This is a genomic window from Mycobacterium sp. PSTR-4-N (genome assembly GCF_022348085.1).
In the GTDB taxonomy this organism is placed as follows: domain Bacteria; phylum Actinomycetota; class Actinomycetes; order Mycobacteriales; family Mycobacteriaceae; genus Mycobacterium.
Window position 1 is genome coordinate 115,344 of record NZ_JAKRFN010000007.1, and the last position, 114,937, is coordinate 230,280.

General features: G+C 65.1%; 108 protein-coding genes and 2 pseudogenes (2 of these 110 only partly in view). 51 read left to right on the forward strand and 59 right to left on the reverse strand.

The window, feature by feature from the left end; translation table 11 throughout:
• From MHN84_RS12515 to MHN84_RS12525, 3 genes are all read right to left on the reverse strand, one after another.
• A protein-coding gene (locus MHN84_RS12515) for an isoprenylcysteine carboxylmethyltransferase family protein (RefSeq protein ID WP_137149494.1) crosses the window boundary here: on the reverse strand, positions 1–225 show its start. 537 nt of this gene lie to the left of the window's left edge; 225 of the gene's 762 nt are visible here — the first part of the coding sequence; the start codon lies at positions 223–225; its stop codon lies beyond the left edge, outside the window.
• A gap of 36 nt (positions 226–261) precedes the next feature.
• Entirely contained in the window at positions 262–489 is a 228-nt protein-coding gene (locus MHN84_RS12520) for a DUF2933 domain-containing protein (RefSeq protein WP_011780846.1), read from the reverse strand.
• A 533-nt stretch (positions 490–1,022) separates the two neighbouring features.
• On the reverse strand, positions 1,023–1,997 hold the full coding sequence (locus tag MHN84_RS12525; RefSeq protein WP_172506265.1) for a L,D-transpeptidase family protein: 975 nt from the start codon (positions 1,995–1,997) through the stop codon (positions 1,023–1,025).
• Positions 1,998–2,401: 404 nt separating this feature from the next.
• Between MHN84_RS12525 and MHN84_RS12530 the strand changes: the two genes are divergently transcribed.
• The gene (locus MHN84_RS12530) at positions 2,402–2,917 is read left to right on the forward strand and encodes a hypothetical protein (RefSeq protein ID WP_241204940.1); all 516 of its coding nucleotides are present in this window, start codon (positions 2,402–2,404) and stop codon (positions 2,915–2,917) included.
• 1,361 nt (positions 2,918–4,278) lie between these two features.
• Here the strand turns inward: MHN84_RS12530 and MHN84_RS12535 are convergent.
• From MHN84_RS12535 to MHN84_RS12575, 9 genes are all read right to left on the reverse strand, one after another.
• Positions 4,279–5,619 carry a rhodanese-like domain-containing protein gene (locus MHN84_RS12535; RefSeq protein ID WP_241204941.1) on the reverse strand — a complete coding sequence of 447 codons (1,341 nt, stop codon included), beginning with the start codon at positions 5,617–5,619 and terminating at the stop codon, positions 4,279–4,281.
• Positions 5,620–5,651: 32 nt separating this feature from the next.
• Positions 5,652–6,425, reverse strand: a complete 774-nt coding sequence (locus tag MHN84_RS12540; RefSeq protein WP_043415990.1) for a sulfite exporter TauE/SafE family protein — start codon at positions 6,423–6,425, stop codon at positions 5,652–5,654.
• Between the two features lie 2 nt (positions 6,426–6,427).
• The gene (locus MHN84_RS12545) at positions 6,428–6,826 is read right to left on the reverse strand and encodes a DUF302 domain-containing protein (RefSeq protein WP_043415991.1); all 399 of its coding nucleotides are present in this window, start codon (positions 6,824–6,826) and stop codon (positions 6,428–6,430) included.
• A 14-nt stretch (positions 6,827–6,840) separates the two neighbouring features.
• Positions 6,841–7,110 carry a metal-sensitive transcriptional regulator gene (locus MHN84_RS12550; protein WP_043415993.1) on the reverse strand — a complete coding sequence of 90 codons (270 nt, stop codon included), beginning with the start codon at positions 7,108–7,110 and terminating at the stop codon, positions 6,841–6,843.
• A gap of 300 nt (positions 7,111–7,410) precedes the next feature.
• Complete coding sequence (locus MHN84_RS12555) at positions 7,411–8,007, reverse strand: TlpA disulfide reductase family protein (RefSeq protein ID WP_241204942.1); 597 nt, start codon at positions 8,005–8,007, stop codon at positions 7,411–7,413.
• A gap of 67 nt (positions 8,008–8,074) precedes the next feature.
• On the reverse strand, positions 8,075–8,680 hold the full coding sequence (locus tag MHN84_RS12560) for a cadmium resistance transporter (protein ID WP_046365715.1): 606 nt from the start codon (positions 8,678–8,680) through the stop codon (positions 8,075–8,077).
• Positions 8,677–9,183: a signal peptidase II gene (lspA, locus tag MHN84_RS12565; protein ID WP_046365714.1), complete on the reverse strand. Its 507-nt coding sequence runs from the start codon at positions 9,181–9,183 to the stop codon at positions 8,677–8,679. Before lspA ends, MHN84_RS12560 begins: the two co-directional genes overlap by 4 nt.
• Positions 9,180–11,147: a cation-translocating P-type ATPase gene (locus tag MHN84_RS12570; RefSeq protein WP_241204943.1), complete on the reverse strand. Its 1,968-nt coding sequence runs from the start codon at positions 11,145–11,147 to the stop codon at positions 9,180–9,182. The genes lspA and MHN84_RS12570 overlap by 4 nt, the downstream gene beginning before the upstream one ends.
• Positions 11,144–11,542, reverse strand: coding sequence for a metalloregulator ArsR/SmtB family transcription factor (locus MHN84_RS12575; protein WP_172835527.1), 399 nt, complete (start codon positions 11,540–11,542; stop codon positions 11,144–11,146). Before MHN84_RS12575 ends, MHN84_RS12570 begins: the two co-directional genes overlap by 4 nt.
• A 385-nt stretch (positions 11,543–11,927) precedes the next feature.
• Between MHN84_RS12575 and MHN84_RS12580 the strand changes: the two genes are divergently transcribed.
• The 4 genes from MHN84_RS12580 (at position 11,928) to MHN84_RS12595 (ending at position 15,931) form a co-directional block, all read left to right on the forward strand.
• A complete protein-coding gene (locus MHN84_RS12580) occupies positions 11,928–12,569 on the forward strand; it encodes a TlpA disulfide reductase family protein (RefSeq protein ID WP_011893744.1) in 642 nt (213 codons plus the stop codon).
• 65 nt (positions 12,570–12,634) lie between these two features.
• Positions 12,635–14,353: an apolipoprotein N-acyltransferase gene (gene lnt / locus MHN84_RS12585; protein ID WP_049777426.1), complete on the forward strand. Its 1,719-nt coding sequence runs from the start codon at positions 12,635–12,637 to the stop codon at positions 14,351–14,353.
• Positions 14,354–14,643: 290 nt separating this feature from the next.
• On the forward strand, positions 14,644–15,267 hold the full coding sequence (locus tag MHN84_RS12590) for a class I SAM-dependent methyltransferase (RefSeq protein WP_011893742.1): 624 nt from the start codon (positions 14,644–14,646) through the stop codon (positions 15,265–15,267).
• Between the two features lie 322 nt (positions 15,268–15,589).
• On the forward strand, positions 15,590–15,931 hold the full coding sequence (locus MHN84_RS12595) for a DUF3703 domain-containing protein (protein ID WP_241204945.1): 342 nt from the start codon (positions 15,590–15,592) through the stop codon (positions 15,929–15,931).
• Between the two features lie 779 nt (positions 15,932–16,710).
• On the opposite strand, the gene MHN84_RS12600 is transcribed toward MHN84_RS12595, so the two are convergent.
• Together MHN84_RS12600 and MHN84_RS12605 are read right to left on the reverse strand one after the other, a co-directional pair.
• The gene (locus tag MHN84_RS12600; RefSeq protein ID WP_236728591.1) at positions 16,711–17,169 is read right to left on the reverse strand and encodes an HIRAN domain-containing protein; all 459 of its coding nucleotides are present in this window, start codon (positions 17,167–17,169) and stop codon (positions 16,711–16,713) included.
• A 304-nt stretch (positions 17,170–17,473) separates the two neighbouring features.
• A complete protein-coding gene (locus MHN84_RS12605; protein ID WP_011893739.1) occupies positions 17,474–18,430 on the reverse strand; it encodes a hypothetical protein in 957 nt (318 codons plus the stop codon).
• A gap of 144 nt (positions 18,431–18,574) precedes the next feature.
• On the opposite strand from MHN84_RS12605, the gene MHN84_RS12610 reads away from it, so the two are divergent.
• Genes MHN84_RS12610 through MHN84_RS12625 form a run of 4 tightly spaced genes read left to right on the forward strand, consistent with a single transcriptional unit; the run spans position 18,575 to position 24,791 of the window.
• On the forward strand, positions 18,575–19,600 hold the full coding sequence (locus MHN84_RS12610; RefSeq protein ID WP_011893738.1) for an iron ABC transporter substrate-binding protein: 1,026 nt from the start codon (positions 18,575–18,577) through the stop codon (positions 19,598–19,600).
• 49 nt (positions 19,601–19,649) lie between these two features.
• Positions 19,650–21,215 carry an iron ABC transporter permease gene (locus MHN84_RS12615; RefSeq protein WP_046365717.1) on the forward strand — a complete coding sequence of 522 codons (1,566 nt, stop codon included), beginning with the start codon at positions 19,650–19,652 and terminating at the stop codon, positions 21,213–21,215.
• A complete protein-coding gene (locus MHN84_RS12620) occupies positions 21,212–22,291 on the forward strand; it encodes an ABC transporter ATP-binding protein (protein WP_011893736.1) in 1,080 nt (359 codons plus the stop codon). The genes MHN84_RS12615 and MHN84_RS12620 overlap by 4 nt, the downstream gene beginning before the upstream one ends.
• A 10-nt stretch (positions 22,292–22,301) precedes the next feature.
• Positions 22,302–24,791 carry an AMP-binding protein gene (locus tag MHN84_RS12625; protein ID WP_241204946.1) on the forward strand — a complete coding sequence of 830 codons (2,490 nt, stop codon included), beginning with the start codon at positions 22,302–22,304 and terminating at the stop codon, positions 24,789–24,791.
• A 344-nt stretch (positions 24,792–25,135) separates the two neighbouring features.
• Here MHN84_RS12625 and MHN84_RS12635 read toward each other — a convergent pair whose 3' ends face one another.
• The gene (locus MHN84_RS12635; RefSeq protein WP_046362088.1) at positions 25,136–25,699 is read right to left on the reverse strand and encodes a DUF1942 domain-containing protein; all 564 of its coding nucleotides are present in this window, start codon (positions 25,697–25,699) and stop codon (positions 25,136–25,138) included.
• A 273-nt stretch (positions 25,700–25,972) separates the two neighbouring features.
• Here MHN84_RS12635 and MHN84_RS12640 point away from each other — a divergent pair, with 273 nt between their 5' ends.
• Complete coding sequence (locus MHN84_RS12640; RefSeq protein ID WP_241204947.1) at positions 25,973–26,806, forward strand: hypothetical protein; 834 nt, start codon at positions 25,973–25,975, stop codon at positions 26,804–26,806.
• 212 nt (positions 26,807–27,018) lie between these two features.
• Here MHN84_RS12640 and MHN84_RS12645 read toward each other — a convergent pair whose 3' ends face one another.
• The 6 genes from MHN84_RS12645 to MHN84_RS12670 all read right to left on the reverse strand — a co-directional run bounded on the left by MHN84_RS12645 (position 27,019) and on the right by MHN84_RS12670 (position 33,402).
• Positions 27,019–29,142 carry a heavy metal translocating P-type ATPase gene (locus MHN84_RS12645; RefSeq protein WP_241204948.1) on the reverse strand — a complete coding sequence of 708 codons (2,124 nt, stop codon included), beginning with the start codon at positions 29,140–29,142 and terminating at the stop codon, positions 27,019–27,021.
• Positions 29,143–29,226: 84 nt separating this feature from the next.
• On the reverse strand, positions 29,227–29,556 hold the full coding sequence (locus MHN84_RS12650) for a metal-sensitive transcriptional regulator (RefSeq protein ID WP_046362086.1): 330 nt from the start codon (positions 29,554–29,556) through the stop codon (positions 29,227–29,229).
• 49 nt (positions 29,557–29,605) lie between these two features.
• Positions 29,606–29,881, reverse strand: a complete 276-nt coding sequence (locus MHN84_RS12655) for a YHS domain-containing protein (RefSeq protein WP_046362085.1) — start codon at positions 29,879–29,881, stop codon at positions 29,606–29,608.
• A 25-nt stretch (positions 29,882–29,906) separates the two neighbouring features.
• On the reverse strand, positions 29,907–32,180 hold the full coding sequence (locus MHN84_RS12660; RefSeq protein ID WP_046362084.1) for a cation-translocating P-type ATPase: 2,274 nt from the start codon (positions 32,178–32,180) through the stop codon (positions 29,907–29,909).
• A 41-nt stretch (positions 32,181–32,221) separates the two neighbouring features.
• Positions 32,222–33,193, reverse strand: coding sequence for a hypothetical protein (locus tag MHN84_RS12665; protein ID WP_043416007.1), 972 nt, complete (start codon positions 33,191–33,193; stop codon positions 32,222–32,224).
• Positions 33,190–33,402, reverse strand: a complete 213-nt coding sequence (locus MHN84_RS12670; protein ID WP_043416008.1) for a heavy-metal-associated domain-containing protein — start codon at positions 33,400–33,402, stop codon at positions 33,190–33,192. The genes MHN84_RS12665 and MHN84_RS12670 overlap by 4 nt, the downstream gene beginning before the upstream one ends.
• A gap of 574 nt (positions 33,403–33,976) precedes the next feature.
• On the opposite strand from MHN84_RS12670, the gene MHN84_RS12675 reads away from it, so the two are divergent.
• From MHN84_RS12675 to ripB, 3 genes are all read left to right on the forward strand, one after another.
• Positions 33,977–34,525: a hypothetical protein gene (locus tag MHN84_RS12675; protein ID WP_241204949.1), complete on the forward strand. Its 549-nt coding sequence runs from the start codon at positions 33,977–33,979 to the stop codon at positions 34,523–34,525.
• Positions 34,526–34,855: 330 nt separating this feature from the next.
• The gene (locus MHN84_RS12680; RefSeq protein WP_241204950.1) at positions 34,856–36,079 is read left to right on the forward strand and encodes an Ig-like domain-containing protein; all 1,224 of its coding nucleotides are present in this window, start codon (positions 34,856–34,858) and stop codon (positions 36,077–36,079) included.
• A 515-nt stretch (positions 36,080–36,594) separates the two neighbouring features.
• Positions 36,595–37,365 (forward strand): NlpC/P60 family peptidoglycan endopeptidase RipB, encoded by a 771-nt coding sequence (ripB, locus tag MHN84_RS12685; protein WP_011893723.1) that lies wholly within the window; start codon positions 36,595–36,597, stop codon positions 37,363–37,365.
• 55 nt (positions 37,366–37,420) lie between these two features.
• Here the strand turns inward: ripB and MHN84_RS12690 are convergent, their stop codons facing one another.
• From MHN84_RS12690 to MHN84_RS12700, 3 genes are all read right to left on the reverse strand, one after another.
• A complete protein-coding gene (locus tag MHN84_RS12690; protein ID WP_043416012.1) occupies positions 37,421–38,095 on the reverse strand; it encodes a response regulator transcription factor in 675 nt (224 codons plus the stop codon).
• Positions 38,096–38,376: 281 nt separating this feature from the next.
• Positions 38,377–39,297: a M56 family metallopeptidase gene (locus MHN84_RS12695; RefSeq protein WP_041800692.1), complete on the reverse strand. Its 921-nt coding sequence runs from the start codon at positions 39,295–39,297 to the stop codon at positions 38,377–38,379.
• On the reverse strand, positions 39,297–39,656 hold the full coding sequence (locus tag MHN84_RS12700) for a BlaI/MecI/CopY family transcriptional regulator (RefSeq protein ID WP_043416015.1): 360 nt from the start codon (positions 39,654–39,656) through the stop codon (positions 39,297–39,299). The genes MHN84_RS12695 and MHN84_RS12700 overlap by 1 nt, the downstream gene beginning before the upstream one ends.
• A 470-nt stretch (positions 39,657–40,126) precedes the next feature.
• Here MHN84_RS12700 and ripA point away from each other — a divergent pair, with 470 nt between their 5' ends.
• Positions 40,127–41,497: an NlpC/P60 family peptidoglycan endopeptidase RipA gene (ripA, locus tag MHN84_RS12705; RefSeq protein ID WP_374238362.1), complete on the forward strand. Its 1,371-nt coding sequence runs from the start codon at positions 40,127–40,129 to the stop codon at positions 41,495–41,497.
• Between the two features lie 41 nt (positions 41,498–41,538).
• Here the strand turns inward: ripA and MHN84_RS12710 are convergent, their stop codons facing one another.
• Positions 41,539–41,739: a hypothetical protein gene (locus tag MHN84_RS12710; protein ID WP_236728450.1), complete on the reverse strand. Its 201-nt coding sequence runs from the start codon at positions 41,737–41,739 to the stop codon at positions 41,539–41,541.
• Positions 41,740–41,867: 128 nt separating this feature from the next.
• Here MHN84_RS12710 and MHN84_RS12715 point away from each other — a divergent pair, with 128 nt between their 5' ends.
• The gene (locus MHN84_RS12715; RefSeq protein WP_011893718.1) at positions 41,868–42,623 is read left to right on the forward strand and encodes a response regulator transcription factor; all 756 of its coding nucleotides are present in this window, start codon (positions 41,868–41,870) and stop codon (positions 42,621–42,623) included.
• Complete coding sequence (locus MHN84_RS12720; RefSeq protein WP_043416018.1) at positions 42,620–43,804, forward strand: ATP-binding protein; 1,185 nt, start codon at positions 42,620–42,622, stop codon at positions 43,802–43,804. The genes MHN84_RS12715 and MHN84_RS12720 overlap by 4 nt, the downstream gene beginning before the upstream one ends.
• A gap of 20 nt (positions 43,805–43,824) precedes the next feature.
• Here the strand turns inward: MHN84_RS12720 and MHN84_RS12725 are convergent, their stop codons facing one another.
• Positions 43,825–44,508 (reverse strand): DUF305 domain-containing protein, encoded by a 684-nt coding sequence (locus tag MHN84_RS12725; protein ID WP_043416019.1) that lies wholly within the window; start codon positions 44,506–44,508, stop codon positions 43,825–43,827.
• Between the two features lie 289 nt (positions 44,509–44,797).
• Positions 44,798–45,109, reverse strand: coding sequence for a hypothetical protein (locus tag MHN84_RS12730; RefSeq protein ID WP_041800031.1), 312 nt, complete (start codon positions 45,107–45,109; stop codon positions 44,798–44,800).
• Positions 45,110–45,387: 278 nt separating this feature from the next.
• On the opposite strand from MHN84_RS12730, the gene MHN84_RS12735 reads away from it, so the two are divergent.
• A complete protein-coding gene (locus MHN84_RS12735; RefSeq protein ID WP_041800688.1) occupies positions 45,388–45,987 on the forward strand; it encodes an isoprenylcysteine carboxylmethyltransferase family protein in 600 nt (199 codons plus the stop codon).
• On the opposite strand, the gene MHN84_RS12740 is transcribed toward MHN84_RS12735, so the two are convergent.
• The gene (locus MHN84_RS12740; protein ID WP_011893713.1) at positions 45,984–46,745 is read right to left on the reverse strand and encodes a hypothetical protein; all 762 of its coding nucleotides are present in this window, start codon (positions 46,743–46,745) and stop codon (positions 45,984–45,986) included. The genes MHN84_RS12735 and MHN84_RS12740 overlap by 4 nt on opposite strands.
• A gap of 265 nt (positions 46,746–47,010) precedes the next feature.
• Between MHN84_RS12740 and MHN84_RS12745 the strand changes: the two genes are divergently transcribed.
• From MHN84_RS12745 to MHN84_RS12765, 5 genes are all read left to right on the forward strand, one after another.
• Positions 47,011–47,397, forward strand: coding sequence for a helix-turn-helix transcriptional regulator (locus tag MHN84_RS12745; protein ID WP_043416022.1), 387 nt, complete (start codon positions 47,011–47,013; stop codon positions 47,395–47,397).
• Positions 47,390–49,507: a cation-translocating P-type ATPase gene (locus MHN84_RS12750; RefSeq protein WP_241204952.1), complete on the forward strand. Its 2,118-nt coding sequence runs from the start codon at positions 47,390–47,392 to the stop codon at positions 49,505–49,507. The genes MHN84_RS12745 and MHN84_RS12750 overlap by 8 nt, the downstream gene beginning before the upstream one ends.
• An 89-nt stretch (positions 49,508–49,596) precedes the next feature.
• Entirely contained in the window at positions 49,597–49,959 is a 363-nt protein-coding gene (locus MHN84_RS12755) for a DUF3703 domain-containing protein (RefSeq protein WP_255730378.1), read from the forward strand.
• 6 nt (positions 49,960–49,965) lie between these two features.
• Positions 49,966–50,586 carry a hypothetical protein gene (locus tag MHN84_RS12760; protein ID WP_198529213.1) on the forward strand — a complete coding sequence of 207 codons (621 nt, stop codon included), beginning with the start codon at positions 49,966–49,968 and terminating at the stop codon, positions 50,584–50,586.
• A 136-nt stretch (positions 50,587–50,722) separates the two neighbouring features.
• The gene (locus MHN84_RS12765) at positions 50,723–51,382 is read left to right on the forward strand and encodes a thioredoxin (RefSeq protein WP_011893708.1); all 660 of its coding nucleotides are present in this window, start codon (positions 50,723–50,725) and stop codon (positions 51,380–51,382) included.
• Between the two features lie 576 nt (positions 51,383–51,958).
• On the opposite strand, the gene MHN84_RS12770 is transcribed toward MHN84_RS12765, so the two are convergent.
• Positions 51,959–53,887: a cytochrome c oxidase assembly protein gene (locus tag MHN84_RS12770; RefSeq protein WP_041800678.1), complete on the reverse strand. Its 1,929-nt coding sequence runs from the start codon at positions 53,885–53,887 to the stop codon at positions 51,959–51,961.
• Positions 53,888–53,995: 108 nt separating this feature from the next.
• Entirely contained in the window at positions 53,996–54,769 is a 774-nt protein-coding gene (locus MHN84_RS12775; RefSeq protein WP_043416275.1) for a cytochrome c biogenesis CcdA family protein, read from the reverse strand.
• A 176-nt stretch (positions 54,770–54,945) separates the two neighbouring features.
• Between MHN84_RS12775 and MHN84_RS12780 the strand changes: the two genes are divergently transcribed.
• Positions 54,946–55,902 carry an Ig-like domain-containing protein gene (locus MHN84_RS12780; protein WP_011893704.1) on the forward strand — a complete coding sequence of 319 codons (957 nt, stop codon included), beginning with the start codon at positions 54,946–54,948 and terminating at the stop codon, positions 55,900–55,902.
• 415 nt (positions 55,903–56,317) lie between these two features.
• Here MHN84_RS12780 and MHN84_RS12785 read toward each other — a convergent pair whose 3' ends face one another.
• The 6 genes from MHN84_RS12785 to ctaD all read right to left on the reverse strand — a co-directional run bounded on the left by MHN84_RS12785 (position 56,318) and on the right by ctaD (position 66,393).
• Positions 56,318–57,139 carry an adenylate/guanylate cyclase domain-containing protein gene (locus MHN84_RS12785; protein WP_241204953.1) on the reverse strand — a complete coding sequence of 274 codons (822 nt, stop codon included), beginning with the start codon at positions 57,137–57,139 and terminating at the stop codon, positions 56,318–56,320.
• Positions 57,136–59,694, reverse strand: a complete 2,559-nt coding sequence (locus tag MHN84_RS12790; protein WP_049777259.1) for a heavy metal translocating P-type ATPase — start codon at positions 59,692–59,694, stop codon at positions 57,136–57,138. The genes MHN84_RS12785 and MHN84_RS12790 overlap by 4 nt, the downstream gene beginning before the upstream one ends.
• A gap of 870 nt (positions 59,695–60,564) precedes the next feature.
• A complete protein-coding gene (locus MHN84_RS12795) occupies positions 60,565–62,751 on the reverse strand; it encodes an acyltransferase family protein (RefSeq protein WP_241204954.1) in 2,187 nt (728 codons plus the stop codon).
• Between the two features lie 103 nt (positions 62,752–62,854).
• Positions 62,855–63,835 (reverse strand): c-type cytochrome biogenesis protein CcsB, encoded by a 981-nt coding sequence (gene ccsB, locus MHN84_RS12800; RefSeq protein WP_043416028.1) that lies wholly within the window; start codon positions 63,833–63,835, stop codon positions 62,855–62,857.
• 169 nt (positions 63,836–64,004) lie between these two features.
• On the reverse strand, positions 64,005–64,499 hold the full coding sequence (locus tag MHN84_RS12805) for a hypothetical protein (protein WP_043416277.1): 495 nt from the start codon (positions 64,497–64,499) through the stop codon (positions 64,005–64,007).
• Between the two features lie 148 nt (positions 64,500–64,647).
• Positions 64,648–66,393 (reverse strand): cytochrome c oxidase subunit I, encoded by a 1,746-nt coding sequence (gene ctaD / locus MHN84_RS12810; protein WP_011893698.1) that lies wholly within the window; start codon positions 66,391–66,393, stop codon positions 64,648–64,650.
• Between the two features lie 510 nt (positions 66,394–66,903).
• On the opposite strand from ctaD, the gene MHN84_RS12815 reads away from it, so the two are divergent.
• The 3 genes from MHN84_RS12815 to MHN84_RS12825 all read left to right on the forward strand — a co-directional run bounded on the left by MHN84_RS12815 (position 66,904) and on the right by MHN84_RS12825 (position 69,535).
• Positions 66,904–67,923: a M23 family metallopeptidase gene (locus tag MHN84_RS12815; protein WP_043416029.1), complete on the forward strand. Its 1,020-nt coding sequence runs from the start codon at positions 66,904–66,906 to the stop codon at positions 67,921–67,923.
• 284 nt (positions 67,924–68,207) lie between these two features.
• A complete protein-coding gene (locus tag MHN84_RS12820) occupies positions 68,208–68,594 on the forward strand; it encodes a BlaI/MecI/CopY family transcriptional regulator (protein ID WP_011893696.1) in 387 nt (128 codons plus the stop codon).
• Positions 68,591–69,535, forward strand: coding sequence for a M56 family metallopeptidase (locus MHN84_RS12825; protein WP_043416033.1), 945 nt, complete (start codon positions 68,591–68,593; stop codon positions 69,533–69,535). The genes MHN84_RS12820 and MHN84_RS12825 overlap by 4 nt, the downstream gene beginning before the upstream one ends.
• A gap of 118 nt (positions 69,536–69,653) precedes the next feature.
• Here MHN84_RS12825 and MHN84_RS12830 read toward each other — a convergent pair whose 3' ends face one another.
• Positions 69,654–69,857 carry a hypothetical protein gene (locus tag MHN84_RS12830; RefSeq protein WP_131705500.1) on the reverse strand — a complete coding sequence of 68 codons (204 nt, stop codon included), beginning with the start codon at positions 69,855–69,857 and terminating at the stop codon, positions 69,654–69,656.
• A gap of 165 nt (positions 69,858–70,022) precedes the next feature.
• On the opposite strand from MHN84_RS12830, the gene MHN84_RS12835 reads away from it, so the two are divergent.
• Positions 70,023–70,661: a DUF305 domain-containing protein gene (locus tag MHN84_RS12835; protein ID WP_241204955.1), complete on the forward strand. Its 639-nt coding sequence runs from the start codon at positions 70,023–70,025 to the stop codon at positions 70,659–70,661.
• Between the two features lie 62 nt (positions 70,662–70,723).
• Here MHN84_RS12835 and MHN84_RS12840 read toward each other — a convergent pair whose 3' ends face one another.
• A complete protein-coding gene (locus tag MHN84_RS12840; RefSeq protein ID WP_241204956.1) occupies positions 70,724–71,719 on the reverse strand; it encodes a cytochrome c oxidase assembly protein in 996 nt (331 codons plus the stop codon).
• 70 nt (positions 71,720–71,789) lie between these two features.
• Positions 71,790–72,512: a TlpA disulfide reductase family protein gene (locus MHN84_RS12845; RefSeq protein WP_239736386.1), complete on the reverse strand. Its 723-nt coding sequence runs from the start codon at positions 72,510–72,512 to the stop codon at positions 71,790–71,792.
• Positions 72,513–72,859: 347 nt separating this feature from the next.
• Between MHN84_RS12845 and MHN84_RS12850 the strand changes: the two genes are divergently transcribed.
• Positions 72,860–73,033, forward strand: a complete 174-nt coding sequence (locus tag MHN84_RS12850) for a hypothetical protein (RefSeq protein WP_241204957.1) — start codon at positions 72,860–72,862, stop codon at positions 73,031–73,033.
• A 154-nt stretch (positions 73,034–73,187) separates the two neighbouring features.
• On the opposite strand, the gene MHN84_RS12855 is transcribed toward MHN84_RS12850, so the two are convergent.
• Entirely contained in the window at positions 73,188–73,547 is a 360-nt protein-coding gene (locus MHN84_RS12855) for a hypothetical protein (protein WP_239736384.1), read from the reverse strand.
• On the reverse strand, positions 73,544–74,137 hold the full coding sequence (locus tag MHN84_RS12860) for a heme-copper oxidase subunit III (protein ID WP_043416037.1): 594 nt from the start codon (positions 74,135–74,137) through the stop codon (positions 73,544–73,546). The genes MHN84_RS12855 and MHN84_RS12860 overlap by 4 nt, the downstream gene beginning before the upstream one ends.
• 293 nt (positions 74,138–74,430) lie before the next feature.
• On the opposite strand from MHN84_RS12860, the gene ripC reads away from it, so the two are divergent.
• From ripC to MHN84_RS12885, 5 genes are all read left to right on the forward strand, one after another.
• Complete coding sequence (ripC, locus tag MHN84_RS12865; protein ID WP_239736383.1) at positions 74,431–75,528, forward strand: peptidoglycan hydrolase RipC; 1,098 nt, start codon at positions 74,431–74,433, stop codon at positions 75,526–75,528.
• Positions 75,529–75,784: 256 nt separating this feature from the next.
• Entirely contained in the window at positions 75,785–76,426 is a 642-nt protein-coding gene (locus tag MHN84_RS12870) for a copper resistance CopC family protein (protein WP_239736382.1), read from the forward strand.
• 367 nt (positions 76,427–76,793) lie between these two features.
• Positions 76,794–77,597, forward strand: a complete 804-nt coding sequence (locus MHN84_RS12875) for a CPBP family intramembrane glutamic endopeptidase (protein WP_239736380.1) — start codon at positions 76,794–76,796, stop codon at positions 77,595–77,597.
• Between the two features lie 624 nt (positions 77,598–78,221).
• Positions 78,222–78,896 carry a lytic murein transglycosylase gene (locus tag MHN84_RS12880; protein WP_255730384.1) on the forward strand — a complete coding sequence of 225 codons (675 nt, stop codon included), beginning with the start codon at positions 78,222–78,224 and terminating at the stop codon, positions 78,894–78,896.
• Between the two features lie 205 nt (positions 78,897–79,101).
• Positions 79,102–79,863, forward strand: a complete 762-nt coding sequence (locus MHN84_RS12885) for a fused MFS/spermidine synthase (RefSeq protein WP_255730385.1) — start codon at positions 79,102–79,104, stop codon at positions 79,861–79,863.
• A 196-nt stretch (positions 79,864–80,059) separates the two neighbouring features.
• Here the strand turns inward: MHN84_RS12885 and MHN84_RS12890 are convergent, their stop codons facing one another.
• The 12 genes and pseudogenes from MHN84_RS12890 to MHN84_RS12945 all read right to left on the reverse strand — a co-directional run bounded on the left by MHN84_RS12890 (position 80,060) and on the right by MHN84_RS12945 (position 91,517).
• Positions 80,060–81,331, reverse strand: coding sequence for an Ig-like domain-containing protein (locus MHN84_RS12890; RefSeq protein WP_255730353.1), 1,272 nt, complete (start codon positions 81,329–81,331; stop codon positions 80,060–80,062).
• Positions 81,332–81,788: 457 nt separating this feature from the next.
• Positions 81,789–83,150: a hypothetical protein gene (locus MHN84_RS12895; RefSeq protein WP_043416044.1), complete on the reverse strand. Its 1,362-nt coding sequence runs from the start codon at positions 83,148–83,150 to the stop codon at positions 81,789–81,791.
• Entirely contained in the window at positions 83,147–83,596 is a 450-nt protein-coding gene (locus MHN84_RS12900; protein WP_043416046.1) for a hypothetical protein, read from the reverse strand. Before MHN84_RS12900 ends, MHN84_RS12895 begins: the two co-directional genes overlap by 4 nt.
• Before the next feature lie 388 nt (positions 83,597–83,984).
• Complete coding sequence (locus tag MHN84_RS12905; protein ID WP_241204959.1) at positions 83,985–84,758, reverse strand: helix-turn-helix transcriptional regulator; 774 nt, start codon at positions 84,756–84,758, stop codon at positions 83,985–83,987.
• Between the two features lie 16 nt (positions 84,759–84,774).
• Complete coding sequence (locus MHN84_RS12910) at positions 84,775–85,713, reverse strand: sterol desaturase family protein (RefSeq protein WP_046362091.1); 939 nt, start codon at positions 85,711–85,713, stop codon at positions 84,775–84,777.
• Between the two features lie 165 nt (positions 85,714–85,878).
• Complete coding sequence (locus MHN84_RS12915) at positions 85,879–86,475, reverse strand: hypothetical protein (protein ID WP_131705499.1); 597 nt, start codon at positions 86,473–86,475, stop codon at positions 85,879–85,881.
• Positions 86,408–87,088 carry a DUF433 domain-containing protein gene (locus MHN84_RS12920; protein ID WP_043416288.1) on the reverse strand — a complete coding sequence of 227 codons (681 nt, stop codon included), beginning with the start codon at positions 87,086–87,088 and terminating at the stop codon, positions 86,408–86,410. The genes MHN84_RS12915 and MHN84_RS12920 overlap by 68 nt, the downstream gene beginning before the upstream one ends.
• Before the next feature lie 316 nt (positions 87,089–87,404).
• Entirely contained in the window at positions 87,405–88,844 is a 1,440-nt protein-coding gene (locus tag MHN84_RS12925; RefSeq protein ID WP_241204960.1) for an FAD-dependent oxidoreductase, read from the reverse strand.
• Positions 88,845–88,916: 72 nt separating this feature from the next.
• On the reverse strand, positions 88,917–89,336 hold the full coding sequence (locus MHN84_RS12930) for a low molecular weight phosphatase family protein (RefSeq protein ID WP_043416050.1): 420 nt from the start codon (positions 89,334–89,336) through the stop codon (positions 88,917–88,919).
• A 15-nt stretch (positions 89,337–89,351) separates the two neighbouring features.
• Positions 89,352–90,023: an arsenate reductase ArsC gene (locus MHN84_RS12935; protein WP_241204999.1), complete on the reverse strand. Its 672-nt coding sequence runs from the start codon at positions 90,021–90,023 to the stop codon at positions 89,352–89,354.
• A gap of 9 nt (positions 90,024–90,032) precedes the next feature.
• Positions 90,033–91,146 (reverse strand): annotated as a pseudogene (gene arsB / locus MHN84_RS12940) (ACR3 family arsenite efflux transporter); the annotation flags it as partial.
• A complete protein-coding gene (locus MHN84_RS12945) occupies positions 91,143–91,517 on the reverse strand; it encodes a helix-turn-helix transcriptional regulator (RefSeq protein ID WP_043416056.1) in 375 nt (124 codons plus the stop codon). The pseudogene arsB and the gene MHN84_RS12945, both read right to left, overlap by 4 nt.
• 261 nt (positions 91,518–91,778) lie before the next feature.
• Here MHN84_RS12945 and MHN84_RS12950 point away from each other — a divergent pair, with 261 nt between their 5' ends.
• Entirely contained in the window at positions 91,779–91,970 is a 192-nt protein-coding gene (locus MHN84_RS12950) for a hypothetical protein (RefSeq protein ID WP_043416057.1), read from the forward strand.
• 25 nt (positions 91,971–91,995) lie between these two features.
• Positions 91,996–92,772 (forward strand): hypothetical protein, encoded by a 777-nt coding sequence (locus MHN84_RS12955; RefSeq protein ID WP_241204961.1) that lies wholly within the window; start codon positions 91,996–91,998, stop codon positions 92,770–92,772.
• A gap of 127 nt (positions 92,773–92,899) precedes the next feature.
• Here MHN84_RS12955 and MHN84_RS12960 read toward each other — a convergent pair whose 3' ends face one another.
• The gene (locus MHN84_RS12960; RefSeq protein WP_239736461.1) at positions 92,900–93,097 is read right to left on the reverse strand and encodes a hypothetical protein; all 198 of its coding nucleotides are present in this window, start codon (positions 93,095–93,097) and stop codon (positions 92,900–92,902) included.
• Between the two features lie 636 nt (positions 93,098–93,733).
• Positions 93,734–94,204 carry a hypothetical protein gene (locus tag MHN84_RS12965; protein ID WP_052429180.1) on the reverse strand — a complete coding sequence of 157 codons (471 nt, stop codon included), beginning with the start codon at positions 94,202–94,204 and terminating at the stop codon, positions 93,734–93,736.
• Between the two features lie 287 nt (positions 94,205–94,491).
• Between MHN84_RS12965 and MHN84_RS12970 the strand changes: the two genes are divergently transcribed.
• The 12 genes and pseudogenes from MHN84_RS12970 (at position 94,492) to MHN84_RS13025 (ending at position 107,938) form a co-directional block, all read left to right on the forward strand.
• Positions 94,492–95,526 (forward strand): tyrosine-type recombinase/integrase, encoded by a 1,035-nt coding sequence (locus MHN84_RS12970; protein ID WP_241204962.1) that lies wholly within the window; start codon positions 94,492–94,494, stop codon positions 95,524–95,526.
• Between the two features lie 739 nt (positions 95,527–96,265).
• Positions 96,266–97,420, forward strand: a complete 1,155-nt coding sequence (locus MHN84_RS12975; RefSeq protein WP_241204963.1) for a PIN domain-containing protein — start codon at positions 96,266–96,268, stop codon at positions 97,418–97,420.
• Positions 97,421–97,574: 154 nt separating this feature from the next.
• Positions 97,575–98,237 carry a hypothetical protein gene (locus MHN84_RS12980; protein ID WP_241204964.1) on the forward strand — a complete coding sequence of 221 codons (663 nt, stop codon included), beginning with the start codon at positions 97,575–97,577 and terminating at the stop codon, positions 98,235–98,237.
• A 76-nt stretch (positions 98,238–98,313) separates the two neighbouring features.
• The gene (locus MHN84_RS12985; protein WP_241204965.1) at positions 98,314–98,730 is read left to right on the forward strand and encodes a hypothetical protein; all 417 of its coding nucleotides are present in this window, start codon (positions 98,314–98,316) and stop codon (positions 98,728–98,730) included.
• 324 nt (positions 98,731–99,054) lie between these two features.
• Positions 99,055–100,029: an AAA family ATPase gene (locus tag MHN84_RS12990; RefSeq protein ID WP_241204966.1), complete on the forward strand. Its 975-nt coding sequence runs from the start codon at positions 99,055–99,057 to the stop codon at positions 100,027–100,029.
• Positions 100,030–100,203: 174 nt separating this feature from the next.
• A complete protein-coding gene (locus MHN84_RS12995) occupies positions 100,204–102,372 on the forward strand; it encodes a S8 family serine peptidase (protein WP_241204967.1) in 2,169 nt (722 codons plus the stop codon).
• A gap of 456 nt (positions 102,373–102,828) precedes the next feature.
• On the forward strand, positions 102,829–103,146 hold the full coding sequence (locus MHN84_RS13000) for a hypothetical protein (protein ID WP_241204968.1): 318 nt from the start codon (positions 102,829–102,831) through the stop codon (positions 103,144–103,146).
• Positions 103,143–103,703, forward strand: a complete 561-nt coding sequence (locus tag MHN84_RS13005) for a thermonuclease family protein (RefSeq protein ID WP_241204969.1) — start codon at positions 103,143–103,145, stop codon at positions 103,701–103,703. Before MHN84_RS13000 ends, MHN84_RS13005 begins: the two co-directional genes overlap by 4 nt.
• A gap of 376 nt (positions 103,704–104,079) precedes the next feature.
• Positions 104,080–104,673: a ParB/RepB/Spo0J family partition protein gene (locus tag MHN84_RS13010; protein WP_241204970.1), complete on the forward strand. Its 594-nt coding sequence runs from the start codon at positions 104,080–104,082 to the stop codon at positions 104,671–104,673.
• Positions 104,649–105,044: pseudogene (locus MHN84_RS13015) on the forward strand (site-specific integrase); the annotation flags it as partial. The gene MHN84_RS13010 and the pseudogene MHN84_RS13015, both read left to right, overlap by 25 nt.
• A gap of 171 nt (positions 105,045–105,215) precedes the next feature.
• Entirely contained in the window at positions 105,216–105,803 is a 588-nt protein-coding gene (locus tag MHN84_RS13020) for a tyrosine-type recombinase/integrase (protein ID WP_241205000.1), read from the forward strand.
• Positions 105,800–107,938, forward strand: coding sequence for a site-specific integrase (locus MHN84_RS13025; RefSeq protein WP_241204971.1), 2,139 nt, complete (start codon positions 105,800–105,802; stop codon positions 107,936–107,938). Before MHN84_RS13020 ends, MHN84_RS13025 begins: the two co-directional genes overlap by 4 nt.
• Before the next feature lie 260 nt (positions 107,939–108,198).
• Here MHN84_RS13025 and MHN84_RS13030 read toward each other — a convergent pair whose 3' ends face one another.
• The 4 genes from MHN84_RS13030 to MHN84_RS13050 all read right to left on the reverse strand — a co-directional run bounded on the left by MHN84_RS13030 (position 108,199) and on the right by MHN84_RS13050 (position 112,869).
• Entirely contained in the window at positions 108,199–108,894 is a 696-nt protein-coding gene (locus tag MHN84_RS13030; RefSeq protein WP_241204972.1) for a peroxiredoxin, read from the reverse strand.
• A 231-nt stretch (positions 108,895–109,125) separates the two neighbouring features.
• Positions 109,126–110,475, reverse strand: coding sequence for a rhodanese-like domain-containing protein (locus MHN84_RS13035; protein ID WP_241204973.1), 1,350 nt, complete (start codon positions 110,473–110,475; stop codon positions 109,126–109,128).
• A 19-nt stretch (positions 110,476–110,494) separates the two neighbouring features.
• Positions 110,495–111,268 carry a sulfite exporter TauE/SafE family protein gene (locus tag MHN84_RS13040; protein WP_241204974.1) on the reverse strand — a complete coding sequence of 258 codons (774 nt, stop codon included), beginning with the start codon at positions 111,266–111,268 and terminating at the stop codon, positions 110,495–110,497.
• A 221-nt stretch (positions 111,269–111,489) separates the two neighbouring features.
• Positions 111,490–112,869, reverse strand: coding sequence for a rhodanese-like domain-containing protein (locus MHN84_RS13050; RefSeq protein WP_241204976.1), 1,380 nt, complete (start codon positions 112,867–112,869; stop codon positions 111,490–111,492).
• A 175-nt stretch (positions 112,870–113,044) separates the two neighbouring features.
• Here MHN84_RS13050 and MHN84_RS13055 point away from each other — a divergent pair, with 175 nt between their 5' ends.
• From MHN84_RS13055 to MHN84_RS13070, 4 genes are all read left to right on the forward strand, one after another.
• Positions 113,045–113,629 carry a rhodanese-like domain-containing protein gene (locus MHN84_RS13055; protein ID WP_241204977.1) on the forward strand — a complete coding sequence of 195 codons (585 nt, stop codon included), beginning with the start codon at positions 113,045–113,047 and terminating at the stop codon, positions 113,627–113,629.
• A 140-nt stretch (positions 113,630–113,769) separates the two neighbouring features.
• Complete coding sequence (locus MHN84_RS13060; protein ID WP_241204978.1) at positions 113,770–114,039, forward strand: metal-sensitive transcriptional regulator; 270 nt, start codon at positions 113,770–113,772, stop codon at positions 114,037–114,039.
• Between the two features lie 23 nt (positions 114,040–114,062).
• On the forward strand, positions 114,063–114,461 hold the full coding sequence (locus tag MHN84_RS13065) for a DUF302 domain-containing protein (RefSeq protein ID WP_241204979.1): 399 nt from the start codon (positions 114,063–114,065) through the stop codon (positions 114,459–114,461).
• Positions 114,462–114,787: 326 nt separating this feature from the next.
• A protein-coding gene (locus tag MHN84_RS13070; RefSeq protein ID WP_241204980.1) for a hypothetical protein crosses the window boundary here: on the forward strand, positions 114,788–114,937 show its start. The gene runs 912 nt beyond the window's last position; 150 of the gene's 1,062 nt are visible here — the first part of the coding sequence; it begins with the start codon at positions 114,788–114,790; the stop codon falls past the right edge of the window.

Genomic DNA, 114,937 nt, shown 5'->3' on the forward strand with positions numbered 1-114,937 from the left:
GTCACGTAGGAGCGGGAAGCGCGATCCCAGCCAGCCGCCGAGCAGGTACACGGTCAACGGGACGCCGTACATCTCGGTGAACAACGCCACCAAGAACGCGGTGTAGCCGCCCATCGCCCGCCAATCTCGATGCGTTCTCGGACGAAAGAAGCTCAGCCCAAAAGCCATGAACAACAACGTGTTCACGATCACCAGCGGCCATAATCCGTAGGCTGCATCTGCCATCGTCAAGACCTTCTGATCGGTGATGGACGTGGAGGTTTATGACCGTCCCGCAGAGTCGCGATGCTCCGGCGTATCGGACCGGTCATGCTTAGTGTCGTTACCGTGCCCGCCGCCCATTCCGCCCATCATGAACATCATCATCAATGGGCATGCCAGCGCAAAGAGCAGCAGCGCCGACGTCGACAGCGGAACGCCGATGGCCAGCGCAGTTACGAAAGCGGCGGCCAAGGCCAAGGCGTACCAGGGTAGGTACTGTGTTTTCATCTCGAGGTCCTTCCGTTCGGGCCGCCCTCAAGCATGCGCTTCTACCCTGGCGATGCCCATGGAACTACGTACGTGATACGTAGGACGAAAGTCCCTGTCTGATTCGCCCAGAGGCCCTATGGCGGACCCGCCAACGCGATCGTTCTCGTCGGCGTCGGCGTCGGCGTCGGCGTCGGTGCTGGCATCGGCGGTAGGCGTCGCATCCGGTCTACGGCACGGTCATCACGAGCCGGCCGGTGTGAAACCCGATCACCACAGTCGGACGATCGGACACGCGGACGATCACGGTCGTGCGGCGCCACCCGCTACGTAGCCGGTCGTCGAGTCAACCGGCACGCCAGCGACACCGGCGCCTGTCGAGGCTCTTTCGCCTGAGTCGCTTCACCACGAAGCGGGCGTTGATCACATATACGATCAGTAGTGAGTCAACCGCGGCCCGGTGGACTGGTACGTCGAGAACTTCGTCAGGTGTACGTGATGGGGGCAAAATGGCGCCTTGCTGACTGTCGCACCACCTACTGGGAGTGCCTTCGTTAGATCTGCCAGTCTTGGGCGCCGTCGTTTTGGTTGTAGGTGCCGACGGAGTTCTTGACGACCACGGGGTCTCCACTGCCGAAGTTGTCATAGAACCATTGAGCGTTGGCCGGACTGAGGTTTGGACACCCGTGGCTGACATTGCGCTTGCCTTGATCAGCGACTGACCAGGGCGCACCGTGAACGAAGATGCCGGCGTTGTTGATCCGCACCGCGTCTTGAACTTTTAGCTTGTAACCTTCGGCCGCGTCGACCGGCACACCATAGGTGGAGGAGTCCATCACCATGTCGGCGAACTTCTCGAGCACGTAGTAGGTGCCGTTGGGTGTTTCGTATCCCGGCTTTCCCAAAGACACCGGCATGGTCTTCTCGAGTGAGCCGTTGCGCATGACCTCCATTTGGAGGGTGGCGTTGTCGATGGTCGCCACCAACGAGTCGCCGGTGCGGAAGCTCGATTTCGTGCCGCTGGCATCGATGTTCACCGTTGTGTTGGGGGGCCAGAAGTCGATGGGCCGCCATCTGAGTTGGGTCGCGCTCATCCAGTAGAACTTCCCGGGGACCGCGGGGGTGGAGGAGATGTGAACGGCTTGCTCGGCCAGCGCGCGGTCGGCGATCGGCCGTTGGAAGTTGATAATGATCGGCTTGGCCACCCCGACCATCGCGCCGTTGACGGGATTGAACGTCGGCGGCGCGAACACCGGTTCGCCCTCGTAGGGTGCAGGGTTCTGCCCAGGCGGTGTGGGCCCGGCCGGGGGCGCCGGCCGTGAAAGATCACTTAGCGGACCCTGGATCGAACCGGGGGGGAGGACGAACGGTTCTGGCGGGGATCCCGGCATTGCCATCGGATCGATCGGCGCCGGCGGTCCGGGAAGGGGCGGCTCCGCCGCGGCGGAGCCGGTGCTCAGCATTAGTGCGCCGGCGAGGCCAGTCGCGGCCGACATCAGTCCCAGCTTACGCACTCGCCGCCGCTCCATAACCGGTCTCCTCGCCTAGATTCTTCCGCCGTGCAACCCAAGAAGCACGACGAGTACTTCCAAATCTACTACCTACGTACGTTGGCAGTAGGTCGACCGATTTCGCTTACCGTGCGGTGCGGCAGTGGCTCCGTGTGGACAACCGCCACGTACGTCCGTAACCTAATCGTGATCTACGTATCGAGACCGTACTTGGTTCCTGGGCAACTAAAGGACATCCGACGTCGTGATCCTTGAACCGATCCGGCGGATCTCCCGTTCGCTGGTGCGGTCGCTTGTCGGCGCGGTCGCTGTTGCGCGCGGATCGCGACCGGTCACTTTGGTTGACCAAAACGGTCGTTATCGGCGTTAAATCGAGCGTGGAAACTGGCGCTAATTATGGCGTGATGTGGTAGATTGGCGGTATGGTGAACATCAGGCCGAACCGGATGCGCTCAATCACGGACGCACGCAACGCATTCAGCACCCTCGTCGGTGATGCGGAGAACGGACTCACCACCCACATCATTAAGGGCTCGACCGTGGTAGCTCACCTGGTGCCGGCCACTGCGCCCGTCCTTGACGACCCCAACCTGCGGCTAGCGATGATCGCGGCGCTCACCGCCAGCGAGGCTGCTGCGGCAGGCGCAAACGAATGGCGTGAGGCCCGCCTCTGGCATGCCGGCGATACCGTCGGACGCCTGTTGGCCTGGACGTGGCGCGCCGACTCGGACCTGTGCATGAGGGCCTTCGCGTCGTTTCATGATCACCTGCAACGCGTCGTCGGCGCGACCCTCAGCCTGAGTGCCATTTGGCCGGGCATTGAAGTGGCGCTAGGTGTGGCCCTCGACGAGGGCGAGACTGCTGCCCTGTTCCGATACCTGGACCAGCACTACGACGACTATTACCTCGGGCCGTACCGCAGCGCCGGGACCGTGTAGCCCGCATAGCAACCTAGAACCGTCACATGACGAAATGCGTTAATTTACAGAGCGATTGCCTGACACCGGAGGTATAAAAACATGACCCATGCATCGCCAAACGACGGCGAAAAGCCACTTGGAAGGGGCTGCGGAACAGCTCGATCCGTACCGCTGTCGTGCCAGATGCGACGTAGGGCGGCATCACACTGCACCAGGGCGTCACACTGGCGCACAGATGATTCGTCACCGTGACGAATCAAGGCACCGCCTGCGCGTATCGAACGTATGATCGAATGATGGCAGGCGGGTTGCGGTGGACTCGACGGGGGTGGGTCGAACCGGGACCGCCGCCGACGTGCCTGAACGGCCATCCGCTCGGCCCGGGTCGGGTGCTGGTCGGTAGCCAGGCGTGCGCGTGCGGCGTCATGCACCGCGTCTTTCATTGCCGCGCTTGCGACTCGACCACTTACCGGCCACCTCGGCACGACCGGTGCTTTGACATCAACTGCGACGGGCGGCGCGCACCCACATTTGATGAAGACGGCACATGATGTGTGCGATTCTGGCAACTGCATAAGACGAAAAACACTGCAGCGCAACGGAATTAAGCCAATAACGGCCGTTATGGTCAACTAAAGTGACCGGTCGCGATCCGCGCAGCCCTGTCTCTCTGCGAACCAAAAAGGCGCGTCATGTGTCTGTAGCACGTCTCGGCGGAGCCCCCAGGGATCGAGCGCCTACGAACGGAAGCTTGGGCGTCCGTGTGCGACGAGGCAACGACGGTGTGCGTCACCACGGAGGTCCAGCCAGCGGCGCGTGATTCGTCACGGTGACAAAAGCGCGCTGAATCTGCAGACTTCGCAGTGCATCTCGCTGTCTTCATGGATAATAGTCATTATCCATGAAAAATGGTTCGCGATCGTGACCTGGATCGAGCGGACCTACCACCGATGCTGCCGGCAACGTGCCCTCGGCAGGCTCACCCGGAGTCGAACTACTCCACACACCAGTCGCAACCGCGGCCCGAAATTCGCACACCGCGAGTCAACTGAACTCGGGGCAGTCTGGGGCCCGACGGGTCGCTGATTGAGGCCTTCCCCTACGACCTCTAAGTTATGAGCCGGTCAGTCGCCGTCTCAAGCGGTCAACCGTGTCCTGAATACCCAGGTCAGGTCACTTAGTGCGTCTCCAGCGTCATTCTCGTTAGGCCTCGTCTCGCGCTTTACACCCTGTTTCGTTCACAAATCCGTTCACACCTGAAGCTGAAGCTCGCGGCTCAGTTGCCGACTTCCCTGAGCTTGTATATGCCATCCACTTCCCGCATCGGGTCTGGCTGCGTGCGCTCGCGGCGAGGGTTCCTTCACCCTCCGTTGTGATGCCTACGCCGCGAGTCCCAGCTCGACGGCGTTGGTGAAGGCGTCATCGATGAGCACCACGGTGCGGTTCCGCGCATCCAGGATCGACGCCGCGATGGACGCCCGGTAACCGGATCCGCAGTGCACCCACACTTCACCGGCGGGGACCTCTTCGGCGCGGGCCAGCAGTTCGTGCAGCGGGATGTTCACCGCCCCCGGCACGTGGCTCTCGGCGTATTCGCTGTCCTGCCGAACGTCGAGGACGGTGGTGGCGTCGGAGGGAATGCCGGACGACAGCTGCGTGAAGTCGGTCACCCGGTAGGTGCGCAGGGCGCTGCCGGCGCTCATGTCGTCGATGGCGCCGGTCGCGGCGCCGCGCACCTCGTCGACGCCGATGCGGACCAATTCGCGTCGTGCCTCGACAATCTGCTTCGGGTCGTCCGCGATCAGGGTCAGCGGGGCACCCCACTGGTACAGCCAGCCCAGATAAGTGACGAATGAGCCCGAGAGTTCGAAGCCGAGGGTGCCGGCCAGATGCCCTGCGGCGAAGGCTGTTCGGCTGCGGAGGTCAACGACCCATTCGCCGGTGTCGATGCGCCGGCGCAGTTCGTCGGGGTCGACGGTCGCGGGCATGGTCAGGTCCACCGGGGCCGGCCCCGCTGCGTTGATCACTCCCATGTGTGCGTAGTACGCCGGGTATGCCGATAGCGCCGCGAGGAGGTTCTCGACGTATGCCTCCTCATCGGAGGTGAGTGCCGGGTTGGTGTGGCGCTGCTCGCCGATGGTGGACGTGTCACCGCTGGCCGGCGTTGCCGAGCAGAAGCTCCCGAATCCGTGCGTCGGATACACCTCGGTGTCGTCCGGCAGTTCGCCGGCCAGTCGACGCACCGAGTGAAACTGGGCGTGGGTGAGCGTTTCGGTGTCGTCGGCCCCGATGAGGTCGGTGCGCCCGGTGGTGCCGTGAAGCATCGACCCGCCGGTGAAGACTGCGGTCTGGGTGTCGTGGCGCAACACATAGCTGACGTGATGGTGGGTGTGGCCGGGGGTGTGCAGCACCTCAAAGCGCATCGGCCCAGCCTCGATGACGTAGCCGTCGCGGGCGGGGAGCCGATCGTAGGCGACGTCGTCGCCGGCAGGCACCACGTATTCCGCGTCAACGAGGCGCGACAGTTCGAGGCCACCCGTGACGTAGTCGTTGTGGATGTGGGTCTCGAGCACGTGGGTGATCGTGGCGTCCCGTTCGGCGGCGAGCGCCAGCACGCGGTCGATGTCGCGCTGCGGGTCGACGACCACGGCGACACCGCCATCGTCGATCAGGTAGCTACGGTCGCCCAGACTGGAGGTGTCGATGATGGAGATACGCATGGAAAATTGCCTCTCTCTTGATGATTCGCGCGTCAGCGCAGGATGAGTGTGTCGATCAGGACGTACGCCGCGACTACGAACACGAGGTAGGCGAACCAGTGTTGGAGTCTGGAGGTGTCCAGCCGTGTGCCGATCTGGCCGGCGATCAGCGATGCCACGACGGCGGTGCCCGCGAACAGCGCGGTCATGCCCCAGTCGATCGTTCCTTGACTCACATAGGTCAGCGCCCCGGCCGCGGAGTTGGCGACGATGACCAGAAGCGACGTGCCGATGGCGATGGGCATCTGTACGCCGAGCAGTAGTACCAAAGCGGGAACGATGAGGAAACCGCCGCCGACGCCGAACAAGCCGGTGAGCACGCCGACCACGATCCCCGCCGGGATGGATCGGGGCGCACATCGACGCCAGTTGATGTCGGAATCGCCGACTTCGCAGGCTGTTCCGGTGTCGGCAGCGTCCATCAGCATACGGATTCCGGCGATCACCATCACGGCGGCGAAGCCGACGAGAATGACCGATTGCGGCAGGTGCCGTCCGATCGCACTACCGATGAACGTGGCGGGGATGCCTACTGCGGTGAACACTCCGGCGAGCCGCCATTGGACTTGGCCCACCCGCACCTTGGGTAACGCTCCGACGGCTGCGGCGGCCGCAATGACGATGAGCGACATGGGAATTGCCTGCTCCACTGGCACGGCTAGCACGAAGACCAACGCGGGTACGGCCATGATGGAGCCACCGCCGCCGAGCAGGCCGAGGAATACGCCAATGACGGCGCCCAGGGTCAGCGTGACGGTTACTGCCATGATCAGTCGGTCAGCGCCTTGATGGCCGCGCGCAGTCTGGCGGCTGCGTCGTCGGCTACCTGGGCGAGGCCCGGCTGGTCTGCCACCTGCACCATGGTCTGCGGATCCATCGCATCGACGATCACCAACCCGTCAGTGGAAGGATCGGCGCGGACCACGACGTTGCACGGCAGCAACAGTCCGATCTGACGGTCCACGCCGATGGCACGGTGAGCCAGGGCCGGGTTGCACGCCCCGAGGATGAGGTAGTCCTCCATGTCCTCGTCGAGCTTGGCCTTGAGCGTCGCCTTGACGTCGATCTCGGTGAGCACACCAAACCCTTGGTCAGACAATGCCTTTCGGGTTCGCGCCACGGCATCGTCGAATGATGTGCGTAGTGTCGTGGAGATGGCCAGTGTCATGGTTATTCCCTTCGTCAGGCCAGTGCGAGGAAGAGCTTCTCCAGCTCAGCCTCGGTCATTGGCGCCTGGTCGTCTGGGGTTTCGCCGGTCAGGCACTGCCGCAAACCGGTGGCAACGATCTTGAAACCCGCCTTATCGAGCGCTTTGGAGACCGCCGCCAACTGGGTGACGACCTCCTTGCAATCGCGCCCCTGCTCAATCATCGAGATGACGCCACCGAGCTGGCCGTGCGCGCGGCGCAACCTGTTCAACACCAGCGCGATGCTGTCTTCGTCGCCGACCACGACGCCTCCTTCTATACCGGTGGGGGTATTATTTCTCCATGCCCGACGATACCCCCCTGGGTATCTCCTGTCGAGTCTGCTGATGTCACGCGGCCACGTCCGATCCGGCGAGTCTCAAGACGTCGGGTCGTCGCTGCCGTGTCGCGGCTTCGGCGTCGTGGACAGCAGCACGGCGGCGCCAAAGTGTTCCTAGAGACGAGATGAACCGCTCTCGGTATGCCAACCCCCCGCACGCTGGCTAGTCACGTCGCTGCACGCTGCAGCAGCGAGGTCACACTTCGAGTCGGCTTGAGCGAGGTGTTAGCGCTCGGTGGTCAGCCGATCTAGTAGTGGCCGCAGGTCCTCGGCCAGTAATGCCATGAGGTACACCGCGGCGACCCTGTGTTGTCGGTCGAGAACCATCGTGGTCGGCACCACGCTGGTCGGGTAGGTGCGTCCCAAGGTGATGAGGCTGCGCATCGCCGGGTCGAAGATGGAGGGGTATTCGACATTGCGGTCGGTGACGAAGTCGCGTGCAGTATTTCTGTTGTCGCGGACGTCGATACCCAGGAACTGCACACCGCGGTCGCGGTATTCGGCGTACACCGTCTCCAGTTCTGGAGTCTCGGTGCGGCATGGCGCACACCAAGAGCCCCACACGTTGATCAGGACCACCTTCCCGGTGAAATCCGACAGCCGGATCGGTTTGTTGGTGAACAAGTCGGGGCCGCTGAGATCGCCGATCGTGCCCCGCGCCGACGGAGGGTCGTAGAAGATCGCGGTCTTGCCGCCGGGGGAGACGAAGTCGAAGGTACCGCCTTGCGCCACGGCATCCTCGCCAGTGGTGCAGCCGGTGACTTGGGCTGCCGCGATGACAAGGGCTGCCACGACGGCGAGTGATTGCTTCGCGCTACGCATGAAACCTCCTTCACTACAAGTAGTTCGGCGTTCAGCTGGTGTGCGGGCGGGGGTCGCTGGCCAGCTGCTAGAAGGCGAGGCCGCTGACCAGGATGAGGATGCCGAGGGCGATCAACACGATTGGGAACAACACGTGTTCCCAGCGTTCGAGGACCTCGGCGATCGGCCGGCGGGTGGCGACGAATTTGGCGGCGACGACGAGGACCGCGACGAGCACGAGGAAGACGACGCAGTAGGCCACCACGGCCGCGGGCCCCACGCTGAGGAAGACGGGGACGTAGACGCCGATGTTGTCCCCGCCGTTGGCAAAGGTGACTGCCGCGACGGTCCAGACGCCGACGTTCTTACCTGCGACTCTTGCGTCGTCGTCGTCGTCATCGTCGTCGTTGTTGTTTCCACGCCAGGCTTCCCATGCCGCCCACAGTCCCAGGGCCAGGGGTATGAGCCCGAAGTACGGAATGATCTGCGGGGGAAGAAATGCTCCCGCGCCCAACGTCACGAGCACGGCCGCGCCAAGGATCCCCGCAAACCCCAGGTATTGGCCTGCGGTGATCCGGGCCGTCGTCCCGCGCTGCCCTGCGCCGCGGGCGAAGAACAGCGACAGCACGATGATGTCGTCGATGTTGGTGACGATGAAGAGGCCGATCGCGGGCAGAATCGACGACTGGATCATTCGTCGGCCCCGGTGTCTGCGGTGTCGCTGGCGCGCCAACTAGCCAGAACGAGGACGGCGGCGCCTGTGACGACGAAGACGTCGGCGAGGTTGAAGGTGGGAAACCAGCCCGTGTGCAGGTAGTCGGTGACCAGCCCATCACCGGCGCGGTCAATTAAGTTGGCCACCGCGCCACCCAGCATCGCGGCCAGTGCCAGCACGACCGGCGGCGCGGCGGTGCGAGCGACGCGGACCGCGAACACCGCGAGTGCGACCACAATCACGCCGGTGACGCCGAGCAGGACCGCGGGGGGCAGGGTGTCGCCGATACTGAATGCCACACCGGGGTTGAAGGCCAGCCGCAGGTGTAGCAGCCCGAGATCTGTTGAGCTGCCGTCATTTAAGGCGCCCGCAGCCCACGTCTTCGCTCCCAGGTTCAGTCCCGCGACGATGACCGCCGTGGCGGCCAGGGTGATTCGTGCCCGAATCGCCCTGGCCTCGGGGCTGGGGTGGTCAGCGGTCACGACGGCGTGCCCGCTGGCGCCGCGCGGTTGTGGCTGGCTGCCGCATCGACCGGCGCGGCGGCCAGTGGCTTGGTGCGCCCCGCGCGCACACCGTTGGCGATGACCACAATCTCGGCGAGTTCGTGGACCAGCACGACGGCGGCCAGTCCGAGGATGCCGAACAGTGCCAGCGGCAACAACGCGAGGATTAGGCCCAGGGACAGGCCGACGTTTTGCAGCATGATCCGCCGCGCCCGCCGCGCGTGGGTGAACGTCTGAGGCAGGTGGCGCAGGTCTTCGCCCATCAACGCCACGTCGGCGGTTTCGATGGCCACGTCGGTGCCCATCGCGCCCATTGCGATACCCAGGTCGGCGGTGGCCAGCGCTGGAGCGTCGTTGACGCCGTCGCCGACCATCGCCGTGGGGCGCTGGGCACGTAGCTGTTCGATCAGTCGCGCTTTGCCTTCGGGGCGGAGCTCGGCGTGCACGGCCTCGATCCCGACGTCGCGGGCCAATGCGGCTGCGGTGGCCTGGTTGTCGCCGGTGAGCATTGCCACGTGATAGCCGTCGCGGCGCAGTCGGGCGACAACCTCGGCGGCCTCGGGTCGCAGCTCGTCGCGCACGGCGATGGCGCCGATTACCTGGCCGTTGTCTTCGACGAGGACGGCGGTGGCCCCGGCGTGCTGCATGCGCGCCACCCCATCGGCGAGCGGGCCCGGGTCGAGCCAGCCGGGGCGGCCGAGGCGGATGGTATGCCCGTCGCGACGCCCGGTGAGCCCGGCACCGGTCACCGCCTCCACGTCGGTGGCTGGGAGGACATCGTCGACGGCGGCGAGGATCGCCGCGGCCAGCGGGTGCTCGCTGCGCGCTCCCAGGGCCGCAGCTAGATCCAGCACCTCTTCGCGGGTGGCGCCGTTGGTGGTGGCCACGTCGATGACTGCGGGCCGGTTTGCGGTGAGGGTGCCGGTCTTGTCCAAGGCGACGCCGCGTATCTTGCCCAGCCCTTCCAGTGCGGCGCCGCCCTTGACCAGGGCTCCGAGCTTGCTGGCGGCGCCGATGGCGGCCACCACGGTGACGGGCACTGAGATCGCCAGGGCGCACGGCGAGGCGGCGACCAACACCACCAGCGCACGTTCGATCCAGGTGGCTGAGTCCCCGAGCAAACTGCCGATCACCGCGATCAGTGCCGCCACGATCATGACCCCGGGCACCAGGGGTTTGGCGATGCGGTCAGCGAGGCGTTGGGAGGCGCCCTTGCGGGACTGTTCGGCCTCCACGATGCGCACGATGCGGGCCAGCGAGTTGTCCTCGGCGGTGGTGGTGACTTCCACCTCGAGCGCGCCGGTGCCGTTGATCGACCCGGCGAACACCTCGTCACCGGGCCCGGCTTCCACGGGGACCGACTCACCGGTGATGGCGGAGACATCCAGCGCGGTGCGGCCTCGGCCGATGATGCCGTCGGTTGCGACGCGCTCACCGGGCTTGACGAGCATCCGGTCGCCGATCCGCAATTCCGCTGGCGCGACGGTCTTTTCGCCGCCGTCACGCAGCACGGTCGCTTCGTCGGGCACCAGCGACAACAGCGCGCGCAGTCCGCGTCGAGTGCGCGCCAGCGAGTACTCCTCTAGGCCCTCGCTGATGGAGAACAGGAAGGCCAGCATGGCGGCCTCACCCACCTCGCCGAGGATCACCGCGCCCACGGCGGCGATGGTCATCAGGGTGCCAACGCCGATTTTGCCCTTGGCCAGCCGTTTGAGGGTGAACGGAACGAAGGTATAGGCGCCGGCCAGCAGCGCCACCGCCTCCAGCGTGAGGACGACCGGCTCCGCGGCGTCGAGGAACCCGGCGTTCACCGCTGCCAGCAGGAACACCCCTGAAATGGCGGCGAACTGCAGTTCCTTGATCTGCCAGAGCCGCTCGGGCTCACGCTCCTCCTCGTCGGCGCCGCGGGGTTCGTCATTGCCGCAGCCGCAGGCGTCGCTCATCGGCCGGTCTCCTCCGCATCGATCGTCGCGCCCGTGCGGGAGCGGGTTCCGTAGTTGGGGCACAGCGCGACGGCGTTGCCGGTGGCGGCCAGAAGTGTCTCGGCTGAGGCCAACAAATCGAGCAGTTCGGGACGGGTCAGGGAGTAGAACATCTGCCGGCCCTCGGGCCGCCCGACTACGAGCCCGCAGTCACGAAGGCACGCCAGATGCGCCGACACTGTGGACTGCGCCATAGAGAGCAGTCCCGTCAAATCCACCACTCGGGCTTCACCGTCAGCCAACCGCTGCAGGATCGCCAGTCGAGTCGGATCCGCCAAACCGTGAAACAGCGCCGCCGCCGGAGACAGATTGGTGGACGGCCGCACAGAGCCGCAATCGTCGGTTGTCATCGCCATACGGCGATGATAGCGCATTTTTCGCCCTCATCGCCAAACGACGGTGAAAGCGGGAATTTCGTTGATTGGTGCGGGTTGGCGCAACCTCCAACGCATCTGAAGACGACGACCGGCCGGTGCTGCGCCGGCGCCTCCTGGGATGGGCACGGGAGAGGAGGCCTAACCTGCTGCGTGCCCCTGAGTCCACGCGATCCTCTTGAGCGGTTCAGTGCCGGATCGATTCAATGCCAACATCATCGGCAGTCATCGGCCCCCCTCCCGGAACGTTGGCGGCTCATCAACGGTGGCAGGCTCGAACAATCTACTATGGCCCCTAGTAGGAAGGGTGCCGTCGGTAGCGCCCAGGACCCAGCCGGTGTCAACTCGGCAACAGGGGAGGTGCCAAGTGCGGTCTCGGCTGCGGTGGACGGTGTTCGCGCTGGTGGTAATAGCCGCGATGGCGGTGGCGATCTGGCCGCGTACGCCCCAGGTCGACGGCACTAATACCTCCGGCCCCGGGCTTACCCTTCCCGCTGCCGCCGTTGGCGACGCCGATACCGGCGAACTGGCGCGACTCACCGCGCGTGCGGCCTTGGCGCCGTGCCCGACACCACGTGAGGGGGCGCCGCCCAAGGGTGATTTGGCTGGTGCGCTGGCGTCGTGCCTGGGGGCGCGGACCATGTTCGACGTCGGCGCGGCGCTCGCCGGTGAGCAGACCCTGATCAACCTGTGGGCGTCATGGTGCGCCCCGTGTCGGGAAGAGATTCCGGTGCTGGACGCCTACGCCGGGCAGCCGGGCGCGGTGCGGGTGGTCGGGATGAACGTGCAGGACACCGACACCGTGGCGCTGAGCCTTTTGGCGGATCTGGGTGTGCACTACCCGTCCTTCGGCAACGCCGACGCCGTCGGGCAGGTCCTAGGCGCTCCCCCGGTCCTGCCGCTGAGCTACCTCGTTGGCACCGACGGCACCGTCCGCCGGGTCACCACGCCCACAGTGTTCCGTGACGTCGAGCAAGTTCGTGCAGCCGTCGCGGCAATGAACCCGTGACCGGCCCCCTGGCCAGGCTGACCGGGAGGCGCGGGGCGGGGCAACCCGACGAGGACACCGACGCGATGGCGGCGCTCACCGACGGGTCCGCCAATTCCGATGGGGCCCCCGCCCCGCCGTTGAGCAGACCTCTGGGCGCAGGTTTAGGTGCTGCGGCGCTGCGCCGACTGCCCCGGATGGCCGTCGCGATCGCTGCGGGCCTGCTGTTGTGCGTCAGCTTTCCGCCGTTCGGGTGGTGGTACACCGCCATCGTCGCGTTCGCACTGCTGGCCTGGGTACTGACCCACAAGTCGACGACGCAAATCGGCGGGCTCGGATATGGACTTCTGTTCGGCCTCGCGTTCTACGTTGCGCTGCTGCCCTGGACGAGCAGCTTCGTCGGCGTCGGGCCATGGCTGGCGCTGGCGGGCATGGAGTCGGTATTTCCCGCGCTGTTCGGCGCGGGGGCAGTGCTGGTGCGCCGACTGCCGGGCTGGCCGATCTGGGTCGCGGCCGTGTGGGCCGTGCAGGAATGGGCCAAATCCAATGTTCCGTTCGGCGGATTCCCCTGGGGCGCAGTCGGGTTCGGCCAGACCGACGGCCCGTTTCTGCCGACCGCCCAAATCGGCGGGGTGCCGCTGGTGTCATTTGCGGTCGTGCTCCTGGGCGTCAGCATGGCCGCCCTGGCGAGCGAGGTCACGCGCTGGTGGCGCCGTGACGCCGCCCGTGCCGGCCACGCGTGCCCTCCCGCGATAGTGCTGCCCGGTGCGTACATCGGTGTGGTGCTATTGGCTACCGCCGCGATCTGGCCGCAGGTCCGGCAGCCGTCAATCAATGCGACCAACGACCCGGTCGTCACCGTGGCCGCGGTGCAGGGCAATGTGCCGCGACTCGGCCTGGACTTCAATGCCCAACGTCGCGCCGTGTTGGACAACCACGTTCAGGAAACCCTGCGGCTCGCAGACGAGGTGCGCGCCGGGCGTGCTGCGCAACCGCAGATCGTCGTGTGGCCGGAAAACTCTTCCGACGTCGACCCGTTGGCCAATCCCGACGCCGCCGAACGGATCACGATCGCCGCGCGGGCGATCGAGGCGCCGATCCTCGTCGGCGGCGTGCTCGCCGGGCCGGGATACAGCAGCACCAACCCGGTGACCCTCAACTCGGTGATCGTCTGGGATCCGGTCGGCGGCCCCAGTGACCGTCACGACAAGCAGATCGTGCAACCATTCGGCGAGTACCTGCCGTGGCGCGGCTTCTTCCGGCTCTTCTCGTCCTCCGCCGACCGGGCTGGCTACTTCGTGCCCGGCGACGGGTCGGGGGTAGTGCGCGCAGCCGGGGTGCCGATCGGCGTGGTGACCTGCTGGGAAGTGATCTTTGACCGGGCGGCCCGCGAGTCGGTGCTTAACGGCGCCCAGCTGCTCACCGTGCCGTCCAACAACGCCACCTTCGGTGAGGCGATGAGCGAGCAGCAGCTCGCCTTCGCCAAGTTACGCGCCATCGAGCACAACCGCTACGTCGTGGTCGCCGCGACGACGGGCATCAGTTCCGTGATCGGGCCAGACGGTCGCGAACTGGCCCGCACCGGATTCTTCGAACCTGGCTACCTCGACACCCCGGTCAGGCTGATGACCGGACTCACGCCCGCCACCCGGTGGGGCCCGGTCGTGCAGTGTCTACTGATCAGCATCGGCATCTTCGCGTGCATCGCGGCGATCATTCTGCGCAGATCACCGCGGATCAGTCTGCGCCGTCGCACCCCGCGTACCGACACGCCGCCGCCTGCAATGGCACCGCGGCGGCGATAGTTTTCATCGCCCGAAGGCGATGATAGCGTAAAGATCGCCGTCATCGCCGACCGGCGGCGATGGCAGAAGTCTGTTCATTGGTGCGGGTCGGCGTAAACCGTCAACCGCCGCCCTGCACGGCATGACCCCGCGCTGTCGGCCACCGGGACCATGCCTCGCTCAGTGCCCCGTGCTCACCGCGGCACGCACCGCCGGCCCGGGGCCTGGCACAGCTGAATCGAGCTGAACTGCAACCAGTCTCACGGGCTGTCCGCTGATACGACCACCTCTGGAGAGGGCCAACCGTGTTGATGAACATGGCGGAGACCGCGCTGATCAATTCTGCGCCGCGGCGATGGCTCCAACGCGTCTACGAGGTTCCGGTGCTGCTGCGGTTCGGCGGCCGGCTGGTCCCGGACACCCAGGCTCTGGAAATCGGCTGCGGATCTGGATACGGCACGCAGCTGATCCTGGAGCGGTTTGGCGCTGCCACCGTAGACGCCGTCGACCTGGACCCGGCGATGATCCGGCGGGCCGGGGAGCGCTTGGCCCGCTATGGCAACCGAGTTCGGCTGGTCCAAGGCAGCGCCACCGATCTGTCCACCGCGCTAGATGCCGGCGACGGAAGCTACGGGGCGGTGTTCGACTTCGGGATCGTCCACCACATTCCCGACTGGCGTAACGCCGTCGCCGAAGTCGCGCGAGTCCTCGCACCGGGCGGGCGGTTCTACTTCGATGAAGTCACCGCCCACGCCCTCGCCCGCCCCAGCTACAAGCGGCTGTTCGACCACCCGACCGAAGACCGGTTCAGCGCCGAGCAATTCTCCGACGAACTCGCCCACCATGGCCTCGTCGTACTGGGTTCACGGACCCGCATCCAAGGCGACTACCTGCTCGGCGTGGCCGCCAAACCGTTGCCCACCGGCTGTGAGTGATGAGGACCATCGCGGTCTTGGTCCTGTCTTCACTTCGATGATCCTGGTGAAGGGCGCGGGCCGCCGGCAGATCAAAAGCAAAAAGAGGTCAGCGCCCGCCGCAAAGACAACCTCATCCTGGTCAACACCGCCGAGACCACGTTGTGTGCTGCTCAGCATCTCACGCTGGTCGGCGTCGGGCTGGTCGAGCTTACCGGCACGGCGTGGCCCGACCCCGTCGCTGGCTTCGTCATCTCCGCGTTCGCCATCTACGAAGGCAAAGAAGCCTGGGAGGTCGAAACTGGTCGAGGACAATGACGACGACGACTGAACGGAGCGCGACATGAGCCGCATCACCGACAACGGGAGGGACGTCTACCGACGCGAGATGACGGCCGCGAAAGCCGCTGGCACCGCCGAGGCGCGCTGGCACCACCTCGAACGGGCGCACATTGTCTCGCAGCCTAACCCGTGGCTACACACCTGTAACCACGCTGCCATGTTCGTGCTGGCCGTCCGACAGCGCGACCGACGTGAGGCCCTCGGTCAGGTCGTCCGGATCGTCGTCGCCGCACCCGGTTCATTTGCGGGGCGCTACCCCGAGGGCAACACGGGCCGGACGGCGGCGGGCCTGACGACGCCGATGCCAATACCCGAAGACCTGCGGGCAGCCCTGGCACCTTAGGCGCCGCGCCGTCGGCATACCCCCCTACGACTGTCCCGGAAATAGTGCACGGATAGAGCGCAGTATGCCAATAGCGTGGAGGGGTACCGATTCTAGTGCTCTTCAGTCCAGGTGGCTCATCCCGGTTTGGGACTGCCATGAAGACATCCGCGCGGACAGCGGCTCGATCCCCCGTTGCCCTACAGTTGCACCTCGTGATTCGGAATCAGCCAAATTGGCATCTGCACGCACAGAGACGTTTGTCGATGGGCACCGACATAGATAAAGAGCCGGTTCGTCGGGCCGAGGTCAACCGAATCGTCGAGTCATATGGTGGCCCAGGGCTTTATGGAGCGTCCGCCGGCGGCTATGAAAACGGTTTTCTCATTATCGAGGCAACCCGTTGCTATCATCTCGGGGCTGCTCTGGCCTGCATATTGTGTGCCCACGCCTGCTGCGAGCGAGAGCTTGCCGGCACGTTGAAGTGGCAACACCCTCCAACACCGAACACTAAGCGCTGGGGCCTGGCCGCCTTATCCGCATTGGGAGAGAAAGACATTGGTTCGACGGCGACCTAGCTTCGCGCCTTGATCAGCTTAATGAGAACCGGCGGACGCTATACCACCTCCAGGACTTCGAAGCTCCTACTGGCCTTTGGAGGCGTGCGATAAGCAGGGCTGATAATCCAGTCACCAAACATGATGTCGCAGAAGCAATTCCGGGCACCCCCGGCAAGATGCCCTTGAAGCGCTTGACTGTGCATTTGCCGTTCGAACTATTAAGGTGGAACGGGAGTGGAGTTAGACCGCATTCCAGTCTGGGCTGTCGAACACAAAAGAACTGCAATGTCCGCCCAAGCGCAGCAGTAGCCGCAGGTGCGGATGAGTTACAGCAGGGTTGGCGCGCACGACTGTCAGATCGTAAGTGCCGCTGGCCATTACCGAATGGACGTAGTCAAGAAGCGGATCGGGCACAAACCCCAAGTGCATCCCACGATCAACAACCCTGATCGCCGCTGAGTTAACAGGGTTCTCGGGGTCGCGCTCCAGCCCGAGGCGATAGCCCGCGGGCAGTGTGGTTATTCGGTGGCTGGCCTCTACGCTGCGATGTCTGACGCCGTGAGCAAGGAAGTGCGCCGACGTTTCGCCTGTGGTCCGATCGAATCGGGGCAGCGAGACGAGTTCGATCGGGTCGCCTTCGCGATGCCCGCCGGAGGCGGTCAGGATCTCCCAGGCGTCAGCGTCGGCATCGAGATCCAAAGCCTCAAGGTATTGAGGGCGGTCCGGCCGCTTAGCGCTCATCACCCGGTCGGCGAACGATGGAAATAGCCTCTCGGAACGGTAAAGTCGGCTGACGTCGCGGAACCCAACGACCGGCACGAAAGCAGGGTCAGCCGCCACGCGAGCCAAGTACGTGAATTGATACGTCGGGCGCTCGGCCCCTCCGGTCAACCTATCGAGGTAGCCAATCGCCCGATACACCCCATCGTCAGCACCGCGACGCGTGACAATCAACCTCGACCGACGAAGACCTGGGTCAGCATCTGTCGACTCGACTAAGAGATCAACGGAGTGCATCACGGATTCGCTTTCGATTAGTGGCTAGTGCTGTCCTCACGAAACTACGGGTCGGGTCCGACAGATTTGGTGTCGCTGCAACGATATCGAAGCATAGATCCAGGTCAACGTTGGTTATTTGAGCTGTCCAGTGTTGTCGTGCCGCGCCTCCGCAGACTGACAGGGCCTCAGCGGCGACATCTATCAGGCTGATCGCCTCGCCGGCGTTAAAGCGTTTTGTCCGCCCGTGCTCGCACCACTGCACGACGGTTTTCTGCTCAATTCGCTGGGCACGGACCCTATCCTCGTCACCGCTGGCGAGGGCCGACCCGTGATCAAAGCTTGGACCGAGGCAAACGTCGCCCGTCCTGGAGTTTTGCAGCACTCCCCAATTGTGCGCATGCCGGTCAGTGTTCGCGATCCAGGCGTCCAGGAGCAGATAGCCCGCGAAGACATCGAATGCGGGCCAGTCGGCGTAACTGGTGCCCTCCGGACCTTGCAGCCCCTCTAATGCTTCGCGAATGGCGCTAATCGTATGGCCGCGGCAGGATTTGGCATCGAACTCGTCGTCGCGCTCGGCAAGCAATGCTGCTCCCGGGGTCCATGCCCACGCGCGAGGCCGCATGTCTCGGCTCATCGAGCCATAGACGCGTTCGTGGGTGCGTAACTGAACAACTGTCGCCAACTCCGTTTCCGCTGCAGGCACAGACAGCAGCTGGGCGACCTCGTAGGAGATCTTCTCCGCCCAGTCCTCTCCGCGAACGAGCACGTCGGGTTTGTCGCCGCGATGCTGACGTTCTTTGGACAGTTCGAGGGTTTTGATGCGGCGTGGCTTGAACAACCAGTGCCCGGCATGCGGCGAGGTCTCTGGTGCTATGAACCATCGTTTCGCTTCGTCACCTCCTGGTTCGCTCTCACCGCGAGTCCAGTCGGCGAGGTCGACGACTTCGTAGCTGTCCACCACGGTGCGAACTCTAAGTGGGGGCTCCGTGAGACGGGGCGAGGCAGAGCGGCGCGCCCGTCCGCAGCAAGGGCCTGCGACTTAGAACGGCGCCATGCCGAAGGGTATGTTCGTTAGCCAAGGCTCACCTCGGAGAAAGTGTTGTGGATGTCAACCCGTCGCACTCGCTGGAATCGCATCGTCGCCCTCATTGTCGCGGGGGGGCTGGCAGCAGGTCTTACTGCCTGCTCGTCCTCCGAGGAGGAGGACGGCCTGCTGGTCTACAACGCGCAGCACGAGTCGCTGACCAAGGAGTGGATCGACGCCTTCACCAAGGAGACCGGCATCAAGGTCACCTATCGCCAGGGCGGCGACACCGAGTTGGGCAACCAGTTAATCGCCGAGGGCGACGCTTCGCCGGCCGACGTGTTCCTTACCGAGAACTCGCCCGCCATGGCCGCGGTCGAGAGGGACGGCCTGTTCACCGACGTCGACGAAGCCACGATCGCTCAGGTGCCACCACAGTTCCGCCCCGCCACGAGTAAGTGGACCGGCGTCGCCGCCCGTACCACCGTGTTCGCCTACGACAAGACCAAGCTCACCGAGGCTCAGCTGCCGACTTCGATCATGGATCTGGAAAAGCCAGAGTGGAAGGGCCGCTGGGGTGCCCCGCCGGTCAAGCCCGACTTCCAGGCCATCGTCGCGGCAATGCTGGAACTCACCGGTGAACGGGCCACCGGCCAGTGGCTGGCCGGCATGAAGGCAGGCGCGGAGATTTACTCCGACAACATCGCCACGCTGCGCGCCGTCAACGACGGCCAGGTCGAGGGCGGGATCATCTACCACTATTACTGGTTCCGCGATCAGTCGCAGACCAAGGAAATCTCGGGCAACACCGCGCTGCACTACTTCCGGAACCAGGACCCGGGCGCCTTCGTCTCGATCTCCGGCGGCGGCATCTTGAACTCCAGCAAGAAGAAGGAAGACGCCCAGAAGTTTTTGACCTTCATCACCAGCAAGGCCGGCCAAGAAGTGCTCGAGAAGGGCACGTCGTTCGAGTACCCCGTGGCCAGCGGCGTTCCGGCCAACCCCGCGCTGGTGCCGCTTGTCGACCTGCAGGCACCCGCCGTGAACCCGTCGAACCTCGACGCGCAGAAGGTCACCGACCTGATGACGAAGGCGGGCCTGCTTTAGATGGGTGGCTGACGTTAGTACCGCCGCCGCGACGGCCGTCGACGCGGCGCTGCTCGACGCCTTGCCGCCGTCGGAGGTGCCCGGCCGGGCAGCTGCCACGCGGCCGGGGCCGGTCCTCACCGCCGGTGTGGTGCTGCTGGTCGTGGCGGCGTTCGTGCCGATCGGGTACGTCGCCTGGTCGGTGGTGTCGCTGGGGCCGACGCGGGTCTGGGAACTCCTCGCGCGGCCACGCGTGCTCGAATTGTTCGTCAACACCGTCGGTCTCGTCGTCGTCACGGTCCCGATCTGCATCGTGCTCGGCATCGGGGCGGCATGGCTGGTGGAACGCTCCGACATTCCCGGCCGGGCGATCTGGCGACCGATGTTCGTCGCTCCCCTGGCGGTGCCCGCCTTCATCAACAGCTACGCATGGGTCAGCGTCGTCCCGACCCTGCACGGCTTCTGGGCAGGCATTCTCGTCGCCTCGCTGTCGTACTTCCCGTTCGTCTACGTGCCCGCCGCCGCCACGCTCCGTCGCCTCGACCCGGCGATCGAGGAATCCGCACGCACGCTCGGTTCCAGCCCGGCGGCCGTATTCCGGCGCGTGGTGCTGCCACAGCTTCGCCTGGCGGTCCTCGGCGGCGGACTGCTCATCGGCGTGCACCTGCTGGCCGAGTACGGCGCGTTCGCCATGCTGCGCTTCTCGACGTTCACCACCGCGATCTTCGAACAGTTCCAGGCCACGTTCGACGGCGCGGCGGGCAGCACGCTCGCAGGCGTTCTGATGCTGCTGTGCCTGGTGTTGCTCGTTGGCGAGGCCGGGGTGCGCGGCAACGCCCGCTACGCCCGACTCGGTTCCGGCGCCCAGCGCACCTCGCTGCCCCATCGCCTCGGGAGCATGACGTTTCCCGCAGTTGCCGCCCTCGCCGCACTGGCCGCGCTCGCCCTCGGCGTTCCGGTGTGGACGATCCTGCGGTGGCTGTGGATCGGCGGCAGCGACGTGTGGGCGCTCGGCGAGATCGTACCGTCGACGGTGCAGACTGTGGCGCTGGCCGCCGCGGCCGCGGCGTTGACGACGGTGCTGGCGTTCCCCTTCGCCTGGATCGCGGTGCGGCACCGCGGCTTCTTCGCCCGCTTCGTCGAGGGCTCGAACTTCGTGACGAGTTCGATGCCAGGCATCGTGACCGCGCTCGCGCTCGTCACCGTGGCGATCCGCTTCGCACCGCCTCTGTACCAGACGGCGACGCTGGTCCTCGCGGCCTATGTGCTGATGTTCATGCCCCGCGCGATGGTCAACCTGCGGTCGGGGTTGGCCCAAGTGCCGCCGACGTTGGAGGAGGCGTCGCGTTCGCTCGGTGTCTCCCCCACCCGCACGCTGCTGCGAGTCACCTTGCGGCTCACCGCACCTGCCGCCGCCGCCGGTGCCTCGCTGGTATTCGTCGCCGTGGCCACCGAGCTGACCGCCACCCTGCTGCTGGCGCCGACGGGCACCAACACCCTGGCGATGCGATTCTGGTCGCTGTCGAGCGAACTGTCCTACGCCAGCGCCGCACCGTATGCGCTGCTGCTCGTCGTGCTCGCGGTTCCGGTGACAGTCGTGCTGTTCCAGCAGTCCAGCAGGGCGGCCGCGCTATGACGATCCACGGGGCTACCGGCAACGCGCTCGACGTCACCGGGCTAACCAAGGCCTTCGGCAGCCACACCGTGCTGCACGGCATCGACCTCGGCGTCACCGCGGGCACGATCACCGCCGTGGTCGGCGCCTCCGGCTGCGGCAAGACCACGCTGCTGCGTCTGGTCGCCGGCTTCGAGAACCCCGATGCGGGAACGGTTTCCATCGCCGGACGCCAGGTAGCAGCAGCCGGCAGCAGTATCCCCGCGCATCGCCGCGACGTGGGCTACGTCGCGCAGGACGGCGCGCTGTTCCCGCACCTGACCGTGGGCCAGAACATCGCCTACGGGCTGTCGGGCCGCCGCAACGTCCAGCCGCGCGTCGCCGAACTCCTCGCTACCGTCTCCCTCGACGAGTCCTACGCCGCACGCCGGCCGCACGAACTCTCCGGGGGACAGCAGCAGCGCGTGGCCCTCGCCCGCGCCCTCGCCCGCCAGCCCGCGCTCATGCTGCTCGACGAACCGTTCAGCGCCCTGGACACCGGACTGCGGGCGTCGACCCGCAAGGCCGTGGCGACGCTGCTCTCCGACGCCGGCGTCACGACCCTGATCGTCACTCACGATCAGGAGGAGGCGCTGTCGATCGCCGACCAGGTCGCGGTGATGCGCGACGGCCGATTCACCAAAGTCGGTACGCCGCAGGCGGTCTACCGAGAACCCAACGATCGTTTCACCGCCGAATTCCTCGGTGACTGCGTGCTGCTGCCGTGCACGGTGACCGGCGGGGTCGCCACCTCGGCACTGGGCCGGCTGCCGGTCCGCGGCACCGTACCCGACGGCGGTGGCACGCTGATGCTCCGCCCGGAGCAATTGGAGGCGGCGGCGGTCTCCGACGACGACCGCAGCGACGGGATGGCGACGGTTCTGGCGTCGGAGTTCCGCGGCCACGACGTCCTGCTCACCGTCGACCTCGGCGGCGACGCCGCGCCGATCACCGTCCGTCAGCACAGTGTCGCGCCGCCCGCGGTCGATGCAAAGGTCCGCATCCACGTCACCGGTGCCGCCGTGGTGTTCGGCGACCGCCCGCGCGACGGGCGATGACCGCGCCGTGATGTTCGAGCGGCTCGTTGACCACCTTGCGTGCCACGGCGACGCCGTCGCGGTGCTCACCGCCGAGAAGGCCGTTACCTACGCCGAACTCGCGACGCAGGTCGCGACCCGCGCCGAGGAACTGGGTACTTGCCGCAAGCTCGTCCTGCTCGAGACCCGCAACGACCTGCCCACGCTGGTGACCTACCTCGGTGCGCTCGCCGGCCACCACGTGGTGCTGCCCGTGCCCGCGGGCGGCGACCGCCGGTCGGTCGTCGACACCTACCACCCCGACGTCATCGTCACCGACGGCGTCATCACCGAGGGCACACGCCACCGTCCCGCCCCCGAACTCCACCCGGACCTGGCCCTGCTGCTCTCGACGTCCGGCAGTACCGGCTCCCCCAAGCTGGTGCGATTGTCCCGGTTCAATCTCGCCGCCAACGCCGAGTCGATCGCCACCTATCTCGCCATCACCCGAACCGACAGGGCCGCAACGACTCTGCCGATGTCGTACTGCTACGGCCTGTCGGTGACCCACAGTCACCTGCTACGCGGAGCCGCGCTCGTGCTCACCGAACTGTCCGTGGTCGACGACGACTTCTGGAACGTGTTCCGGAAGCGCGGCGCAACGTCGTTCGCCGGCGTACCGCACACCTTCGAACTGCTCGACCGGATCGGCTTCGAGGCGATGTCGCTGCCGAACCTGCGCTACGTCACCCAGGCCGGCGGACGGCTCGACCCGGACCGCGTGCGCCGGCTCGCAAACCTCGGCTACCGCGCGGGGTGGCGGTTCTTCGTCATGTACGGCGCCACCGAGGCCACCGCACGCATGGCCTACCTGCCGCCAGAACTCGCCCACGACCACCCCGAGTCGATCGGCATCCCGATCCCCGGCGGGTCGTTCCGCATCGAACCGGTCGACGGAATGCCCGACGGAACCGGCGAACTCGTCTACCGCGGACCCAACGTCATGATGGGGTACGCACACACCGCCGCCGATCTCGCCGCCGACGCCGGAGTCGAGGAACTGCGCACAGGCGACATCTCCCGGCAGCGCCCCGACGGCCTCTACGAGGTGGTCGGGCGCAGCGACCGGTTCGTCAAGCTCTACGGACTGCGCATCGACCTGCAACGCGTCGAGTCGGCCCTGCACGCCGACGGCGTCACCGCGATCTGCACCGACGGCGACGGCCTGCTGCTCGTCGGCGCCGCCGACCGTCCCGAGGACACCGACGTCGCTGCCGCGGCGGCCGACGCGTCGGGTCTCCCCGGTGCGGCGATCCGGGTGGTCGACGTCTACGAGATCCCCCGCCTGCCCACCGGCAAGCCGGACTATCGCAGCCTACGCGAGCGGGCCGCCGACCGGACGACCGACGATGCCCGCCTGGACCTGCGCGGTCTGTTCGCCGACGTGCTGCAGATCGACACGGCCGACGTCGATCCCCGCAGCAGCTTCGTCGACCTCGGCGGCAACTCGCTGTCTTACGTCGCCATGTCGGTGCGGCTCGAACGCGCGCTCGGGCACCTGCCCGCGGATTGGCAGCGGCTGCCGCTGAGCGAGCTGGAGTCCGCCCGCAAAACCCGCCGGTGGTGGGGAACAACGCTCGAGACCAGCGTGGCGCTGCGTGCGGCAGCAATCGTCCTGGTCGCCGGATCGCACGCGGAGCTGTGGGTGCTGTGGGGCGGCGCGCACATCCTGCTGGGCGTCGCCGGATACAACTTCGGCCGCTTCTGCCTCACCCCCCTGCCGCGCGCCACCCGGGTGCGCCACCTGGTCAGCACCATCGGCTGGATCGCCGTGCCCGCTTTTCTGTGGGTGGCATTCGCGCTACTCGTCACCGACGACTACGCGGCCTCGAATCTACTGCTGGCCAACAAGTTCCTCGGTCCAGGAGACAGCATGACCGCCGGGCGGCTGTGGTTCGTCGAAGTCCTGGTGTGGGTCCTGGTGGGGTTGGCGCTGCTGTGCGCGACGCGGTGGGGCGACCGCGCCGAACGCCGGTGGCCGTTCGGCGTTGCGGCGGCATTCCTGGCCCTGGGCATGGCCCTGCGATGGGACGTCTTCGGCATCGGGCTCGGCAGGGCCGCCTGGTTCACCATCCTGGCGTTCTGGTTCTTCGCCATCGGCTGGGCCGCCTCGAAGTCGTCGACGGTGTGGCAGCGGATCGCCGTGACCGCGGTCCTCGCCGTCGGAATCGTCGGGTACTTCGGCCAACCCAACCGCGAGGCCTTGGTGTTCATCGGGCTGGCGCTGCTGATCTGGCTGCCCGCCATCCGGTGCCCATCCGCTTTGACGGTCACCGCAGGCGTGATCGCCGAGGCGTCACTGTTCATCTATCTCACGCACTACCAGGTGTATCCGCTGTTCGGCGAACAGAAGCTCGTCGGCGTGCTGGCCGCGATCGTCGTCGGCATCCTGCTGACCCAGCTGGTCACGCTAACTCGCAAAAAGGCTCACCGATACACGCCGACCGCCATCACTCGAGGTCAGGCTGCCGCTCGGCGGTGAGACCCCGCTGCGCCACCGGGGCCCGCGATCACCTTCATAAACCTCGGATCTCTGCGCGCACCGACGCACCGAACGATCCGAGACGATACGCGCCGCAGGGCAGCTCTCCAGCGAGGTGTCCGCGCTCGATGGTCAGCCGATCTAGCAGAGGCCGTATGTCTTCGGCTAGTAGCGCCACGCGGAAGACCGCCGCGACCTTGTGCTGGCGGTCGAGGACCATCGTTGGTGGGCACCACGCTGGTCGGATAGTACGTCCCAGGGTGATAGGCGGATCGGTTGGAGATAGCTTCGACACTTAGCGGCGATCGGTGAAGGCTAATGGGTCCCTGTCAGGTCCTCGAGGGCTACATCCCGCCGGGACGGTGGGGGCAGGCGCGCTGCATGTTGGCGCACATCGGACACTTCTCCATTGGCATCATCATCATGGAGCCCGTGCAACACCAAAACAGCTGCGTAGGAGTGCCGTTGTCGTAAACCACCGCCATGGGCTGTGGGCCGACTGCATCAAAGTAGATCGCCCCGCTGGAGGCTTGGCCCTCGCCGAGGGTGGTAGCCGGAAGGCCCTGTGGGCTGGCGATCTGCCACAAGACGGGATAACGCTGCCCGGCTGCGGTAACCGTGTACAGATTCGGAATGATCGGAGTCACCGTGCCGGTGACGGCTCGAACGGTGGCCGAAGCTTCCCAGACTTGACCGCGGGCAGTGTATCCGGGCAAGGCGACCGAAGACTCTCGCAGATCCGAGATGACCCACTCCTGGACGACTGCGCCCCCCGCATCGGTGAGCTGTTGAGGCGAGCCGAACTGATGTCCGCACGGCATCGCCGCCACAGCGGGCGGCGCGAGAGTAGCTCCGGCACCGAGAAGAGTCACGCAGGCGAGTACCGCCATGATGACGCGAAAACGCATATTGGGTGGTCCTTCCGCGCGATGTGAGTAGGCGGTCGCGGGCGCGTACGCAGCATAGCGAACATCTACGGAGCTAGATAGTAGTCGGTCGCCCCTGCGCGGTAAGCAACTGCACGCGGAAGCATCGATCAAGGAAGCTCGGAACAGGTGTCGCACGGTCAGTACGGATAATTGAGGGCCGATCAGCAGTGGTCGAGACTTAGCAAGCGGGTTCTCAGGAAGTGACATGCGCGCACGACCACACCTATCGGTGACAGATGAATCTCGTTCGGGTTGAGATGTGGTGTCAGGCAACCGCTTCGGGGAAAGCACTGTCATCCTGATTCCGTGGCGCCTAGGACAGCGAGGAAGACCGACAGCAGACTGGCTGCTCGGCTTGCCGCGCTGGCCTCGTTGGGCGCTTCTCTTATCCATTTCGCCGTTGTGCCTGCTCACTGGCAGGAGTGGATGCCGGCGGGCTTGTTCTTCGTTGCGGTCGCGCTCTTCCAATTGATATGGGCGCGGGCTGTGCTGGCCCGAACGACGATCCCCGTGCTTGCCGCCGGCATCACTCTCAACCTCGGAGCCATTGCTCTTTGGGCCCTGTCCAGGACCGCCGGGGCACCATTCGGCCCTAATGCGGGGGAAGCCGAAGTGGTGCAGGCCGCGGACCTTTGTGCGCTGCTGCTTCAGGTTTATGTTGTGATGGGCGCTGCCTGGGTGTGGTACCGCGGCCTGCAAGGAGAGCCGGTACCGGTGTTCGGCAGCGCGATGGTCCTCATGGGCGCAGTCGGTGTCGTGGCGCTGGCGTCCACAGTGGGAGTTGCTTCAGGTTTGCGGCACGGTGATCACGCTCCAGCAGGCGCAGCCGGTGGTCACCATGGGACGGCCGCCGAGGCTGCAGATGGTGACCACCACGGCACTGGCGCCGAGCCGGAGGAGGGTAGTGATCGTGGGACGAGTGCCGAGCATGCCGATGGCCACGATGGCGGTCGTCCAGAGTCGGTCATCTCGCCGCCGGTGAGCGTGCCTGGCGGCGAGCCGCCGACGGCGGCGCCGGCAGGAGCCCCGGCCCCATCCGCTGCGCCATTGAACGACGCCCATGGCGATCACGATCACGGCGACTGAAAATCTGATCTCTCGCTGGAGTCGGTTCCTAGACGATTGGTAGGTGCCCAGTCGGTAGGTATCGTGATCGACCGGCACCCAGAGGTCAGCTCGCCGGAAGGCCGCAACCCGTCACCATCAACGCATGCCGTTCAGCCCATTCGTGAGCCCATAGTGCCTGCGACCTGCCCCGCAGCGCGCATTGCGCGGATCGAGCCCGCCGCTAACCGGTCCTAACGGTTGAGAACCGCGCGTGTGCTGGCCTCAGGGCTCAGGTCGAGGCGGCGCAACAGTTGCGCGTTGAGCGCCACGACGATCGTCGACAGTGACATGAGGATGGCGCCGACTGACATCGGTAAGACGAATCCGATCGGTGCGAGCACACCGGCAGCCAGCGGCACTGCGATGAGGTTGTATCCGGCGCCCCACCAGAGGTTCTGCTTCATTTTTCGGTAGCTGGCTCGCGACAGTTCGATGACCGACAGCACCAAGCGCGGGTCGGAGCTTGCCAGGATCACACCGGCAGAGGCGATGGCGACGTCGGTGCCGGCGCCGATCGCGATGCCGACGTCGGCCTGTGCCAACGCGGGGGCATCGTTGACGCCATCGCCGACCATCGCGACCTTCTTGCCCTCCTGTTGCAGCGCAGCAACTTTCGACGCCTTGTCTTCCGGGCGTACTCCGGCGAACACCCGATCTATGCCGAGTTCGTGACCTACCGCCTGCGCGACCGCTTCGGCGTCACCGGTGATCATGACCACCTCGACGCCGAGCTTGTGCAAGGCATCGACGGCGTCGCGCGACTCGGGGCGGATCTCGTCGGCCAGGCGGAGGCCGCCGACCACAGCACCGTCTCGGATGACGTGCAGGATGATCGCGCCCTCGTCGCGCCACGAGGTCGCCGCGTGAACCTCTTGCGCGCCGATCTCTTCGAGCAGGCGGGGGCCGCCCACGCGGATCTCGTGCCCGTCGACCGTGGCAGTCACGCCGACGGCGGGAGACGACGAGAAGCCTTTCGCGCGTGGCACAGTCAGTCCCCGCTCGTCGGCGGCTTTCACGATCGCTCGTGCCAGGGGGTGTTCACTGTCGGCTTCGGCGGCGGCCGCGAGGGCGAGCACGGAGTCGTCGTCGAGGTCGCCGCGGACCTCGATCGCGGTCACGGTTGGTTCGCCCTTTGTCAGGGTGCCGGTTTTGTCGAAGAGAACGGCGTCGACGGTGCGCATGCCTTCTAGGGCCAGGCGATCCTTGATCAGCACGCCTCCCCGCGCAGCGCGTTCGGTGGCGATCGAGACGACAAGTGGTATCGCTAATCCCAACGCATGGGGGCAGGCGATGACGAGCACGGTAATGGCTCTTATGACCGAGGCGTCGGGGTCTCCGACAATCGACCACGCCACGGCTGTGATGGCAGCAGTCCCCAGGGCAAACCAGAACAGCCACCCGGCCGCCCGGTCGGCGAGGCGCTGGGCTCGCGAGGACGAGTTCTGCGCTTCGGTAACCAGGCGCTGGATTCCCGCCAGGGCGGTGTCGTCACCGGTGGCGGTGATTTCGACCCGAAGCCCGGAATCGGTGGCGACAGTTCCAGCCGTCACCGCATCTCCGACGCCGCGGGCCACCGGCCGCGATTCACCGGTCACCATCGACTCGTCCATGTCCGCTCGCCCCTCGACGATTCTGCCGTCGGCGGGGATGCTGCCGCCGGGTCGGACGACTACCAGATCACCGACTTTTAGGTCGGCGGGCGACACGGTGATGATTCGTTCGCCGTCGACCTTTTCGGCCTCGTCGGGAAGCAGGGCCGCCAGGGAGTCCAGTGCGGAGGTGGTCTGAGCCAAGGAGCGCATTTCGACCCAGTGTCCGAGCAGCATGATGACGATCAGCAGCGCCAGTTCCCACCAGAACTCCAGTTCGTGGTGGAGCAGGCCCAGGCTCGCGCCCCAGGAGGCGAAGAATGCGACGGTGATGGCCAGCCCGATGAGCAGCATCATTCCCGGTTTTCGGGAACGGATTTCGCTGACGGCGCCGGTAAGGAAGGGACGTCCCCCGACGACATACATGACCGTGCCCAACAGTGGCGCGATCCAGCGGCCACCGGGGACGTCGGGTACTTCGTAGCCGAGCAGCATCGCGAACATGGTCGAGAACGCGATGACCGGGACGGCAATGATCAGGTTGATCCAGAAGAGCTTCCGGAACTGAGCCACATGATCGGCGCCGTGCCCGGCATGACCCCCATGGCCGGCATGGTCGTCGTGGTGGGGGCCGGAGTCGTGAACGGCGTGCTCGCCATGGCCCTCATGGTCGGCGTGAACGCCGGTGTGGGATGTCGCTAATGCGTGCTCGTCGTGGCTGGTCATGTTGTGCTCTCCTTGAGGAGTCTCACGTGTTCGTTCGCGCGGGTGCGTAGGAGCGAGGCGGCGTCAGTGCACCGCCGTTGCGGGTCATGACCGCACGAGGCGGGCGATGGCATCGGAGGCTTCGGTGAGTTTGGCATCGGCAGCGGGTCCCCCGGCGGCAGCAGCGTCTCGAACGCAGTGTCGGAGATGGTCGTCGAGCAGTGCCAGCGCGACGCTTTGCAGGGCCTTGGTCAGGGCGTCAGCTTGGGTGAGGATGTCGATGCAATAGCGTTCCCCCTCGATCATCCGACTGATGCCGCGGGCTTGGCCCTCAATACGTTTCAAGCGTTTGAGGTACTTGTCCTTATCGGTGATGTAGCCGTGGTGGACTGAACCCGATGCCGGGCAGTGGTCAGCGTCGTCGACGTGAGTCATGGCAACTCCTTCGGTCTGTGGGTTGGGAGGCCGGGGTTCGGCAGGTCAGTCACGCCGCGCTGGCGTACTTGTCGGGGTCTCGGTCGAAGCGCGGTCCACATCCTTTGCAGCAGAACCAATACCGTCGGCCTCGGTAGTCGCGGAATAGGCCCGCGGCTTCGGCGGCCGCCTTGTTCACCGGCGTGCCGGGCATGACCGGGCATGTTGTCTCGTCCGTTACGGGGTCGAGGAGGTTCGTGGTCCCCGGATTGATGACCGTCGTGTCGAGGTCTTGTGTTGAGCCGCTGCAGCAGCAGCTCGACGTCAGGTTCTTGTTGTCGGACATGAGTTCTCCTTGATGCAGAAGGGGTTCAGTGGGTAGGGGCAGAGGATGTGGATGTGGATTTGAAGCCGCGCAGTCGCAGGCTGTTGCCCATGACGAAGACGCTGGAGAACGCCATGGCCGCGCCGGCGAGCATGGGGTTGAGCATGCCCAGTGCAGCAACCGGTATGGCGGCAACGTTGTAGGCGAACGCCCAGAACAGGTTCGTCTTGATCGTCGATAGTGTCCTGCGGGACAGCCGGATCGCGTCGACGGCGCTGCGCAGGTCGCCGCGTACCAGGGTGATGTCGGAGGCTTCGATCGCGACATCTGTTCCGGTACCCATAGCCAGGCCGAGGTCGGCTTGGGCGAGGGCAGGCGCATCGTTGACGCCATCGCCGACCATCGCCACGGTCTTGCCCTCGGATTGCAGCCGGAGAATAACGTCGACTTTGTCTTTCGGCATCACCTCGGCGATCACAGTGTCGATGCCGACCTCGGCGGCGATCTGGCGGGCGACGGCTTCGTTGTCCCCAGTGAGCAGCACCGGCGTCAAGCCCATCTGGCGCATCTGTGAGATTGCCTGCGCACTGGTGGGTTCAACGGTATCCGCGACGACGAGTACGCCGCGAGCCTCACCGTCCCAGCCGACGGCGACCACCGTCTTGCCCCGCGCTTCGGCCGCTTCTTTCGCCTGCGCCAACTCTGGGCTGAGGTGTTGGGACCAGTCGGCGAGCAGTGATTCGCGCCCCACGACCACGGCGTGGCCGTCCACGATGCCCTGCACACCCTTGCCTTCGACATTGGCGAAATCCTCAGGGGTGGGCAGCGTCCCGAGTTCTTCGGTCGCAGCGACGGCGATTGCTTGGGCGATCGGGTGCTCTGAGGCGTTCTCCAACGCCCCTGCCAGCCGGAGCAGGTTCCCGCGGTCGGTTCCCGGGGCGGTGATGACGTCGACCAGGGTCATCTTGCCGGTGGTGACGGTGCCGGTCTTGTCCAGCACCACGGTGTCGACCTTGCGGGTGGACTCCAGCACCTCCGGGCCCTTGATCAGAACGCCCATTTGCGCGCCGCGACCGGTGCCCACCAGCAGTGCCGTCGGTGTGGCCAAGCCGAGCGCGCAGGGGCAGGCGATTACCAGCACGGCAACGGCGGCGGTGAAGGCGGCCGCGACCGGGAAGCCCGCGCCCAACCACGCTCCGAGTGTGATCACCGCGATCGCGAGGACGATCGGCACGAAGACACCGGAGATGCGATCGGCTAGCCGCTGGACCTGGGCTTTGCCGGTCTGGGCGTTCTCCACCAGCTGGGCCATCTGCGCCAACTGGGTGTCGGAACCGATGCGGGTGGCGCGTACCACCAGTCGCCCACCGGCGTTGACGGTTGCACCGACCACGGTGTCACCTGGGCCGACCTCCACGGGGACCGATTCGCCGGTCAGCATCGAGACATCGACCGCCGATGTCCCCGATACCACCACCCCGTCGGTGGCGATCTTCTCTCCCGGTCGCACGACGAACTCGTCGCCCACTATCAGGTCCTCGACGGCGATCTTCGTTTCCGCGCCGTCGCGCAGCACGGATACCTCCTTGGCGCCCATCTCTAGGAGGGCGCGCAGCGCCGCACCGGCCTGCCGTTTGGACCGCTTCTCGAAATAGCGCCCCGCAAGGATGAATGTTGTGACGCCAGCGGCGACTTCGAGGTAGATGTTGGCGGCGCCGTGAGACGGTGCGAGTGTCAGTTCGAACGGATGCTTCATTCCCGGGGTGCCGGCGGTCCCGAAGAACAGCGCGTACAGCGACCACAGGAAGGCCGACAAGGTGCCCAGGGAGATGAGCGTGTCCATCGTCGCCGTAGCGTGCCGCAGGTTGGCCCAGGCAGCGCGGTGAAACGGCCAGGCCGCCCAGACGATCACCGGCGCAGCCAACACCAGCGACGCCCACTGCCAGTAGGTGAATTGCAGCGTGGGGATCATCGCCATCGCGATGACCGGCACCGATAGCAGCACCGAACCGGTCAGCCGGTGGCGCAGGGACACCATGTCGGGGTCGTCGGTCTCGCCTGTCTCTCCGGGCGGGGCGGGCTTCTCCGGTGTGGGTAGCGCGGCGCTGTAGCCGGCATTTTCCACCTCGGCGAGCAGCTGCGCGGGATCGTATCCGTCGGGCACCGTGACGGTGGCCTTCTCGGTCGCGTAGTTGACTGTTGCCGCGACGCCATCGATCTTGTTGAGCGTGCGTTCGATGCGGTTGGCGCAGGAGGCGCAGGTCATTCCTCCGATGCGGAGCTCAATGCTCGGGCCGGACACGGGCGTCGACGTCGTCATGTGTGCCAGTGCCTTTCAGTTTTCTAGGTGGACGGAGGTCGTCAGTGCCCGCCGGCATGGCCGGCGTCGCGCGACGGTTCTGGCGCGGGCTGATTGGTGGCGCCGCGTGCGGCGTCGACGACGAACGTGGCGGTGTGCACGGTGTCGTCGACCTTGAAGTCGAGGTAGAGCAGGTAGCGACCGGCGGTGGGTGCGGTCGCTGCGAACGTCACCGCAGGCCCGCCAGTGCGGTCCCCCACCGGTTCAGCGCCCTCAGGGTGCACGTGCAGATACGCCATGTCACCTTCACGCAGCGCGACGAGGTGCCCGTATGCCCCCAGGTAGGGCTGCAATGTCGTCACCGGCTCGCCGTCACGGATGATTCTCGCTGTGAGCTGCTTCGAGACGCCGGCGGTGAGCGCACCGTCGAGTTCCACGGTGTAACCGGCAATTTCATCCACGGTGCGTGTGGTCATCGGGGGCGACGGGGCCAACTCGCCGGCCAGGTCGACCGTGCGGGTAAGCGTGAGTTTGGTGCTGCTGGCCTGGGCGGGCTGAAAGTCCGCGAACACCCGGTAGGCCCCGGCGGCCTTCCACATCCAGGGCGTCGACCATATGCCGGTTGCCCGATCCAGGACCGGGTGGACGTGCGCGAAATGCTGACCATCAGAACGGACGACGATGAGATGCAGCTGCTTGTCGTGCACAGTCGCGTAGTCCAGCAGCGGCGTGCCGCTGGGACCAGCAATGGTGAAGCTCAACCTGCCACGATCGTTGGGTGCTCCGGGTCCCCGTACCGCGCTGAGCGTGTATCCGTCTTGGGCGAGTGACAACCCCGGCGGATCAGCGGACAGAGGTGATACCGGCAACGCCTGCTCGGTCGGCGCGCTGTGATCAGCCGCGGGCTCAGCGCCAACGTGCTGAGTGGCCGTCACCGCGGTGTCGGGGACGACCGCCGCGGCGGTGACGTACGCAGCCGTGAACGCCACCGCCAGTCCGGCACCGAAAGCGGCCAACCGTCCTGCAGCGTTCATACGACCCGCACCGCCGAATAGCCGGCCTCGTCGACCGCACGCAAGATCTGGGCGTCATCGACGGGACCGCTGGAGGTCACGATCAGAGTGCCCGCCGTGGCGCTGACCTCGACGTCTTGAACACCGGCGACCCCGCTGACTTCTTCCCGCACTGACAGCTCGCAGTGCCCGCAGGTCATTCCTGTGACGGCGTACGTGACCGTGTTCATGACCGAACTCCCATCTTCGCTCTCGGTAGTACCCCTACCGGGTATGCGTACATCAAGGTATACCCCCAGAGGGTATGTTGCAAGGGTGGGTTTTTCGGGCTCTTGCTGATGCCGCGTCGACGCAGGCCGAGGCATTCCCGACGAAGGGAGAGACGAATGGTGATGCGAACGTTGCACGTCGGGGATGACGGCTGGCCGCTCATGGGCGAGGTCATCGGCCGCGGCGAGCTGATCATCATGCTGCACGGCGGTGGGCCCGATCACTACAGCATGCGGCCGCTTGCCACCCGCCTTGCTGGCCGGTATCGCGTTGCGCTGCCCGATATTCGAGGATATGGAGCGCATCGCGATGCCCCGATCCGACGTTGCACCTCTGGGATCAGTACGTCACCGACACTGTCGCGATCATGCACGCGCTCGACGCCACGTCCACCCACCTTGTCGGCGCCGGCCTCGGCGGCACGATCGCTCCTTACGGACATGCCTCCAACACCCCCGGATCGCCCGGTCCGCGGTCATCATCAGTGCTGAAGCCATCGAGGACGACGACGACAAGGCCGCAGACGCAAAGCTGATGGACCGCTTCGCCGACCGCGCCCGCGCCCGCGGTCTACAGGCCGCCTGGGAGCTGTGTGTTCCTCACCTGCAGCCGCTTATTGCCAACCTCGTCACCAAGGCCATTCCGCGCGCTGACGCCCAAAGCGCCGCTGCCGCAGCGGCAATCGGTCACGATCGGGCCTTCGCCACAGCCGAGGAACTCCGGCGCATCAACACCCCGACGCTCATCATCGCCGGCGATGACCCACGTCACCCCGCGCAACTCGCGTGCACCCTCGTCGACGTCCGTCCGCAGGGAGTACTCGCCGAGGCCACAATGTCCGACCTGCTCGTCAACGCTGACGACATCGCGCACGCCTTCGGCCCGACAATCGAACAGTTCCTCGCCACCACGTCGGACCCCGGATACTTAAGGCGATCGACAACAGCGCCGCAGCTCCAGCCGTCAGCTGTAGCAGGCTTTCCCACTATCGGCCTTGATGGGGCGGCGCCCGCCGGCGATTTTGGCTCAACGTGCACAGGGCGATGCACGTGGCGATCGACCGCGTGGTTGAACTCTCGATGAGCCACCGGAACTTCTCTTGTGCCGTCACAAGCGATGGGCCTTCCCAGTCGACGAGGTACCCGCCGCGGATACAACCGCAAAGTACCCCTCGGGGGTATCCCCGCACAATGTGCGACCCATCGGATGTCCTCGCAAACCCGAGACGCCAGCCCTTAGTGCCAGCTTTATCGAATCTTCATCGAAGGACTAAGAAAGCCAAACGACTCACGAGCACACTCAAAGGCATACCCGTGAACGGTGAACCGTCGCCCGCGACCGGCCCTCGCGGCGCACCAGGCGGTGCCCCGCCCGTTAGCCGATGACGACAACCCGATACGGAGAGCCCCATTCATGCCGCAGACAGGCTGCCCCCCAGCGTTTCGAGCGACGACGCACTGGCTGCGCACGACCGTCCTCGCGGCGGCGGTGCTGCTGATCGCGACCGCCTGCACCTCATCACCGACGGCGGCGCCCACTCCCGACGTCATCACCGACAAGGGCACGCCCTACGCAGACTTGCTCGTACCGAAACTGGAAGCGTCCGTCACTGATGGTGCCATCGGCGTCGCTGTCGATGCCCCCGTGACCGTTACCGCCGGCGACGGTATTCTCGGCCAAGTGTCGCTGACCAACGAGGCGGGCGAACTTGTCGACGGGCAACTGGGCCCCGACCGCGTTACATGGTCATCGGCGGAACCGCTGGGCTACAACAAGCAGTACACCCTGCAGGCGCAAGCACAAGGGCTTGGCGGAACGACAAGCACCAGCGCAACATTCGAAACCCATTCCCCCGAAAACCTGACGATGCCCTACGTCTTGCCCAATGACGGCGAAACAGTGGGCGTGGGTCAACCCATTGCGATTCGCTTTGACGAGAACATCACGAACCGGGTTGCGGCGCAGCAGGCGATCACCGTGACCACGAACCCACCGGTTGAGGGCGCCTTCTACTGGCTCAGCAATCGTGAAGTCCGCTGGCGCCCCGCCGAGTACTGGGAGCCCGGAACGAAGGTTGAGGTGTCAGTCAAGGCTTACGGAGTCGACTTCGGCGACGGGCTCTTCGGCCAGGATGACGTCACCACACGCTTCACAATCGGCGACCAAATCATCGCCACCGCCGATGACGCCACCAAGACGATGACCGTGCGGCGCAACGGCGAAGTCGTCAAAACCATGCCGATCTCCATGGGCAAAGCCAAAACGCCCACCGACAACGGCGCCTACATCGTCGGCGACCGCTACTCATTCCTGGTGATGGATTCGTCCACCTACGGAGTCCCCGTCAACTCACCCGACGGGTACCGCACCGAAGTCGAATGGGCCACCCAAATGTCCTACAGCGGCATCTACGTGCACTCAGCGCCGTGGTCGGTGGGTAGCCAAGGCATCGCCAACGTCAGCCACGGATGCCTCAACGTCAACCCGGCCAACGCCCGCTGGTTCTACGACAACACCCGACGCGGCGACATCGTGGAAGTCATCAACACAACCGGCCCCACACTGTCGGGAACCGACGGCCTCGGCGACTGGAACATCCCCTGGGAGCAATGGAAGGCCGGAAACGCCAACGTCTGAGCATCGGAAGTTCTTGACACCGAGCCGACATGGCTTCAATGCCCGGCGAATCTGAAAACCATTACTCCGCAGTGCATTTGAGGTCATTTCTGAGACGTCGTTGCCGTACGGGCGGTTGCCGGCGTGACTGGAGCCACCGACTCCCCGATAACCGATGGCGGCGCGTACCGCCGACGAGGCTTCGAATAACCGCTCGGGGCAGAATTGTTGCTGACGCCCGACGACGGCCTATAGAGCTCGTTGCCGAGAAGCTCGCACATTTGAGTCCGCGCACCATTCACGCGCGTCTTCCCGACCGTGAAACGGGTTTAAGTCCATACTTGCCGCATTCGAAGCGAACGGCCGCAGCGAATTTCACCACTGTAATTATGTGGCTGGTGTTACTGGTGGGGCTTTTGTGAGTTACGCTTTTCTACGTAGGAGCTACGTATTTTTGGTGCTGCGCCCTACGTATGCGATCAGCCCCGCTATTGGTGCGTGAAGTAACTCACCGCCGGGCGCACCGAGGAGAAGACATGGGATTACACGTCCGGAGCAAGGGTGCGGCAATTGCTAGCACTGACCGCTGCGACCCGGCAATCCTTGTTGCGGGACGCGTTCGACGGCTCCCCGGTGTGATCGCTATCGTCGTCTTGCTTTTCCTCGCGTGCGCACCGGTCGCGTCGGCCCAACCTGCCGCCGGGCCGTGGGACCCATTACTTCCGAAGATACCGAGCGCGGGCGCTCCCGGCGATCCGGTTGCCATCGCGAACGCATCGCTGCAGGCAACGGCCATGGCGACGCAGACGGCCATGAATATGGGTCGCAGCTTCCTCAGCAGCCTGGGAATCGTCAGCCCCGCCGCGGATCCGTCGACGAGCGTGCGCGGAAATCGGGTCAATGGTGCGCAAGCGATCGAGTACGTGATTCGCAGGGCGGGAACGCAAATCGGTGTTCCCTACTCGTGGGGTGGCGGAAGCCTCACCGGTCCAAGCCGCGGCGTCGACCAGGGAGCAGGCACCGTGGGCTTTGACTGTTCAGGCCTGACACGGTTCGCGTTCGCCGGCGTCGGTGTTCTGCTCCCGCGATGGTCCGGTGACCAGTACGACGCCGGCCGAAAGGTGCCGCCCTCCCAAGCGAAGCGGGGCGACTTGCTGTTCTGGGGGCCGGGCGGGAGTCAGCACGAAGCAATCTACCTGGGCGGCGGTCAAATGATTGAGGCACAGCAGACCGGCGTCCCGATCAAGGTCTCCCCAGTGCGAACAGGGGGCATGACACCCTACGTCGTCCGGATTATCGAGAGCTGACCGCGAGGCCCAATTAGCACGCCCGCAGAGCCATTCACCTCAGCGGGTGACCGAATCAACCGACGAGACAGTAGCCGATGCCGCGGACAGTGCGGACGTAGCGCGGGCAGGTGGGGTCGTCCCCGAGCTTGCGACGGAGATTGCCGACATGCACCCCCAGAGCAGCCCGACCGCCGGGATGCGAGGCTCCCCAGAGACTCTCCTGGAGTCGCCGGCACGTCACGGGTTCGCCCGGATTGTCCGATAGTGCCCGCAGGATCGCGAACTCTGTCCGAGTGAGCTGTACAACATTTCCTCGCTGGTACACCCGCCGAGCCGCCACATCGACCACGAGGTCGTCGATCTGCCGTCGCTGCGTATCGCCGGCCGCACCGCACACGCCGATGTGCCTGAGCGCGCGTCTAATTCGTGTACTCAGCATCTCCGAGTCGCCGATCGCCACCACTGCGACACGTGACACCAGCGGCGCCATCTCTGCATCAGTAAGCGCGACTACGCCACCGTGTGCCACCTGACGAACACGGTCAAGGACAGCAGCACCCTGGTCCGTTGGCCCTACGCAGACCACTACCACGTCGGGGTCAACGACACGCAAAGCGGTGAGTGCTGCGGTTTCCGAGCATGCGACCGTAACGGCGAAATCTCCGGCGTGCATACGGTGGGCCAGCATGTCGGCGTAGATGCGTCGCGGCTCAACGAGCAGAACGCGGATGCGGCCGGCGGCCGCCACCGGAGATGCGGCACTACCCAGTCCGAGGTGTGACTCGATGGTCGTGGCAGCCTCCTGTCGACGTCGCGCATCGCGGGTACTGGATTGCGTACGCGGGTTCTGACAACCAGCATATCGTGATCTACGTTGTTACTACGTAGATCACAGCCCGGGCGTCCCGCATGTCGTCGACTATCCGCTTTCAGCGCGTGTTCTCGCGACATCCGATGTCGGCTATTTGGGTTTCAGTCGACCGCGTCGATGTCTTCGCCGCCGCAATCGTGCCGGCTGTCGTCAGGTCCTCAGTGGTGGCAGAGCAGCTGGATGAGAGCTGGTGTCGCAAGCATGGCGATGATCGCGGCAGCTAAGCAGATACGGTGGCGCCATCGCACATGGCGGCGCGTGGGGGTGACCAATCGTTCCGCTCGAGCGACGACCGCCGTTCCCGCTGCGGCGAGGCCTTCGTGCACAGGAGGTTGATGTCCGGCCAGAGCAATCAGCCCGGCAAGCAGAGGGCGAGTGCCGACGCGCCGCGCGGCGGTATCGTCGGCGCACATCTCCAGCAGTTCTGCCACAGAATGGCGTGCCGTAGCGAAAAGTGGCAGGCGGGGCAAAGTGACGGCGAGGGCACGCAGCCCCATGAGGATGTGGTGGTGGCGCCCCGAGATGTGGGCATTTTCGTGTGCCAGAACCGCTTTCAGTTGCGACCGGTTCAACGTCTTGATGGCCGCGGAGGTGACGATAATGGTGTTCAGGCGGCCGCCCACACAATAGGCGGCGGGCCGGTCGGCGTCCACGACGACCACGTTGGGGTGACCGGTGGGCCGGCCAATGATCCGCGCGGCATGTGCGTGCTCGTGACTCCGCGCGCGTAGGCGGGACAGGCTACGGCTCATCCGGAGTCCTCCGAACCCCAACGTCAGGGTCCCCATACCGATGAGGGCAACAGATCCGATCCTGCCCGCCATCGGTGTGTGTTCGGAAAATCCGAACAGTTCAAGACACAGCGTCACCACCGCGCCGGTGCGAATACTGTCCGCCGTTGCGCCGATGACCATCGAGACCGCGACCAGCCAAGCCGCCAGGGTTGCGGCGACCGTGATTAGCCATGCGGCGACTCCCATGTGAGGGCTGATTCCCTGGCCGGTCATCCGCCGCAGAACCGGAGGAGCCAACCACGCAAGCGCACCCCCGTAGAGCAGCAGCCACAGCGCCGTAGTCATCATCGTCGCCCCCTACACGTAGCCGCCTTCAGTTGCGCCCACTGCTCCGCGCTCATCTGATCGACCACGAAGCCCAACACCGCACTGGTATCACCGGCGCAGTCGACAGCAGCCCGCATCAACCGCGCTGAACACCCCTCGTGGCCCATCGATGCCGGGTATATATAGCCTTTCCCACGGCGCTGAGTCCTCAGCCGACCCTCGCGGTACAGGTTGTCCATCGTCGGCATCACACTGGTGCAGGACTGGCGCTTCCGGGAGATCTCGTCGAAGCCGTCGCCCACTGTGATGGGCCCCGCGCAATCCCACACGCAATCCATGACTACTGCGTTGGGGTCGCCGAACCCTCGCTGTTCCATTCCGTGCCACTCCTGCTGTCCACGACGAGCTGGAGTGCTTTGCCCATCGACCCCTACCAGACCCCCAATGTAGCGCCCGACCTCGAAAGTTCCGATTCGCCGCACCCGGCGTTCATGGCCTCGTCAGTGCATTCCACGCCGCCGTGCGGGCGGAGCCGATCACGCACGGGAGCTGTCAACTGGGCATCAGCTTCGCCGCAGCGCTGACAGACGATGATTGAGGGGCCGCCTGCGGGTTGTGCACGGAGCCTTGCAGAGTCGTTACCGACTTGAGACTGTGACAGGCGTTTCCCTGGTGCGCAAGTGATGTACGTTTCAACTGCCTACTATCGTGCTCCGTACTTTGCTGGGCAGTAGGTCCGATCCGAGAATGCCGTGCGCTGTCCCTCGCTCGGTGGCCCGACGACGCTCAACCCAAGTGAGGAGATCCGATGCGTTGCCTCACTTCACTTCTCACTCTCTGCGCACTGATGTCGACGCTGATGCTCAGCCCTTCAGGTATCGCGGCTGCCGAACATGACGGCGCACCTAACGGCGACAGCAAGGACATTCCGTCCCTGGTTGCGGCTGTCGCCGAGGCGAATCAGCGGGTAGCCGATGTCGGTGCCGATATCCAGATCAAGCAAGAGGGCGTCAACAGGGCCCTCGTCGAGATTGCTGCTGCTCGCGACATTCTCGCGGACGCGCAGCGTGAGGTTGCCGCCAGTGAGCAGGGGCTCGCCGACAGTCAGGTGGCGATCGACGCCGCGCAACAACGCTTCGATCAGTTCGCCGCATCGATGTATATGAACGGGCCGTCGGGTGCGCTGCCACTGGCAAATGGGCCGGAGGAAATCCTTGCTGGAGCCTCGACGCAACAGAGCCTGATCATCAGCTTCCAGAAGGTCAGGGATGACCTCGTGCGCAGGCAGACCGATCACGCCAACAAGCTCTCAACCGCGACGGCTGTCCGGGCGCGCGCTGAGGGCGCCGCCGCCGAGGCGCAGCGCCGCCAGGACGACGCGGTCACCGCCCTTCAGGAGGCGCAGCAGACCTTCGCGGCACGGCAGGACGAAATCAATAGGCTTGCCGCCGAACGTGACTCGGCGCAAGCCCGACTCGGTGCCATCCCGCCGGTAGCAGGGACCGCGACTGCGCCCACGGTTCCTCAACCCGGCGCCGCGCAGGCACCCGGCGACCAGTGGGACCGAAGTGACTCTTTGCCGGCCGACAATTCTGGCGCCGGCCTCTGGGACACCACGCTGCCGATGGTGCCCAGCGCCAATGTGGCCGGCGACCCGGTAGCCATCATCAACGCGATCCTCAAGATCATGGCGACCTCGGTGCAGCTGACTGCCGACATGGGCCGAAAGTTCCTTACCAAACTGGGCATTCTCTCCCCGGCGGCCGCCGCCGCAGATCCCGGCATCACCAATGGACGCATCCCCAGCCTGAACGGCCGGCAGGCCTCTGAGTTCGTGATCCGACGCGCCATGTCACAACTGGGAGTTCCCTACTCGTGGGGCGGCGGCAACGCCAACGGTCCCTCTCGGGGCATCGATCAGGGAGCCAACACCGTCGGCTTCGACTGTTCCGGGCTCATGCTGTACGCCTTCGCCGGCGTCGGCATCAAGCTCGACCACTATTCCGGATCGCAGTACAACGCCGGCCGCAAAGTTCCGTCATCGCAGATGCGACGTGGTGATCTAATCTTCTACGGCCCCAACGCCAGCCAGCACGAGTCCATGTATCTCGGTGACGGCATGATGCTCGAAGCTCCCTACACCGGGTCCGTCGTCAAGATTTCCCCCGTGCGCACCTCCGGCATGACACCCTACGTCACGCGCTTGATCGAGTACTGACACCTCACAGCGAGCGCTGTGGCGGTTGCACCGTTAACGCATCAGTCCGCCCCAGCGTGACCGCTGTGAACGGGCTCCTCCAATGCCTCACGCCGCTCGCTGCGGCGCTGCGGCGCTGCGGCGCGGAACAGAGCCGTCGCGCTGGCGATGGCGGCGGCCCACAGCACGACGACAACGGCGCACAGGATCAGCCACGTTTGCCACCCGAGGCTGTTCGGGCAGACGTCCATCAGCCAGCGCATGCAAGGCCCTCCTCCACAGTGAGCGTCACTCAGCTGCAGGATGGAATCGGTATGAGTCTCGTAAAGATCTGCTGAAGATTGCGCCGTTCCGGCAGTCGTGCGGCGCCGCGGCCGCTTCGGCGGGCACCATGTGGAGCATGGAGCACCACCCGGGTAGATCGCCTGAGCAGGCGAAGGGATACCGCGCGCTGGTCGTCGACGACGAACTGCCGCTGGCCGAAGTGGTGGCTAGCTATCTGGAACGCGATCAGTTCGAGGCCGTGGTGGCCGGAAACGGTGTCGACGCTATCGCTGTCGCGCGCGACTTCGATCCCGATGTCGTCATTCTCGACCTTGGCCTGCCCGGCATTGATGGACTGGAAGTGTGCAGACAGTTGCGCACGTTTTCCGACGCCTACGTCGTCATGCTCACCGCTCGTGATACCGAACTCGATACAGTCCTCGGTCTCACTGTCGGCGCCGACGACTACATCACCAAACCCTTCAGCCCGCGCGAGCTTGTGGCGCGCGTGCGGGCCATGCTGCGGCGGCCCCGCGTCCTGCAATCGGCCACCGCAACCGCCGAACGTGAGGTGGCACCACCGCGTCGGTTCGGTGCGCTGAGTGTCGACGTCGCCGCCCGTGAGGTTGGCATCGACGATGAACAGATCTTGTTGACCCGCACAGAGTTCGACATCCTCGAAGCGCTCTCAGGCCGGCCGGGCATTGTGCTGAGTCGGCGTCAACTTCTCGAAATTGTTCGCGACGGGCCCTGGGTCGGCAACGAGCACCTCGTCGACGTCCACATCGGGCACTTGCGGCGCAAACTCGGCGATGATGCCGCACGCCCGCGCTACATCGCCACGGTGCGAGGTGTGGGATATCGGATGGGGACCGGACAGTGACTCCCCCGCCTGCGTCCACAGCTCGCCGACGTCGACGGAGGGGCCGTCCTGGTATCGGCTTGCGGCTGCTGGCGGCCCAAGCGATTGTGCTGGCAGCCGGGGCCGTGACGACCGCGGTGGTGGCCGCCGTCGTCGGACCTCCGCTGTTTCGCGAGCATCTTCACCGCGCGGGGGTGCCGATGAACTCGCCAGAGGAAGTCCACGCCGAGGAGGCCTACGGCTACGCGACGGTGATGTCCATCGGGGGCGCCCTGGCGGTGTCGGCACTGGCTGCGCTTGCCGTCAGCTTCTACGTCAGTCGACGGCTCCAACGGTCCGTCACCGAGGTTGCCTCCGCTGCCACCGATGTCGCTCAAGGGAATTACGATGTCCGCGTGTCATCGCCGCGCCTCGGCGACGATTTCGACGCACTCTCCACTGCCTTCAACCAGATGGCTTCCCGGCTCCAAACCGTGGATTCGACAAGACAGCAGCTCTTTGGAGACTTGGCGCACGAGATCCGCACACCGGTCGCGGTGCTAGAGGCCTATATTGAGGCACTCGAAGACGGGGTGCGCACTTTGACGCCGCAGACGGCAACCATGCTGCGTGACCAAACCCGCCGGCTGGTGCGATTCTCCAATGACGTCGCCGCCTTGGCCAAGGCCGAGGAAAGTTCAGTTTCCATGTCGTACGCCAACATTGACGTCGACCGCTTGACACACCGATGCGTCGCCGCGGCGCAGGAACGCTACGACAACAAGGGAGTCGCACTACGCGTACGCCTCCAGAAGGCGCTACCGCCGTTGTGGGCCGACGAGCAACGACTCTCCCAAGTCCTGGGCAATCTGCTGGAAAATGCGTTGCGGCACACGCCTTCCGGCGGCTCGGTCGAAGTCAACTGTGTCCGCGACGGCGACCGGTTGAGGATCGCCGTCGCCGACACCGGTGAAGGGATTGCCGCCGAGCACGTCAACCGGGTGTTCGAGCGGTTCTATCGGGCAGACTCCGCCCGCGACCGCGAGCACGGCGGCGCCGGTTTAGGGCTCGCCATCGCCAAAGCGCTGGTCGAGGCCCACGGCGGAGCCATCTCCGTAGCGAGCGCGGGCCCCGGCGGCGGCGCAACATTCACCCTCGCCATGCCGATCACCCCGGAGCGCACCGAGCAAACCCCTGTCACGGCTGACTCAGCGCGAATCTGACCGGCAGGCGCCGCAACTCGCTACTTGTCCAGCATGCCCTGCATCGTGTCGATCTCCGCTTGCTGAGAGGACACGATGTTGCGCGCCATCTCCACCGCCGCGGGGAACTGGCCGTTGTCGATCTCCTGCTGCGCCATCATGATTGCGCCCTTGTGATGGGCGATCATCTGCGTTAAGAAAAGTCGGCTCGCCTCCGCGCCCTGCGCGTTCTGCAGCGCAGCCATGTCGGCTTCCGACATCATGCCGTGACCGCTGCCGCCCATACCAGGCATCTTGCCCATGTCGCGGCCGGGCATCTGGTGAGCAGGCATGTCGTGGCCAGGCATAGCGGTGCTGGTCGCAGGTGCAGGCGAGGACGACGCCCCCCACTCCTGGAGCCAACCCTGCATCTGCTCGATCTCGGGGCCTTGAGCATTCTTGATCTCGTCAGCGAGTGAGATGACCTCGGGATCGATGCTCTGCTTGCCGAGAAGCATGTCGCTCATCTCGATCGCCTGCTGGTGATGAGGAATCATGCCTTGGGCGAACGTCACATCAGCGTCGTTATGGGTAGCGTCGCTGCTGGCAGCGCTGGGCGAGGCCGATGGTGCCGCCGGGCTGCTGGTCGATGACTGAGAGTCGGTTGTCGCATTCGAACAGGCGCTGACGAACAGGGCCGCCGCCGCCATCGCCGCAAACCCAGTTCGGTATCGCTTGTGCTGCATCGCACATCCCTTCTCATACATCTTCCTGACACCATGCGTCCACACACACGGCAAGCGCTCTCGCCGCCTCGGTCCAGCCTCAGGACTCCGCGTATGGGTCGGTTCGAGTTCCGATGAAGATTCGATGAAGACGCCTCACCAACCCGTCGGTACGCGCCGCGCGCTCGGGCGATCCAGCGTCACGCCGCAGCCGGTTCAGTCATTGCCCGCGACCGGAAGGAGTCAGTGTGCAGCTCGGTAGATTCATGCCGCAATCTGACCGAAGCCTTGGCCTGCCCGCACGCCGCGATCAGTCGATCGGCAGCCGCCGCCGCAACGCCTCCAAGAGCTGGGTAACCGTCGGCAAACCCATCAAACCGGCGTCGGTCTGATATAGCCGGCACGCCAACTCCATCACCGGCACCGCATCGTCAAAAGCGTCTATGCCATCGACGAGAATCGTTGGAGAGCCCGCGAACGACAAGGCCGCCGCCTCATCATCCGTAGCGACCCGCCGATACGTGATCTCGACGTTGACTAGTCCGGCTGCTGCCGCGCCCACAAGGGCACCGGCTTCCTGCCAATTCGGACACCCTTCGAAATAGACGATCTCCACTCTCATGTGCCAATGGTGCGCGTAACAAGCCGGTGATGTCATCGGCAGGGGGCATCACCGCCAACCACGGACATGTCTCGCACCAGCAGAACTGGTGGCCCGGGGAAGGTCTCACCGGTTTAGAAGCGGGGACATGGCGCCTACGCGACTCGCGTCATCGAGTTAGCGCCGGGCCTGCAGATCACTCTCATTCTTTGGATAGTTGCATATATTGCAATGTTTGCATATGTTTGATTTTGGAGGTGGTTGCGGTGGCTGCAATAGGTGCTCTAGCTCTGTATTTGATGTTCGTCGCACTCGGGTTCGGCTGGCGGAGTTGGCGCCAGTATCGGCTTACTGGTTCCACCGGCTTCCACGGAATCAGCGGCCGGCCCGGCTCACCGGAATGGGCCGCCGGCGTCGGTTTCGTTGTGGCCATGGTGCTCGGTCTCCTCGCGCCGGCTTTGCAGGTGTTTGGCGTGCTAGCCCCAATCGCCGCTTTCGAGGCCTGGGGGCTTCAGGCATTGGGGTCCGTGTTGGCACTCGGGGGTCTCGCCGGAACGCTGTACGCGCAGAACGACATGGGCGATTCGTGGCGGATAGGCGTCGATCCGCAGGAGTCTACGACCCTGGTGCGCCGCGGCGCGTTCGCGGTTGTGCGCAACCCGATCTTCACGGCGATGCTGTCGTTCGCGACCGGCGTGGCGTTGATGGTCCCGAATGTGTTGGCGCTGGCTGCATTGATTCTTCTGGTCGTGGCGATCGAATTGCAGGTCCGCGTGGTGGAGGAGCCATACCTCGTTCACACGCACGGGGACGCCTACCGGTCCTATGGTCAAGCCGTCGGCAGGTTTCTTCCCGTTCTGGGACGTTTTCCTAGGTCCGTTGGTGGTGAATCCCGCTAAGCGGGCGCCAGCAGAATCTGCGCCAGCCGCGTGGTCGTTTCCACGCCGTCGTCGTAGGCGCCTTCGCCGTTGAGCGAGTTCATGATCGCCAATGTGTAGCGTTGTCGAGGGCCGGCGAAACCGACGCTGTTGACGACCCAGCCGCCCTGTTCTTGGGACCACCCGTTCTTGTTGCCGGGAGTCATGGCCGCGCCCGCTCCCCACACTCCCCACTGCTGGTTGGCGTCGAGGTGTTGCATCTCCGACACAATGGCCGCGGTTTGGGCCGCAGGCAAGCTGGTGAGGGTGTAGTTCATCAGCCGGTCGAGGTCTTCGCTCGTGGCCTTTTGGAAACCCCAGTACGGGTAGGTGCCGCTGAAACCCTGCTGCGGTTGCAGGCTGGTAAGTCCGTACGTGGCGAAATTGCGGTTGAACGCCATGTTGTCGGGTCCGCTGTAGCGTTCCCAAAGCGTATCGGCAGCGTCGCTGTCCGATGAGTGCATCATGTTGGCCATGAGTTGGCGGTCGGCTGGGGTCAAGGCGATCTGGCCGGCGCGAGCCCGAGTCAACAGATCAACCACCATCGCTAGCTTGATAGTGGATGCGGTCCACATCATCGTGGTAGCCGCGTCGTTGCGGTGAGCCTGTCCGGTCGTCCGGTCGCGAAGCACGTAGCCCACCGTGCCAGGACGAGTAGCGAGGTAGGCGTCTGCCTGTGCGATGCGCTGTCCGATCTCAGCGGTGGCGACGGGTGTCGGCGCGCAGAGCAACACGGTCATAGCGACAAGTCCGGTGACGACGGCTCTCACGCGCGTAGCTTGTCAGCCCCACGGGCATCAGGGCCGACGGCACGCCGGGTAAGCACCGGTTCCTACTATCCATCTCCGCACATGCAGAGCCGGCGGATGGTAGGGGTGCCGTCGCGAGGCAGCCCGAGGTCGGCTCGTGTCCCGTTCGACGTAGGCAGCCCTGCGCTCCCTTTGCACGCCGGCCCCGTGCAGCCCCTCCTCTCTCCGACATATTAACGTCCGTTAGTATGTTCGGATGAGCGAGCCGCGGCTTGATCACTGCGATCTGTTGTGCTTGGACCTGCCCCATGCCGAGCGAATTCGTTCCCGGCTACCGTCACTCGTCGACGCCGAATCACTGGCAACCGCGGCGCGGGCTCTGAGCGACCCGACGCGACTGACGATCGCCTCAGCGCTGCTCGACGGCGAGGAACTGTGTGTATGTGACATGGCCTGGGTGGTCGGGCAGTCGCAGAACCTCGTATCCCACCACCTGCGGCAGCTCAAGATCGCCGGTCTGGTGACTTCTCGGCGGCAAGCCCGGATGGTGATGTACCGACTCACCGACCGCGGCCGATCCTTGACCGAGGCCGTGCTGGCGCACGGTTACCGTCAACCGGCCTCCAAGGCACGCCATGTCTGACCCATGCTGCGGGCCCGCGGCCAATGGAGTCGACACCGAGCCCGGATCGGGACCGGACAAGTGGTGCGGAGTCCGCGAACTGCAGCTGGCGGCCCTGGCGGCGGCGTTGCTCCTCGGCGGCTGGGCGTTGCACCGAAGCGGTCTTTCCTCCATCGGCTTGGGACTTGAGCTCGCGGCGGTTGCCGCCGGGGCCGCAACGTTCGCGCCCGGAGCCGTTCGCAGTCTTCGACACGGCCGCGTCGGCGTTGGCACGCTGATGACGATCGCCGCGGTCGGCGCCGTGGCGCTTGGACAGGTCGAAGAAGCCGCGCTGCTGGGAATCCTGTTCTCCATCGCCGAAGGACTCGAGCACTACGCCGTCACCCGAACCCGCCGAAGCCTGCGCGCCCTGCTGTCGCTCGTGCCGCCAACGGCGACCGTGATCCGCGACGGCCACGAAACCCCTGTGCGCCCAGACGATTTGCTCATCGACGACGTGATGGTGCTACGGCCAGGAGACCGCGCCGCCACCGACGGCGTCATCACCTCCGGTCGCACCAGCTTGGACGTGTCGGCGATCACCGGAGAATCGGTTCCAGTCGAGGCGGGACCCGGCAGCGAGGTGCATGCCGGTGCGATCAACGGCGGTGGAGCGGTCGAAGTCGCCGTCACCGCCGTCGCCGCCGAAAGCTCGCTGGCCCGCATCGTTCACATCGTCGAACAGGCTCAGGAGCGCAAGGGTGCGGGTCAGCGGTTGGCGGACCGGATCGCCCGCCCTCTCGTCCCAACAATCATGGTCCTGGCCGCAGCAGTTGCGGCGATTGGCGCGCTGGTGGGCGAGCCGATGCTGTGGCTCGAACGCGCACTCGTGGTCCTCGTCGCCGCCTCACCCTGCGCCCTGGCCATCGCGGTGCCACTCACCGTCGTCGCCGCCGTCGGCGCTGCCAGCCGACAAGGCGCCCTCGTCAAGGGAGGCGCCGCCGTCGAGGAACTCGGACGCATCGCCGTGATTGCCCTTGACAAGACGGGCACCCTGACCCGAAACAGCCCGCAAGTGATAGAGACGGTGACCGCCAGCGGCGTCAGCGAGGCCGAAGCCCTGCACCTCGCCAGCGCAGTCGAGTCCCGTAGTGGGCACCCACTGGCCCGGGCAATTACCGACGCTGCAGGCCCCGACATCGTCGCGGCTGAAGACGTGAGAGCCGTTGTCGGCCATGGCATGAGTGGCCGCGTCGAGGGTCGCAGGATCCGTTTGGGGAAGCCGGGCTGGGTCGCGGCCGGAGAATTCGCCGCCGACGTCGTGCGCCTCCAATCGGCCGGGGCGACAGTGGTCCTGCTCGAATGCGACGCCGTGGTGGTGGCGGCGATCGCAGTCCGCGACGAGCTGCGCCCCGAAGCGCCGGAAGTGGTACGGCAACTACACGAGCTGGGCATCACCACCGCGATGCTGACCGGCGACAACTCCCGCACGGCAATGGCCGTGGCCGAAGCCGCCGGCATCACAGTCGTGCACGCCGACCTGCTTCCCGAAGACAAAGCACGCCTGCTGTCCGAACTCTCCGGCGGCCGGCCCATCGCCATGGTCGGCGACGGGGTCAACGACGCCCCCGCACTAGCCACCGCCGACATCGGCATTGCCATGGGAGCGATGGGCACCGACGTCGCCATCGAAACCGCCGACGTCGCGCTGATGGGCGAGGATCTGCGTCACCTCCCCCAAGTCCTCGCTCACGCCCGCCGAGCCCGCAAAATCATGCTGCAGAACATCGGACTGTCGCTGGCGATCATCACCATCCTCATTCCCCTCGCCGCCTTCGGGGTTCTCGGGCTGGCCACCGTGGTATTGATCCACGAGGCGGCAGAAGTACTCGTCATCCTCAACGCGATCCGCGCCGCACGCACCCATCCCCTACCCGGCGTCGAACCGCAGCCGATGGCTGCAGCGGCGGCGCACCACATCACCCTCCCCACCCCCCCGACACCCGTCGATGCCTGCTGCGCCCCGACGCCGGCGCTCACACCGGTGGTCCTTGATCGTCGGGAAACCCGCAGCGGCGGATGCACCTGCTGCGCTGCAGAACCCACAAATCCCCGTGACGAGTCGATCCGTCGAAGTGAACACCACTGGTGATGGTGCGACCGCGAAATGCCTTCGCCGCCGCGAATCGACCTACTGCCGAACCGGAATTGGTATTGAGCAGCACCGCGCACACTCGTCGTCTGTGCCGGTCGGGCGCAGCGCCGTCGCGCCGCCCCCGGGAGGCGTATCGGCGGGAGATGGCCGCTGCAAAGCGCACACCATCCGCCAAGCAGCGGTGGCGGCGTTGGGAACGGGCACACATCGTGTCGCAACCCGACCCTTGGCCACACACCTACAATCACGCGGCGATGCGGGCCTTGGCGCTGCGCCAACGAGACCGTCGCGAAGCTTTCGGCCAGGTTGTTCGCCTGATCGTCGCTGCGCCGGGATCGCTGACCGGACGCTATCCCGGGGGCAACACCGGTCGGGTCGGCGCGGGCCTCATGACCCCGTGGGCCGCGCCCGCCGCTCTCGCCGCACTCGTGGGCGGGCGAAGGGACTGAAGGGCGATGTCAGTCACGACGTCGAACCAGAACGCGCGGCCGTGGCCGGCCGTCGCCGCCGCAGTCGCGCTAACGACCGCGGCGTTGAGCGTGGGCTATTGGGCGCTCGGACTGGCAACCATGCTCATCTTTACCGCCGGGTTCGTCGGGGGCTTGCTTCTGTGGCGGGTGTGGCCGAGTGGCGGCGGCTGGGCCGACATTCGCGCGCCATATTGGATCGCCCTGTTGTTGTTCCTTGCCCACCGCGTCGAAGAGAAGCAGATGGGGTTCTTCGCATTCCTAGCGGCGGTCACGGGTGTGCCAACCCCTGCGGTGAACTCGGTGCCCGTGGTGCTGCTCGTCGCCGTCTCCGCGGGCGCCTGGCTGTTAATTCCCGCCCTCATGCGGCGCGGCCGCCCGATCGGCCGATACCTGGCATGGACGTTCTTCGCCTCGTTAGGTCTCACGGAGTTGGCGCACTTTGTGGTGTTCCCGTGGCTCGATCCCGGCGGGGCCGGCTACGTGCCCGGAATGTGGACCGTCGTCGCTCTCGCACCGGTCGCCTGGTGGGGAATGTGGCGTCTCTCTCGACGGCCGTCCATCGAATCCGCGCCCAAGCGTCCGATCTGGCGCCAGCCGAGGGCATGACCGATCTACGGTCTTCCTCCGTATATAGTCGGACACGCGATGCTCAACCGCGGGCGCGGTTCGGGTTGGTGCTGCGGTACAGGGCTGCGCCGGCGCATCACAGACGTTCGGTGAAACTCATGAAGGACGCATTCCAATGGCACCTCTCACACGCATTCTGCTGACCGTCTTCGCGGTCATCACCATGATCATCGGGGTTGGCGTGTATCTCTCGGCCCAGGACAAGGACGCCCCCACCTCCGCGCAAGGCCAGGGTGAAGACGTCGGTCAGCTGGTCCGGGACAACAGTCGCCGCCTCACCACCGTGCCGAACAGCGATGTCACCTTCGTCGAGTTCCTTGACTTCGAATGCGAAGCGTGTCGCGCGGCCTTCCCGATGGTCGAACAGCTGCGCGCCGAGTACGGGGACCGCGTCAACTTCGTCATCCGCTACTTCCCCATTCAGTCTCACTTCAACGCAGAGCGGGCGGCGCGCGCGGTCGAGGCGGCCGCCCAACAGGACAAGTTCGAGCCGATGTACAAGAAGATGTACGAGACGCAGAGCGAGTGGGGCGAACAACAAACTCCGGCGGACTCCCGATTCCGCGGATTCGCAGCCGAACTCGGGCTCGACATGGCGGCGTTCGATGCTGCCTACAACGACCCCGCCACACTCGATCGTGTCAATGTCGATGTCGCTGACGGTAAGGCCCTCGGGGTCAAGGGCACACCGACCTTCTTCATCGACGGAACCGAAGTGGAATTCAGGAGCTACGACGACTTGAAGGCCGCAGTCGAACAGGCATTGAACGGATAGCCGCGGTGACTGCCGACAGCTCTTGGCGCACCGGTTCCATAACTCGGGACGTGTGCGGGCGCGAACATGACGGCAGCACCCCGCGTCGACGGCGATCTGAGGGGTCGACATCGACCGCAGTGCGCCGATCTCGCGTTGGCTGACAGGGAGATGGCTTCTGCGCGAAGTCGGTTCCGTCGCGGTGAGGTCTCGCTTCGACCTCAGTACGCGCCATCTCGAATCGCCTCTGCGTGGTGGGCGACCATCAGTCCGAGATGCAAGCGGGTGGCCAGCTGCACTGGTTCGGATGATGATGATGATGCGGCCGGGCCCCGCACCCCACGCCCCGCGTCATCAGATCGGCCGCCTGCCGGATCCTGACGAACACGGCTCGAAAGGTGCTGTCGTCGGCGCCTGAGCTCTCACCGCAGACGGGACAATTAGACGGCCTGGGCATGACCCGAAATCACCTGCGGGAGAGGGGGCGTCCCTGTGAACGGGCGAGAGCATTGCGCGATACCGGGTCGGGGCCACGCACGCGCTTATCTCGAGGACCAATGTGATGCAGCCGCTATGCCGACAATGCGGTCCTCGTCGTCATGAGCCCAGGCTCGGCGCAGCCGTCCTCTGCTCGATCGCAGTCGAGCGGCGGCGCCGCAGGATCAGCACCGCGAGCACCGCCAGCATTGCCACAACCCCGCCGGCGGCGATCACTTGACCTCCCAACCGCTGGTCGCCCAGCAAGTTCGCATGCCAGCTCAGTTTCAAGGAGCCGTAGAAGGCGCCCCCGAGAACCTCACGCATGTTCATCACCACGACCCCGGCAATGATGAACTGCGACAGCGCGAGAAACAGCATCGCGATCCGGCCCCGCTTGGGCATCGGCCGTGGCACCACCGGCTCGACGCCGCCGACGGCGGTGAAGAACAGCGCACCGCTGAGCAGGAAGTACCCGATCATCAGCATGTGCGTGGCGTGTTCGCTTACGGCAGCATCGAAGACCACTTCGAGGCAGAGCCCGTACACGCCCACCACGAGAAGCGTCAGCGCCGTCCATGGATGAGCGATAAAACGCAGCAGTGACGAATTCAGCGCGCTGACAAGCCATTCGCGTGGCCCCGGCACCGCATTGGGTTCGGCTGCCCGCAAGGCCCTCAGCGCGAGGGTCACCGGTGCGCCCTGCACGAGCAACACCGGCACCACTATCGTGAGCACCAATTGAGCGACGGCGTGCATGCTGAACATCGCCGCCATGTACATGCCGAGTCCTGACGAAGTGGCGAACAACAAAACGACGCAGCCGATCAGCCACGATACGGTGCGCCGCGTCGACCACGGGGCACCGCGGCGAGCCAGCCGATACACCGCAGCAAGGTAGACGCCGGCCATGACGACCGCCGCCGTGCCGAAGATCAGGTCGAACCGCCATTCGACCAACACCCGCGCGATCGTCGGCGCCTCGGTGAGGTCGAAGCCGAGCGCAGCCTCGGCCGGAACGGGTTCGCGCGTCGCGGGCGGCGGTGGCGTGCGACCGAGCCCGACCGCCAGGCCGACTGCGACGCCAAACAGGGCGGCTTCTGTGAGTGCGAGCCGCAGCAGCGGTCGGCGCGACGTCGGATCACGCTGCAGCGCAACGATCGACGACCGCCGCTGTCGCCAGCCGATCACACCGAGGCCGCCCAGCACTGTCACCTTCCCCACGACGAGGAGCCCGTAGGTGCTGTCGAAGATGGTCGACACGTCGATCCGGACCGCCGCGTTGACAAATCCACTTACGGCCATCGCCGCGAAGCACCACAGCGCCAGACCCGAGAAACGGCGGGCGGCGATGTCGGTGTGGCTGCCGCCGCGCAGCGCGTGCCCAAGCAGCGCCAGCAATCCGCCGGCCCACAATGACCCAGCAACCAGGTGAATGATCAGGCTGTTGGTCGCGATGTCGTGTGAGCCGCCCGACGAGGAGTGCCCCGTCACGGCCAGCGGCATCAACGTCGCCAGGGCGCCCGCCAGTAGGGCAGGCGTCCACGACCACCGCAGCACCGGCAGGCTCGCTACCGCGACGACCGCGGCCAGAATCGAGGTGGTGCGCCACGCCGCGGTGGTCTCGACGAGGTCGGCCGCCGACCATATGTCCAGCGGTGTGAGCTCAGTCAACGGCACCCCCGACACGTCGGAGATCGTCAGCGCCACCAACAGCGCAGCGCACATCGCCCAGATCGCGCAAGCGGCAGCGCCGACCCGAAGCGCCCGGTACCCGTCGACGTCGAGCACTCCACTTGCCTGCGGCGGAACGAGGAACGCCGCGAACAGGAAGTGTCCGACCGCCACCATCGCAGCGATCTCTCCAGCGGCGCGCAAGAAGGACAGCCCGTAGGTGGTGACCGGCCCGGGATCGCTCAGCCCGGTCACCGCCAGCGCCTCAGGCAGTGCCAGGGCGCCGATCGCGGCAGCGGTAACGCCCGCTAGCAGTGCAACCCCGAGCAACACAGCTCGCACCACCCAGCGTCGGGGGGCAGCAGACGTGGCCATCACCGTCCCCATTCCGATCCCGCCGTCGATTCGCCATGACCGCCTCGGCGCTTCACGATCAGCACAGGAGTCCCGAGCGACGGCGCGGAGGGCCCGAAAGCGACTGCGTCATATCGGAAGTGTGGTGTTGCTGACGAACGCATCGCGCACCCACGACACCACCTCGTTCCACAGTCCGGTCAGCAGGGCGATGCCGACCGCGACGAGGAGCACGCCGCCGAAGACCTGAATTCGCCGAGCGTTTCGACGCAGCCAGCCCAGTGCCCTCATTGCCCGTCCGGATGCCAGCGCGAACAGCACGAACGGAGCGCCCAGACCCACACAGTAGGCGACGACGAGCACGATGCCGCGCACGACGTTGGGCCCCTCGGTGGCAGATGCCACAGCGATGACACCCGTCAGCGTCGGGCCCAAACACGGGGTCCAGCCCAGCCCGAACACCGCCCCCAGGAGCGGCGCACCCCACAGCGTGGACAACGACGTGGGCGTAAACCGCGCGTCGCGTTGCAGCGCAGGGAAGAAACCCATGAACACCAGACCCATCACGATCGTGACCACTCCGCCGATGCGCTGCAACAGCACCCCATTGGTGATAATCGTCGTCGTCAGACCCAGAATCGCGACGGTTCCCATCAGGAACACCGCCGTGAACCCGACAACGAACAACCCGGCGGCCCCTGCCACCCGCAGACGTGCCCTGCCCAGCGGCTGGGCACGCGCCCGGTCATCATCGACGCCAACCACCGCGGCCAGATAAGACAGGTACCCGGGTACGAGAGGTACGACGCAAGGCGACGCGAACGACACCAACCCAGCCAACGCCGACACGAACACCGCGAGAAGGACGTGTCCAGACGTAGCGATCGCGGTGACACCATCCACGAAGTCCGACACCCTCCGCATCCACCGTTTCCGAATTCACTCATCGACGACGCAGGTCCGCAGCCACACTGCGGCACCCGACGACGCCACATCATCTACTATCAAACTACGTAGCAACAAATCGTCGTCAGCCGCCGCGAGCATCGGTCGGCGACCAGTGGAACGGAGAGGCCCGTATGCGGTGCTCGCCAGCCAGGCAAATCTTGGCCATGATGACGGCCGCTCTAGCGGCTGTGACCGTGCTGACCGCGCCGTCGGCCTCCGCCGAGCCACAGATACCCGTGCCCGCACCCGGTGACCCCCTTACGGTCCCCGACTCGGCAGTGCCGAATCCCTTCCCCCCTCCGGTATCCGGCACTTTTCCCGGCCCATCGCCGACGGCTACCGAAGACACACCAGCCGGCCAGAACGCGGCGCCCTACCTCGGCCCACCGGTCTTCGCTCCCCCCACGTTCAATCCGACGAACGGCTCGACGGTCGGTGTCGCCAAACCCATCGTCATCAATTTTCAACGGCCCATCGCCGACCGCACGCTGGCTGAACAAGCCGTCCATATCTCCTCCACCCCCGCGGTCCCCGGGAAGTTCTACTGGATGAGCGCGACCCAACTCAGATGGCGGCCCCTCGACTTCTGGCCTGCCAACACCACGGTCAGCATCGATGCCAGCGGCACGAAATCGAGCTTCCGCACCGGCGACTCGTTGGTGGCGACCATCGACAACGCCACCCTCCAAATGGAGGTCATGCGCAACGGCACACTGGAGAAGACCATGCCTGTGTCCTTAGGAAAGCCGGGATACGACACACCCAACGGCACCTACTACGTGCTCGAGAAGTTCGCCGACATGGTGATGGACTCCTCCACCTACGGTGTGCCGATCGACGCAGCCGAGGGGTACAAGCTCAAGGTCAAAGACGCGGTGCGCATCAACAACGCCGGCATCTTCGTTCACGGCGCGCCCTGGTCAGTCGCCGATCAGGGCAAGCGCAACGTCAGCCACGGGTGCCCCAATTTGAGTCCAGCCAATGCGCAGTGGTTCTACGACAACTTCGGCAGCGGGGACCCGGTCGTCGTCAAGAACTCTGTCGGCATCTACGACGAAAATGACGGAGCCCAGGACTGGCAGATCTGACGTCGAAGCCAGAAACGCCCAGCGGTCACAAGCCGCACCCCGCTCGGCACCTTCGCGAAACCGCGCGCGCAAGACCAGGAGCGCGATCGTCACCCACATCACCAACGCGCTTCCCAGCGAACGCAACCCGGTACCCATAGAGGTCCTTGGCAGCGCCATCCCGCACAGACGATGCTGACGCCTGTCCTCGCCCATGGCCGTCGGTGGTTTCATCGAACGCGGCGGCGCCAGTATGACGAGCGCTCACGCCACGACACACGATCTATGTCGGCGACTTATCGAGGAACCACCGTCCCTCGGCGATGGGTTTCGATGAGCAGCGGGTCCGCTTCCTGCCACCGGGTGACCGGTTAGGCCCTGGCGCGAATAACGTTGTCGGCGAACACTATTCGTGACACGAGGTCATCTTCGGCCTCTACGAGGTGTTTGCCGGAGGTGAGGTCGACTCGGCATTCCGCGCGCGGGGCGGGGACGCCAGCGCGCCGAAGTGCGCCGCGACCTCTCCGACGAACGACTGCGTGGTCGGCGGGTCCTCGTTGCCAGAGGGCGTGCGCACTTCACCGACGCGACGCGCGAATTGGCGTAGACAGGCCGTCGAACAGAAGTAGAACCGGTAGGTGTCTTCCTCGTGCGCGATTGTCAACGGTTGGGCGTCTGTCGTGACGTGCATTCGGCATATCGGATCGACGTGCTCCTGGTGGCGGGTTCCGACGTCGAGGGCGAACGCTTCCACCAGGGCACCGACGTTCCGCAACCGAAGCGGGCCCAACGACGTCATCGCCAGTAGGTCTGTTGCCCGAAGCGCGGCCGCGGCCTCGGCGTTGCCAACAATCTGGCCTGGCTTGGCGACGGCGGCCAGTCTGGCTGCAGTGTTGACCGTCGACCCGAAGGCGTCTCCGCGGCGCTTCACCACCGGCCCTGCACAGATGCCGGCGCGCAACAATGGAAAGCCGTCGATGCGACTGGTCTCGTCGTGGAGTCGCCGGAGGAAGGCCAGCGCCGCGGTGGGGTCCGAACTGGTGATCATCACGGCATCGCCGAGGGTCTTGATCATGTCGTCGCCGGGCCCGAGGACCCTGGCGGCTGTGGTGGCGAACCGATCTGCCAGTTCGGCAGCGCGATGATCACCGTGGGTTTCGGTGAACGCAGTGAACCCAGCGATGTCCACGAAGATGACCACCGTGTCGACGTCGGCATGCTCGAATTCATCTGCGGCACTGGATAAGTCGATCGTCATGGCGTCTCTTCTGCACGCTCAACGCGCGGCGCTGCTGGGGTGACCGACTGCATAGGCATCCCGAGGAGGCGCAACGCATTGGCGACGACGATGAGCGTCGAGCCTTCGTGGATGAGCACGGCGGGACCGATGCCCAGGCCGAAGATCGTCGCGGGAATGAGGACCGCGACGATTCCGAGACTTGCCCACAGGTTCTGCTTGATGACGCGCGAGGAGCGGCGGCTCAGGCTGATTGCAAATGGCAACGCGCGCAGGTCGTCGGCCATCAGTGCAACATCAGCGGTCTCCAACGCCACGTCGGAGCCCGCCGCTCCCATTGCGATACCCACGCTCGCGCCGGCCATGGCGGGCGCGTCGTTGACGCCGTCGCCGACCATCCCGACGCGGCCGTGGCGTTCCCGCAGGGCGGCGATCTGGGCCACTTTGTCCTCGGGCATCAGATCGCCGCGGGCGTGGGCGACACCGACTTCGGCGGCGACGGCGTCGGCCACCCGCTGGTTGTCCCCCGACAGCATCACGGTGTTCTTCACGCCGAGTGCGGCAAGACGCGCGATGACCGCCGACGCCTCCGGCCGAGGAAGGTCCATCAATCCGATCGCGCCCAACCAGCGGTCGCCCGCGCGGACGAGCATCGTCGTGCGGCCCGCCTGTTCGAGACGATTCACCTCGGCCGCCAGCTCAGCCGGCGGGGGCTGAGCGGCGTCGGTGAACAACTCGGTCTTGCCGATGCAGACCTCGACCCCCTCGACGGACGCGACGATGCCGCGGCCGATCACGGCACGGACGTCGGTCGCGCGGGGTGTCACCGCCCCGGCGAGACGCTCGCGGCCGTCGCGGACTATGGCTCGGGCGAGCGGATGGTCGCTTTGCTCCTCAACGGCAACGGCGATCCGCAGCAGTTCGGCGTCGTCGCTGTCTGCGGTGGCGCAGACATCGGCGATCCGGGGCCGCCCCTCGGTGAGGGTGCCGGTCTTGTCGAAGGCCAGCACGTTGACCCGGCCAAGTTCCTCCAACGCGGCACCGCCCTTCATCAGGATGCCGGCCCGCGCCGCCCGCGCTACCGCCGACAACACCGCGCTGGGCGTGGCGATCGCCAGCGCACACGGGCTGGCCGCCACCAGGACGGCAAGCGCCCGGTACACCGTGTCAGTGAACGGCTCGTCGACCACGAACCCGGCGAAGAGCAGCAGGACCACACCGACCAGGACCACGGGCACGAAGATCCGCTGGAAGCGGTCGGTAAAGCGCTGCGTGGAGGTGGTCTTGGTTTGCGCCTCGGCCACCAGACGCACCACCCGGGCCAGGGTGGAGTCACTGGCGAGCCGGGTCACCTGAATCTCGATGGCGCCGGCGCCGTTGATGGTGCCGGCGAACACTCGCGATGCCGCGTCGATGAGCTCGGGTGACGCCGCAGCTGCCGCCACGTCCGGGACCGGGATCTTGTCGACGGGGACGCTTTCCCCGGTCACCGGGGCTTGATCGATGCTGCTGCTGCCTGCCACGACGAAGCCGTCTGCGGCCAGACGCATGTTGGGGCGCACGACGACGATGTCCCCAATGCGCAGGTCCGCGACGGACACTTCGACGGTGTCGCCGGTGCCGCCGCGTCGCACCAGCGCCGTCTTGGGGGCGAGTTCGGCGAGCGCTTCGATCGCCCGGCGAGCCCGGCCCATCGCATAGCCCTCGAGTGCGTGTCCGACGCTGAAGAGGAACAGCAGGAGCGCACCTTCGGCGACTTCGCCGAGCGCCGCCGCACCCGCAGCGGAGACGAGCATGAGGAAGTCGATCTCGAACCGGCCCTGCCGCACACTGGCGAAGGCTTCCTGCACGGTGAAGAACGCGCCGAAGAAGAACGCCAGGCCGTAGACCACCACCTCGGCCGACCGTGGCGTATCGGCGAAGGCGGCCAATAACCAGCCCGTGAGTAGGAGCGCGCCCGCCAGTCCCGCAAAGACCAGTTCGGTGCGTTCGCCGGAGATCCCGCCGTGACCGTGTTGATGGTCGGCGCCGTCTCCGTCGTGCGCGACGGCTGCTTCCGCGTCCGCGGCGCTCCCCGACGGCGCCATCTGCGCGGCGATCACGTCTACGAGTTCCTGGGCGGTCACCGTCGTCCGCTCGAACTCCAGCTCGACTGAATCTGGTGTCGCGGCTGCGGCGACGACGCCGGGAATCGTCGACAGCGTGTCGACGAGCGCAGTGCGCATCGCCATATCGTCATGAGTGCCTGTGGTCAACCACCGCAGGTGCCCATACATCGACGTAATCGTGTCGGCCGCCTCCAGAGCCCGCCGCTGCACTTCTGTCGCGGACGCAGCCTCGGCGTCGTAGTGCACGCACAGGCGGGGTTTGGGCGTGTCGCCATCGATAACGTGGGCCTGTTCGATGATCCCGTCATCCACCAGGCCGCGCGTCAGGCGGTCAGCGCAGCGCTCGTCGCTGTCGGGAAGCAGGTCTGTCAGGTCGAGTGCCAGGGTCCTATGTGTGGGCGCCCCGTCCGCGCCGAGGCGACCTACCTTCTCGCCGTTGCGATCTGCCATACATGCAATAATACGCATGTGTGCATATGACTCGTCAACACCAATTTGCGCGAACCCGCGCGTCGGCGGCATCCGCCGACGTCGACGACACGCATGCGACCCGACAGATTCCAAGGCGAGCGCCGGCGCCGCCGAGAGACCCTCTCCGACGCCCCCCAGGGGAACCGCCGTGTGGCAGAACGTCTGCGTGCCGCCAACGGCTCGGCGAGAAACCCGTGTAGACGGACTGACCTACCCGAGAGCCGTTGCCCCGCAACCAATGTGGCGCGAAGGTGCCCGCGCCTCACTCGGATCGCCGCATTGGATATCGACGGCGCCATTTGGCTGCAAGGCCGCCAGCGCACCCGCACGCATTGGCTACACGAATAATCCTGCCGGCGTTGCAAGGCGCTGCCGGGGAACGGGTGAGCCGCACTGTCTACCAACGGTGACCGGGGCCTGAGGATGCTTTCGATGGCCAGTACGCCACGTACTCACCATCGGGGTCGTAGAAGTGCCAGCACCCATCGGGACTGGTCCGAGCGGTCCACCCCCGAGACACGGCCCACTGCACGAGGGCAGCGGCGATCTCGCCGTTACCAGCGGCACGCCGTGTTGCTTGCGCTCTGCCCCGTGGCTCACTTTTGTATGCCATGCCCAACTTTGGGCCTGCCAAACGGCGAGGCCTCCTCCTCCCTCTCGTCTTGTGTAGCCGCAGCAACGCACCCTGAGGGGACTCTGCTCGCCGCCGCATTATCTACGTACCTAGATAGTACTTGTTGGTGGCGTCGCGATGGTTGGAATGTGGTGGCGATGGACTACGTGAATCCGCTCTGGAGAAACGATGGCAACCGAGCAAGCTCTAACAGCCTCAAACAGAACGCCCATGGTGCGCGCATCACGGCCCAGCTAGGGCCACCATCCCGTCAAAGCACCAATCCTGCGCCCGAGTTCTGGCGCCATGGACCGCACGTACGTAGCCGTCAAGTGGTGAGAATCTCGGTAGATCAGGATGTTCCCTTCGGCGGCTCGGCAATAATCGTCGCGACACATCGCACTACTCATGTCGATCACTTTCATCAGCGGGAAACGATTCGTGAGATCTGCAGCGGGATTGACGTCGTCGAGGACGAGCGCTCGTGGCATGCCACACGTCGTCGCGTCGCCGCCGTCGGCCAGACAGTCGCGAGGGAAGAAAGGTTCGCCGTTGCGGACCAGCCACGGTGTATCGCGAATGCCAAGCACCTTCACACCGCTTTCTGCGAACGCCTGCCAGATCGGCAGGTACACATCTGGCATGACGTCGCCGGGTTGCGTATCCCGTGGTCGTGTCACGGTGGTGAACACGAAATCTGGTCGGTCGGCGACGATCTCGCGCATGGCGGCTTGAACCCAATCAAAGCACTGCGGGTACGGCTCTCCCGACCCCGGAATACGGGGCGCTCGCTCTCCTGATAGGGGGCAGCCCATCTTGAGATAGGTCACGACCTTGAAGCCGTACAGCCGGCCGAGCAGGTCCAGCGCAGTGATCCAGTGCTCGGCGTGCGAGCCGCCCGCCACCGCGATGGTGCGGGTCGCGGTTTTGGAACCAAAAGCGCACTCGCGCAGACTCGGGTCCGCGAAGTCGCTGATGCAGCTGTCGGCGGTGCTCTGCGGCAGGTCGTCCTTGGCCTCCAGGACCGTCGGCCGCATCGGCAGCTTGGGGACCTTGGCGTGGTCGATCAGCGCGCGTGCACCGGGGTAGTCGCGGGGCGACAGCCCGGCCAGCTCCTCGCCGTTGGCGCGCTGGACCGCCACGTGCTCGCGCCAGGTGAACGACGCCGCCGTCAGCGCCACGCCCAACAGCGTCACCACCGAGCCCAACACGATGGTGGGCCTAAGCAGGCGCGTGCGCAGCGGTACGGCGGCCTTCGCCTTTTTGGCCGAGCTGGTCGCACGCAGCCGCAGCGGCACCTCGATGTAGCGGGTCGTCAGCCAGGCCAGCACCCCGGAGACCAGCAGGACGCCCGCGCCCTCGGCCAGGTTGGCCTGTGCATGTCCGCTGTAGGCGAGCCAGAAGATCAGCAGCGGCCAGTGCCACAGGTACAGCGAGTAGGCCATCGCGCCGAGGGAGACGAACGGCTTGGTGGCCAGGAGGCGGTTCGGCAGGGGCATCCGGCCGTCGGCGCGGGCGAGGTGCGGGTCGGCGGCACGGTTGGCGGCGCTCAGGATGAGCAGGATGGTCGCCCCGACCGGGACCAGCGCCCACGGTCCGGGGAACTCCGCGACGCCGTCGATGAACGCGCCACACGACAGGATCGCGGCCAGTGCGAGCACCGAGACGAGGGTCCGCAGCCACATCGGCCACCGGACGTGCTGCACCAACGCCCCCGCCAGCGCCCCGAGCAATAACTCCCAGGCCCGGGCGAAGCTGTTGTAGTAGGCAGTGGTCTGGTCGGCCTGGTGCGCACCGATCGCGTACACGAATGAGGCGATGGTGAGCGCCGATAGCAGGACGACCAGAAGGACCCGCAGGTGCCTGCCCACGAGTAGGCGGCGCAGCAGGAAGCCGATGCCGAATACCAGCAGCAGGAATGCGAGGTAGAACTGCCCCTGCACCGACATCGACCAAATGTGCTGCAGCGGGCTGACCGCCTCGCTCGCGCGCAGGTAGTTCGCTGCCGTGCTCGACAGTTCCCAGTTCTGGTAATAGCCGAGGCTCGCGAGGCTCTGATCGGCGAACGTCTCCCACCGGGTCTCGGGCTGAACGAGGATCGTCAACCCCGCGGAGGCCGCGAGGACCACCACCAGCGCGGGAAGCAGGCGCCGGACCAGACGCCTGACCTCGGGCACGGGTGCCAGGGAGGCGGTCGACGTCAGGGCGGCGCGCAGCAGCCGGCCGCCGAAGAAGAAGCCGGACAACGCGAGGAACACGTCGACGCCACCGGAGACCCGGCCGAACCACACGTGGAACACCGCGACCAGCGCGATGGCGATGCCGCGCAGGCCGTCGAGGTCGTGGCGGTAGAACCCGGGAGCCCCAGTGCCCGTCAAGGCAGGGGCGGGGCGCCCGGAATCGGTACGCGGCGCCGTCCGGGGCGGGGCGGAGGTCAGCATGGTCGTCGAGACGACACCACGGGAGTCATGAGTTCAGCCGCGGTCATGACGCGGCCAGACGAAACTGGTGTGCCGAGTACGTCCGCACCCTCTGGCCTCGACGTCAGCCCACCCCGGCGTAGGAGTGCAACCCAGCAATCACCAGATTGATGAAAAACAGGTTGAAGACCATCGCCACGAAGCCGGCCACGTTGATCCAAGCAGCCTTCCTGTCACGCCACCCCGCGGTGGAGCGGGCATGCAAGTAGGCCGCGTAGGCAACCCATGCGATGAACGACACCGTCTCCTTGGGGTCCCAACCCCAGAAGCGTCCCCACGTCTCCTCGGCCCAGATCGCGCCGAAGATGACGCCAAACCCGAAAGTCGGGAACGCAAAGATCGTGGTGCGGTAGGCGATCCTGTCCAGAACTTGTGCATCGGGCAACCTGGACATGATGCCCGCGACGTACCCGTTCCCCCCGTCGCCCCGCAGCTCACCATGAGTCGACGTCTTGGCCAGGAACAGAATGCTTGCCACTCCGGCGACAAGGAACACACCGGAGCCGAGGCTCACCACCGACACATGAATAGGCAACCAATACGACTGCAGCGCAGGCATCACGGGCGCGGCGTCGGCATACAGCCACTTGCCCGACACCGCGAGCAGAATCAACACCGGGATCAGGACAAACACCCACAGCGCGCGAAACTGCGGGCGGCGCAACACGACTGCCGCGGCGACGAGGCCGCACAAGCAAGTCAAGTTGATGAACTCGTACATGTTGCCCCAGGGGGCACGCGAGGTCGCCAAGCCGCGCAGGACAATGCACATCAGGAGTAAGACGGCACCCACGAAGACCACGGCTATTCCAGCACGCTCCATACGTTCTGCCCGCGATCGCCGCGGCATCTCGGTGACGACACCCGGGCTTGCGCTGTCGAGCGAGACCCCTACAGGTGCCATAGACCTCTCGAGTGTCCTTGTCCGACCGATCGCGAAAGTCGCTGCAAGAAGCAACAATGCAAGCGTCAGCACGCCCACCGCTGATGCGTACGCCCAGTCCGAATACAGCGCCAGAGATTCCCGTGTGCCAACTACGTTCACGTCTGAGATCTCACGCTGCCGTTGAGGACTATCGGCGTAGCGTAGCCAGACCACAACCTCGCTCGTCTGCCTCCGCTCGTCTCGCCTCCCTGCGATCGTCTCTGCGAGCGCGACGTCTGTTTACGGTATTGGACCCAGTGTGCGGTCGGCTGCCGCGACCCGAAAACGTTCACGGCGTGCCCAGCCCGCCGCATGACGGAGGTTCGGGAGTGTCGAGAAGAAATCCGAATCCATTGAGCCGCATATCTGCTCGCAGCGATGGACTCGGTCGATTAGCTGATAGCCATGCCCTCAGCGCGTCGGCTTGTTGCTCCGGGGAGGCATCCGCCACGCCAGCGTCGTCGAGGATGAAGTAGCAGAGGGTTGCATCGCCGAAACAACCGTTGATCATGCTTACGTCGGCGGTTGCCTTCACGTCGGCTGCCATGACGCGGAGTTCGAGGAGCGACCACTCGGGGTTAGACCCTGCACCTGGACGCTGCCGCAACCACTCGTGGAATTCCTCGTGCAGCTCGGACGGCAGTGGATAACCGCTGCGGGACAGGGCTTTTACTACCACCAGAATGGCCATGCTCGGCTCACCAACGTGTAGCGCCGTGAGCGCCGTCACACGCTGCGCTTCCGTAAGGCAGGGTTCGGCGGCCTCCCACATCACCTCGGCCATCTCGAAGTCTCCCCGAATCATGTAGGCCTTTTAGGTGATTCACCGACCCGCTGCGGCCTCAACAGCGGCATGAGGCCGCCTCGGCAGTGACCGCGCATAAGGCTGGAATAGCGCGCGCCTTTGCATATCAGCATTGTGGCCGATCGGTTTAGGTGCGCACTTGAGCGTCGTCGAGCCGGGTAACGTCGCCGTCCTCGGGTCCGTGCGAACGACCCACGTGTGCCTCGCGGCGCATCCGGTCGATCATGTGCGGATAGTGCAGCTCGAACGCCGGGCGCTCGGAACGGATGCGGGGCAGCTCGGTGAAGTTGTGCCGCGGCGGCGGGCAGCTGGTGGCCCACTCCAGGGAGTTGCCGTAGCCCCAGGGGTCGTCGACGGTGACGACCTCGCCGTACCGCCAGCTCTTGAACACGTTCCACAGGAACGGCAGCGTCGACAGACCGAGGATGAACGCACCGATCGTCGAAATCACGTTCAGCGTCGTGAACCCGTCGCTAGGCAGGTAGTCCGCGTAGCGACGCGGCATACCCTCGTTGCCCAGCCAGTGCTGCACCAGGAACGTGGTGTGGAAACCGATGAAGGTCAGCCAGAAGTGCAGCTTGCCGAGGCGCTCGTCGAGCAGGCGGCCCGTCATCTTCGGGAACCAGAAGTAGATGCCCGCGTAGGTGGCGAACACGATCGTGCCGAACAACACGTAGTGGAAGTGCGCGATGACGAAGTAGCTGTCGGTGACCTGAAAGTCCAGCGGCGGGCTGGCCAGCAGCACACCAGACAGACCACCGAGAAGGAACGTGACGATGAAACCGATGGAGAACAGCATCGGTGTCTCGAACGTCAACTGCCCCTTCCACATCGTGCCTATCCAGTTGAAGAACTTGATGCCCGTCGGGACGGCGATCAGGAATGTCATGAACGAGAAGAAGGGCAGCAGCACCGCGCCGGTCGCGTACATGTGGTGCGCCCACACGGCCACCGACAGTGCGGCGATACCGAGCGTCGCGTAGATCAGCGTGGTGTACCCGAAGATGGGCTTGCGGCTGAACACCGGGAAGATCTCACTGACGATGCCGAAGAAGGGCAGCGCGATGATGTACACCTCGGGGTGACCGAAGAACCAGAACAGGTGCTGCCAGAGCAGCACACCGCCGTTGGCAGGGTCGTAGACGTGCGCGCCGAGGTGCCGGTCGGCGGCCAACGCAAACAGGGCCGCGGTCAGCAGCGGGAACGCCAGCAGCACCAGAATCGACGTCACCAAGATGTTCCAGGTGAAAATCGGCATCCGAAACATCGTCATGCCCGGCGCACGCATACACACCACGGTGGTGATCATGTTGACCGCGCCTAAGATCGTCCCCAGCCCGCCGACGATCAGGCCGAGAATCCAGAGGTCGGCGCCGGCGCCTGGCGAATAGATAGCACTAGACAAGGGCGTGTAGGCGGTCCAGCCGAAATCCGCGGCGCCACCGGGGGTGATGAACCCGGCAGTTGCGATCAGCGCACCGAACAGGAACAGCCAGAACGAGAACGCATTCAACCGAGGGAACGCCACGTCAGGGGCGCCGATCTGCAGCGGCAGCACCAGGTTCGCGAAGCCGAACACGATGGGTGTCGCGTAGAACAGCAGCATCACCGTGCCATGCATGGTGAACAACTGGTTGTACTGCTCATTAGACAGGAACTGCAGGCCGGGCACCGCCAATTCGGTGCGAATAAACAGCGCCATCAACCCGCCGATGAGGAAGAACGCGAAACACGCGACGCAATACATCATGCCGATCAACTTGTGATCAGTGGTCGTGATCAATCGGTAGATCAGATTGCCCTTCGGGCCCATCCGGGCGGGGAAGGGGCGGCGTGCCTCCAGTTCCCCGACCGGTGGCGCATCGGCGACCATAAGACTCCTCCCGCCACGGGCCCGGACCCCGTTTCGAATCTACGGACTACATACGTAGGATATCCTACTGCGTAGGTTAGTACTAGCTTGTGTAGTTGGAAGTGCTGGACCCATCAGTGAGCCACATCGCCCGGTGACGGGCGTCCTGCCGGGGCGGGTGCCGAGCCAGCACTCGCACCCGCTCCGGCCCAGCCCCTTCGAGCCGACCTCCGGTGCGTTAGGGAGGTGCCAGTCTCGCGGCGCGGGGAGCTGTATTGAGGTGTCACGAACGACGTCCGAGCCTGACGGTCGTCCTTAATCTGGTTCTACTACGTACGTACTTAGCAAAGTAGCTCCTCACGTTGTTGCGTGCGTTCCTGATTAAACCGATTGCGTCCCAACCCATTAAGTAACGTGTGATGTCAGGCGGGGGCGTTCATCGGCGGTTCGTGACTTGCCCAGTAGCCGGTGTTGGGTTAGCGTCTCGCCAACCAGATAACGAATCGGTAACGGCAAAGGATCGACTTCGAAGTGGTGCACCACCGACTCGCGCGACCAGACGCGCCGGCCGATCGTGGGGCCACTGACGTCACCGAGATCATCGCCTTCGGCGAGTTCGGCGCGTTGCTGGATATGGCCAATTGTCGCAGCGATCCGTTCGCTATGGACTTCGAGGTGTTGAGCGCACCGGAACTCGACGACCTCAACGATGTGGCCGATGAGTCGCCACGGCTGCTGCTCCCATCGAAAGGTGCCACGAAGGCAGCGTCACCGACCGTGCCGGCTCCCGTCGGCGGGGCACGTCTTAGGGAACGTCCACCGCCGTCTCGGGCGCAGTCGGGCGCTACCCTCCGCGCATCTGGCGGAGCGCATCGACGAACCCCCGCGGCCACCGGTGCGGTGCACAGCAGGTTGGTCATCACTGCTATCGCCGTCGGCGCGATCGCCGCCGCAGCGAACGCAGCGGTCGACGAAACCGAGGCGCAGCAGCCGGTTTTGGTCGCCGACTCTGCGGCGTCCCCGACTGCCCTCCCCGACGCCTCGGGGATGCAGATCATCCCTGTGGCAAACGGTTTCGATGCTGGGATCCATCGACAGGAATTGGCCAACGGCGCGGCCTTCGCTCAGGAGCGGGCGCAGCGGGAGGCGCGACTTCGGCGCCCCCAGTTCACCTTTCCTGCCCGAGGCATCCTGACATCGGGCTTCGGAGCCCGGTGGGGCACCCTGCACGCCGGACTCGACATCGCCAACGCCGTCGGCACTCCGATCTACGCCGCATCCGATGGCGACGTGATTGCCTCCGGTCCGACACCGGGTTTCGGCATGTGGGTCAAGATCCTTGCCGCGGACGGCACAGTTACGCTCTACGGTCACATCGACACCACGATGGTGCAAACGGGCCAGCGGGTGATGGCCGGCGACCAGATCGCCACCATGGGCAACCGAGGCAATTCGACGGGACCGCACCTGCACTTCGAGGTGCACCGCAACGGATCGGTCAAGACCGATCCGATGGCGTGGTTGGGGGAACGGGGAGTGCCTAACGGCTAGGGCAGCTGCCTGACCGTCTACACAATGCGAGCACAGCCGTCTCACGAAGACAACTCCCCAGGAGAGGCCGGGCGATCAGAGGCGGAAGGCCCGACCTGGAGTGCCGGCAGCATCGCTGATGCAGCCCGCCGCTGAAGGCTACCAGCCAGCTACTGACGTCAGTAGAATCACGTCGAGCCCGGCTGGCCGCCGCGCGATCACAGTCGGCGCCGTGCGCTCACTTCAGCGCCGGCACACCGATCGACACCGTAAGCTACCTACTGACCAATTCAGGAGGTTCGATCATGGCTCGGGTGCGTGGCTTCGGAGAGCTCGAAGCGTCGATCATGGATCGCCTCTGGAATCGTGACCCCGAGGCCGACACCACGGTCAGGGACATCTTCGACGAGTTGAGCACCGAACGCCACATCGCGTACACCACAGTGATGTCGACGATGGACAACTTGCATGGCAAGGGTTGGCTGTCGCGTGAACGCGACGGCAAGGCGTATCGCTACCGGCCGACCCTGACTCGCGAGGAGCACAGTGCACGACTCATGTTGGAGGCACTGAGCGGCGGCGGTCGGTCGGAGGCGGTCCTGAGTCATTTCGTGGCGCAGATCGATGCAGAGGAATCCGCTGACTTGCGTGCTGCGCTGCGGCGCCTGGCCCGCAAGTCAGGTCGCCGATGACCGTCGCGGCGGCTTTGCTGCTCTATGTCGCGGCGGTCCTGGCGATCGCACCGAAGCTGCTGGTCCATATCACCGCCGACGGCGGGGCTCCGCGCCTGGCGATAGCCGCGTGGATCACCGCTGTCGTGACGGTGCTCGGCTGCTCGGTTGCCGCCGTCGCGCTGCTGCTCATCGAGGCCGCTGGGCATTGGGACAGCCCCGACGCGCTGCTCGTCACGTGCCTAGAACGTCTGCGCGCCATTCTCGTCGGCCACGCCGGGTGGCCGGCGCGAATCGTCGCAACCGTCGCGGTGGCCATCGCGGTCGGAAGTCTGATCGCCGTCGTCATTCGAATAGGCCGCGCTCTGGGCCGGATGCGCACCCACACCTTCGCGCACGCCGACGCCGTGCGCCTGGTGGGCCGTTCACATGGCAGCGACGTCGTGGTCATCGAGGCAACCGAGCCTGCGGCGTATTGCGTGGCGGGACGCCCACCGGCGATCGTGGTGACCTCCGCAGCTCTGGCCGCGCTCGATGAAAACCAACTGGCGGCCGTCGTGGCCCACGAGCGTGCTCACCTCGACGGCCGGCACGCCTACATCGTCGCTGCGACGCGCGGCCTGACCGCCGCGCTGCCCACATGCGGGCTCTTCGCGAGCGCAGCCAGCCACGTCAGTTCTCTGTTGGAAATGTGCGCCGACGATGCGGCCGCTCGTCGCCACGGCCGTCAGCCGCTGCTCGCAGGCTTGTTGACCCTCTCTGGCGCCACCGCCCCGGCTCACGGTCTGGCCGCCGCCGGTATCGCCGTGCTCGCCCGTGCCGAGCGGTTGTCGAAGCCACCACGACGCTTCGCCCGCATCCAGACCCAAGTCACGCTCAGCGGTGCGGTGGCGGCGATGGCCGCCACACCGTTGGCGATCGTCACGCTGTCGCTATCGGGCGTACTGATCTGCTTCGCGTGAGCGGCTCACCGCGCTCAAGGACTTCACGACATTCTTGGCGCATCCAAATACCGTGCTGCACGGCGTCATTGCGCCGTAAATGCGGCTATGGCAGGGTTCGTGGCGCTTCTGCGGCTGGCTAGAAGTGCGGGAGGTCGGCCATGCCCGCAAGGTGAGCGGCGGCGGGGTCGGCCACAAGCATGGCCAACACCGCCAAACTCAGGGCCAACAGTAGCGCCGTCGCGATCCATCGGCGAGCCAGTCGGCCCGTCGGCCGCACGTGGCGCTGCTGAGGCCAACTCGACCGCGGTCCGTGGCAGGACACGGCCAGTGCACTCTTCACACCACCAATCTACTATGTGACTACGTATGTGGCCATTGCTTCGCATTCTTGCGTTACGAGGTTCGGCGATGGGGTCACCAACACGGTGTAGGCGGCCTTCTGACCGGGCTTCGGCGGGCAACGATGTCACCGTCGCTCCATGCAGGCGGCGATGAAAGGGACCGCGTGCGCGACGATCTGAGAACGGGCACCGGGCGACCGGTCCGCGCGGCGTGGGTGGCACTCGCAGGTGTGACGATGATCGTCGTCGCGGGCTGCGGCGACACGGGCCGTGTGTCGTCGCCGGGTCCTTCGAGCGCCGCGGGTGCCGTCGCCGACCAGCCGCACACTCGGTTCGACGTCTTGTTCGCCTTCGACATCATCGACCACAGCGGTCAAGCTGTTGCATTGAGCAATTCGACCACCGTCAAGCAAGGCATCGCACCCGAGATCCGGGACATCGCCAGACAAATCAGCGCGGGCAGCACCACCTACGTCAACGAGCTGCAGGCGCTCCTCGTCGATTGGGGATTCACCCCCATGACCGTCGGGCCCCGTCCTGCGGCGGGCAAGCCCAACGTCGCAGTTGCGCCGGGTGAACATCCGCTCGCCGTGGACGCCGACGTCCGTCGCGTCACCGGCGCGACCGGGACGGGTGCGGCGGGCCAATATCTGGAGTTGATGATCCGACAGCACCGTTTCACGATCTCGGCCGCGCGTGACCAGCTGGAAGCAGGGTCGAATCCTCGGGCGATGGCGATCGCGCGATCGCTCATCGAAAGCCAGCAAAGCGAGATCTCCGTCATGGAGACCCTGCACCCCTGACGATGTCGCTGGCGACCTGGGTCTGGCGTCGAATTGATGGCCGCCGCGTTGTCGTCACGGCGTCAGTCGTGCTCGTTGGCGGTGCTCGGCACGTCGGTCGGTGGTCGCCGCTGTTGGTGCAGTCCGCGCAGAAACGCGTTGTAGGCCGCCAGTTCCGCGTCGTCGCGTTCGACGTCGGCCTCTCTTTTCTTCGACTCCGACTCCTCATCACGGCGCCATCGGATGGCGAAGATCACTGTGGTCAGCAGCGCGACGGGCTCGCCGTAGGACCACGCCAAGGCGCCAGCAACCCCCTGGTCGGCGACGGGGTCGACGTTCCAGTCCGGCGGAGGTTGGGCGAAGGTCTCGGTGAGCGTCCGCGGTGCCATCATCAGGATGACGCCGATGAAGACGTGCAGCGGCATTTCGACGAAGATGTCGAAGAAGCGGCCCAGGTTGCTCTGCCGGACCGGCAAGGGACCGATCGACAGGATCGGCAGGATGAACAACATACCGCTGGTGAGGAAGAACACCTGCAGTGTGACGTGTCCGGCCACGCTGGACGCCGCCGCGTCGAAGAGGTCGGAAAGGTACAGGCCGTAGTAGCTCAACAGGAACACCGGAATGGTGAAGCCGGGGTGCAGCACGACCCTGCTCGCCCGGCAGCGCAGGCCGCCCAGCGCGGCGATCACGACGTAGCGTCCGAGTCCACGATGAGGCGTGGACCTGAGGAGCAGCCGGCCTGGCGCACCCAGCACGAGCAGCGGCGGAACGAGGATCGACAGCGTGAGGTGCTGGAACATGAAGGCACTGAACAGTCGGTAGCCGTAGCCGTCGATGGCCAGGCCCGTCACCGCCGCCAAGGCGATACAGCCGGCCAGGAAGCTCGCCGTGCGCGTCCACGCCCACTGGCGGCCCCGGGATCTGACGACTCGAACGGCAAGCAGGTACCACACCGCCAAAACAATTGCCATTACAGGCAGTATCGGAACCGGTGGCGGTAACCAACCGAGCATCGCCCAAAGCGACGGCGGTGAGGTGGGGAGCACCACCTGACCGATCACGGGGCAGCCCACCATCGAGTCGCGGCGTTGCGCCCGAGTGTCGGCCGCGCCCCGCGGCGACGTGCAGCCGGGGCGGGGTCGCCGTTCATCGCGGGGGCCCTGAGCCGGTTGTGGTCTCGGCAGCGAGGCGACGGACCACCGGTTCGAGATCCTCGGCGAGCAGCGCCCGCAGGAACACCGCGGCGACGCGATGCAACCGGTCCAAAACGATGGTGGACGGGATGACGGTGGTGGGATATCTCGCGCCCAAGGCGATCATCGTGCGCATCGGTGGGTCGTAGATCGACGGGAAGGTGACCTTGCGATCGACGATGAAGTCAACCGCAGCTTGGCGGTTGTTGTCGCGGACGTCGATGCCCAGGAAGACGACTCCCTCGTCCCGGGTCGCGTCGTACACCCTTTGCAGTTCCGGCATCTCGGTGCGACAGGGACCGCACCACTGACCCCACACGTTGATCACCACCACCTGCTCGGCGAAGTCATCGAGTGACAACGTGCGGTCGGGGTACATCAGGTCGGGTCCGCGTATCAGCCCCGGGCGACCACGACTCTGCGGCGGGTCGTAGAAAATGTCGACCTGCCCGCCCGGCGACACGAACTCGAACGTGCCACCCTGCGCGACGGCGTCGTCTCCGCTGGAGCATCCGGACACTGCGGCGCCGAGCAGTACCGCGCTCAAACCCGCGGCGATGCCACGCCGTACCACCAGTGACCAATGTGTCGGGGGTCGCCTCCGTCGCCGACGCTCAACGCCCACGTCCAGCCTTGACGGCGACGTTCGGGGTCCATCGGTGAATCGACGAGTCATTCAAGTGCCACTCACGCTGGGTTGCTCCGATACGGGCCCGCCGACTCGAAGCCGCGCGACGTGGTACGTGACCGGTGCATCGACACGACGACCTCCGTACTGGACGTTGGGCGCAGGCACCGCGGCCGCTCGGGCGAGCACCGGCGGCGCCCCTGCCGCCAGGGCCGGTCAGCCCGGCACCTTCTACGTAGAGACTACGTAAATGGTAGCGCAATGGCTCCACGGCGAATGACGGGACGACATTGATGAGGCGTATCGACCACGCGGGCGATCTATCGGCGCAGGAGCGTCTGGTGGCCGACGCCAACGCTGTTGGCAATCGTCGGCGGAGCCGCAATCATCAGAGCGTGCAGCGGTCTACCAACGCCGCGGCAGGCGCAGCGATCCGAAGGGTCGTCGATAAGGGCACCCCTTGCGATCTGCTCGTTCCGGACCTGCAGACGTCGGTCACCGAGGGCGACGTCGGGGATCGGTGGAGTCGCCGGTTACGGTCAGCGCTGCTGCCGGCGTGCTGGGCGTGACGGGGTGGTCTCGACCGCCGACGACACCACCGAGACGATGACCGTGGGCAACGGGCGTCAAGACGATGCCATCTCCACGGGCTAGGACAGACGCCGACCGAGAGGGGCACCTATTTGTTTTGTCCGACGGCTGATCATCCACTCGCCGTTCAGGTCACGGGCCTCGGGTGAGGTGATGGCGTACGGGTTTGCCCGCTCTCAGCATGATGACGGCAATCGCGACCAGTCCGGCGACGGCGCCCACCAGGATCCACAGCGCCGGGCTTGCGCCGTCGGGTTGTTGGCCGGGGTGCGTGTCGTCGTAGGAGTGTTTGGCGGGTGTTGGGACGCCGGGGCGTGGTGGGGCGATCGAGGAGGTCTGCGCCGACGACGGCTCCGCGGCGACGGACGGCGCGCCGGTCGAGGCGAGTCCGAGGAGTGTGGCGGCGACTACGACGACGAGGGCCGCTCGCGCGGGCCACCTCCCGGCCTGCGGGGGTCGTCTACAGCACCAGCGCGGAATGCCCTTGATCATCTCACGAAGTAGATGGTGGCAAAGAGCGCGATCCACACGATGTCGACGAAGTGCCAATAGTAGGACACCACAATGGCGGCCGTCGCTTGGGCGGGGGTGAACTTGCTCATGCGCGTGCGCACCAGCAGCAGGATGAAGGCGACGAGACCGCCGATCACGTGCAACCCGTGGAAACCCGTGGTGAGGTAGAAGACCGACCCGTACGCGCTGCCGGCGATCGTCGTTCCCTCACGCACCAGGCTGATGTATTCGTATCCCTGGCCGAGCACGAAGATCAATCCCATGAGCAAGGTGACGACGTACCACCGGCGCAGGCCGAACACGTCGCCGCGTTCAGCGGCGAAGACACCCATCTGACAGGTGAACGACGACGCGATGAGGATCAGGGTCACCGGCACCGCGAGCGCGAGGTTCAGCTCGGTGGGCGGGGGCGGCCACTCATCGGCCTGGGCGCGAGCGGTGAAGTACATCGCGAACAGACCGGCGAAGAACATCAACTCACTGGACAACCACACGATCGTCCCCACGGCAACCATGTTGGGCCGATTCAGCGAATGAACCCGTGCCGTGATGGCGGTGCCACTTGTCATGTCGTCCCTCGTCAAGCCAAGTCCGCAGACGGTCTACTGAGTCGCTACCTACTATTGCACACAGTAAATGTGCGATAGTTGCATCGTTGGATGCGTGGTGCGATTCGACCGGAACATTCAGCGGGAGTTCGCTTTTGAGCCGCGCCCGGCGCGACGGAGCATGCGCAATGGGCGCGTACGGCCGATGAGCATCGCTGTGGGCGTGGACATTGAACGCGGTTACTCGTAATCTTTCCGTGACCTACGTAGCTAGACCATAGATGTCCCTGCGGTGTAAGGACTGTGTTTTGAGAATGAACCGCCCTGCCGCGGTATGCCGCTCGGCGGGTGCTCTCGTCGTGGCGATCGTGCTGGCACTGACTCTCGGCGACTCTGCCGGCACTGGGTGGGCCGACCCGGCTGCCGACGCCCTGGCTCGATTGACGGAGTTCTCTCGAGAAGCCGAGCGGACCACGGAAGCGGTGTATGCGGCCGAACTGGAACTCGCGGGGAAACTCGGGGCGCAGCGCAGGGCTGAGGATCGTCAACGCACCGAACTCGAGGCGATGACCGCGGCGCGAGCCGACCTCGGTGAGTATCAGGCCGCCGTGAATCAGGTGGCGGCCGCGTCGTACATGGGTGGTTCGACCAGCACGATCAGCGCGGCGCTGACCGCGGAGTCTCCCCAACGCCTGCTCGACGAACTCTCCTCGAGCAGGGTGATGGCCACTCAGATGTCGGACCGCATCAGCGCCTTTCGCGCCGCATCAACCCGTGCCGACGAAGCCGCGCTCGCGGCGCAGTCATCAGCGCTGGCGGCTCGTACTGCCGCGGAGCAGGCGTCGGCCGTCCGCGCGGACCTGCAATCGAAGCAGAGCCGGCTGCGAACACAGATCGCCGAAGTAGAGGCGCTATACCGCGCACTGACCCCCGATCAACGTGCAGCGCTCGCCGGCCCTGGGCCGATGCCGCCCGCGCCGCCGGTGCCGGTGCCGGTGCCGGCCAATCCGGCCATCATGGCGATGCCCGAGGCGATACCGCCGGTGGGTCCGGGTCCGTCCAGCTCACCCGAGGGGACCGGGGTCGCGCAGGCGGCGTTGACCCGTGTGGGTGCGCCCTATTCGTGGGGTGCAACAGGACCAGATGCCTTCGACTGCTCGGGGCTCATCAAGTGGGCGTTTCTGCAGAACGGTAAGTCGCTCCCGCGGTCGAGTCAGGCGCTCGCGGCGGGCGGACAACCCGTGGCGACGACCGACGTACAGCCCGGCGACATAGTCACCTTCTACTCGGACGCCTCACACGCGGGCATCTACATCGGCGATGGGAACATGGTGCACGCCTCGACGTACGGCACTCCGGTGAAGGTGGCGCCGATCTCGTCGGCGCCGATCTACAACGTGCGCCGCTACTAGCCAGCTACCGCAGCGTTGCCTGCTCCCGCGGTTCCCAGGAATGTTCCAGTCGCCGAGCCCGTCGGTACCGAACACGGTGGGTCCCGCCGTGTTTACGACTTGACGACATCGCGGCGTTTGGTGGTGTCGTAGCACTTGTTATTCAAGGGTGCTGGCGTGAGGCATGCGTGACTGACGTTGGCGTTGCCAGACGGGAACATACACTCATGTGCGCGGACCGCGTGTTGGCACGACGGACGCAAGCTCAAGGAGGATCGTGAACCTGGCCACGCGCGCCGTCATGACCACACTGGTGGCGCTGGCCTTCTGGCTGTCCGGAGTCGGAGTTGCTGCCGCGCACACCTCACTCGTTGGTTCTGACCCGGCCAAGGACGCGAGCGTAGCGTCCCCATTGACCGCCGTCGTGCTGACCTTCTCCGAGGAAATCAATCCAGCGTTCGCTGACGTCGCCGTCACCAGCGCCGATGGTCGCAACTGGGTGTCGGGCTCGGCAAACGTCGAAGGGCCGCGCCTCACGGTCGCCGTCGGGCCCGACCGACTCACAAACGGCCTGTTCACCGTCAGCTACCGCGTGGTCTCAGCAGATGGCCACCCCGTCTCCGGCTCGTACACCTTCACCATCGCCGGCGTCCCAGAACAACCGTCACCCACAACCACGCCAGCCCGTGCAGCACCCAGCACCGCTGAGCCGTCTCCTCCGGCGCCCGCGGCGACCGCAGGTTCGGACACCAAGGCGTCTGTACTCACAGCAGCCGGCGCCGGTCTGGCGCTTGGCGGTGTGATCGCGTTCTGGCAAAATAGGCGACACCGCCGGAAGAACGCAGCAGAACACCCCAGATCTGAACCCGGGCGCTCTGGAGTGCAAAACACATCACCTCCTTTCGAACGAAGAGATTGACCTCAAGCTCAATCATCACCCCCTCGCGCGTGTCATCGTCGCGGACAGCAGCGATCGCCTGACCGCACGGGCGAAGGTTCGACTGGGGTCGAGGTTTCCGATACCCCGAGCGATTATTTGATCGTCCTGGCCTGCACGCTGGCGATGATCGCCGGAATTACCTGGGGCGGTGGCCGCCTAACAACAGCGAGCCCAGGAGGAGCCCACGGGCCTATGAACCGTCGGCACAGGCCTGACGCCGCGCCAGTGATGTCCTGATACGGGAATCCGCAATCAAGAAGTGAGGCGCCCCAAGCGATCCGGGCGCTGACGGCTGCCCTTCCTCGACGGGTTGTGCGAGAAGCAGGTGTGGACCCGGCAGGCTACCGTGGCTTCAGTGAACGCCCCCGATGCCCTAACGGACGACCAGCGGCGACCGCTGCGGATCGAGATCGTCGTTGTGTTGATGGTGACGTTCGCTCTGAGCGCCTATACCGCGATCCTGGATCTGATCGAGGCGGTGCTGCTCGGCCTGGCGGGGCAGACCGTAGCGCTCAACCCGCGCCGCTCCTCGTTCGACCTCATCGATCTCGGCCTTAATCTGGCGACCGTGTTCCAACTGGTCGCTTGGGGCTTTCTCGCCGTATACCTATTGTGGCGCAGCGGTTTTGGCCCGGCAGCAATCGGGTTGGGCCGACCGCGGTACCGGCTCGACCTGCTCGGTGGCATCGGGCTCGCCGCCCTTATCGGGCTGCCCGGCCTGGCGCTGTATGTTACCGCCCGCGCATTGGGTCTCAGCGCATCGGTAGTGCCCTCGGAACTGAACGACACGTGGTGGCGCATCCCCGTCCTCATTTTGGTGTCGTTCGCCAACGCCTGGGCCGAAGAGATCATCGTGGTGGGCTTTCTGCTCACCCGGCTGCACCAACTGCGGGTCCGCCCGTCCACCGCGCTGGTGCTGTCAAGCCTTTTACGCGGCACATACCACCTGTATCAAGGCTTCAGCGCCGGGCTGGGCAACGTCGTGATGGGTCTGGTGTTCGGCTACGCGTGGCGGCGCACCGGTCGGCTGTGGCCACTCATCATCGCCCACGGGGTGATCAACACGGTGGCCTACGTCGGCTATGCCCTGGTCGCGGATCGACTCAACTGGCTGTCTAAGTTCACCTGCAACACCCTCCTGGGCCTCTAGCCCAGACCGACCACCGGCAGCGTGGGCCTCGAGCCCCCGGCCCAGGGCAGGCAATCACAAACGCCATAGTGAAAACCCCACGGCACCATCACCGCCGGAAGTGATGGAGCGCACCGGCGATGCCTCCACCGTCACGCTGCCGCAACCTAGACGGGCCGAGGTGACCATCGATACCGATCCGAGCCGCCGACTCATTGCCTACGTAACCGTTGTGGCTCAACAACATTGGCGTCCTGATGCGGACACCAGCTCGGAAGGCCGCGTCGGCTCAGAGGCCTGCAGGAAGGCCTGGCATGGTCGTGATCTCCCGCTGCTGGGTCGCCCGGGTGATCGGGCCAGCGCGACCGCTGCTGCTCATGACGTCGAATCGCGCGGTCAGGCGACACTAGCCATCGCACCGTCGAGCCGCGGGCTCTAGCACGCGAAGGATCCGGCATACCCACTTGAGGTCGAGCGGTCGATGGGCTCTGACACCGCTCTGACGTCTGCGCCAACGTCGCGCCAAGTTGAACCCAAGGCTTCAAGCCCTGTGGCACAATGACTTCGACCAGAATGGCTTGAGGGAGTCCAGTGTCGTTGGTGCGTGTGCGGGCTGTCGCCGTTGTGGGCGCGACCGCGGTGCTGATGACGTCCAGCTGTTCGTGCCAGACCGACACCTCCGTTCCCGAAGGCGTTCCGCCGCCCGCGGGAGCCCCGGTGCCCTACATTGACTATCCTGCCCGCGGCCGACCCGCCGACCAGTTGCGCGTCTGGGCTGCACAACGGGCTCCGGCGCTGGACATACCGGCCACCGCGCTGGAGGCATATGCCTATGCGGCCAGAGTCGCCCACGTCGAGAACCCCGACTGCCAGCTGGCCTGGACGACGCTGGCGGGAATCGGCATGGTCGAGAGCCGCAACGGCACCTTTCGCGGCGCCACCATCGCCCCGAACGGGGATGTCACTCCGCCGATTCGTGGTGTGCGTCTTGATGGCTCGAACGGCAATATGCGCATCACCGACAGCGGCGGCGGCTCGCCCGACGGTGAGCCCGGATTCGCCCAGGCAATGGGTCCGATGCAATTCATCCCGGAGACCTGGCGGCTCTATGGGGTTGACGCCAACAATGACGGCATCGTCAGTCCCGACAACGTCGACGACGCTGCGCTGTCGGCTGCCGGCTACCTATGCAACCGCGGCGGCGACCTGGCGACCCCAAAGGGGTGGATGACAGCGCTGTGGGCTTACAACCAGTCCGATCCGTACGCCCGCAGCGTGCGCGACTGGGCTACCGCCTATGCCGCCGGCGACTCTCAATAGCAGCCCGAGGTCGCCGGATCCACGGGCGCGCGCATTCTGGACGCAGATGTGTAGCGACAACGGGTCGCGCATAGGATCGAACTGCCATCTGATGAGCTTCGTAAGGTCCAGCCGATGGACTCGACCGCCAGTCTGATCCACTCTGCTGATGTTTCCTTGTTATGCCGAAACCGAAAGGGACTAACGAGATGGAGAAGCAAATCATCTGGCGCGGGCGCAATGGTACTTCCAAGATCCGGCCGTCCTGCAGTTCAAGTATGTGCGCGCCTTTGCGTCGGCCGTCGACGCATCCTTCCCGACCGAAGAGACACTGGAGGCCTACCACCTTGGTGGAGGCGGCCTCACCTTCCCGCGATACCTCGCTGCTACTCGGCCAGGAACCCATAACGTGGTGTCCGAAATCGACGGCGGCGTGGTGCGCATAGACCGAGACCAACTCGGATCAGCTTCCGAGGCCGGGCTTGAGGTGCGCGTCGAGGACGGCAGACTGGGCCTTGCGCGGCTCGATGACGACAGCCGTGATCTGATCGTCGGCGACGCCTTCGGCGGCGTGAGCGTGCCTTGGCACCTGACGACTGTGGAAGCGCTGACAGACATACGTCGAGTCCTCAAAGAGGACGGTGTGTACATTGCGAATCTCATCGATTACGGAGAGCTGGCGTTTGCACGTGCCGAAGTCGCAACACTCACAGAGGTTTTCAAGTACGTCATAGTCACCGCCGAGGCCGGCGACGTCGGCGTCGATTCCGCGACGACACCCGATGGCGGCAACCTGGTCGTGCTCGCCTCCGATCGACCGGTTGACCATGACGCCCTTCAGAGGGTTCTGAATACTCGCAACACCGGGTGGACGACCGCTACCGGCAACGACCTCAGATTGTGGATCCGCGACGCCCAAGTGCTGACCGACGACTACGCTCCCGTTGATCAACTTCTCGATCCCTACCGTCAACAGAGCGGGGAGTAAATTGTCGAGGTCGGCCTTCATCGCCGACCCGTCGCCAGCTTTGCAGCGTTCCCGGTCAGACTCCTTCGCGTGTAAGGCCAGCAGGCAGCGAATTTGTCATCTGCCCGAAACCCGCTCTCTGATGCTCAGGTCCGAGTCGCACCCGGTGAGAACCAGCGGGATCGCGTCGCATGTCGCGTGACTTATCGAATACTGATCAGGGGCGCAACGCGCTGCCACCCATCCATCCGTCCCAAGGCACAGACCAATCTCCGTTCTGCCACTGTTCCAGCGGTGCGCCGCCGGTATTTCGGATCTCGACAACATCGCCTGGATTGGCAAAGTTGTAGTACCACTCGGCGTTCTCTGCGCTCAGATTCAAACAGCCTGCCGAAACGTTGGTGTTTCCCTGCGCCCACACGGTCGCTTCGCGCTCATGGAGGTAGATGCCGTCGGGACTGATCCGCACCGCGTGCGGGACGCTGATCTTGTACCCCGATGCCGAATCGACGGGCAATCCGTAGGTTGACGAGTCCATCAAGACGGGATTCTGTTTCTCCATCACCGTATAAACGCCAGGTTGCGTCCAGAACGCGATTGTCTTGCCCCCGACAGTCTGCGTCCCTCCCCGGCCCATCGATGTCGGCATCGTACGGATCAAATTGCCGTTCTCGTAAACACTGACCTGTTTGGTCGTGTCATCGGCGATCGCGACACGAGACGGCCCAATCCGGAAGCTGACCTGCCTGTCCTGTTCTCCGAATAGTCCACTACCCAGATCAGTACCGTAGAGATCGGCTTTGACCGTGACCTCAGTGCCGGAAGGATAATACTCACGGGGCCGCCAGTGCGCCTTGCGATCGTTGATCCACATCCAGGAGCCCGCCAACTGCGGCGTCGTTATGACCTGGAGGCGAGATTCGGCCGCAGCCCGGTCAGGGATATCCGCGTCGAAGGTTGCCACGATCACGGTTCCGACACCGTACACACCACCCTCCGACAGCGACGCTCCGTTGGTCATGCCCAGCCGAACTCCGACCTGGGATTGCGGTGCGACAGTAGAGAACTCCGAAACCGTCGTGACGGTGCTGGCGTCAGCGCCCCGGCCGGTCGCGCTGAGCGTATAGGACCGTCCGTATCCGAGTGGCTCGGCGGGCTCCCAGGCACGTCCGCCCTCCACCAAGCGACCCGCGACGACCCGGCCCTGTTCGTTCTGCATCCGCACATCAGTCAGGGTGCCAACTGTCGCGGTCACCTTCACTGCGCCGACGGGGACCACATCGCTGGCGCCTGTGCGGGGAAGAATCTCGATTACGGGAGGCTCGGGCGCGGCCTGCGGCGTCTGCTCAACCTCCAGGGCACCGGGCGCAACCACCGTATTCGTCAACCGAGACTTGAGAGCACTTGTCTGCGATGCCGTCACGAGCACCGCGACAGCCGAGATCACACTCAGCGCAACTACCTTTCGGCGTCCAGCCAACACTTTCATCACAACTATCCGTCGGGTCGCACTCCTGCTATTACGTATCCACATAGTAATTGGTGGCGCGACCAGGTGCCGATTCGGCGCGGCGAGCTAGTAAAAAGGCCGCCGCGAGCTGAGCGCCGGCTTACGTTGTACATCGATGCCATCGCGATCGGAGCGACTCGACGGGCCTTCCGCAGGTGGGCGGGTGCACCACCTGCCGTCGCCGATGCAGATACAGCATGGGAGGCATCGCTGCAAAAGCCAGGCTTCCTACTCTATCGGCTCGCCGCCGCCGTCCAATTCTTGACGGGAGCGTTGGAGGGCGCTTCGCCAGCTCGACTCGAAATACACTGTGGCGGAATCCCCGACAGAATTCCGCCACAGCGGTTTGTCGGGATCCGTCCCGCCTCTCCTGGCGGCCTCCACAATCTACTATGCACCTCAGTAGGACGCATATAAATTCCGAAGGAGGCGGCTATCAGCCTCCGAACAGAAGGTAGAGACCGGTGAACGTGTAGCCGACCATCGTCAGCATCATCGCCACTTGACCGGTGATCTGATGCTGTTGCGGCAGCAACCGCAGAGCGCGATCGTGCGCGGAGACGACCGCCACCATGTGCCCCACAACCACGCACGCGACCTTGATCGTCCAGAGCACTGACGGGTGTTGAGACAGGATGTAACTGACATCATTCGGTGCCAATCCGAACAATTGCCAACCCAGGCCAAACGGGTCAGCCAAGCGCACGACAGTTTCCTGTCCGCGTTCGACGAGGTAAGACAAGTAGTGGGCGAAAATGTAACCGACAACGATGGGAACCAACGAATGCGCCAACTGGCCGGGAAGTTCTTGGCGCTTCTGGGGACTGATGCCGCCGGTTGATCGTGCAGCACCCCAGAAGGTCACACCAACAATGGCGACGAAGAGGATCAATACCGTTGTCCGCAGCACTGTCGCACCGCCGGCCTCGCCGAAGAGCGGAACCCCCGTAGCGGTGCGATCAACGAAGTTTCGGAATGCCGGAGCTTGGGAGAAACTGTCGAACGCGGTAGAGCCCAGCAGCACCGCCAGAACTGCGACGGTTCCGGGACGCACTGGCAACGTCGGCAGATGATCGAGGGGATTGACGAGTTCCACTCGTCCCGATGCCGGCGAACGCCGAAAGGGTGATAGCCGCGAGACCGCCATGCTGTAGACCTCGAACGGGTCTGCCCGTGCGAACCACCGAGCACCGAAGACCCAAGCACCGACCCCCATCGCCCCTACGTAGATCAGTAGCCACGTTTTGATGGCAGTCAGGGAACCTGGGTCAGGGCTTGCCAATTCAAGCCAGACAAAGGCGAAAAGCCCCAAAGCGGCAGGCCAGTAACCCCATGCTCGCGGATAGGAGCGGCCCGAGGCATCGGCTCCCCTCCGTCGAGCGAGACCGCAAATGCGGTAGATGGTGCGCAGCGGCGACAGCAGGCGCCAGACCGGACCCACGCAGACCGAAACGGCGACCAGCCCGACCCAGAGTAAGACGTAGAACGCGCCCGGCAGAGCATTGTCGCCTCCCGCGGGGCCCCATATGGCGGCCGCCAGAACCCAAAGCGCGAACAACAGTGCCAGACTCGCGATAATCCAGCGTGACGTCGGAGAGTCGACGGCACGGGTGACCCAGGCAGGTAGTTCGCGGCCCGGCTTCGCCGGGTCGAAGCGCGGGCGCTTCCACGCGAGAGCAACGATCGCGAAAGTCGCAGTCAGCGCCCATGCCGCACCGATGAGGGCGAACGACAGCGGTACAGGAAGGTCAGTGGAACCGCCTACGCCGTGCGCGAGGATGTCGACTCGCGGGGTCACGGCCGAACTTGGATGGTGACGACAGTGCGGTTGAGGTCGTGGAGCTCGACATCGACTTGGCCGGGCACGTCCACGGTGAACTCGAAGGTCTGATCTGGACGCGGTTCAATGTTGAACGTGTGCTCAGGTACTGAGTGAACGTGCAGTTGGTCGGCGACGTCGCTGGTCACCTTCAGCACAATCGGCTTTCCGACGGTGGCCCGCGCTTGGCCGTTCGTCGGCGTGACCGTGCCCCCGGCGATCGAGACCTCGACAACGGTGCCGTCAGCAGCCGGTGGCACCTGTTCGGTAGAAGGCGGCTGCGTGGAGATCGTCGTGGCTGCCGTCGACGCCGCCTGGCTGGTCGACGACGTCGAATCCGTCGTCGTGGATCCGCAACCCACTAGGGCAGACAACGTCGCTGCAGCGGCGATGACGACGCCACACCGGGCGCTCCGAGCGCTCACGGGTTCTCGTTCCTCTCGACGGCGGGACTCTGCGTGGGACCTGCGTCGCCTCCAGACTCACGACGTCGGTTGCGACGAGCAATGTAGAAAACGACACCGATGATGACTAGCGCGGGCGCGAAAGCTGGAAGCGACATCCACAGCCCAACGTCAGTAGCGAGGTAGGAGATACTCGGCAGATCGGCATCGCGACCCGCTTCACTCACCGGGACGTCGATCAACACGGTTCGGTACCGACCGTCATGACCATCAGCGACACCCCCATCGACGCCAGCCCATCCGACAGTACGCGCGTGATCCGCAGAGCAGCCGCGATTCTCCGGCACTTACGCACTGTCTCCGTAATTCGTGTGAATGAACATACCGGAACCGCCGGTACCGAGTTTTCTCAGGTGAGTCGTACACCTCGCCGGGCATCGATAGGTGCCAGCCCGAACATCTCATGGAAGACGCGGTTGGCGTGTGCACTGTCGCTGAACCCGGCAGCATGCGCAGCGTCGGTGATGGTTCCGCCATCCCGCACCACCTCCATCGCGCGGATGAGGCGGCACCACCGCACGTAAGCCGTGAACGACATTCCAACCTCGTGCGCGAACAGCCGCCCAAGACGGTCAGCAGAGAGGTGCACTGTGCGTGCGACATCAGAGAGCTTCACCGGACCTTCGATGATTCCGGGCAGCAAGTCCACGGCAGCCTCCACACCCGGATGCACGGCACATCGAGGTTGGCCCTCGGCTCCGACCAGGTAAGCGATGACCTCGTGTGCCGCGAACGAAAGATGCCGCTGCTTAACAACATCGACATTGACGAGCCTCTTTCCGAGCCGCACCCACTCTCGGACATCGTTGCGATTCGTGTTGCGAAAAAGGGCCGTGACTGCACTACCGATGACACTTGTGGTCTCCAGGTACAGCATCATTCCCTGACAGGCCTGAGCCTCGATAGAATGCTCCGCACCTGCGGGGATGATCGCGGCGGGCGCCGACAGGCCCCGCCCATCGGCGTCGACGAGGAAGGCAGCGCCATCGTCGATGGTCACAATCTGCAAGGCGGCGTGCCCGTGCGCGTGTGCAGAACCGAGCTGTCCACGGAAGACGAGCTTTCCCGGCTCGATTAGCGCTTCGCCCAACCACGTCACGTCACGAGTATGCCGAGTGCGCATTAACCGCGGGCAAGTTTCACGTGCCGACCCGATCCGACCGGGTTACCGCACGACCTCCTCTGAAAGAGGCTGTGTCGCCGATATCGGTCTCCTTACCGAATTTGCATGCGCCCCTTGCACGAAAGGGTTCAGCCAGCTGTGCGAGGTACCGCGTCGGGTAGTGAGGTTTGGCGGCCATGCCGAGGTCGTCCGAACTAAACCGGCGTTGGGAGTCGAAGGAGAATGTCCGGAGGGCGTGATCCAATCCCAGGGTGAAAAGTCCGAAGTTGACGTCACCAATCCCAGCCCACTTGAGATGGTGGAAGCGGTGACCTTCGTTGAGCGCGAGTACTTTACGTAGCGGTCCGACGCGGTAGTCGGCATTGGAGTGCTGCAACAGCAATTGAACGGCAATAGCCACCGTGAGAACCTCCGCGATCGCTTTCGGCAGGCCCAGGATGAGCAGCGGCAAAATGCCGGCTGCGAGTTCCAGCGCCCCGTGCAGTGGATGCTTCATAAGACCGTTGAAGCCGTAGAAGCGTTTCACGCTGTGGTGGACTGCGTGAAAACGCCACAGCCACCCCACCCTGTGACTGGCCACATGTACCGCCGTCACACCGACATCGGTCACCACGATTGCGATAAGAACCTGAAGCACGAACGGCAGCGAGGAGGGCCACCACGAGCTAAAGGGATTGAGCATCGCCAGCAAAGGCACGACGAGAACTGTCAATAGCAGCGAGGTTTCATTGATGAACGCGTGGGCGAAGTCACGGCCTCCGTCGCCGATCGGTTCGTTCCACTCTGCGCTATAGGGCAACGTTCGCTCCGCAGCGAAGGATAAGCCGACCGCGATCAGTATGAGGGCCGCCATCCAGACCTCCGCCCACGGCGCGTGCGCCAGAGCAATTGCCGCACCGTTGACACCGAACAACATCACCGGCACATAGCCGTACCGGACGAACGAAGTAACCATGCCCCCAGCGTGGGACATACTCCGGGTCTGGCACTTGAACAGATCCGGCGACTTCACGAGGCGGGACACGTGACGTCCGGTTGCCCCCACTGCTTTGCTTTCGCCCGCGTGATAATCCAGACGGTCACGCCGACCCCGGTGGCTACGGCCAATTGGAGGCGAGGTCTAGAACCAACGGTCGCACAAGAGCAAGAGCCTCGGCGGGCGAATTGACACTGAGAGCAGCGTCCTCTTTACCGTTGTCGGGCCGGCGCCAAGGATAGCGTCGCCCGACGGATGAGCTTCACATGCTTCGACGTTGACGCGTGTCCTACAGGCGCTCGAGGCGAGGTGTCTTGCCACCATGGACCCGCACACACCCGGCGTACCGCTCATGGCTTCTGTGCAGATATCGCGCAGCGTTGCAGCCACCGCCTCCACCAACGCGGCCCGCGTCGCCTCGCCCGGAAACAGGAACATGTGAATCTTGGCGGCCTTCAGCGCAGCCAGTTCGCTCGGAGTCTTCAAAATCGTTGTATCGCGGCCGATTGCGACCCACTGCCTACGACCGACATCTCGCAGCCACACAGCATCGTCAGTGCCCTGGGCCGCCGCGCGTGAACCGTACAACTCTGGTGGAGTGTGGACTTTGTACCCAAACGCCTCGATGGAGCGGCGCAGGGTCTTACCGGCGAGATTCTCGTCGAGGTAAAACTCAGGCGGCGCGGCCCAGGAGGACGCGTGCGGCGGTTCGGACTTCTTCGCGGGAGATTCCGAACTCATCAGCAACCACCTCCCCCGGCTCCCCCGCCCTCAGCATCGCCGCGACGTCCGCCACACGCGGGCCCGCAGTACCAAAGCGCGGCTGGCCGAACCCATAGCGGGGATCGACGACCACCTTCGCGGGTGCCCATTGCCTCAGTTCAAGCTGATATGGGACATCTCCACCGTCCCAGGAGATGTACTGGATGTAGTCCTGGACAATCTCGCGGATCACATTCTGGCCTGAACGCGCCTCGATGAGGCCAGCGCCTGCCCTCGACTTGGAAAAATCCCAAAGGACGTCGATACCGTCTGTTGCAAGATTGGGAGCGGTGAGGACGTACTCCCTGCCGAACTCTTTCTGAAGCGCGTCAAGCGCCGGCCGAATCCGCCGAATGTGCACTCCGGCATCACGCAGCGCCTCTAGGACGTAAGCCTCGGTGAGCGCAATAAACGACACGTTCGCTTTCCGGGCCGGTGCTGCGACCACGTGAATCAGCGCGTCACCACGCTCGTAACCCTTTGCCCAACGGTGAAAAGTTTGTCGCTTGATCGCCAGGAAACGCGCTGCGTCAGCCATGTTTAGGATGCCCAGAGTGAACCGATCATCGTCATGAGTGGCGTTGCTCTTCATCATCCCCTTCCAATGCTTTCCGGCCTTGAATCTAGCCCCGATTGCCGACAACTTACCCAAACGTAACCCCCAAGAACTTCAACTGCGCGCCGCACCGTCACGTTGGTCAGACGCTCAGCGGTTGCAACCAAGACGGCGTCCTTCAGGCGCGCGGCGTAGCGGCGGAAACGATCTCGCCCCCAGATAAAAGCGGTTTCGCCTCAGCATCGCGGCAGTCGCTTGTTTGAGCGCGACCTCGCAACATGGGGCCGGTGTGGCCACCAGGCCGCGGGTTCAGACCCCCGCCCCGATCGTCGGGGTGTAGCCGATTGCACGGCTACACCCGTGTTGGGTGATCCTCCGAGGTCAGCTGAACGCCTTTCGCCCGGAGTTGGCGCGCCCAGGTCTGGGTGGCCATTTGCGTGGCATCCCAGGGTGATCCCAGCGGCGGGGTGTAGGACAGGTCCAGCTCGGAGAAGCCCTCGACGCTCATCTCGTGGAACAGCGCGGCGGCGTAGGTGTCGACCCGCTTGGACACCTCTGCACTGCGGTGACCGACGAGTTGGGCCCCCAGCAGTCGACCGGTGCGTTCATCGCCAGTGATCCGGATGTGAATCGGGGTCGCACCCGGGTAGTACGCCTTGTGGTCATCGGGTGTGGCAGCGATGGTGGCTGGTGTCCATCCGCGGTCTGCGGCCAGCACTTCGTGGTCACGCAGCCCGGTGCGGGCGGCCACCAGGTCGAATACCTTGACCACCTGGGTGCCGAGGCTGCCGGCGAAGCGGGCGTCGCCGCCGAGGGCGTTCTCCCCGGCGACGCGGCCCTGCTTGTGGGCAGTGGTGCCCAGCGGCAGCCAGGTCACGCCGAGGAGGCGGTGGTGGGTGTGCACGCAATCCCCGGCGGCGAACACATCCGACAGGGTGGTGCGCATCGCCTCATCCACGGCGATCGCGCCCTTGATCCCGAGTTCGGCGCCGGCATCGGCGGCCAGCTCCACATCAGCCTTCACGCCGACCACGACGAGAACGAAATCAACTGTCTGATGCAGGGTTTCGCCATCACGATGAGCGGTCACGGTGAGCGCGCCGTTGGCGGTGCGGGTGACGGCGGAGACGGTGGTGTTGGTGAGGACCTGCACGCCGTGGCGTTCCAGTTCGTCATGGACCAGGGCGCCCAGCTCGGGATCGACGGTCGGCAGTACTTCGGGTAGCGCCTCGATCTGCGTGACGGCGATACCGCGGGTGGTGAGTCCTTCGGCCATCTCCAGACCGATGTAGCCGGCGCCGATGATGACCGCGGTGGCCGGTTGGCGTTGCTCCAGGGACTCCATGACGGCGAAGGTGTCGCCCATCGAATGCAGCAGGTGCACGCCATCTTTGGGGCCGAGGGCGTCCGGTCCGGTCAAACCGGTGATCGGTGGGCGGGCACTGACGGCGCCGGTGCCCACGATCAGGGCGTCATAGGACAGTTCAGTGGGCGCCCCGGTGGGGTCGAGGACGTCGAGGGTGTGCTCGCCGACGTTAATTCTGGTGGCGCGGGTGTCGGTGAGGACCCGCATGCCGGTGGCGGCTAGGTCATCAGCGGTGCGGTGGGCCAGGTTGGTCCAGTGCGTGACCTCCCCAGAGACGTAGTAGGGGATGCCGCAGATGGAAAAATTGGGGTAGGCGTCGGCGACGACGACGGTGACCTCGGTGCTGGGGTCGAGTTCACAGATGCGCAGAGCGGCGCTTATTCCGGCGTCGCTGCCGCCGATGGCGACGATATGGCGTGCGGGCATGACGAAGTCTCCTCGGTGTATCGAGTGGGAAGGGTTGTGCTGCTGCGCTGCAGCGTGAGAGCGGGGTTGGTGTCAGGCGTCGGTGAGCGTGGTGTGCAGGCGTTGCACGCGGACGGCGATGTCGTCGCGGACCAGGCGCATACGTTCGAGGCCGTCGATACCGCGTTCGGAGGGTTCGTCGGTGTCCCAGTTCTCCACCCGGGTGCCCGGCAGCGGATCGAGTTGGGCTTCCCGACCGAGCGTGACCACCAGGTCGACGTCGCGGGCCAGCTCGTAGTCCACCGGCTTGGGCTGCTCACCGCTGATGTCGATGCCGACCTCGAGCAGGGCTTGGGCGGACAGGTCGTTGACCGCGCCACCGGGTTTGGTGCCGGCGGAGTAGACGGTCACGGTGTCGCCGGCGAGGTGGCGCATGAGCCCGGCGGCCATCTGCGATTTGCCGCCGTTCTTGACGCACACGAACAGCACCGACGGTGTCGACGAGGTAGTCATCGTTGTACTGGCTCCTTAGTTCTGGCGTGCGGTGACGTGGAGTTCCGCGAGCAGCCGACGGACGCGTTCTTCGAGGTCGTCGCGGATCGGCCGTACCGCGGTAACGTCCTGACCTTCCGGGTCGGGCAGGTCCCAGTTCTCGTAACGCTTGCCGGGGAAAATGGGGCAGGCATCGCCGCAGCCCATGGTGACCACCACGTCAGCGGCCTGGACGATTTCATCGGTCCAGGGCTTGGGGAACTCGCCGGTGATGTCGATGCCGACCTCGGCCATCGCCGCGACCGCGGACGGGTTGATGCGGTCGCCGGGTTCGGAGCCGCCCGACCACGCGACGGCGTCGTCGCCGGCGAAGTGGGTGAAGAAGCCCAAGGCCATCTGGGAGCGTCCGGCGTTGTGGGTGCACAGGAACAGCACCGTGGGCTTGCCGTCGCTGATCTTGCCTTCCACCCGGGCCAAGGCGTGCAGGCGTTGGCGGGCGAACTGTTCGGCGAGCAGCGGAAGGAAATTGGGGACCGACGCGCGGCCGGCGAACTGGTCGTAGGACGTGTGCAGGAACCGTTCGATCGTCTCGACACCGAAACTGTCGCCGAAGTCGCGCTCCAACCGGGTAGCGGCAGTCTTGAGCGCGTGCTGCTGATCGATGGACAGGTCGCGGTGCGGGCGTAAGGCGGCGGGGCTATCAGACATTGACATGGTGTTACGACTCCTTTGTCGTGGACGGGTTGACAGCGACGGGCACAGTGCCCTGGTCGCGGAAGCGTCGGCGCAAGGCCAGTGACACGTACACCAGCCCGACCAGGACCGGGACTTCGATCAGTGGGCCGACCACCCCGGCCAGGGCTTGTCCGGAGGTGGCGCCGTAGGTGGCGATCGCCACGGCGATGGCGAGTTCGAAGTTGTTGCCCGCCGCGGTGAACGCCAAGGTGGTGGTGCGTTGGTAACCGAGGCCGATCGCTGCGCCGAGCAGATAGCCGCCGCCCCACATGATTGCGAAGTACACCAGCAGGGGCAGCGCGATCCGCACCACGTCGAGCGGGCGGCTGGTGATCTGTTCGCCTTGCAGCGCAAAGAGAATGACGATGGTGAACAGCAGCCCGTAGAGCGCCCACGGCCCGATCCGCGGCAGGAATTGCGACTCGTACCAGTCGCGGCCCTTGGCCTTCTCGCCCACTCGCCGTGACAGGTAGCCAGCCAACAGTGGGATGCCCAGGAAGATCAGCACCGACTTTGCGATCTGCCACGGCGAGGTGTCGATGGTGGTCTGCTCCAGGCCGAGCCAGCCCGGTAGCACCGACAGGTAAAACCAGCCCAACACCGCGAACATGATGACCTGGAATATCGAATTCAACGCCACCAGGACGGCGGCGGCCTCGCGGTCCCCGCAGGCCAGGTCGTTCCAGATGATGACCATGGCGATGCAGCGGGCCAGGCCGACGATGATCAGCCCGGTCCGGTACTCGGGCAGGTCCGGCAGCATCAGCCAGGCGAGAGCGAACATCAATGCCGGCCCAAACACCCAGTTCAAGAACAGTGAGCTGAGCAGCAGCTTGCGGTCGCCGGTCACGGTGTCGAGGCGGTCGTAGCGCACCTTGGCCAGCACCGGATACATCATGATCAGCAGGCCGAGCGCGATCGGCAACGAAATGCCATCGATCTGCACGCCGTCCAGCGCCGCGTTCATGCCCGGCACCCACCGCCCCAGCAGCAGCCCGGCGGCCATCGCGACACCAATCCACACCGGCAGGAACCGGTCCAGGGTGGACAGCTTGCCCACCACCGGCGCTGAGGTACTCGCCACCGTGTCGGTCATGCCGTCGCCCCTGCCAGCGCTGCCGCGTCGAGATCCAGCAGCGCCGCGATCTCGCGCAGCGCCTCCGGGACTACGGCGTAGTACACCCACGACGCCCGACGCTCGGAGGTCAACAAACCGGCGGCGCGCAACACCTTGAGGTGATGCGACACCGTGGGTTGGGAGACGTCGATGCCGCCCGAGATGTCACAGACGCACGCCTCCCCACCGGAATGACTGGCGATCGCACTGAACAACCGCAGCCGCACCGGATCGGCGAGCGCCTTCAACTTCTTGGCCATCTCGGCGGCTGCAGGTTTAGTGAGCGGCTCCCGCAGCAGCGGCGGCGTCACGCAGCAGGCGTCGGCCGGCCCGTCCTGTTGATTCGACATTCATCGATATTGACACTCATCGAATCACCGGGCAAGTGAACGACAGATGAACACTGCCGCGACACCCCCGGCCGGCCCCCAGCCGACACCGCCACCACCGCCGGTGATTGCCCAGCACTACCTGACCGTTAGCCCAGTCGCGCCAGTAGAGCTGCGCAGCAGAGTAGGCACTGGCTGCTGCCGCCGCGTAACTCAGCCCGGTCCGCACACCGCTATCACTCATCCAGGGAGCACCCATGTACACGCCTGCACACCTACCTGGTGTTGTCGGACAACTACCACCGGCCCACTCAGCTCAACGCCGCTCACACAGCGTTCGAGTTGATCTCCCTGGACGAGGCCAGGCCGCGCGTCGTCGGCGTGGCCACCATCGAGCCCTACTCCGAACTCGACGCCCGCCGCGACCTCCACGCCGTATTCGCCGCCAGCCCCGTTCACGCGCTCGCGTCTTAAAGAGACCTGACATACAACCGTGTTCGTGGCCACCGTCCGGACCCCAGTCGAGGCGACGGCCGTCGCGCACACCGCCGACCAAGCCGCCAGGCTGGCATGCGAGCTGGGCATGGAGTCCCTGCAGCGCGTGCACGGCGACTTGGGCTACGACGATCCCATGTTGGCCGGGAAGTACTTCGAGTCGACGTGCTCCCGTTCGAGGTCGGCGGCCCCGCGCAAGTCACGCGCCGCTCCAGGCTGCTGGCGTCGTAACTCCACCACCCGCGTCATGCCTTACTACCTGACCCCCGTCGCCGAGCTGCCCTACCCCCACACGATGGGTGAGCGGCCCCTCCAAGACGGCACACGCTCCAACTGTCCCCTTGCCCTTGAGGCTGTGCTCCGCACACGCGGTCAGCACCCCGGGCAAGACGGCTACCGCGAACTGTTCACCAACGACGCGATCTCCGCGCGCCGCCAAGCCTGCGACGTCCACGCCGGAAACTGGACCGTGGTACTGCCCGCAGTCACGACCTTCCTCGAGCCCTCCCCGGCCAATGCCGACACCGCCACCATCGCCCACGCCGCGCACGACCATCCGCCGTTCGCCGATCTCGCTGCGGCCGACCCCCGACTGACGCTGGCGCTGCTGAGCTACAGCGACTCGCTACGCGTCTACACCAACGGTCACGGCCAGCGCGAAACGATTGGCCAGCACCGCATCTGGCGGGCCCGCACAGCCGGCGTCTGCGCGCTGCCCGTGTGGTTCGACGCCACAACGGTGCGCCCGCCGCGCGACGCGGTGCTCCTGCAGCGCGGCTAAGGCGCCCTCTCGGCCGCTCCCCTGGCCCGTTCAGCTCGACGCTGCGACACCGCCCGCCAGGGCGACGAACCCGCCGTCCAAGGGTCTCTGGCGCAACACAGCCACCGCCGCTCCGCCCGCGCCAGGATCACCACAGCGTGGGCTGATCACCAAGCAGCGCCGCCTGCACCGCGGCGGCGTCCCAGCCGTGCCGCACCGCATCGCGCAGCGCCACCGAGCGCTCCCGCCGCACACCCCGACTGTCGAAGCGTCGCACCGCATGGCGCCCACCGCCGCGACGCATCCGCGCCATCCCCTCCATGTTGTCGCCCTGGGAGCCCGACACCACGTGCTATTGAACGTCTGTCGCGGCCGCGATTTTTACGACACCGGGTTGTCGCATTCGTGCAAACCCAGCACGCCCGCCGCCACGCTTCCGCCTGCGATCGCCAACGCGTAGCGATGCGGACGCACACAGAACCCCACACCGTCGCGCGTGAGATAGAAACGGCCGTAACCATCGGCACCGATCGCCCCGGTCCAGATGTTGCAATCCGAAGGCGTTGGCCCACAGACGACGTGGCTATGAAACCGGGCAATCTCAGCGGCGTGCAACAGCCGATCAACAACCAGCTGTCCCGCGCTTCTCAAGGCCGCTGACCCTACGTCCGTGCACAGACACTGGGCCTGTCCAGAGCCGCCTGCGGCGTCCCGACTGACAGGGCCGCAGCGGCGTTCAAGGAGCTACCGCTGCGCTGTGCCATCTGAGACACGGCCGAACAACGCCCTGCGCCGCTGCAAATCCCCCTGAGTCGCGACCCCCTGCGCTCAACAGTCCCGGGTCCGTGCGCAGCTCCCGCAGCGCATCGTCGCGATGCGCGAGGGCCGGCGGATTCCCGGCGCCGAGGCCGCCGGAGTTCTGCTGCCCTCGCAACACGATGTTCGTCTCATCCACCGTGACGCGCACCTGTCGTCCCCTGCATCAGGCCGAGGCCGCGTCGGGCTCGTCGGCCCCCGGGTAGGCGACACCGCCAGGCTCGCCACCAACCTCACCGCCACCGCCTACTGCGTGCGAACCGTTGCTGGGCGTGGACTTCTCGGCTTTCGGAGCGTGCCGCAGCATGGTCCGAACAATGCCGATCCCGACGTCTGTCCGTGCGGCAATGGTCGTCAGCGTCTCATCACGGCCCTGCATGCGCGCGACCACCGCGCCGGCCTTCGCCCGGTGCGTGGCCACGCGCTTGGCCGCTTCGGCGTCCACCTGCTCGCGCAGCTGCGCCAGGCGCTCCGTCTTCCAGACCTCGACCTCGGCGACCTTGCCGACCTCGTACAAAAAGTTCGTGGCGTCGTCGATGTTCGCCTTATCCCGCGCAGCACGCGCTTCGTTGGCGCGCCGGGTCGCTTCCACAGCCCGTCGCCGGGCTTCCAACTTGGACGTTCCTGCTGCTGTCATGACCGGGACACTAAAACCGGCCGGGCCGGACGTGCCACCACCACAGCCACATTCGCCACCCACCAATTTTTTCGTCGCCGCCCCTGCCGCACCACCGCACCTCACTCACCCACCGTGCGCCCCGTCCCCTCACCACCGCCGCACCGGCCACTCAGCTCACCCCTCACAGGCACCTTCCACGGCCCAACGACAGACCACACACCTCTTGCCTGCAGGCGGCATCTAACGGGTATGCAGAACGTCGTGGATAACTACTGTTATCCATGTCCATCTGACATGCTGAGTCGGTGCCTGGATCCGTTCCGCCGAAGCCGCCCGCAGTCATCCTTCCTGGATGGTTCGCCGACTTTCTCGCCGATCGTGCCATCCGCAAGCCCTCGCCCCACACCTCCAAAGCCTATCGCCAGGACTTCGAGGTAATCGCCGTGTTGATGGCGGGGTCCGCCGACGCCGTCTCCGACCTCCAGATCCACGAATTAACAAAGGACAGAATGCGTTCGGCGTTCGCCGCCTATGCTGACACCCACTCGGCGGCGTCGATCCGACGCTGCTGGTCGACGTGGAACACCCTGTGCACATTCCTCTTCACCGCCGAGCTGCTCGACGCCAACCCCATGCCGCTCATCGGCCGCCCCAAGGTGCCAAAATCCCTACCCAAGAGCTACCCCGCCAGCGCCGTCACTGATTTGGTCGCAGCGATCGACGCCGATCACGGTTCCACCCGCGCCAGTGACTGGTCCGAGCGTGACCGCGCCATCGTCTTCACCTCATTACTGGCCGGACTCAGAGCCGACGAGCTACTGAACGCCAACGTCGGCGACATTCGCCGAACCGACGACGGCGCCGTACTGCACGTCCGAGGCAAGGGCAACAAGGACCGTCGACTCCCCATTGGCCCAGAGCTGCTCGACGTTCTCGACGACTACCTTCGGACACGAGCCAACCGATTCCCCCAGACCCGCCGACGAACATCGGGCACCAAGGCGCTCAGCAACTTCTCCCCGACCGCTCCCCTCTTCGTCGGCGCCGACGGGGACCGCATCACCCGCGGAACGCTGCAATACCGGATCCTGCGGGCTTTCAAGAAGGCCGGCATCAACGGTGAACGAGCCTCCGGCGCACTGGTTCACGGCCTGCGCCACACCTTCGCCACTGAACTCGCCAACGCCAACGTCAGCGTCTACACCCTGATGAAGCTCATGGGCCACGAATCCATGGTCACGTCACAACGCTACGTCGATGGCGCTGGCACCGAGACCCGCTCCGCCGCTGAAACCAATCCCCTCTACGGGCTTCTAAGCGACGAGAAGCAAGCCCGGTAACGTGCTTTTCGACCGCCCACGCAGAACCGATTGCCAGATAACGACCGTTATGTCGGGTTGGGGTGACAGCAGTTGTAAGACAACACAATTCACCTGCCCGGTCTCAATCATGGTGCCGACTTTCGCAGTGAAGTTGCCTTTTTGCGGTTTGACGCGTGTGTCTCAGGGCTGTTGTCCTCTCCGTTTCGGGTTAGACGAAGGAGCGCCTGTGCCATCTTGATCCAATGGTTGTCGACGGGTTCCGCGTACCCACCGCGAGGCGTCAGCGATTTGGCGCCTGATCAGACCTCGTGGCCGCCGTCCTGGAGCGCAGTCTTGCGCTTATGGCCGCTACCTCGATGACGTGCTGGTCAGCAGCGGTGAGCGTCGCGGATGCCACGCCGTGTCGAAGCTGTCGGGCACGTTGCGCATCGTTTCGTTCACAAGACCATTCACACGAGCGCAGCGGCACGGCTGCACGGAGGCAGGTGCCCGCGCGCCTTCGCCTAATTCAGCGTCCCGGTCACATGGTTGCACTGCATTACCCAAACCGAGACTGCATCACATACTGGAGTAGGCGCACACCGATGAGCGCAGGCGAGGAAAGGGTCGCAATCTTCCCATCCCACCGCATATTAGTGCGAGTGATTCGATCGCCGTTTCCCGCCGGTTCACCGCCGTTAAGGTGACTACCCAGAACGCGGTCCCGTCTGCAATCGCAGACGCGGCGGGAGGACTTTGAAGGGGGGCGGACATGAGGGTGCGCCATATCGGCCTCAGCGACGGAACCGCGCCGATCACCGCTATCTTCGTCGTCGATACGAATATCGCTGTGGCCGACCCGAGTCTTTCCGGAGTCTCCTGGATGCGACTACGCCTGCTGGCCTCGCTCGGCCCGGTCTCGGTGGTCGTGCCCGAAGTCGTCGTGCTCGAGGTCGCGAGGCAGCGTCATCGCGACCTTAAACGGCATCTCTCCGAGGGAGCAAAGGCGTGGGGACAAGCAACGGGCTCCCTCGAGTCGGCGGGCGTGACGCTGCCGGCCGACCTACCCGACGTTCGCACACTTCGGGCGCACAAACTCCCCCCACCCGCCGAAATCGCCGACCGGCTGCGCAAACACCTCGACGATCTCGGCGCCACCGTTCACCCGATCCCCTCAAGCCTCGACCACAACACACTGGTCACGTGGTCACTGGAGGAACATCCGCCGTTCGACGCCACCGATAAGGGATACCGCGACGCACTCATCTGGGCCACCGTCCGAGAGGTCGCCGCGGCAGCTCCTCAGGCATGCTCCGTCGCCTTCCTGTCGAACGACAACGACTTCTGCGACGGGAGGTCCTCCATCCTCCACCCGCAGCTCGCCGCCAACCTGTCCGAGGTGACCGCGAACAGTGTCCTCATCGCCAGAACAGTTGGAGACGCCGTGCTGATCACCGGCGTCGCCGGAATCGAAGACGAACTCGTCCGTCCCCCGTGGGATGCTCCTGACCTCAACGCTGATCTAGCAGCATCGATAAGATCCCTGTGCGACAACCTGTTCGGAGTCGACCTACACGACGGATATCGATCCGTGCCCTTCGATGTCGAGCTGCCCCTACCCGTTGACGAACCCACCGTCGACGACATCGACCCGGACCTCGATCGGCTCGATATCGTCATCCACGAGGTCTTCGATGGCGGGACGGTGATCGGCGACGTCAGCGTCCCAGCTGGCATGCGTGTCACGGCCTATGTGCTCAAGGCGGAACTCGCGGAAATCGATACCCCCTGGCGCGTAGACGATGGCGACTACAATGACCACACGGCGCTTGTAAGCGCAGATCTACCCGTCGTCCTCGAGTTCAGCTTCGCAGCGGACGCCGGCGCCGTACAGATCATCGAGCTCACTTCCGTTCAGGCCGAACCAGCATGATCGTCATGCAGTGTCACTGGAAGCCGGTCAGTCGATCACCGGAAAGGCGCGGTAACGGCCCAAATCCGTCGGTAACTACGGAAGCCTGAAGTGCATCGGCGGGTTCCGCGCGAACCTCCCGCCATTCCACAAACCGAGCTGTGACAATCGAGTGGTGCCCACGCGAGCCGCGAAGCGTCGAACGTCAACGATCAGGCGAAACGCCGATGGCACGGAATGGCACTTCGGTTCGACCGTTCGCGGCACCACCGGTTATCTCGACCAGGTCGTAGCTCACCTAGACGATATCGAGCCGCACACCGCCTCCGAACTGCAGACCGTCATGCGGTCCGCGGTTCGCGCCGGCAGCGTTGATCCCGAACTGCTTGTGAGTTCGGTTGAGCGCCAATACTTCGACGACGAAGACAGTCCCGTCGGGCCGATCTCCTTCGGCGTCGCTGACAGCCAACTGACCCTTCGTTTCACATTCGACATGAACCGATGGATCGAGGACGGGGATCACACGGAGCAGTCGCGACTCGCAGGCGCACTCGAGCCGTTCTTGCGTCGGAACCGGATGTCGTTGCGGAGTTTCGAGCCTGACTACAACTACCAGGGTCCGCCGTGGCTATGGCGAGGCGAGATCGCACTGAAGCCGAGAGGCAAGTCGCTGAGCTGGTTGTACGAGATCGGCTGTCAGGCAATTGCTTTGCTGAATGCATTCGAGTCCGGCCAACTCTCTCGCGAGAGTACAGGCGATCTGATCCGAGCAGGCCATGCTGAGCTGCTCCTCGGCCAGGCTGAGTCCCATTGGCTCGACGTCAAGAGTCAGCACTGACTACGCCACCGCAGCGGGCCAAATCACTCTCGCCCAGTCCGTCGGACGATTCGCGAACGCCGAGTACGGAGGGATTGTGGTGATCGGCATGGACACCAAACGAGTCCCCGGCGGAGAGATCATCAGGAAAATCTGCCCCGTGGCGATCGACGGACGAACCCTCCAGCGTTGTCAACGCGTCATCGAGCACCGCCTCTATCCCCCGCCCGACATGCTTCGAATCGAATCCGTACCGGTGCAAGACGGTGGACTCATGCTCATTGACGTACCGCCGCAACCCGAGGAACTGAAACCGTTCCTCGTCCACGGCGCCGTAATCGACGGCCGCACGGAGACGACGTTCATCAGCGTTGTGCGTCGCCGCGGAGAGTCCTCGATTCCGATGACTCCCCAAATGATCCACTCCACGTTGGCGGCTGGCCGAGCACTTCTGCGTCGGGGCCAGCTTCCCCATGCTGACCCTTCAACCGGATCAAACAACCCTCCGGGCTGAACCAGCGCGCTATGCGTCGCGAAACCGTCACGTGCAATCTAGTCGCTCGTTGACTCCCGTTCCTTCAGAGGTTGCCGCCGCTACTAGGCGCCGCCGGAGACGGTGGTAGTTTTCGCTCAGCGATCAGGCGATGTGCGCGCCTTGGTGTCGTCGATCGCCCAGCCAAGCTCGGGTGGCCCGCTTCGCCAAACTGCGCCGGCTCGGGTTCGTCCCCCTCGTGCCCCATGGGGGGCCGACCGGTGCGCCGGGGCCCGCTACGACTGACTCACTGCGACAACAGCGGGAGATGACCGTCTGCACGGCTAACACCCCTAGGATGAATCCGTGGCCGGACGACAGCTCAAAGAGATCTTTCGGGCGTTCCACACGCGCGATGAGCTGGCTTTTCGTCGCGCAGCTGCAGAAATTATCGAGGAAGAGCAGGCAAAGCACCATAATGCGTTAGCTCGCGACCTCCAGAAGCTGCTGATAGCGGGTAGCGGCTCCGTCGATACTGGGCCGACAGTTCTTGTTCCTCCTCCACCGAAGGACCGGGAAGGTGAATGGGACCTCGGTGAGGTGCGAGAACCTGAACGTCTGTTGGAAGACCTCGTCCTACGTCAGAGCGTATCGGCGGTCCTCGAGAGTGTGATCGAGGAGGTCCGTCAGTGGTCGTTGCTGGACGCTGCTGGTCTCCCGCGGCGGCAACGTCTCTTGCTGCAAGGGCCACCCGGTTGCGGCAAGACGACTGCGGCCGAGGCCGTCGCAGCCGAGCTGGGGCGACCCTTGGTGATCGTGAGGCTGGACGCGGTCGTCTCCTCCTACCTCGGGGAGACGGCAAGCAACCTCCGTCGCATCCTGGAATATGCCGATCAGGCTCCCTTCGTCGTGCTGTTCGACGAGTTCGATGCGCTGGGCCGATCACGCGACGACAGCTCCGAGCACGGCGAAATGAAGCGTGTCGTTACCGCCTTCCTCCAGATGACGGAACGCTACCGCGGGCCAAGCCTCTTGTTGGCGGCAACGAACCACCCGACCCTGCTGGACGAGGCGCTGTGGCGCCGGTTCGACGAAGTCGTGACGTTCGACCTCCCCACCGTGCACCAAATTCGGCAGCTCATACGACTCCGGTTCAAGAGCGTGACCCATTCCGGTCTCGAGGTCGACAGCTACGCCAGCGCCCTCAAGGGGCTGCCACACGCCGCAGCCGAAAAGCTCGTCGTTGATGCACGCCGCACCGCTCTGCTGCGTCGTGCAGAGTCCGTGAACGACAGCGACGTCCGAAAGGCACTGTCGAGTATTACGTCTCGGCCGTGGTGAGTGATGCCCGAACACCTACTACTTCCGAACCCGCGGCCTGTCCGCTCTCGGCGTGCCAGTGGAGCCGGCGGGGGCACGCCGCAGCGGCAACGTGGTGAACACGGTCGGCATCTCCGCCGGCAACTCGATGTCTCCCGCGCGCCACGCCAGCTCAACGCCGGGGTCGACCCCGACATGGTGTTCAAGATCATCGCGGGGTCGCGGCCGGAGGACTCGTCGTTCGAAGGTCGAGGACTACAGATTCTCGGTGAGACTGTCGACTACACGTACTTCGTGCTGTCCAGCGATCGCGGCGCGTCGCTGGAGAATGCGATACAGCGATACGTGCGCACGGGTGAACTCCGCAGTTTCTTCAATCAGATCGACGACATCGAGCCCTACGGTCCGCAAGATCGCAGCGGCCCAGGTATCGGCGAGATCGAAGCGGACTTCAGCGGCACGACGGTCGTCGACGTCATCATCTGGCCCTCGGGTGCCTACAGCGAAGCCGTCAGACGAGCGGCTGTCGTCGAATCGGTCATCACGCAGAACGGTGGCCAGGTATTGCTTCGTTCCGTCTCGGCGCGGCGCAGTTATTTGCGGGCCGATGTGACCGCTGCCGGGTTGTCCGATCTGCTCAACACCAGCGTCGTTGAGGTGGTTCGCACACCGCCCGTACCGTTTCTCGACTTCCGCGACTGGCGCAACATCGACATCTCGTCTGTTACGCGAAGTCGACGGGTGAGCGAAGTGGTCGGCGTCCTCGACGATTCCCCGGCATCGTCGCACCCGTTACTGGCCGGACTCATCGCATCCGATGAATCGCTGTCACCCCCCGGCTACCAATGGCAACGCCGTGGTACCCACGGCACCGAGGTGGTGGGTCGCCTCCTCTACCCCTCGCTGCACGAAGAGTTGCGTGACGGCTTGCCGCTGACCGCGGTGGGCAGTGTTCGGATCGTGCGAATCCTCGAACCCGACCCCTCTCGCCCCGACGGTCCGCCGCGTTTCGCCACCTATGCCGCGCCCCACGACCTCGTCGAAGCTGCGGTTCGCCACCTCCACGGTGAGCACGGTGTCCGGATCTTCAATCTCTCGATCGGTTACTCGGAGCCGTTCAACGACCTACATCTCGGACCGCTCACCGAGATCATCGACGATCTTGTACGGGAGCTCGACATCGTGATCGTCGTGCCGACTGGCAACGCCGCGGCCGACTTGACCGCTCGCACTGCGAGTGGTCACCACATCATCGACGACAAGCCGGAGTTCTTCTTCTCGCCCGAACACCGCCTATCGGAGCCCGGCCCAGCTGCTCTCGCGATCACTGTTGGGGCACTGGCCCTTAGTGGAGCGCCCGCCGAAATTCCCGGGCGCTTCGGATGGCGAGCCGCCGCCGATGCACGGGAAGCGGCACCCTTCAGTCGCAGCGGACCAGGGCTCGGAACGAACACGCGCCGCGCAAACAAGCCCGACGTCACCCACTTCGGTGGGAACGTGGTCATCAACGATGTGGGCAACACCGTGCCCAACGACCCCGGCGCGTCCCTGGTCAGCACATCGACACGCGGCACCGAAGGTCAACTTTTCGCCGCCGTAAACGGCACGAGCTACGCCGCACCCGCTGTCGCACGCGTCGCAGCCGACATCGCCTACGCCTACCCCGACGCCTCGGCGAATCTGATTCGCGCCCTGGTTGCGACAGGCGCGTCACAAACCCAGCCGGCGACGAGCATTCCCGAACCGCACCGTAGAAACCGCGTCTACGGGCACGGTCTCCCCCAGGCAGACAGAGCGACATCAAGCGACGGCCACCGCGTCACGATGACCTACGACGGTTCCATGCCTGTCGACACAGTACAGATCCACCCGCTGCCCGTCCCCGAGCAGTTCCGACGCGGTAGCCGGCGTGACCGCGTCATCAGCGTCGCTCTCGCGTTCGACCCGCCCGTACGGCGCCAACGCCGGGAATACCTCGCCGGCACAATGAAATACGAGATATATAGGGACATAAGCGCAGAGGACTTGGCCGACATCTTGCAGCGGCAAGACCCCGACGATCGCGCCGAACTCATCACCGACCGTCGCAAGCTTGATCTGCAGCCCGGCGTTAATACCTTCACCCATGGCACGCTGCAACTCCGTACCTGGACCGGACGGAACTCCTTCGCAAACGACGACGAGACATTCCTCATCGCGGTCACCCACAAAGCTCAGACCTGGGCCCGCAACGATCCGGCCTACGACAGTCAGGCGTACGCGTTGGCCGCAACGTTAGAGGATCGCGAACTGGAAACGGCCAATCTCCACGAGACCCTGCGACAACGACTGAGCATCCCCAACCGCGTGCGGCTGCGCACCTAAACAAGCCAGCCGACACCTACAGTTAGCGGGCTTGCCTAACCGGGTGCTCCCGTGACACCGCGCCCTCGGGACATGCCGCGCGCGAAGACCTGGGACCGCGGCACCGTCATCGACAGATTCGCTGCCGGCAGGAGACCCCAGGGGAAGGACGACAGCGCGCGCCCTTCTTCTCGGGTGAGTCCGCGTAGACGCACCGACAAGGCATCGTCGGTGCGCGGCGTGTCGCATTACGCTCGTCGGTATGGCGCGGGCTCCATCTCGGGCGCCCGCCCGGAGCCAATCCCATCGTGGATCTCGCGCGCAGCCTGGAGTGCGATCCCGAGGACGTCACCGACATCCTCTGCCGGCGCGGCGACGACGCCCTGCTTGACATCGTGCAAACCGTCAGCTTGGCGCGTGGCTCAGTGCACAACCCCGGGCATACCGTGTATTCATGCAGAGCCGAGGGCCATCGCGATGACCACCCCGACGACGAACCGTCCTTACGTCTTCGAGCTCGCGGCGCTCGCGCTCGACCCCGAGGTGGGCCAGGACAACGCTCGCAAGACCGCTCGCGAAAACGGTATCGACGACGCGGTGTTCGACCGTGCGATCGGCGTTCTCCACCGGATCAACGACGGCGGAGAAGACATCGACGACTTCGTCCTGCGCGAATACATACTCGACGGCTGGCTCCAGGGGTACCTCCCGCTCGGCGCGCACGCGAGCAACGCGATGCTGACCACCTGGCGGTTGGCGCAACTGGCCCAAGACCACTACCAGAAGCTCCAATGAGGACCTCAGCCGCTGGGCAGGTGACCGCCATCCTTGCTGCGGCCGGGCTGACGGTCACCGCCTGCTCGGCCTCCCTCGGTCCGATTGCGGTAAGCCGTGCCGACGACCCTGCCCTGACTGCCACCGTTCTGCGGGTAGTCGACGGCGATACGGTCGACGTGGTCGACGATTCCCGAGGGCGATTGCGTATCAGGCTAATTGGAGTCGACAGCCCCGAGGTGCACAAGCCCGGCTACGGTATCGGCTGTTGGGGTCCCGAGGCAAGCGAGTTCGCCCGTTCCGCACTCACCGGCCAGCGCGTCGCGATCGTCACCGATCCCAGCCAGGACACCCACGACCGCTACGGACGGACGCTGGCTTACGTGGAAAGGGCGGGAGGCTGGGACTTCTCGGTCGAGGCGGCCCGAGCGGGTGCGGCAAAGTCTTACGTATACGGCCGGCGCCCAGCCACTCTGACACCGCAGATCCAGGCCGCGGAGGCCGAAGCGCAACGAACGCAGCGCGGCCTCTGGGGACCTCCCTGCTACGGCCACACCGATTCAACGCCCGTGAAGTAGTTTCGACGACGCCGACGGGACCGCCGAACTGGGCAGGCGGTCACTGCCCGCACGCGGCGCACCACAGCAGCGCCCCACCTAGGTGGACACGCCTCCGGCGTGGCTGATAACGCCGTTGTTTTGCCTTCTGGCCCACTCATTTTGTGGCCGCGGCTTGGCCGCGGAAGGCCGTCGGCTCTCCCCCGCTGCGCTCCTCCGGGCCCTGCGGGCTCGCAGAACTTTTCCCACCCGTGTTCGCTGCGCTCACGGGAAAACTTCTGCGCCCGAGACCTTCCCGCTCACCTGCACCACTGGCCACCAATTCGTTTTCGCCAGACGGCAAAAGAACGGGCGGCCCGACCCGGGGTGCCCGCGTTGACGAGGAAGGTCACCACACATGTCCATCACCACCGACACCACCGAGCAGGTCGCCCCGTCCGTCGTATACCTCGACCCGCACACGCTGGAGCTCGAAGACAACGTGCGCGACTTCGTCTATCTGGACAAGGAGTTCATCGACAGTCTGCGCGAGCTTGGCGTCATCGTGCCGATCCTGGCGGTACGCGACGCCACCGGCCGCATCTGCGTTCGCGAGGGGCAATGCCGCACCCTCGGTGCCCGCGAGGTCGGCTTGGAGAGGGTGCCGGTGTACGTGATGCCCACCGGAACGTCCGATGACGATGCCGCAACCGTCGAGCGGATCGTTCAGCAGATGGTCGCCAACGACCGGCGCGCGGCGTTGAGCAACTCCCAACGTGCCCGCGGCATCCAGCAGATGCTCGACACCGGCATGTCTGCGACCAAGGTTGCCAAGAAGCTCTCAATGCGCCGCGACGAGGTCGCAGCCGCCGGGGCGGTGTCGAAATCGACGGCGGCGCTGGAAGCCGTCGACGGCGGTCAGCTCGACTTCACCCAGGCGCAAGCGCTCGCTGAGTTCATTGTTATATGGACACGCGTCGGGGTCTCATGTCGTACCTCAATGATGAAGTGAAGTCCGTGAGGGTTCTTGTTGACCGAACCGATGGATTCGTTCGTTCTGTTCTTCTCGTCGGCAGTGACGGAACACCGGTAGACGTTGTGTGTCGCTTTCTGGACTATCTATTGGAGACGGGAGGTAGTCCGAATACCGCTTCTGCCTACGCTCACGATCTAAAGTATTTGTTCGAGTTCTGCGAAGAGCGCGATCTTGACTGGACCGAGTTCGGTCCCGCGGTCGCTTTTGATCTGCTCGGTTGGTTGCGGCGTCGACCGTGTCGCCGAGGTGTGCAGCAATCGGCCCCGTCGACTGCTGAACCACGCGGACGCGTTCTGGCGCCGGCCTCTATTGCTCGAGCGTTGGCGGCTGTGTCTAGCTTCTACGGATGGGCCATTGCTACAGAGCGATTCGCGGATGAGAATCCTCTGCACCGTCGGCGGGATCTTGCACTGGCTCGGGTTTCGAGTCGTCATCAGTCCTTCATGGGCCGAGCGAGTCGTCAGCTGCCGACTCGGCGTGAGGTGCGGGTTCGTGTGCCTTCACGGTTGCCGCGGCCCATGGGTGGTGACGAAGTCCGCGCGTTGTTGGACAGTATGTCGAACTTGCGGGATCTAGCGATGGTGCTGCTCATGCTGGACGGAGGGTTGCGACCTGGTGAGGTGCTCGGCCTTCACGTCGAAGACATCGCTTACGGGCGTCGACGCGTCACCATTCGCAAACGCGATGATCACCCTCGGGGGGCCCGGCAGAAGTCTCACCGAGAGCGCGTTGTTGACCTTCTCGATCCGCGTACGCTCGATGTGGTCAATCGCTACGTGCTGCACGAACGCCCGCTAGAGGCGGACACGCCGTTCATTTTCCTGGTTGGTGGGAGGGGCAAGCGTCGTACCCATCCTTTGTCGTATGCCGCCTTGGTAAGGATGTTTTCGCGGCGGCTGGACAGGCTGGGCATTCGGACGCCCGACACGACACCCCATGCGTTGCGTCACACGCACGCAACGGCGATGTGGGAGGCAGGCATGCGCGAGTTGTCTCTTCAACAGCGGCTCGGGCACGCAAGCCCCGAATCGACGCGTATTTATACGCGGGTTTCGGACGCCCAGGTGCGGTCGGAATATGTCGCGGCACTCGGGCATGTGAAATGATCTCGCCAGCAACGCCTCTGTCGCTTGATACCAGACATGGCGGGCTGGTACACGCTGCGGAAATCGAGTACAAATCGTGGCTGAACGAACACGTTGTGCATCCCACACTTCGCTGGCAGAAGATGGTCGTCTATCGAGGATTTGTCGGATCGTTTCCGAATCTGGCGGAGTGGTTCGACGCCCCTCTCGCACAACGGCTCGGTTTCGTCGGCGGCCCGAGCTGGGCTCAGGGTCGTACGAGGACGCATGAGGCGATCGGTTACCTCGCGTATCTCTCGCTGGTAAGGGGTGTTTCGCTAGATTACGACTATCTCCTCGCTCGACAGTTCACAAGGCTTCTTAGTGACGCTGGCGGGGGCAGCGGCTTGGGAGTGGACCGGTCGACATTGGAGTCGTGGGTCGAACGCCTGGTGCAATTGGGCTACGCCTACACCAGTGCACGCGCCCATCTCACGTGGGCGGTGACGCGCATCTTGCTTCGGCGAGGCGATCCGGACCTCACAATGATTACCGGCTCAGACCTTTTCTTATTGGCAGACGCTATCCGCCGCTTCGGATCTCGAAAAGATTTCAACGACTTACGCGCGGCGATGCATCCACGCGTCGCCGTCGCCGACGGCGCTGCCGAGGGCTACATCAAGAACCACCTGAATAAGGTTCATGCCACGCACGTTTTGCTGTACAACATCGGCCAAGTGGCCGAACGTCCAACCTCGGGAACGACCCCGAGACCCCCGACGTGGGCTGAGCGGCTCTTGCCGGAGCCGTGCCCGGCACCGATCCGCGCCGTCGTGGAGCGATACCTACGACTGCGACTCGACGCGAAGCTCGACCGACCCCAAACCGTACGCCTCGCGCGTGAAAGCCTCCGCCGGTTCGTCAATTGGCTCAGCGCCGACCATCCCGACATCACCAACTTCTCGCGTGTCGACAGGTCAATCGCCGAGGAGTATTTGAAGTGGCTCCCGACCTACCTCAGCAAGAACACGGGTAAGCCGCTTGCGGTGACCACACTGAAACATGAAATCAACGCCCTCGCTGCATTCTGCCGCGATACAGCTGTTTGGGGTTGGACCGACGTACCGGGCAAGCCGTTATTCACTGTTCGTGACACCCCCCGCCGCCCCGAGGCGGTCCCCCGCTTTTTGCCCACTCATGAGCTGGACGCCGTTGCTGCGGCGATCAACCAACTCGACGATCCCCACCAGAAGGCAGCACTCCTATTGGTCCGGTGGTCAGGCGCGCGCCGCGACGAGATTCGCCGCCTAACAACAGACTCACTCGACTCCTACTCCGATGGCCACCCGCGATTGCGCATCCCAGTCGGTAAGACCCACTCAGAACGCTTGATCCCACTACACCCGGAGGCTGCCGACGCACTGAAGGTTGTTATCGAACTGGCGCGTTCCCAAGCAGCTATAGCACGCCGAGACGACACTGTTGGAAAGGCCGTCAATCACATCTTCATTCGCCGCGGAAAGCTCATCTCCGCCACTACACTCTTCGACAAACCCCTGCGCGACATCTGCCAGAAGATCGGCCTAGTCTCCTCAGATGGCCGATCGACCGTCAGCGCACACCGATTTCGCCACACCGTGGGGACGCAGCTAGCCGAGGGCGGCGCGCGAATCCAAACGATCATGGCGGTGCTGGGCCACCGCAGTGCCAACATGGCGATGATCTACGCGCGCATCTCCGACCCCGAAGTCCGACGGCAGTACGAAAACGCCCTCGCGAGCGGACAAAGAATCGCCGGGCCCGCCGCGGACGCACTTCTCAACGGCACGCTCGACGGAGAAGCCGTTCACTGGCTACAGACGAACTTCCTGAAGACGCAGTTGGAACTAGGTCACTGCCTCCGTCTGCCCGCCGAAGGACCCTGCGAATGCGACCTGGCACTGAACTGCCCGAAGTTCCTGACTACTAGCGAGTACGCGCCGCGATTGCGCGCGAGAATGGAGACCGAGCACATCTTGATTGCCGACGCGCGGGCTCGCGGATGGGACCGCGAAGTAGAGCGCCACGAAGCGGCATGTCGGCGTCTCCAACAACTCCTAGTAGAGATTGAACCGTCAGAGCCCTGCCCCACCTCGAGCGGATCCGCCCGCAACGAGCCATTAGTTGTGCCTAGCTGACTCGCACAGGCCAAAGCCGTGTCGCGGTAGCGACCATCTGTAGAGCGCACAGTCGTCAGCTGCTTTTTTCAGGTAACGCTGGTGTCACTGGCATCCGTCAACGCGGCTCTGAGACAGATGATTTGAGGCAGTACGATCTGCGAGTTGCGGCGAGCGAAGGAGCGTCCAACGGGGTGTTCTCGATCCCGAGAAGCGAGTAGGGCGATGGAGGGCCCACGCCGATGCAGGTCGTGCGGCGTCTTAAGAACGCAGTTGCGAATTCATTCACCCCTGGGGATTCTGATGTTCGCCTCGACTTCGTCGGCTGGCAGCTCTCTGGTGCAGAAGAACCAGTCTTCGCATTGGACTCCCTCTACACCGTCGTCCATGCGTTGCTTCGCGGTTCCGCACGAGCCTGCGGTGGGCACGATCACGCGGTCGCCGGGGCGCCAGTCGGCGGGCGTCGCGACGTCGAACCGGTCTGCCGTCTGGAGTGCTTTGACGACGCGTAGCAGTTCGTCGAAGTTGCGGCCTAGCGAGAGGGGGTAATAGATGATGGTTCGCACGGTTCCGGTTGGGTCGATCACGAACACGGCTCGAACGGCTTTCGTCGAATCCTCGCCCGGCATGATCATGCCGTACTTTCCGGCGACCTCCATCGAGACGTCCTCGATGAGCGGAAAGGTCACCTCGACGTTGCGCATGTCTTTGAAGGCGATCTTGTCCTTGATGGTGCGCAGCCAGGCGATGTGGCTGTACAGCCCGTCCACCGAGAGTCCGACCAGCTCGGTGTTGTAGGCGGCGAACTCCTTCTGCATAGACGCGAAGGTGATGAATTCACTCGTGCACACGGGAGTGAAGTCCGCTGGGTGGGAGAACAGGATCGCCCACTTGCCGGCGTAGTCACCGGGGAAGTTGATGTCACCCTGGGTGGTCTTAGCCCGGAATGCCGGCGCCGGATCGCCGATGCGCGGCATCATCGCAATTGGGGCGGTGTCTTCGGAATCGGTTGTCATGGAATTCCTTTCGGAGCGACAAACATACGTACAGTTCAACTGGATACCCCTAGGGGTATATTCCAGGGACAATGCTGACGTTTGCTGCGCAGTTTTGACGTTGGCAGCAGGCCCGAACCCCATCCCGGCGGCTACGGCGGGTGGCGTTGGGTATGGCCACTTGTCGCCGGTGACGTTGGTCGGGCTGGGTGATTACTTCGCGGTCAGGCCCAGCTCCCCGGCTTTGGCGAACGTGTCATCGATCAGAACGACCTCTAGGCCAGCGCGGTCGAGCAGCGACGTTGCGATGGAGGCGCGGTAGCCCGATCCGCAGTGGACCCATACCGGCCCGGCGGGCATGTCGTCGAGTCGGTTCGGCAATTCGTGCAGGGGAATGTTGGTGGCGCCGGGGATGTGCTCTTTGTCGTATTCATGGGTTTGTCGTACGTCCAGAACGGACGTCGATCCGGAACCGAGATTCTCTGCGAGATCAGCGAAATCGGCGACCGGGTAGGAACCGAGCTGGCTGCCGTCGGCGAGTGTGTCGATGGGGTTGGTGGCAGCACCGGTGAGGCGATCGACGCCGATGCGTACCAGTTCGCGTTTGGCCTCGGCGACGTGTTCGGCCGACTCGCCGATCACCGTGATCGGTGCACCCCAGTCGTAGAGCCAGCCGAAGTAGCTGACGAACGATCCGGACAACTCGAAACCCAGAGTGCCGGGGAGGTGACCGGCGGCGAATGCCGTCCGGGTGCGCAGGTCCACGACCCATTCGCCGGCGTCGATCCGACGACGCAGCTCGGCGGGGTCGACGATCACCGGTGGTGTCAGGTCTACCGGTGGGGGCCCCTCGCGGTTGATGACACCCATGTGGGCGTAGTAGGCGGGGTAGGCCGACAGTCCAGCGAGCAGTTCGTCGACAAAGCTCTGTTCGTCTTGGGTCAGGGCCGGGTTGGTGCTGCGTTGTTCGGCGATGGTCGAGGAGTCCCCGGACGCGGGTGTGGCCGCGCAGAAGCTGCCGAAGCCGTGGGTCGGGTAGATCGGGGTGTCGGATGGTAGGTGGTCGGCGAGTTTGTGGACCGAGTGGTACTGGGCGTGTGAGAGATCTTCGGTCTCATCGGGCCCGATGAGGTCGGTGCGTCCAGTGGTGCCGTACAGCATCGAGCCGCCGGTGAACACACCGTGGACCGTGCCGGTGTCGTCACGCAGCACGTAGCTGACGTGGTGGTGGGTGTGGCCAGGGGTATGCAGCACCTCGAGCTGAATCGGCCCGGCGTCGATGACGTCACCGTCGGCGACTGCGCGTCGGTCGTAGTCGACGTCATCGCCTGCCGGCACGGCGTAGTCGGCGCCGACGCTGCGGGACAGTTCCAGTCCGCCGGTCACGTAATCGTTGTGCAGGTGGGTTTCCAGCACGTGGGTGATGCGGACCCGGGCCTTCTCGGCGAGAGTGAGGACGCGGTCGATGTCGCGTTGCGGATCGACCACGACCGCGATGCCGTGGTGGGTAACCAGGTAGCTGCGGTCACCGAGTCCGGAGGTTTCGATGATTGAGACGTCCATGTGTTGCTCCTTCGTGGGTTCAGTGGAGGAAGAGGGTGTCGACGAGCACGTAGGCGGCGACGGCGAACACCATGTAGGCGAACCAGCGCTGCAGACGGGTGGTGTCGGTTTTGGTGCCGAAGTATCCGGCGACCAGTGAGGTGGCCATCGCGGCGGCGACGAACGAGCCGGTGACCCACCAGTCAACGGTGATACCGCCCAGGTGAGACGCGATGCCGGCGACGGAGTTGGCAATGATGATCAACAGCGAGGTGCCGATAGCCGTGGACATTTCGATACCGAGCACCACGACCAGCGCCGGGATGATGAGGAATCCGCCGCCGACGCCGAACAGTCCGGTGAGCAGGCCGACCAACAGTCCAGCCCCGATCGACCGGGGTGCACAGCGGCGCCAGTTGACCTGGCCGGACCGCACCTCGCAGGCGGTTCCCTTGGTGCCCTGGTCGGCGAGCATGCGGATGCCCGCCAGGACCATGACGACGGCGAATCCGATCATCAGTACCGGCTGGGGCAGGTGAGCACTGATGGCGCTGCCGGCAATCGTCGCCGGTATCCCGGCGGCGGCGAATATCCCCGCCATGCGCCACCGCACCTGGTGGGCCCGGATCTTGGGCAGCACGCCGACCGCGGAGGCCGCGGCGACGACGATCAGCGAGATAGGGATCGCCTGCTCCACGCCGAAACCCATCCCGTAGACCAGTGCCGGGACGGCGAGGATGGACCCCCCGCCGCCGAGCAGACCCAGCAGGACGCCGATCACGGCCCCCAGGGCCAGGCCGGTTGCGATCGCCATGACGGTTGCCTCTATCCGTTCGACGCGTTTGACCGACGCCGCAACGTGCCGACGAGCCCGCGGGGGGTCCCCGTTGGTTGCGTGCATCGACACCGTCGCGCGGCGGGCACCGAGCCCATGACGTCCTTGACGTGTTGGCCGCAGCCATCCCACGTCACCTTGCCGCACACCCGGCAATTAACGGCGTAACACATAGTGAACTCCTTCCGTGAGGGGTCGGGTCAGACTGCGGCGTGGGCGTCGGCCCAGGCGTTGTATCCCCCGAGCAGGTCTGACACCTGCGCAATGTCGTTGGCGCGCAACAACGATGCGGCGACGCTGGAACGCCAGCCGCCCGCGCAGTGCACGACGATCGGCTTGTCGGTCGGCACCTCGTCGAGGCGCAGACGCAACTGGGCCAGCGGGATGTGCAGCGAGTCGGGGATGGCGCCGCTGTCGCGTTCGCCGGGGTTGCGGATGTCGATCAGCGTCACCGCGTCGTCGGCCAGCAGCTCCTCCAGCTCGGTGACGGTGGTGCGGGGTGCGGCCTGCACCAAATCGGCGAGTTCGGCGGGAAATTGCCCGTCGTGGCCGACGGTGAGGTAGCCGATTGCGTCGTCGGAGCCTATACGCGCCAGCCGCAACGCCGCCTGCTGCTCGTCACCCGGGTAGGTGATCAGGGCGATTTGCCCGCCGATGTCGGCCACCATGCCACCGGTCTCGGCGAATCGACCGTCGAAGCCCACGTTGACCGTCCCCCGCAGGTGTTCGGCGGCGAAGTCCTCGACGCTGCGGGCGTCGAGCACCCGCACACCCGCGTCGAGTGCACCGCGGAGCTGCTGGGGCGTCATCTCGGGCACGCTGCGGTCGGTCTGCAGTAGGGGGTGCGCCCGCTTGTTCATCGCCGCGTCGGAGGCGAAGTACGCCGGCGCGGCGGGCTGTCCCGCGGTGAGCATCGCGACGAACACGTCCTCGGGCATCGGCTGCACCGACGGGTTGCTCCGTCGCTGCTCCCCGATGGTGGAGGTGAGTTCGGTGGACAGATTCTTTCCGCACGACGAACCGGCCCCGTGGGCCGGCATCACCGTCACGGCATCCGGCAAGGTCATGAGCGTGTCGTGCAGCGTGCGGTACATCGCGCGAGCCAGGTCGCCGGTCGAGCCGTCGCCCAGGTTCACCAGATCCGGGCGGCCGACGTCACCGATGAACAGTGAGTCACCGGTCAGCACGGCCACCGGCTCCGTGCCGGGGCGCTCGCGGACGAGCACACTGATCGACTCCCAGGTGTGTCCTGGGGTCGACAGGATCTCCAGATCCACCTCGCCTAGCGACAGATGCTCTCCGTCGGACAGTCGGCGGATCGGATAGTCGGTCTCGGCGGCTTCGCCGAACCCGATCCACGCGCCGGTCGCGTCCACCAATTCCAGGTGGCCGGAGACGAAGTCGGCGTGGAAGTGGGTGTTGATCACCCCGTCGATGGTCAGCCCGAACCTGCGCGCATCATCGAGATAGTCGCCGATGTCGCGGCGCGGATCGACGACCACCGCGCGGCCGGTGGTCTCATCCCCGATCAGGTACGACGCATGCGACAGGCACTCGATGTAGTACTGCTCCAAGATCATCGCCGGTTCCTTTCAGTCCGTGTTCGGGCGCTCTTCGCGACGGCCCACTGCACAGTCCTACAATACCCATGGGGGTATTTATTCCGACTTCAGGTATACCCCTATGGGTATGTTACCGTCTAGCAGTAATTACCCCCATAGGTATACGCCCAACGACTCGATGGAGCCACATTCGATGCCTCACGCCACGATCGACGCCGCAGCGCTGCACGACCAGCTCTCGTCGGCCAATCCGCTCCGTCTCATTGACGTTCGGACCCCCGCGGAGTTCGAGACCCACCACATCAATGGCGCCTACAACGTTCCACTCGACCTGCTGCGCGAGCACCGCGACGAGATCGCCAGCCACCTCGACCAGCGGGTGGTGCTGATCTGCCGCTCCGGTCAGCGCGCCGCCCAAGCTGAGGAATCGCTGCGCCAAGCTGGGCTGAGGAACGTCTCCATCCTGGAAGGCGGCATCTCCGGCTGGCGGGCCGGTGGGTTCGCCGTCAACCGCGGCAAGCAGCGGTGGGATTTGGAGCGCCAGGTGCGTCTGATTGCCGGGCTGATCGTCGCGTTGACCGTGCTGGCCAGCCCGTTCATTCCCTACCTCGAATGGGTGGCCTTTGCGATCGGGACCGGCCTTACCGTCGCCGCGCTGACAAACACCTGCGCCATGGGGATGCTGCTGGCCCGGCTCCCCTACAACCGCGCCGGCGTCAGCTGCGACGCTGCAACCATCGTCAACCAGCTGGCGCCCGCATCGCAGACTCCCAGGTGATACGACCGCAAACACGACTGCACACACACGTCGATACGCTGCCGCCGCTTCGGGAATCTCGATGGCGGCGGTGTCGTTGACCAACGACAAGGGATACCCCCTCGGGTAATCTCTGCATAGCGGCGACGAAAGGGACCATGATGGTTGGCGACGAAGAGGCAATGAGCGCAGTTCTCAATCGACTGCGCCGGGCGCAAGGCCAGCTGGCCGGAGTCATCTCGATGATCGAGCAGGGCCGCGAGTGCAAAGACGTCGTCACTCAGCTGGCCGCCGTGTCCCGAGCACTCGACAGCGCCGGCTTCAAGATCGTCGCCACCGGACTGCGGGAATGCGTCACCGGAGAACAAGCCGGCACAGACAAGCCCATGACCGAAGCGGAACTGGAAAAGCTGTTCCTCGCGCTGGCCTGAAGAAGCTACGACAAAGGAGTCATATGAGCATCGCCCTAGCTATCAGCCTGAAAACCAGCTTCGACGAAGCGGTAGCCCGCACCCGAGAAGCGCTGTTGGAACAAGGTTTCGGCGTTCTCACCGAGATCGACGTCAAGTCCACCCTCAAGAACAAGCTCGACGCAGACATCGAAAACTACTTGATCCTGGGCGCATGCAACCCGCCATTAGCCCACCGCGCGATCACCGCGAACCGGCAAATCGGGCTTCTGCTGCCCTGCAACGTCGTTGTACGCAGCGACCCCGACGATCCAAGCACCACCCTCGTCGAGGCCATGAACCCGCAACTGCTCGTCGACGTCACCAACGAACCGCAGCTTCAACCAATCGCACACGACGTCGCCGCCAAACTCAAAGCCGCGATCGAATCCTTGACCGCGTAACCCCGGAAGTATTGCCGGGCACCCGACCACCCGTTCGTCCATCTCTCTTTCCGCCCTCGTCACTCGACGTTTCTCGGCGGCTGATCTCCCACATTTTCGGCGCTGTCGCCGATTTCGAGCGACTATCACCGCTGAACGCACCGTCGCCCGAGTCGCGGCAGTTCGCGCGGCCGGTCGACATCTCGGCGCCCCGGCATCAGGGCCGACACCACCGCCGCGTCTCAGCCGTCGACGAGGCCAGCAACTTGGAGGATCGCAGTTGACATGAGTTGACAATTTGACTTGTCCACATAATCGAGGGCGACGCCAACGCGGTTCAGCGGCTGATGGGCGCGGCCCGCTTCGGGGGAAGCAACTTCGCGCACACCTTGTCGAGCCTGCGACTGGAGCGTGAGGTGGCCGCGCTGTTCGACGCGGCCGAGGCCGACTTCGCCGAACGTGGCTACACCGTCCTGGCCGACCGACCGCGGTGGACG

What these genes read in the sequence shown, in the direction of transcription:
- MHN84_RS12670 (WP_043416008.1), bottom strand. Translation starts at nt 33,402, where the DNA reads ATGAACACGGTCACGTACGCCGTCACAGGAATGACCTGCGGGCACTGC.
- MHN84_RS13025 (WP_241204971.1), top strand. Translation starts at nt 105,800, where the DNA reads ATGATCTCGCCAGCAACGCCTCTGTCGCTTGATACCAGACATGGCGGG.
- MHN84_RS13065 (WP_241204979.1), top strand. Translation starts at nt 114,063, where the DNA reads ATGAGCATCGCCCTAGCTATCAGCCTGAAAACCAGCTTCGACGAAGCG.
- MHN84_RS12910 (WP_046362091.1), bottom strand. Translation starts at nt 85,713, where the DNA reads ATGGTTACTTCGTTCGTCCGGTACGGCTATGTGCCGGTGATGTTGTTC.
- MHN84_RS12625 (WP_241204946.1), top strand. Translation starts at nt 22,302, where the DNA reads ATGTTCGAGCGGCTCGTTGACCACCTTGCGTGCCACGGCGACGCCGTC.
- MHN84_RS12860 (WP_043416037.1), bottom strand. Translation starts at nt 74,137, where the DNA reads ATGACAAGTGGCACCGCCATCACGGCACGGGTTCATTCGCTGAATCGG.
- MHN84_RS12845 (WP_239736386.1), bottom strand. Translation starts at nt 72,512, where the DNA reads ATGACTCGTCGATTCACCGATGGACCCCGAACGTCGCCGTCAAGGCTG.
- MHN84_RS12535 (WP_241204941.1), bottom strand. Translation starts at nt 5,619, where the DNA reads ATGCGTATCTCCATCATCGACACCTCCAGTCTGGGCGACCGTAGCTAC.
- MHN84_RS12575 (WP_172835527.1), bottom strand. Translation starts at nt 11,542, where the DNA reads ATGGCGATGACAACCGACGATTGCGGCTCTGTGCGGCCGTCCACCAAT.
- MHN84_RS12965 (WP_052429180.1), bottom strand. Translation starts at nt 94,204, where the DNA reads ATGACAGCAGCAGGAACGTCCAAGTTGGAAGCCCGGCGACGGGCTGTG.
- MHN84_RS12735 (WP_041800688.1), top strand. Translation starts at nt 45,388, where the DNA reads ATGTTCGTCGCACTCGGGTTCGGCTGGCGGAGTTGGCGCCAGTATCGG.
- MHN84_RS12840 (WP_241204956.1), bottom strand. Translation starts at nt 71,719, where the DNA reads ATGGTGGGCTGCCCCGTGATCGGTCAGGTGGTGCTCCCCACCTCACCG.
- ripC (WP_239736383.1), top strand. Translation starts at nt 74,431, where the DNA reads ATGAACCGCCCTGCCGCGGTATGCCGCTCGGCGGGTGCTCTCGTCGTG.
- MHN84_RS12645 (WP_241204948.1), bottom strand. Translation starts at nt 29,142, where the DNA reads ATGACCAGCCACGACGAGCACGCATTAGCGACATCCCACACCGGCGTT.
- MHN84_RS12725 (WP_043416019.1), bottom strand. Translation starts at nt 44,508, where the DNA reads ATGCAGCACAAGCGATACCGAACTGGGTTTGCGGCGATGGCGGCGGCG.
- MHN84_RS12915 (WP_131705499.1), bottom strand. Translation starts at nt 86,475, where the DNA reads ATGAGTTCGGAATCTCCCGCGAAGAAGTCCGAACCGCCGCACGCGTCC.
- MHN84_RS12780 (WP_011893704.1), top strand. Translation starts at nt 54,946, where the DNA reads ATGCGGTGCTCGCCAGCCAGGCAAATCTTGGCCATGATGACGGCCGCT.
- MHN84_RS12795 (WP_241204954.1), bottom strand. Translation starts at nt 62,751, where the DNA reads ATGCTGACCTCCGCCCCGCCCCGGACGGCGCCGCGTACCGATTCCGGG.
- ctaD (WP_011893698.1), bottom strand. Translation starts at nt 66,393, where the DNA reads ATGGTCGCCGATGCGCCACCGGTCGGGGAACTGGAGGCACGCCGCCCC.
- MHN84_RS12770 (WP_041800678.1), bottom strand. Translation starts at nt 53,887, where the DNA reads ATGGCCACGTCTGCTGCCCCCCGACGCTGGGTGGTGCGAGCTGTGTTG.
- MHN84_RS13055 (WP_241204977.1), top strand. Translation starts at nt 113,045, where the DNA reads ATGCCTCACGCCACGATCGACGCCGCAGCGCTGCACGACCAGCTCTCG.
- MHN84_RS12555 (WP_241204942.1), bottom strand. Translation starts at nt 8,007, where the DNA reads ATGCGTAGCGCGAAGCAATCACTCGCCGTCGTGGCAGCCCTTGTCATC.
- MHN84_RS12790 (WP_049777259.1), bottom strand. Translation starts at nt 59,694, where the DNA reads ATGCGTATTATTGCATGTATGGCAGATCGCAACGGCGAGAAGGTAGGT.
- MHN84_RS12655 (WP_046362085.1), bottom strand. Translation starts at nt 29,881, where the DNA reads ATGTCCGACAACAAGAACCTGACGTCGAGCTGCTGCTGCAGCGGCTCA.
- MHN84_RS12710 (WP_236728450.1), bottom strand. Translation starts at nt 41,739, where the DNA reads ATGCGCTGGCTGATGGACGTCTGCCCGAACAGCCTCGGGTGGCAAACG.
- MHN84_RS12805 (WP_043416277.1), bottom strand. Translation starts at nt 64,499, where the DNA reads ATGGCCGAGGTGATGTGGGAGGCCGCCGAACCCTGCCTTACGGAAGCG.
- MHN84_RS12905 (WP_241204959.1), bottom strand. Translation starts at nt 84,758, where the DNA reads ATGCGCACTCGGCATACTCGTGACGTGACGTGGTTGGGCGAAGCGCTA.
- MHN84_RS13050 (WP_241204976.1), bottom strand. Translation starts at nt 112,869, where the DNA reads ATGATCTTGGAGCAGTACTACATCGAGTGCCTGTCGCATGCGTCGTAC.
- MHN84_RS12650 (WP_046362086.1), bottom strand. Translation starts at nt 29,556, where the DNA reads ATGACTCACGTCGACGACGCTGACCACTGCCCGGCATCGGGTTCAGTC.
- MHN84_RS12715 (WP_011893718.1), top strand. Translation starts at nt 41,868, where the DNA reads ATGTGGAGCATGGAGCACCACCCGGGTAGATCGCCTGAGCAGGCGAAG.
- MHN84_RS12530 (WP_241204940.1), top strand. Translation starts at nt 2,402, where the DNA reads ATGGTGAACATCAGGCCGAACCGGATGCGCTCAATCACGGACGCACGC.
- MHN84_RS12540 (WP_043415990.1), bottom strand. Translation starts at nt 6,425, where the DNA reads ATGGCAGTAACCGTCACGCTGACCCTGGGCGCCGTCATTGGCGTATTC.
- MHN84_RS12890 (WP_255730353.1), bottom strand. Translation starts at nt 81,331, where the DNA reads ATGAAAGTGTTGGCTGGACGCCGAAAGGTAGTTGCGCTGAGTGTGATC.
- MHN84_RS12750 (WP_241204952.1), top strand. Translation starts at nt 47,390, where the DNA reads ATGTCTGACCCATGCTGCGGGCCCGCGGCCAATGGAGTCGACACCGAG.
- MHN84_RS13060 (WP_241204978.1), top strand. Translation starts at nt 113,770, where the DNA reads ATGGTTGGCGACGAAGAGGCAATGAGCGCAGTTCTCAATCGACTGCGC.
- MHN84_RS13010 (WP_241204970.1), top strand. Translation starts at nt 104,080, where the DNA reads ATGTCCATCACCACCGACACCACCGAGCAGGTCGCCCCGTCCGTCGTA.
- MHN84_RS13000 (WP_241204968.1), top strand. Translation starts at nt 102,829, where the DNA reads ATGACCACCCCGACGACGAACCGTCCTTACGTCTTCGAGCTCGCGGCG.
- MHN84_RS12785 (WP_241204953.1), bottom strand. Translation starts at nt 57,139, where the DNA reads ATGACGATCGACTTATCCAGTGCCGCAGATGAATTCGAGCATGCCGAC.
- MHN84_RS12765 (WP_011893708.1), top strand. Translation starts at nt 50,723, where the DNA reads ATGGCACCTCTCACACGCATTCTGCTGACCGTCTTCGCGGTCATCACC.
- MHN84_RS12525 (WP_172506265.1), bottom strand. Translation starts at nt 1,997, where the DNA reads ATGGAGCGGCGGCGAGTGCGTAAGCTGGGACTGATGTCGGCCGCGACT.
- MHN84_RS12620 (WP_011893736.1), top strand. Translation starts at nt 21,212, where the DNA reads ATGACGATCCACGGGGCTACCGGCAACGCGCTCGACGTCACCGGGCTA.
- MHN84_RS12855 (WP_239736384.1), bottom strand. Translation starts at nt 73,547, where the DNA reads ATGATCAAGGGCATTCCGCGCTGGTGCTGTAGACGACCCCCGCAGGCC.
- MHN84_RS12730 (WP_041800031.1), bottom strand. Translation starts at nt 45,109, where the DNA reads ATGAGAGTGGAGATCGTCTATTTCGAAGGGTGTCCGAATTGGCAGGAA.
- MHN84_RS12745 (WP_043416022.1), top strand. Translation starts at nt 47,011, where the DNA reads ATGAGCGAGCCGCGGCTTGATCACTGCGATCTGTTGTGCTTGGACCTG.
- MHN84_RS12570 (WP_241204943.1), bottom strand. Translation starts at nt 11,147, where the DNA reads ATGAGCGACGCCTGCGGCTGCGGCAATGACGAACCCCGCGGCGCCGAC.
- MHN84_RS12920 (WP_043416288.1), bottom strand. Translation starts at nt 87,088, where the DNA reads ATGAAGAGCAACGCCACTCATGACGATGATCGGTTCACTCTGGGCATC.
- lnt (WP_049777426.1), top strand. Translation starts at nt 12,635, where the DNA reads ATGGCGGCGCTCACCGACGGGTCCGCCAATTCCGATGGGGCCCCCGCC.
- MHN84_RS12925 (WP_241204960.1), bottom strand. Translation starts at nt 88,844, where the DNA reads ATGCCCGCACGCCATATCGTCGCCATCGGCGGCAGCGACGCCGGAATA.
- MHN84_RS12880 (WP_255730384.1), top strand. Translation starts at nt 78,222, where the DNA reads ATGACGTCCAGCTGTTCGTGCCAGACCGACACCTCCGTTCCCGAAGGC.
- MHN84_RS12590 (WP_011893742.1), top strand. Translation starts at nt 14,644, where the DNA reads ATGAACATGGCGGAGACCGCGCTGATCAATTCTGCGCCGCGGCGATGG.
- MHN84_RS12825 (WP_043416033.1), top strand. Translation starts at nt 68,591, where the DNA reads ATGACCGTCGCGGCGGCTTTGCTGCTCTATGTCGCGGCGGTCCTGGCG.
- MHN84_RS12675 (WP_241204949.1), top strand. Translation starts at nt 33,977, where the DNA reads ATGGACCGCTTCGCCGACCGCGCCCGCGCCCGCGGTCTACAGGCCGCC.
- MHN84_RS13030 (WP_241204972.1), bottom strand. Translation starts at nt 108,894, where the DNA reads ATGCCGCGCATCGGCGATCCGGCGCCGGCATTCCGGGCTAAGACCACC.
- MHN84_RS12935 (WP_241204999.1), bottom strand. Translation starts at nt 90,023, where the DNA reads ATGTCTGATAGCCCCGCCGCCTTACGCCCGCACCGCGACCTGTCCATC.
- MHN84_RS12945 (WP_043416056.1), bottom strand. Translation starts at nt 91,517, where the DNA reads ATGTCGAATCAACAGGACGGGCCGGCCGACGCCTGCTGCGTGACGCCG.
- MHN84_RS12695 (WP_041800692.1), bottom strand. Translation starts at nt 39,297, where the DNA reads ATGACTACGGCGCTGTGGCTGCTGCTCTACGGGGGTGCGCTTGCGTGG.
- ripB (WP_011893723.1), top strand. Translation starts at nt 36,595, where the DNA reads ATGGGATTACACGTCCGGAGCAAGGGTGCGGCAATTGCTAGCACTGAC.
- MHN84_RS12680 (WP_241204950.1), top strand. Translation starts at nt 34,856, where the DNA reads ATGCCGCAGACAGGCTGCCCCCCAGCGTTTCGAGCGACGACGCACTGG.
- MHN84_RS12635 (WP_046362088.1), bottom strand. Translation starts at nt 25,699, where the DNA reads ATGCGTTTTCGCGTCATCATGGCGGTACTCGCCTGCGTGACTCTTCTC.
- MHN84_RS12665 (WP_043416007.1), bottom strand. Translation starts at nt 33,193, where the DNA reads ATGAACGCTGCAGGACGGTTGGCCGCTTTCGGTGCCGGACTGGCGGTG.
- MHN84_RS12930 (WP_043416050.1), bottom strand. Translation starts at nt 89,336, where the DNA reads ATGACTACCTCGTCGACACCGTCGGTGCTGTTCGTGTGCGTCAAGAAC.
- MHN84_RS13005 (WP_241204969.1), top strand. Translation starts at nt 103,143, where the DNA reads ATGAGGACCTCAGCCGCTGGGCAGGTGACCGCCATCCTTGCTGCGGCC.
- MHN84_RS12740 (WP_011893713.1), bottom strand. Translation starts at nt 46,745, where the DNA reads ATGACCGTGTTGCTCTGCGCGCCGACACCCGTCGCCACCGCTGAGATC.
- MHN84_RS13040 (WP_241204974.1), bottom strand. Translation starts at nt 111,268, where the DNA reads ATGGCGATCGCAACCGGCCTGGCCCTGGGGGCCGTGATCGGCGTCCTG.
- MHN84_RS12560 (WP_046365715.1), bottom strand. Translation starts at nt 8,680, where the DNA reads ATGATCCAGTCGTCGATTCTGCCCGCGATCGGCCTCTTCATCGTCACC.
- MHN84_RS12995 (WP_241204967.1), top strand. Translation starts at nt 100,204, where the DNA reads ATGGTGTTCAAGATCATCGCGGGGTCGCGGCCGGAGGACTCGTCGTTC.
- MHN84_RS12820 (WP_011893696.1), top strand. Translation starts at nt 68,208, where the DNA reads ATGGCTCGGGTGCGTGGCTTCGGAGAGCTCGAAGCGTCGATCATGGAT.
- MHN84_RS12660 (WP_046362084.1), bottom strand. Translation starts at nt 32,180, where the DNA reads ATGACGACGTCGACGCCCGTGTCCGGCCCGAGCATTGAGCTCCGCATC.
- MHN84_RS12595 (WP_241204945.1), top strand. Translation starts at nt 15,590, where the DNA reads ATGAGCCGCATCACCGACAACGGGAGGGACGTCTACCGACGCGAGATG.
- MHN84_RS12610 (WP_011893738.1), top strand. Translation starts at nt 18,575, where the DNA reads ATGTCAACCCGTCGCACTCGCTGGAATCGCATCGTCGCCCTCATTGTC.
- MHN84_RS12700 (WP_043416015.1), bottom strand. Translation starts at nt 39,656, where the DNA reads ATGGAACAGCGAGGGTTCGGCGACCCCAACGCAGTAGTCATGGATTGC.
- MHN84_RS12545 (WP_043415991.1), bottom strand. Translation starts at nt 6,826, where the DNA reads ATGACACTGGCCATCTCCACGACACTACGCACATCATTCGACGATGCC.
- MHN84_RS12520 (WP_011780846.1), bottom strand. Translation starts at nt 489, where the DNA reads ATGAAAACACAGTACCTACCCTGGTACGCCTTGGCCTTGGCCGCCGCT.
- MHN84_RS12760 (WP_198529213.1), top strand. Translation starts at nt 49,966, where the DNA reads ATGTCAGTCACGACGTCGAACCAGAACGCGCGGCCGTGGCCGGCCGTC.
- MHN84_RS13035 (WP_241204973.1), bottom strand. Translation starts at nt 110,475, where the DNA reads ATGGACGTCTCAATCATCGAAACCTCCGGACTCGGTGACCGCAGCTAC.
- ripA (WP_374238362.1), top strand. Translation starts at nt 40,127, where the DNA reads ATGTCGACGCTGATGCTCAGCCCTTCAGGTATCGCGGCTGCCGAACAT.
- MHN84_RS13020 (WP_241205000.1), top strand. Translation starts at nt 105,216, where the DNA reads ATGGGTGGTGACGAAGTCCGCGCGTTGTTGGACAGTATGTCGAACTTG.